Source organism: Ralstonia insidiosa (genome assembly GCF_008801405.1).
GTDB classification, from domain to species: domain Bacteria; phylum Pseudomonadota; class Gammaproteobacteria; order Burkholderiales; family Burkholderiaceae; genus Ralstonia; species Ralstonia insidiosa.
Genome location: NZ_VZPV01000001.1, coordinates 793,281 through 901,957, shown reverse-complemented (window position 1 = coordinate 901,957; position 108,677 = coordinate 793,281). Strand labels below are relative to the sequence as shown.

The following is a 108,677-nucleotide window of genomic DNA, read 5'->3' as shown; positions in this document are numbered from 1 at the left end:
CGTCGACTAGACGGCACTTCTGCGGTGTCTGCGGGGCGCAATATGGCGCCCCGTTCACCAGACGGCTTGGTCGCGAGTCGTCTTTTTCGTTTGGAGCAATCATGAAAGTTGTCGCTTTCGAGCGTAGCGTTCAGGGCACTGGTGCGAGCCGCCGCCTGCGCAACGCCGGCAAGACCCCGGGCATCATCTACGGCGGTGAAGCCGATCCTAAGATGATCGAACTCGATCACAACGCGCTGTACCACGCGCTGAAGAAGGAAGCCTTCCACTCGTCGATCCTCGACATCGAAGTGGCTGGCAAGGTGGAAAAGGCGCTGCTGCGCGATTTCCAACTGCACCCGTTCAAGCAACTGGTTCTGCACGTTGATTTCCAACGCGTGTCGGCCAAGGAAAAGATCCACGTCAAGGTGCCGCTGCACTTCCTGAATCAGGAAAATGCTCCGGGCGTGAAGCTGGGCCACGGCATCGTGAACCACATCCTGAACGACGTTGAAGTGTCGTGCCTGCCGGCCGACCTGCCGGAGTTCATCGAAGTGGATCTGGGCGCTCTGGAAATCGGCCAGACCCTGCACATCTCCGACCTGAAGCTGCCGAAGGGCGTGACCATCCTCACCCACGGTGGCGATGAGAACCCGGCTGTGGCCAACATCAGCGTGCCGGCTGGCGAGAAGTCCGCCGCTGCTGAAGAAGGTGCTGCCGCTGCTGGCGAAGACAAGCCGGCTGCCTAAGTTACCAAACTCAGTTGCCGCACCGTCGCGCCCTCGGGCGCGACACGAAAAAAGCCCGCCGAGCTGGTCTCGCCGGGCTTTTTTTCTGCCTGAGCTTTCCGGTGTCGCCACGCGCCTCGCCATTGGCGAAAGCGGCTATGCTTGTACGATCAAGGGGCGCTTCCAGCACCTCTTCTTAGACTCCATCGCATGATCAAACTCATCGTCGGGCTCGGCAATCCGGGCGCCGAATACGCAGCCACGCGGCACAATGCCGGCTTCTGGCTGGTCGACCAGCTCGCACGCATCGGCAACGTGACGCTGCGCAACGAAACACGCTTTCACGGCTATGCCGCACGCGCCAACCTGTGGGGCAATGAGGTGTGGTTGCTGCAACCGCAAACCTTCATGAACCGCTCGGGCCTGTCGACCGTGGCACTGGCGCGCTTCTACAAGGTGATGCCTGATGAGATCCTGGTGGCGCACGACGAGCTGGATCTGCCTCCGGGTGCGGTCAAACTCAAGCTTGGTGGTGGCTCGGGCGGCCACAATGGGTTGAAGGACATTGCCGCACACCTGACCACGCAGCAGTTCTGGCGCCTGCGCCTCGGCATCGGCCATCCGCGCAACCTGCTGCCTCCGGGCACAGCACCGTCAGGCCAGCATGACGTGGCCAACTTCGTGCTCAAGGCCCCACGCAAGGAAGAGCAGGATCTGATTGACCGCGCTATCGACCGCAGCCTGGACGCCCTGCCCGACCTGATTGCCGGCAACGCTGAGAAATCCATGATGCGCCTGCATACGGCAGGCTGATCTGCGCAACAAGGACATCGCCATGCAACCGTTCGCCCCCCTCCTCTCACGCGCCGCCGCGCTGGCAGGCCTGGTGCTCGGCCTGCTGACGGTGATACCCGCACAGGCACAGGTCTATCGCTGCTCAGAGAATGGCCAGACGGCGTATTCCGACCACCCGTGCGGTACGCGCTCGAGAGAAGTACCGCTGATCGACAACACGCCCACCGCCGCTGACCAGAAAGCCGCTCGGGAGCGCGCCTCTGCCGAGGCGGCCGAAGTACGTGAGATGGAAACCTCGCGTCGCAGAACGCAAGCCGCCGAGGACGCCCGCCAGGCGCAGATCGCCGCGCAGGCCGCTGAACAGGCACGCCGTGACCAGCGGCAGAAGGTGGTGGTGGCACAGGAAGGCGTGCGCTACTGCCATCGCGTCTATGTAGGGCCTGTGCCGTACCCGATGCCCTATCCGACGCCAATGCCCGTGATCAGCCCACCTGCCACGACCACGCCGGCGCCGGCCGCAGGTGCACTGCGTCAGCCGGGCAACGGCTCCAAACCTTTTGTGCAGGCACCGGTTGCCCCCACCCCGGTGGTACCGCGCCCGCCGCGGCCGCATTTGCCGCACTATCGCATCGTCTGCGAGCCGGGTTATGCGTATGAAGGTCCGGAGGATCTGCTGCCGATTCAGTGAGCAGCACGCGAGAATCGGCACGCACCAATGAAAAGAGACGGCCTGAGCCGTCTCTTTTTTTGCTTACGCTGCGCGCGGGGCGGAGGTGAGCTGGATGTACTTCTGCATCAACTGCTCCTGCGACTCGGCGTGGGCCGGGTCCTTGGGAATGCAGTCGACCGGGCACACTTGCTGGCATTGCGGCTCATCAAAGTGCCCGACACACTCGGTACATTTGCCCGGGTCAATCACGTAGATCTCCGGGCCCATCGAAATGGCGTCGTTCGGGCACTCGGGCTCGCACACGTCGCAATTGATGCACTCATCGGTAATTATGAGCGCCATGATGCTTTCCTTGAAATGACCGGCGGGAGGGCTCCCGCCAAAGCGTCATTTTATTCCGATTTGCCGGCCCCATCTGCCTTGCCCGTTTTCTCCTTGAGCCATTTCTCGACCGAGGGGAACACGAACTTGCTGACGTCACCGCCCAGGATGGCGATCTCGCGCACGAAGGTGCCCGAGATGAACTGGTACTGGTCCGACGGCGTGAGGAACATGGTTTCCACGTCCGGCAGCAGGTAGCGGTTCATGCCGGCCATCTGGAATTCGTACTCGAAGTCCGACACGGCACGCAGTCCCCGCACGATCACGCGCGCGCCGTTCTTGCGCACGAAATCCTTCAACAGGCCAGAAAACCCTTCGACCCGTACGTTCGGATAGTGACCGAGCACCTCACGGGCGATCTCGATGCGCTCTTCCAGCGCAAAGAACGGCCGCTTGTTCGGGCTCTGAGCCACCCCGACGATCAGCTCGTCGAAGATGTTGGATGCACGGCGGACGAGGTCTTCGTGGCCGCGCGTGAACGGATCAAAAGTGCCGGGATAAACCGCGATCACCATGGTTCCTCCACCAAGGGGAAAAGAGTATCCGCCAGCGCGGCGTGGGACATGGCCGCGCCAATCTGCGTTTGGACACCGTTGCGTTATCGAGCGCGGCAAGTCCCGAGCCTGCCGCCCGCACGTTCCAGCTGTCTTTCAGCGACCTCACAATCAAACTGTGGCGAGGTGCCGTCAGATGCTCATGCACCGGAACGAGCGGCGTAGTTTAACCTTTTTTGCGCAGCAGCAAATGCGCATGCACCGCACCGGCGCGCAAGTGCTTGTGCAGTGCCACATCGGCCGGCAACGGAATGCCCGCCGCTGCTTCTGTCGATTGTGAATCAGTACTCACATCCACCAAAGGCTGCGGCGCCTCTAGGTAGATCACCCCGCCCGGCTTGACGACCCGGATAGCGGCTTCCAACGCCCGCAACGACCAATCCTGCGCGAACGGCGGGTCGATGAATACGGCGTCAAACGCCCCATCGGCCTGGCGGGCAAGCCATGTAAAGGCGTCCCCCGAGACGATATCGACCATGCGCGCATCGAGCTTGTCGCGTATGGCATGCAACGCGCGCACGGCAGGCGCATGGTTTTCGACCAGCGTCACGTGCGCCGCGCCGCGCGAGGCCGCCTCGAGGCCCAGCGCGCCGGTGCCGGCAAAGAGATCGGCGCAGCGCCAGCCCGTCAGGTCCTGGCCGAGCCAGTTGAAGACGGTTTCGCGGACGCGGTCGCTAGTCGGGCGCAGGCCGTCGGCGTCAACCACCGGCAGCGGCGTGCGCTTGTACTGCCCACCGATGATGCGCACCTGCTGCGGTGCACGCGCATGCGATGTAGCGGTCTTGGCCTTGGGGGCCTTGGAATTGGAAGATCGGGATGCCATGGGCGCGATTGTAGTGCGAGCGCAAACAAAAACCGGCGGGAATGCCGCCGGTTTTTCGGTTGAGGATGCCGTGCGTCAGTTTGTCGCCGGACCGCCCACCACGATGGTCGCCATGGTCTGCGGCTGCACCACGCGCTGGAACGCCGTGCGCACCTGATCGCGCGTGACGGCGGCAATGCGCTGCGTCCACGTATCCAGGTAGTCGAGCGGCAGGTTGTACCAGCCGATGTTGGCCACGTTGTCCAGCAGCTTGCGGTTGCTGTCCAAGCGCAGCGGGAAGCCGTTCACGAGGTTGTCCTTGGCGGCCTTGAGTTCCGCTTCGGTCGGGCCATCGGCGACGAACTTGGCGACGGTGTCGCGCACCACGGTCAGGGCTTCCTCGGTCTGGTCCTTGCGCGTCTGCAAGGCCAGCTCGAACGGACCAGGCTGCGCAGCCGGCGCGAAGTAGCTGCCAATGCTGTAGGTCAGGCCGCGCTTCTCGCGTACCTCGTTGGTCAGGCGCGCGCTGAAGCCGCCGCCGCCCAGCACGTAGTTGCCAACCAGCAGCGGGAAGTAATCCTTGTCGCCACGTGCGATGCCGGGTTGCCCGATGATGATGGTGGCCTGCTGCGCCGGGTGCGGAATGCGGATCGTCTCGGCCTTCGCCAACGGCATCTTCACGTCGGGCAGTGCGGGCGGCGTGGCGCCGTCGGCGGGCAGACCCTGCGTGATCTGCACGGCGATGGCCTCGGCTTCCTGGCGGCTGATCGCGCCAATCAGCGTCACCACCGCGCGCTTGGCCGTGTAGTTGGCCTGGTAGTAGCGCACGATGTCGTCGCGCGTGATGCTCTCCACCGATTCCGGCGAGGCGGTCTGCCCGTACGGATGCGTGCCGTAGATGGCGGTACCGAACGCGCGCTCGGCCAGCACCCCCGGCTTGGTCAGCGATTCACGGATGGATGCCACCAGGCGCTGCTTGTCCCGCACGAGCACGGCGTCTGGGAAGGTCGGCGCCGAGATAATCTGCGTCATCAGGGCGATGGCTGGGCCACGCTCGGCCGGGTCCGACAGCGTACGCAGGCGCAAGCTGGTGCGATCCCCGCCGGCGCCACCGCCAAAGCTCGCGCCCACGTCGGCAAAGGCATCGGCAATCGCCGCTTCGTCACGTGCCGGGGCATTGCCCTGTGCGGCGATGCCCTTGTCGAGCATGCCGGCCGTGAGCGATGCGAGGCCGACCTTGGCCGCCGGCTCATAGCGCGAGCCCGCATCCACATCGAGGTTGATGTCGAGCATCGGGATCGACGGGCTCGGCACGAAGAACACGCGCGCGCCGGTGGGGGCCGTCCAGTGTTCGATGGGCAGTGCGGCCAGTGCGCCTTGCGCCGCCGTTGCAACGATGGCGACCAGCGCCGTCTTCAGGGTCAGGGACATCCGTCGTGTAATGGGGTGCATCAACGCAGCCCTCCTTCTTCGCGCATGCCCGGAACAGGCTTGCGCGCCGGTTTATTGGGATCGATCGGTTGCGGCAGCAGCGTGGCGACGACGAGGTTGTCTTCACTGAAGTACGTCTTGGCGACCTGCTGGATCTGTGCCGACGTGACCGCCTTGATCTTGTCGAGCTGGCGGTCGATCGAGCGCCACGACAGACCGCTCATCTCGGTCATGCCGATCTCCATGCCCTGGCCGAACACCGAGTCGCGCTTGTAGATCTGCCCGGCCACGACCTGCGCCTTGACGCGCTTCAATTCGGCATCGGTCACGCCTTCCTTGGCGATGCGCTCGATCTGCGCGCGCAGCGCCTGCTCGATCTCGGCGGTGGTGTGGCCGTCGGCGGGGGTGCCGTCCATGATGAAGATCGACGGGCCGCGGTTCAGGCCGTCGTAGCCGGCGTTGACGTCGTCGGCGATGCGCTTTTCGCCCTTGACGAGCTGGCTCGACAGGCGCGCATTGTCATAGCCATCCAGCACGGCGGAAAGCACTTCGAGCGCGTACGGGTCGACATCCTTCTCCACATCCCTGAGCGCCGGCACCTTGTAAGCCAGCACCACGTAGGGGTTCTCGGCCGGGGCCTTCACCCAGATGCGCTTGACGCCAATCTGCTTGGGCTCTTCCTGCGCATAGCGGCGCGGCAGCGCGTGCGGCTTGAGCTTGCCGTAGGTGCGCTCCGCAAGGCGGAGGGCCTCGTCGGGGTTCACATCGCCCGCGACGATCACGGTGACGTTGTTGGGCGTGTACCAGGCGTGGTACCAGTCCTGCGCGTCCTGCACCGTCATCGTGTCGAGATCGCCCGGCCAGCCGATGGTCGGGTTGCGATACGGCGCGGCGTTGAACAGCACGGCCAGCATCTGCTCGTAGACGGTCGAACGGGCGGAGTCGTCGATGCGCATGCGGCGCTCTTCCTTCACCACGTTCATCTCCGGCTTGAACTCCTTGTCGGTGAGCTGGAGATTGGCCATGCGATCGGCTTCGAGCTTCATCACATCGCCCAGGTGCGACTTCTCGATCTGCTGGTAGTACATCGTGAAGTCGCGCGTGGTCATGGCGTTCTCGCGGCCACCCATCGCCGCCACGCGGCGGGAGAACTCGCCAGGACCGACATTCTTGGTGCCCTTGAACATCATGTGTTCAAGCATGTGGGCCACGCCCGTGGTGCCGTTGTGCTCGTCGATGCTGCCGGCGCGGTACCAGACCATGTGCGCCACGGTGGGCGCGCGGTGGTCTTCCTTGACGATCAGGCGCAGGCCATTGGAGAGCTTGTATTCGTGTGTATCGGATTGGCTAGCACCAACTTTGGCGCCGGCAACAGCGGCAGCCGGGCGCACCGGTGCAGCCGCCAGTTCCTGCGCACCAACCGGGCCGGCCAGCAGGCCCGCCGCCAAGGCGATTCCTGAGACCATCGCTGCCAATTGCCTAGCACCCGGGCGGGTCCGGCTTGAGACGTTTCGCATGGAAGAGCGCATAAGGGCCGTCTGATAAAATTCGACGCTTGATTCTAACGGCGAATAGACTGCCTTTTACGATGTTTAGTTTCTGGAAGAAGCGCAAGGCAGAGCCGCAACCGGCTGCCGAACCGACACCGGTAGCTGCACCCGCTGCCGTACCCGAAGCCGTTCAGGCCCCGGTACCTGCCCCGGCTGTGATCCCTGCCCCCGTACCCGTACCTACCCCTGCGCCGGCCCCCGTGGCAGTGGCGGTACCGGACTCGCCCGCCGAGCCTGCCACGCTCGACATGCAGGCTGACGACATCGAAACCGTGCCGACGCCGCCCGTGGTCGAACAGGCCCGCAAGGGCTGGATGTCGCGCCTGCGCTCGGGCCTGTCGAAGACGAGCAAGAACCTGACGACGCTGTTCGTGGGCGTGAAGGTGGACGAGGCGCTGTTCGAAGAGCTCGAAACGGCGCTGCTGATGGCCGATGCCGGCGTCGACGCCACTGAATACCTGCTGGGCGAACTGCGGCGCCGCATCAAGTCCAACCGCATCGAAACCGCCGAAGGCGTGAAAACCGCCCTGCGTGACCTGCTGGTCGAGCTGCTGCACCCGCTTGAAAAAACCATGGTGCTCGGCCGCGAGCAGCCGATGGTGATCATGATTGCGGGCGTGAACGGTGCCGGCAAGACCACAAGCATCGGCAAGCTGTGCAAGCACTTCCAGACCTACGGCCAATCGGTGCTGCTGGCCGCGGGCGACACCTTCCGCGCCGCCGCGCGCGAGCAACTTGTGGTCTGGGGCCAGCGCAACAACGTGACGGTGGTGGCGCAGGAGTCGGGCGATCCGGCCGCGGTGATCTTCGACGCGGTCAACGCAGCGCGCGCACGCGGCATCGACATCGTCATGGCCGACACCGCTGGCCGCCTGCCAACGCAGTTGCACCTGATGGAAGAGCTCAAGAAGGTGCGCCGCGTGACCGCCAAGGCCATGGCCACGGCACCGCACGAAACGCTGCTGGTGATCGACGGCAACACGGGCCAGAACGCGCTGGCGCAGGTGAAGGCGTTTGATGAGGCGCTCGGCCTCACCGGCCTGATCGTCACCAAGCTGGATGGCACCGCCAAGGGCGGCATCCTGGCCGCGATTGCGCGGCAGCGGCCGGTGCCGGTGTACTTCATCGGCGTGGGGGAGCAGGTGGAGGACCTGCAGCCGTTCTCTGCGCGGGAATTTGCGGATGCCCTACTGGGCTGATTGCCCTCGCGCGCAACGCTTCAACATGGAAACGCCCTGATCCAGTCAGGGCGTTTTGTTTTGCGCAGGAACGCTGCCGATTACGCAGAAGCCGCATCCGGCTGCGCCGCAGGTGCCGCCCGCCGAAACGCCGCCTGCGCCATGCAGTGCTCAAAAATGCGCGCCAGCGTCGGGTACTCCTCCACCGCCACATCAAACCGCTTGCCGTTGAACACCTGCGGCACGAGGCACACGTCCGCCAGCGTTGGCGTATCGCCCACGCAGTAAGCACCTGTGAGCGGCGATTGCGACAGGCGCGTCTCCAGCGCCGCGAACCCCAGCTTCACCCAGTGGCGATACCAGTCGTTGCGCGCTTCCTCCTCCACGTTGAACGTGTTCTTGAGGTACTTCAGCACGCGCGGGTTGTTGAGCGGATGGATCTCACACGCAATCGCCAGCGCAATCGCGCGGATGTGCGCGCGGTTGCTGGCCGAGCCCGGCAGCAGCGTGGGTTCGGGATGCGTCTCTTCCAGATACTCGACAATCGCCAGCGACTGGTTCAGCACATCGGTGCCGTCGCACAACACGGGCACCAGCGCATCGGGGTTGAGCTTCACGAAGTCGGGCGCCAGTTGCTCGCCCTTGAGCAGGTGCACCGGCGCGTAATCGTACGGCAGGCCCTTGATCTCCAGCGCGATGCGCACACGGAACGACGCCGAGCTGCGGAAGTAGTTGTAAAGCTTGATCGACATGGCTTGCGGCTCTCTGCTCAGATGACCTTCACGTGCAGCTCGCCCACACCGTCGATCTTGCCGACCATCAGGTCCCCCACCACCACCGGGCCGACGCCTTCGGGCGTGCCGGTATAGATCAGATCGCCGGGGCGCAGCTCGAATAGGCGCGAGAGGTACGCAATGGTTTCCGGCACCGACCAGATCAGGTCCGACAGATCCCCGCGCTGATGTTCCTTGCCATTGACCGACAGCGTGATCGCGCCCTTGTCCGGGTGGCCGACCTCCTTCACGGGGATGATCGGGCCGATGGGTGCGGAACCATCGAACGCCTTGCCGGTTTCCCACGGGCGGCCGCCCTTCTTGGCAGCGTTCTGCAGGTCGCGGCGCGTCATGTCCAGGCCAATGGCGTAGCCGTAGATGTGATTGGCTGCGGTTTCCACGGCGATGTCGCGGCCGCCCGTACCGATGGCGACCACGAGTTCGATCTCGTAGTGGCAGTCGCGAGTTTCAGTGGGGTAGACGAACTGGCCGGTCTCGCCATCGGGGATGTAGCGCACGGCATCGGCCGGCTTGCAGAAGAAGAACGGCGGTTCGCGGTCGGGGTCGGAACCCATCTCGCGGGCATGGGCGGCGTAGTTGCGGCCGACGCAGTACACGCGGCGCACCGGAAACTGGCCTTGCCCGCCACGCACGGGAATGCCATTGACGGTGGGCGGGGTGACGACAAATTCGGTCATGCGGATCTCCTGGAAACTCGCTTGAATAAACAGACGGGACACGGCCACCGCCCCCCGGCGACCGAGCTGCGAGCATACACCCGCACCGGCCCGGCGCGGTTCTTGCGTAACCGCCGTGCACAACGCCCCACTTTGCACCATGCAAGCGAAACCGCCCACCCCATCCGCCTCGCCCGCCGCGCCTCACCCGGCCGCGCCGATGCGCGTGCTGCTGGTGCGCGATCCGTTGGATGCCGAACAGATCAACCTGGAGCTCATCCGTGCGGGCCTGGCCGAGGCCGGCTTCATCGACGTGGGTGTAGCCGACGCCGACCTCACCCTGCCCGACCGCATCGCCCAGACGCAGCCCGACATGGTGATCGTTGCATCCGAGTCGGCCGCGCGGGACACGATCGAGCACGTCTGCGTGGCCACCCAGCATGCGCCGCGCCCCATCGTGCTGTTCACCGACAACGACGACGCGGCGCGCATCAAATCGGCGTTCGCCGCGGGCATCACCGCCTACATCGTCGACGGCATCAAGCCCACGCGCGTCAAGGCCGTGCTGGACGTGGCCTACGCCCGCTTCGAACACGAGCGCGAACTGCGCGCCGAACTGGATACCGCCAAGACCCAGCTGGCCGAACGCAAGGTGCTCGAGCGCGCCAAGGGGCTGCTGATGAAGCAGATGAGCCTGTCGGAAGACGAGGCCTTCAAGCGCCTGCGGAAGATGGCCATGGACCGCAATATCAAGCTGGTCGAAGCCGCCCAGCGGGTGATTGACGTGATGGCAGGCTAGGCCGACGCGGCGCCGCCCAGTTTTGGTGCACCGCACAAGTCCGGCGCCGGAAACGCACCAGCCTCGCGCCACACCCCACCTGCGGCGCTCACCCACATCTCCAGACGGTTTGGCCGTTCCTGCCCTTGATGGCGCCTTGAATTTTCGTAAGCGGGCGGAAAAAAGGCGGGGAACTGTCTGAGCGCAGCGAGTTTTCCCCGCCTCCGCCCGGTTACGCAAATTCAAGGAGTCTTTCGCCATCTCGGGCGCGCCTTTCTTTGCTTACCTTTCTTTGGCAAGACAAAGAAAGTAAGTCGGCCCCGGCAGGGGACGAAACAAGAGATGCACCAACACCGCTGGCATACCCCTTGCAAGTGTCGCTGCGAGCCGATGCCAACGTGGGTATCGGCGCGAGACAACGGCGTCTCGATGCACGGCAAACGCGCTCCCCATCATGGAGGGGCGTGGCCGCGCGTCGAGACGCCTTTTTCTTTCCTTGGAGCCCTGGATGGCCGCGCCAGACAAGACTGACCCCGTCGTCAACCCGATCAACCCGAAGCGCCGCAGCGTCATCAAGGCTGCAGCGACGATTGCAGGAGGCAGTGCCGTGGCATTGATCGATCCGCTGGTGCGTGCTGGTGCCTGGGCTGCCGGCTCCGATGCGCCCGAGAAGACCGAGTTGAAGGTGGGCTTCATTCCGCTGACCGACTGCGCGTCGGTGGTGATGGCCTCCACGCTGGGCATCGACAAGAAGTACGGCATCAAGATCACGCCGTCCAAGGAAGCCTCGTGGGCCGGCGTGCGCGACAAGCTGGTGTCGGGCGACTTGGATGCGGCGCACGTGCTCTACGGCTTGATCTACGGCGTGCAGCTCGGCATTGGCGGGCCAAAGAAGGACATGGCCGTGCTGATGACGCTCAACAACAACGGCCAAGCCATCACGCTGTCGAACAAGCTCAAGGAGGCGGGCGTCAAGGATGGCGCATCGCTCAAGGCCGTGATGGCGAGGGACAAGCGCGAGTACGTCTTCGCGCAGACCTTCCCGACGGGCACGCACGCGATGTGGCTGTACTACTGGCTGGCCGCGCACGGCATCCATCCGCTGCAGGACGCGAAGGCCATCACCGTGCCGCCGCCGCAGATGGTGGCCAACATGCGCGTGGGCAACATGGATGGTTATTGCGTGGGCGAGCCGTGGGGCGCCCGGGCGATTGCCGACAACATCGGCTTTACCGCCGAGACCACGCAGGCCATCTGGAAGGACCACCCGGAGAAGGTGCTCGGCACCACGGCGGAGTTCGTGCAGAAGTATCCGAACACGGCACGCGCGCTCACCGCTGCGGTGCTGGAGGCGGGAAAGTTCATCGATGCCTCGGCGTCGAACCGCCGCAAGACGGCCGAGACGATCGCCGCCAAGTCCTACGTCAACACCGACATGGACATCATCCTGGACCGCATGCTGGGCCGCTACACGAACGGCATCGGCAAGACGTGGGACGACCCGGACCCGATGCGCTTCTATCACGACGGCGCGGTCAACTTTCCGTACCTGTCGGACGGCATGTGGTTCCTCACGCAGCAGAAGCGCTGGGGGCTGTTGAAGACGCACCCGGATTACGCGGCGGTCGCCAAGCAGGTCAACCGCATCGACATCTTCAAGCAGGCCGCGGCTGCCACCGGCACGCCCTTGCCCAAGAGCGACATGCGCACGGCCAAGCTGATCGATGGCGTGGTGTGGGATGCGAAGAACCCCGCAGCCTATGCCGACGGCTTCAAGCTGAAAGCCTGACGCCTGCCCTCCCTGATTGCGGTCCCTCATATTGATGGAGCCCGACATGAACACGCTCGTCAAAACGTTGTCCGGCGTGCAGTCCGACGCCGCTATCCCCACGCGTCGCATCGCATTGCGCGACTGGTTTGTGGCCGCCGTGGTGCGCAGCTTTCCGCCGATGCTGGGCCTGGTGATCTTCGTGCTGGCGTGGCAGGGCATCGCCACGGCCATCCCTGCGTTGCCGACACCGGCTGTGACGTGGAAAGCCGCGGTCGCCCTCTTCGCCGATCCGTTTTATCGCAATGGCCCGAATGACCAGGGCGTGGGCTGGAACGTGCTGGCCTCACTCGCGCGGGTGGGTGCGGGCTTTGGCATGGCGGCGGTCATCGGCATTCCGGCGGGCTTCCTGATCGGGCGCTTTGCGTTCCTGAACGCGATGGCCTCGCCCATCATCAGCCTGCTGCGGCCGGTGTCGCCGCTGGCGTGGCTGCCGATCGGACTATTGCTGTTCAAGTCTGCCAATCCGGCAGCCATCTGGGCGATCTTCATCTGCTCGATCTGGCCGATGGTCATCAACACCGCCGTGGGCGTGACGCGCGTGCCGCAGGATTACCTGAACGTGGCGCGGGTGCTGAACCTATCGGAGTGGAAGGTGTTCACGCGGGTGCTGTTTCCGGCCGTGCTGCCGTACATGCTGACGGGCGTGCGGCTGTCCATCGGCACGGCGTGGCTGGTGATCGTGGCGGCAGAGATGCTCACCGGCGGGGTCGGCATCGGCTTCTGGCTGTGGGATGAGTGGAACAACCTGAAGGTCGAGCACATCGTCATCGCCATCTTTGTGATTGGCGTGGTGGGCTTGCTGCTGGAGCATGCGCTGCTGGCGATTGCGCGGCGGTTCTCGTACGACTCAGTTTGAGAGGGGCGACCATGAGCGAAAAATTCCTGCGCATTGAAAACGTCGGGCAGACGTTCAAGACCAAGAAGGGTGCGTTCGTTGCCCTGCGCGATATCGACCTGACGGTGGCGCGCGGTGAGTGCATTGCGTTGATCGGGCACTCGGGGTGCGGTAAGTCGACGTTGCTGAACCTGATTGCCGGCCTGACGCGGCCGACCACGGGTGGGTTGATCCTGGCGGAGCGTGAGATTGCCGGGCCGGGGCCGGATCGGGCGGTGGTGTTTCAGAACCATTCGCTGCTGCCGTGGCTCACGTGCTTTGACAACGTGTACCTCGCGGTGGAGCGGGTGTTTGGCAAGACCGAGACGAAGGCCCAGTTGCGTGAGCGCACGCATGCGGCACTGGCACTGGTGGGGCTGACGCATGCCGAGCAGAAGCATCCGCATGAGATTTCGGGGGGGATGAAGCAGCGGGTGGGGATTGCGCGGGCGCTGTCCATGGAGCCGAAGGTGCTGCTGATGGATGAGCCGTTTGGGGCGTTGGATGCGCTGACGCGGGCGCACTTGCAGGACGAACTGCTGAAGATCGTGGCGTCTACGGGCAGTACCGTTGTGATGGTGACGCACGATGTGGATGAGGCGGTGCTGCTGGCGGACCGCATTGTCATGATGACGAATGGGCCGGCGGCGACGATTGGCGAAGTGTTGACGGTGGATTTGCCGCGGCCGCGGGATCGGATGGCGTTGGCGGAGGATCCGACTTATCACACCTGTCGGACGGCTGTTTTGGATTTCTTGTATCGGAAGCAGCGGCACCCGGTGGCGGAAGCGGCTTGAGTTTTTTGTGTTTGGTTTTCGGTTTTGATGTTGGTGGTTTGCCTCCCTTTCGTCCCCTGCCGGGGCCGACTCACTTTCTTTGTCTTGCCAAAGAAAGTGAGTCAGCCCCGGCAGGGGATGGACCACCAACACAAAAGCAAAACGAACCCACCATGGCGCCAGCGCAACCCACAGCGCTATGATCCTCACCACGCCATCAACACCGCACCAAACCCATGCCCGCTCCCCCCATCCTCCCCGACAACGCCGCTGAGGAAGCCCTCTCGAACGGCCCCTTCCCCGCCGCCCGTTTCATCAAGGAAATCGGCCGCGGCGCGGACGGCGCCCGCGCCCTTGTCAAGCACGATGCGCACGCCCTCTTCACCGCCATGCTCGAAGGCCGCGTGGCCGAGATCCAACTCGGCGCCATCCTCATGGCCTACCGCATCAAGGGCGAAACCCCGGAAGAGCTGGACGGCATGCTGGAAGCCACCCACGCCCACTGCCGGCCACTGCCCGCGCCCGACACGCCGGAACACGCACTGCCAGTGGTCATCCCCAGCTACAACGGCGCCCGCCGCCAGCCCAACTTGGTGCCCCTGCTGGCCAAGCTGCTGGCACGTGAAGGCGTGCCGGTGCTGGTGCACGGCATCCGCCGCTTCGACGGCCGCATCACCACGGCCACGCTGTTCGAGTCGCTCGGCTGGCCCATCTGCGAAAACATGGACGAAGCGCGCGAGCGGCTGGAGAACGACCGGCTGGCCTACGTGCCAATCGACGTGCTCTCACCCGAGCTGGCAACGCTGCTCGACAAGCGCGAGATCGTCGGCCTGCGCAATTCCGCACACACGGTGGTGAAGATGCTGCAGCCGATCGGCAACCACGCGCCGCACGAAGCACTGCGTCTGGTCAGCTACACACACCCCGAGTACCGCGACACCCTCACCGATTACTTCCTGCGTCACCCGGCCAACGTGCTGCTGGCACGCGGCACCGAGGGCGAGGCGGTGGCCGATGCGCGGCGCGGCAGCGCGGTGGAATGGCTGCGTGATGGGGCACACGCGGGTACACACGAAACAGTGATCGACGCGGTGGAAGGATCGAGCGATACGCCGCCCGAGTTGCCGGCGGGCACCGATGTGGCAGCAACGGCGCGATGGATTGAAGCGGTGCTCGACGGCAAGCAGCCCCTGCCAGAGCCGATTGCCAAGCAGGTGCGCGCCATCGTGCGTTGCGCACGGCCCGCGCAGCCTGCCTGATCAGCGTGTCTTACTTGGACGGCAGCGGAATGCGCTCCGTCTCGCCGGGCACGTGGGCGAAGGCGTCGTTCTCCCAACGCTGCTTGGCGTCTTCGATGTCAGCACGGTCGCTGGCGACGAAGTTCCAGTAGATGTGGCGGTGGCCGTCGGTTGGCTCGCCGCCCAGCAGCATCACGCGTGACGACACCTGCGCGGTGAGCGTCACGTCGCCGCCGGGTTCGAGCACGGCCAGATGCTGCAGGTCGAGCGCCTCGCCGTCGATCGTGACGGCGCCGTCGACGAGATACAGACCGCGGTCTTCATGCTCGGGCGGGATCACCAGCGATGCCCCCGCTGCCAGTTCCAGCGCCACATACAACGTGCGCGAATTGACCTTCACGGGCGACGTCAGCCCAAACGCATCCCCTGCGATGACCACGCCCTGCACGCCGGGGCAGTCGAGCTTGGGCAGCGTGTCGGCGCCATGGTGCGCAAAGCTCGGCTCAACCTTTTCCTGATCCTTCGGCAGCGCCACCCAGGTCTGGATGCCGTGCAGGCGGGCGCCCTTCTCACGCGCCTCGGGTGTCGAGCGCTCGGAATGGGCGATGCCGTTGCCGGCGGTCATCCAGTTCACATCACCGGGGACGATAGTCTGCACGCTGCCTAGGCTGTCACGGTGGACCATGCTGCCGTCAAACAGGTAGGTGACGGTGGCCAGGCCGATGTGCGGGTGCGGGCGCACGTCAATGCCCTCGCCGGGCGGGAAGTCCACCGGCCCCATGTGATCGAAGAAGATGAATGGGCCGACCGTCTGGCGCGCCGCCGAGGGCAGCACGCGCTTGACCGAGAAGCCGCCCAGGTCGCGTACGTGCGGGCCGATGATGTGCTGGATGGAAGTCATGGTGAGCGTTCCTCAGAATTTCAGGCGCGTGCGGCGAGTTCTGTGTCGACGCTGATCTCGACCTCGGTCATCAGCTTGTGGATCGGGCACTTGCCGGCCACGCGCAGCAGGTCGGCGCGCTGCTCGTCGGTCAAGTCGCCGTGCAGGGTCAGCACGGTGCGCAGCTTGTAGCGGCCCTGGCGCTCCTGGCTGCCGTCATGCTCGACAGCCACGTCGATGGAGTCCAGCGGATATTTGCGCTGCCGGGCGTAGAGCGTGACGGTCAGCGCCTTGCAGCTCGCCAGTGCGGCGTCGAAGTAGGCGTGCGGGTCGGGTGCGCTGCCCTCGCCGGTGGGCTTGGGGACGTCGGTATAGAACGTGACGCCTTCGGGAAAGGTGACTTTGTGACGGAACAGGCCTTCGGTGTCTTTGCTGACGACGATGGTCATGACGGCTCCTGGGTGCGGTTCGACGGCGGGTGTGACGATACCCGGGGAGTGTAGCGAAGTTACATGACGTCACACGGGGTGCGGTACACATCGCATTTCTGGTGAGCGACTCCCCCATGTCGTCGGGGGTGGGGCAATTTGCCCCTACAAACGCTCAAGCAGCGCGCGTTTGCGCCGATTTCCCGGTTGGGGCACGTTCGTCCGAACCTGCCCCACTTCGGGCCCCACTGACAGATCGACCGCATGGTTTCTCGCCGCCTGCTTGTCGCCATAGCTGGCGGCATCGGCGCTGTTCTCGCGCTGATTGGGCTGACCGTCATGGTCAGCTGGCTGCTGCATTGGCCGCGCGGCGTGAAGATCGGCAGCGACCACTTGGTGATCGTCTTTGCAACGGGGCTGAACCTTGTGCTGCTGGGTGCAGGCCTCGCCGCGCTGGTGGTCGGCGCGCTGCGGCCCAGTGCGCGCTGGGCGGATCGGGCTGCGTGCCTGGCCGGTGGTGCGGTGGCCGTGCTGTGCACGCTGCGCCTGGTGGAGGTGGTGAGCGGCTGGCCCGTGGCGTTCGATTTTCCTGACGTGCACGTCTGGCTGGAGCGCGACTGGCTGACGGGCTGGATCGGCGGTATGCACCCGAGCCACGCCCTGGCGCTGGCCACGGGCGCGGGCGCGCTGTGTCTTGTCCCGACCGCACGGCAGGCGCATCGCGCGCAGTGGCTGTTCGCGTTGCTAGGCGTGTCGGTCCTGCTCTGCGTTGGAGACCTGCTTGGCCGCGCGATGGCACTGGAGTATCTGTACCCGGCCTGGCTGCATTGGCGCGCCTCCGACGTGGCGGCCGGCTGCACGCTGCTCGTGGTGGCGGGCGTGCTGTGCGCGGCACTAGCCCGGTATCCGCGCCTGTTCCACATCCGGCTGTCGCCAGAGGACACCCTCGTCTGGATCAGCGGCGGCTGCGTGGTGCTGGCGGGCCTGGGCGCTACCGTCACGGCCTTCATCATCCAGGTCGATAGCGCCAGCGTGGCATTCGGCAATACGCGAACGCGCGCGCTGTCGAGCTATGCCGAAGAGTTTGACCAGGTGCTGGCGATGCACGCGGAGAGCCCGCGGCTGGTAGCTACCGCCACACCCATCCAGGAGGCGCTGCGCCATCCCACCGACAACGCGGCCCGTCTGCACGGCGAGCGTGCGCTGGCGGCCTATCGCGAGCAGGGCTACTCATACCTGCAACTGCGCACGCTGGCCGGCGAGGGCGTCATCAGCCTTGGCACCGAGGTGTCGCACCCGCAACTGGCGATTGCACTGCACGCTGGCCTGGCGCCCGAGCGCGTCACGCTGCAGTGGAACCACGGCTTTGCCATGCGCACCGAAACGCCGGTCCTGGTGGACGGCGTACAGGTCGGCTGGCTGGTTGCTGAGCAGCCGCTGGCCCATATGACGGCCCGCTACACCACCCTGCCCGATGCAGGCGCAACCGAAACGCTGGCCATGTCGGGGCTCGATGCGGCCGGCCGTGCGATGTCGTTTCCGCAGCGCTTCGATGCGCACATCTTCGAGTTGCCGAGACAGACCATCGAACAGCGGACGCTGCCCTTGCGCCTGGCGCTGGCGGGCCGGTCGGGCTACGGCCAATGGCGCGACATTCATGGCGTGCCGACCTCGCTCAGCTATATGCCCATCGGCTACACGGGCCTGGCGTTGATCAGCAAGATTTCCAGCGCCGAGCTTTATGCGCCCATGCGCGCCCAGTTCGAGCGGCTGGCGGCGCTCATGCTGTGCGGGATCATCGGCAGCGTGGCGGCCATCCGGCTGACGGTGCGGCCGTTTGCCAACCGGCTAGCGGCGTCGGAGCGGGCCCTGCGCATCGCCAACGAGAGCCTGGAGCGCCGGCGCGACGCTCTGCGCGCCAGCCGCGAGCAACTGCGCCTGGTGGCCGACAACGTGCCCGCGCAGCTCAGCTATGTCGATCCCGACGGCGTCGTCCGCTTTGCCAGCCGTACACTGCTGGAGGCGTTTGGCCGCACGCAGGACGAGATGATCGACCGCCACGTCAGCGAGATCTACACGCCCGAGGACTACCGCACGCTGCTGCCCTACATGACCGAGGTGCTGGCTGGCTATCCGGTGCAGTTCGACATCACCTCGCTGCGCACCGGCAAGCCGCGCTACCTGAGCGGCCATTACTACCCCGACTACGACGACCGCGGCACGCTACGTGGCTACTTCTCGGTGCTGCAGGATCTGACCGCGCGCACCACAGCCGAAATCGCCCTCGCCCGCAGCGAACGCGCGCTCACACTGGTGCTCGACAACGCCCCGCTGCTGGTCTCGCACATCAACGCTGATGGCATCTTCACCTTCTGCAACGTCACCCACGCACGCTGGCTGCAGCGCACGCCCGAGGAGGTCTGCGGCCAGCCGGCGCAGGACGTCTTCACGCCGGGCACCTATGCGCTGCTGGCGCCGTATCTGACCCGCGCGGTGCGGGGCGAGACGGTCGAGTTCGAGATCAACGCGCCGTGGTATGAGAAGCCGCACGCCGGCAGCCCGCGCCACCGCACGCGCTATCTGCGTGGCCAGCTCGTTCCGGATGCGGCGGATTGCGATTGCAGCGCCGAGCGCTGCGGCTTCTACGCCTTCGTGCAGGACGTGACCGAGGCCAAGCGCAGCGAAATGGAGCTCTCGCGCATGGCCCGCTTCGATGCGCTCACCGGCCTGGCCAATCGCTACGAACTCTACGAGCGCCTGCGCACCGCGCTGGAGCGCCGCCAGCGCCAGCCTGCTCCCATGGGCGTGCTGTACCTGGACGTGGATCACTTCAAGCACATCAACGACACCTACGGCCACGCCGCGGGGGATGCGGTGCTGGTGGAAGTCGCCCGCCGCCTGCAGCAGGCCGTCCGCCGCACGGACACCGTCGCCCGTCTCGCAGGTGACGAATTCGTCATCCTCCTGGACCCGATCGACGCCCCGGATGATGCGCTGCACACCGCACACAAGGTGGTGAGCGCGGTTCGCCCGCCGATCCTCCTGCGCGGCGGTGCGTCGCTGCATGTGACGGCGAGCATCGGGGTGGCGTGCCCAGCACCGGATATCAGTGATCCCGACGTGGTTTTGCGTGAAGCGGACCGTGCACTTTATTGGGCCAAGTCACGCGGGCGCAACACGGCGGCATAACCGAGAACTGACGCTGCCAATGGTGGTCTATGACTGGGTGCGCGGCCACTTTTGCTGCGGCGCAATTATCACCCTATTGAGGTCAATCATCTGATTTACGGGAACTATCAGCTAGCACAAAATGTCCTATTAGCACTCTTCCGGTTGGAGTGCTAAGATGCTTTTCCAAACTTCCACTGGATTTCGACAGGAGTCCTGAGTGAACGCAGTCATTCCCGTGAATACCGTCTCCCCCATCGCCGCGCAGCAGTCTTCGGGCAACGCGTGGGCACTGGCCTTCCCCGGCAACCTCGGCAACATTGACGCCTACATCCAGAGCGTCAACCGGGTGCCGATGCTGTCGGCCGAAGAAGAACAACGTCTGGCCCGCGAGTACCGCGACAACGACGATCTCGATTCGGCGCGCCGTCTGGTGCTCTCGCACCTGCGCCTCGTGGTGTCCATCGCCCGCCAGTACCTCGGCTACGGCCTGCCGCATGCCGACCTGATCCAGGAAGGCAACATCGGCCTGATGAAGGCCGTCAAGCGCTTCGACCCGGATCAGGGTGTGCGTCTCGTCTCGTACGCGATGCACTGGATCAAGGCCGAGATGCACGAGTACATCCTGAAGAACTGGCGCATGGTCAAGGTGGCGACCACCAAGGCCCAGCGCAAGCTGTTCTTCAATCTGCGCAGCCATAAGCAGGATGCGCAGGCGACCTTCTCGCCGGACGAGATCAGCGCTGTAGCGGCCGAACTCAACGTCAAGGGCGCCGAAGTGCGCGAGATGGAAACGCGCCTCTCGGGTGGCGACATTGCGCTGGAAGGCCAGATGGACGACGGCGAGGAATCCTTCGCCCCGATCGCCTACCTGGCGGACACGCACAACGAGCCGACCCGGGTGATCGAGTCGCGCAGCCAGGATCGCATGCAAAGCGAAGGCATCGAAACGGCGCTGGCCAAGCTGGACGACCGCAGCCGCCGCATCATCGAAGCCCGCTGGCTGAACGTGAACGACGACGGATCGGGCGGCGCCACGCTGCACGAGCTGGCTGACGAGTTCGGCGTCTCGGCCGAGCGCATCCGCCAGATCGAATCGGCCGCGATGAAGAAGATGAAGGGTGCGCTGCAGGCGTTTGCCTAAGCTGCGCTTCTCACAAAGAAAAGCCCGCCAAAATTGGCGGGCTTTTCTTTTGGGCGCGAGTTACGCGATCACTCGTTCAGCAGCAGTTTGACGTCATGCGCGATCGGCTCAGGACCCTGACCATGCTTGATGAACAGACGCAGATTGCCCTTCGTGTCGAACATGTAGCTACCTGCAGTGTGATCCATCGTGTAGTTGTCGGGCTTGCTGCCCGGCACCTTGCTGTAGAACACCTTGAAGTCGGACGCGACCTTCTTCAGCTCCGCCTCGTCGGCCGGGCGCAGGCCGATGAAGCGCGGGTCGAACGCCGGCACGTACTTGGCCAACAGGTCTTGCGTATCGCGCTCGGGGTCGACAGTGACGAACAGCACCTGCACGCGATCGGCATCCTTGCCGAGGGTGTCCATTACGGCGCGCAGTTCAGCCAGCGTGGTCGGGCAAACATCCGGGCAATGCGTGTAGCCGAAGAACATCACGACGACCTTGCCGCGAAAGTCCGCCAGCGTGCGGCGCTTGCCGGTGTGGTCGGTCAGCGAGAAATCCTTGCCGAAGCTCTTCGCACCGGTGATGTCGAGGTTCTTGAAGGCAGGCTTGTCGCTGCAAGCCGTCAGCGCCAGCACGGTGGCGGCCAATGCGGCAAACAGAACGGCGCGAAAGTGTCGGAAAGAGAGCATGGTCATTGTCTTGGGGAGAGGCTGCTAGCGTAGCGCCAACTGCACGCGCTCGCCGGCAGCCCCGTGCGTCACAGCGCCGCGCCTTGGGTGAACGTAGGCCCGAACTTGAAGTAGTGATCCACCAGCAGCGCCGCAAACAGGATCGACAGATAGATGATCGAGTAGCGGAAGGTCTTCTGCGCCAGCGCGTCGGAATAGTTGCGGTACATGCGCCACGCATAGGCGAAGAAGCCGCCGCCCAGCACCAGCGCCGTCGCCAGGTAGATATAGCCGCTCATGCCGTGCACGAACGGCAGGATGGTCGCGGCAATCATGATGAGCGTGTACAGCAGGATGTGCAGCAGCGTGTATTTCTCGCCGTGGGTGATCGGCAGCATCGGGAGGCCTGACTTGGCGTAGTCGGCACGGCGGTACAGCGCGAGCGCCCAGAAATGCGGGGGCGTCCAGGTGAAGATGATCAGTACCAGGATCCACGCCTCGGCCGGCACGCTGTTGGCGACAGCTGCCCAGCCCAGCGCCGGCGGCATCGCGCCCGACAGACCGCCGATCACGATGTTCTGCGGCGTGGCCGGCTTGAGCAGCAGCGTGTAGATGATGGCGTAGCCGATGAAGGTGGCGAAAGTCAGCCACATCGTCAGGTCGTTGGCGAACACGTGCAGCGTCCACATGCCCGCGCCGCCCAGCACCAATGAGAACAGCAGGATCTGCCGCGTGCCCAGCTCACCGCTGGCAGAGGGGCGCCACGCCGTGCGGCGCATCATTGCGTCGATCTTGCGTTCGACCAGGCAGTTGATGGCAAAGGCCGCACCGGCAAACAGCCAGATGCCGACCGCGCCGCCAATCAGCACCGACCACGGCACCATGCCCGGCGTGGCCAGGAACATGCCGATCACGGCGCAGAACACGGCGAGCTGCGTGACGCGCGGCTTGGTCAGCGCCGCATACTGCGATGCAGTGTGTCGCCAGCCGGGGAGTTGAGTGGAAGTTGTTGGGGTTGCCACAGTATTCATAAACAATCAATCAAACGGCGGCCACGGCCGCAGGGATCGGCGCGCGCTCTTGCGCCAAGCCGATCAGGTAATGCAGACGCACCATCAGCAACAGCAGCACCGCCGCGCCACCGTTGTGCGCCACGGCGGCCAGCAACGGCCAGCCGAGCACGATATTCGACAAGCCAGTCGCCAGCTGCACGGCCAGCACGATGAGTAGGACAGTCGCCACGCGGCCGATGCCAGCCACGCGACGTGCGCGCACGCCCAGCCAAGCCAGGTAGCTCAGCACGAGCACTGCAAAGACGCGGTGCGTCCAGTGGATGGCAACCAGCGCGTCATGTGAGATGAAGTCACCGCTGGCGGTCTTGCCGAGTTGGCGCCAGAAGGTGAAGCCGTGCGTAAAGTCCATCGCCGGCACCCACTGGCCGTTGCATAGCGGGAAGTCGGTGCAGGCGAGCACGGCGTAGTTGGTGCTGACCCAGCCGCCCAGTGCGATCTGCACGACGAGCAACGCCAGCCCGATCGCCGCCGGCACACGCAGCGATGCGCCACGACCATCGACAAAGCGCGGCGTATCGTTCTTGCAGCCGAGCCAGATCAATGCCGCCAGCAGCGACATGCCGAGCAGCAGGTGCGTCACCACAATCGATGGCTGAAGCTTGAGCGTGACCGTCCACGCGCCAAACGCGCCCTGCACGCACACCAGCGCCAGCACGGCCGTGGCGTACCACGGCGATTGCTTGAGTTCCTTCCGCTTGAACCACGCCACCACCACGAGCGTGATGATCAACACGCCCACCGCCATCGCAAAGTAGCGGTGCGTCATCTCAATCCACGCCTTCATCCACGTGACCGGGCCACTCGGCATGGCGGTTTGCGCGGCGTGAATGTCGTCCCGCGCGTGGAAGGGGTTGGACGTGCCGTAGCAGCCGGGCCAGTCCGGGCAGCCCAGGCCCGAATCGGTCAGGCGCGTGAAGCTGCCGAACATGATGAGGTCCAGCGTCAGGAACGCCGTGATCCACACCAGCTTGCGGTACTTGTTGCGGTCGCCCTTGACCAGCACGTAGCACAACGGAATCAGCGCGATCAGGATGCCGATGGAAGCAAGTTGCAGCAGCATGACTTATCCGATGCGCGAATACTTGAGCAGCCGCGTCAGGTCGCCGCGCACTTTCTTCGGGTCCGGGTCTTTCGGGAACACCATCATCAGGTTGCCGAGCGGGTCAATCAGGAAGATGTGGTCGGTTACCGGCGTCTTGCCGTCGGTTAGCCAGTCCCTGGGCAGCTCCGGTGCGCGCAGGAAGCGAGCGGCGGCGTAGTCATCGTTGTAGGCCTTCATCAGGCGTGGGTCGATCGCGCCGCGATCCGTGACCAGCCATACGGGGATGATGCGGTCGCGGTCCGGGCCCTGGCCGATGCGCAGTTGGCGCATGGTGAAGAGCTTGCGCGCGCAGTTGTCGTCGCAGGCGCTGTTGTCCACCGAGACCATCAACCACTTGCCCTTGAGGCTGGCGAGCGGCACTTCTGCGCCGTGCTCGTCCTGCACCATCAGGCCGGTCGGGATCGGGCGCTGCGGCTCGACCAGCGCGCCATACGCGGCCTTGCCGCCGGCCGGCGTGAAGACGTAGTACGCGAGGTACGACGCAATCACCGGCGATGCGCACACCAGCAGCAGGAACAGCATCATCAGGCGGCCCCGGCGCGTGCGCGCATCGATGCGCGCATCCGTGGACAAAGCGGCGGGCGCGGCGCGTGTGCCGGGCGTGCCCGGTGCAGATTCCTGGTTCACCATGTGATTCCTAATGCATTCAGCTGCGGCACTAAGCCGCAACACGTGTTCGTATTCAGACGGGCTCAGAAGGGCCCGCCAAGCGACGATAGCGTCGCACGCTGTAGACAACCATCAAGGTCAGCACCGCCGCCGCCATCGCGAACCACTGGAACGCGTAACCATAATTGCGGTCGGCACCCAAGTCTGCGCGCGGCCAATCGCGCGCCAGACCGTCTTGCGCGTCGGATTGCTGCTCCACCACAAAGGGTTGCAGGGGTAATCCGATTTCGCGCGAAAAAGCGTCGAGGTCGATATTCTGCCTAAGTCGCTGGCCGACTTCATCTGCGCCATCTTTCTGCCCCAGGCTGAAGACGCGGCTGGCATGTGGCACCGCAATCCCTTCGACCTGCACTTCACCGGCTGGCGTGGTGTACGGCGCGATGCGCGTGCGGTCCGCCGGATCACGCGGCAGCCAGCCACGGTTGACCAACACCGCACTGCGCCCCTCCGGCCCACCCGCCCCTTCCAGCACGAACGGGATCAGCACCTCGAACCCGGCGCGCGACACGCCGTTGGTCATGTGCGGGCGGTTATCGAGCAGCACCGTATGCGCCATGTCAAACGTGCCGCGCAACAGCACCGGCCGGTACAGCACCGCATCGGCCGCGACCGGTTGCGCAGTGATGCGCTGCACGGGCGCGTTCTGCAGCGCCTCGATGCGCGCCTGCTTGTCGATACGCTCATGCGCACGCGACAACTGCCACCGCCCGAGCGCGCACGTGAGCACAATCAGCAGCACGCCCGCCAGCATCGGCACTGGCGCAAACCACTGGCGCAGTGGCACGCGCGCGGTCATCGTGTCCACCCGGTGAGATAATGCACGGCAACCATTTCCAAGTTCTCAACCTTCCATGCGCATCGTCGTTGCCATCGCGTTCCTGCTGATCCTCGGCAGCCTTGCCTCCGCGCTGTTCTTCCTGATGCGCGACAAGGGCAACAGCAACCGCACCGTCCGCTCGCTGATGTTCCGCGTCGGGTTCTCGATTGCGCTGTTCATCTTCATCCTGGTTGCGAACCGGTTGGGCTGGATCCACAGCACCGGCATCCAGTTCGGCCAGTAATTCACCCACGCCAGAAAAACGAAAACGCCGCAGCGGTGTCCCGTCTGCGGCATTTGTCGGCTTAGGCGCGAGGCGACAAATACGTCGCCCCAATCCACTCTTGCCTTACAGCCAGTACACCACTACGTACAGGCCGAGCCAGACCACGTCCACAAAGTGCCAGTACCAGGCGGCACCTTCAAACGCGAAGTGATGATCCGGCGTGAAGTGTCCCTTGATCACGCGACCCAGCACCACGGACAGCATGATCGCACCCATCGTCACGTGGAAACCGTGGAAACCCGTCAGCAGGAAGAACGTCGAGCCGTAGATACCGGACGTCAGCTTCAGGTTCAGTTCGTGATACGCGTGGATATATTCGAACGCCTGGAACCCCATGAACGTGAAGCCCAGGAGAATCGTCAGCAGCAGCCCCTGGATCACCTGGGTACGCTTGCCCTCGCGCAGGGCGTGGTGCGCCCACGTGAGCGTCACGCCCGAGGTCAGCAGCAGCGCCGTGTTGATGGTCGGGATCGGCCACGGGCCCATCGTCGTGAACGGCTTGACCGTGCCCGCCGGGCCGGTATTCGGCCACAGCGCATTGAAGTCAGGCCACAGCAGCTTGTTGTTCAGATCGCCCAGCCAGGGCATGGCGATCTCGCGGGCGTAGAACAGCGCGCCGAAGAACGCTGCGAAGAACATCACTTCCGAGAAGATGAACCAGCTCATCGACCAACGGAACGAGGCGTCCACGCGATCACCGTACTTGCCACCCTCGGATTCGGAGATGGCGTCGGCAAACCACGAACGCAACACGAACAGGAACCACACCAGGCCGATCAGGAAAGTCCACGGCGCCCACGGCTGCGCGTTCACCCATGCCGCAGAACTCAGCAGCACGATCAGCAAGCCGATGCTTGCCGAAATCGGATGCCGCGACGGCCCAGGCACGAAGTAGTACGGAGCGTTCGCTCGATTCGCACTCATCTCTTTTTCTCCAGCTCTATTTTTTTAAGAATTCACTTGATGTTGCCCGGCCCATGCTGCGCAGGCCGTCTCCTCAACCTTCCACCTGCTACTGCGAACCAACCACTGCGCGCACGATCATCAGCAGCACAAAGATGAACAATGCTGTCGCCAACAGGCCAGCGATGATCACGTGCACAGGATTCAACTGCGCCATGTCACGGTCATGATCGCGCCCCTTGCGCACCCCGAAGAAGGACCAGAACACCGCCTTCATCGTCTGTGCGAATGACGCGCGTCGCTTGGTCGCTTCCTTGAGGTCGTCCATGTCCTTACGTTCCTTTGCTTGGCATCGCCGGCGTAATGGCCGACGGAGCGTGGATTTCAAAGAAAGTGTAGGACAAGGTGATCGTCTTCACGTCTTTCGGAAGCTCCGGATCGATCACAAAGACCACCGGCATCTCGCGCGATTCGTTTGCAGTCAGCGTCTGCTGCTTGAAGCAGAAACACTCGATCTTCTTGAAGAACTCGGTTGCCTGCTTGGGCGCGTAACTCGGGATGGCCTGCGCCTCTACCGTGCGCCCCTCCTTGTTCACCACCTCGTAGACGATCTGGCTGATCTCGCCCGGATGGACTTCCATGCTGTTCTTGACCGGGCGGAAGCGGAACGGCCCCTGGCTGTTCGAATCGAACTCCACCGTGATCGTGCGTGACGTGTCGACCTGCGAATTGCGCAGCGCACCGCCATCCTCGTCGCGGGTGTTCAGCACGTTGATGTTGGTGAGTTCGCAGATCTTCTTGTACAGCGGCACCATCGCGTAGCCAAAGCCGAACATGATCACGACCACCACGGCCAGCTTGCCGAGCATGGCGCGATTCAGGCCACGTTCGATGGTCCGATCGTCTTGACGGTCTTGGGCCGGCATCTGGCTCATATGTGGTCTTGGCTCAGCAAGGGACGGATCGCGCGTTCGTCACCGATTCGGCTAACCGCCGAACACCACGCGCTTGAAAATCACACCCAGAAAGAAAACCAACGCAATGGTGGCAAGAATGAACGCGAGCCGGCGGTTGTTGGCACGTTGCTCGGGCGTCGGGCTTTTTTCTGGATTCGACATCGTTGTCTGGAAGGTTGCAGGGTCGGGGGCCGGCACAGACCGGCCCCGCGACGCCGGCATTAATGCACGTGCGGCGGTTCTTCAAAGGTGTGGAACGGCGCCGGCGACGGCACAGTCCACTCCAGGCCTTCCGCGCCCTCCCACGGCTTGTCGGCGGCCTTCTCGCCACCGCGGTACGACGGCAGCACCACGAAGAAGAAGAAGTACACCTGCATCAGGCCGAAGCCCAGTGCGCCGATCGACGCGACTGCGTTGAAGTCGGCGAACTGCTGCGGGTAGTCCGCATAGCGACGCGGCATGCCGGCCAGGCCCAGGAAGTGCATCGGGAAGAACGTGAGGTTGAAGGTGATCATCGAACCCCAGAAGTGGATCTTGCCGCGCGTCTCGTTGTACATGTAGCCCGACCACTTCGGACCCCAGTAGTAGAAGCCCGCGAACAGCGCGAACAGCGAACCGGCCACCAGCACATAGTGGAAGTGCGCCACCACGTAGTAGGTGTCCTGCAGCTGAATGTCGATCGGGGCCACGGCCAGGATCAGGCCCGTGAGACCGCCAATCGAGAACACGAAGATGAAGCCCAGGGCGAACAGCATCGGCGTCTCGAACGTCATCGAGCCGCGCCACATCGTGGCCACCCAGTTGAACACCTTCACGCCGGTCGGCACCGCAATCAGCATCGTCGCGTACATGAAGAACAGCTGGCCGGTGACAGGCATACCAGTCGTGAACATGTGGTGTGCCCACACGATGAACGACAGGATGGCGATCGAGGCCGTCGCGTACACCATCGAGCTGTAGCCGAACAGCGGCTTGCGCGCGAAGGCCGGCACGATCTGGCTGATGATGCCGAACGCCGGCAAGATCATGATGTACACCTCGGGGTGCCCGAAGAACCAGAAGATGTGCTGGTACATCACCGGGTCACCACCGCCGGCTGCCGAGAAGAAGCTCGTGCCGAAGTGGCGGTCGGTCAGCACCATGGTGATCGCACCTGCCAGCACCGGCATCACAGCGATCAGCAGGTAGGCCGTGATCAGCCACGTCCAGCAGAACATCGGCATCTTCATCAGCGTCATGCCGGGGGCGCGCATGTTGAGGATGGTCACGATGATGTTGATCGAGCCCATGATCGACGAGGCACCCATGATGTGCACCGCGAAGATCGCCATGTCCATGCCCGGGCCCATCTGTACCGACAGCGGCGCGTAGAGCGTCCAGCCGGCGGCCGTGGCACCACCCGGCGCGAAGAACGAGCCCACCAGCAGGATGGCTGCAGGCGGCAGCAACCAGAAGCTGAAGTTGTTCATCCGCGCGAAGGCCATGTCGGAGGCACCGACCTGCAGCGGGATCATCCAGTTCGCAAAGCCCACGAAGGCCGGCATGATCGCGCCGAACACCATGATCAGGCCGTGCATCGTGGTGAACTGGTTGAACAGTTCCGGATGGAAGAACTGCAGGCCCGGCTCAAACAGCTCAAGGCGGATCAGCAGTGCCAGCGTGCCGCCCGAGAGCAGCATCGCGAAGGAGAACAGCAGGTACAGCGTACCGATGTCCTTGTGGTTGGTCGCGAACAGCCAACGGCGCCAGCCGTGCGGATGGTCGTGCGCGTGGTCGTCTCCATGACCGTGCGCGTGATCTTGCGGGTGCGTAACAGCGGTGCTCATCGAAGAACTCCTTGGATTCGTTTCCTTACGCAGACGATCGGCAGACGATCAATCAGCTAGCGCTGCGGTCTTTCGCCGCATTCACTTGTTGGGTGGCCACCTTGCCGGCGGGGTCAGCAGCGGCAGTCTTGGCGCCGCCGCCTTCGGGCATCTTGCCGCCGCGTGCGTCCTTCACTTGCGACGGTTGCAGCAGGTCACCAGTATGGTTGCCCCAGTTGTTTCGCTCGTACGTGATGACGGAGGCGATTTCCACATCGTTGAGCGCCGAGGCCCAAGGCGGCATTGCTGCCTTGCCGTGCAGCACGATGTCCACGTGCCCGGCCAGCGGGCCGTTGGCGATCTTCGAGCCGTCCAGTGCGGGGAACGGACCACCGCCCTTGCCGTTCGGCTGGTGGCAGACCGCGCAGTTGGCGGTGTAGACCTTCTCGCCGCGCGTCTTCAGCTCATCCAGCGTGTAGACCTTGTTCGGATCATCAGCCTTGGCGGCCATTTCCTTCTTCTTGCCGTCGACCCACTTGGTGTAGTCGGCGTCGGACACGACGCGCACGACGATCGGCATGAAGGCGTGTTCCTTGCCGCACAGCTCGGCGCACTGGCCGCGGTAAACGCCGACCTTCTCGGCCTTGAACCACGTGTCGCGCACGAAGCCCGGAATCGCATCCTGCTTCACGCCGAATGCCGGGATCATCCACGAGTGGATCACGTCGTTGGCGGTGGTGACGATGCGCACCTTGCGGTTGACCGGCACCACGACCTCGTTGTCCACCTCGATCAGGTACGTGGTGCTCTTGGGCGCCTGGTTGTTGATCTGCTCGCGCGGCGTGGTGAGCGTGGAGAGGAACGAAATGCCCTCGCCTTCGCCCTTCAGATAGTCGTAACCCCACTTCCACTGGTAACCGGTGGCCTTGATGGTGAGGTCAGAATTGGTGGTGTCCTTCATCGCGACCACGGCCTTGGTGGCCGGCAGCGCCATCCCGATCACGATCAGGAACGGCACGATGGTCCAGATGATTTCGACGGTGGTGCTTTCGTGGAACGTCGCCGGCTTGTGGCCCAGCGATTTGCGGTGCTTGAAAATGGAGTAGAACATCACCCCGAACACACCGATGAAGATCACGATACAGATGATCAGCATCATGTAGTGCAGCCAATGGATCTCGGCAGCGATCTTGGTGACCGGGGGCGCGAGATTGAGCTGCATCACTGCGGGGCCGCCTGGCATGTCTTCCACTGCCAGAGCCGTTTGACCGAAGGCGAGGAGTGAGCCTGCCGCCAGCAAACTTGCCAATGTCTTATTCAACATTTTCATTTTTTATCTACCCAATTTACAGATTCCACTCTGCCCCGGTGCGCGGCTCATGAGACCTGGGTTGGTTGCCCCTGTCCCAAACACCGGGAAAGCTCGTTCGCAAGCCTGCGCCGCCCAGCCGGATCGAGAAATCGACCGATCCGCACGACACGTCCACCGGAATGCAACGCAATCAGCTCCCGAAGGGGCTCACTTTGCGGCATACCTGGGTCAACGCGCACCCACTGCGGATTGAGCACATGACGCACCTGCTGGTTGACGCTCACCTGTTCGATCACCAGCGCGCCGTCTTCCAGCCAGACATGCTCGTAATCAGAGGCGTGGCGGGCATAGTACAGCAACGCCCAACCGAGAATCGCGACCTCCAGCCCCGAGAAAGGCAACACCAACCACGCACCTTGCCACGCAAAGAACGAAGCGATCGCGAACGAGAGGATGACAATCGAGAGGTAGAACCAGCCGACCTGGCGGGGTGAAAGCGAGCAGTTTCGCTTCATGAGCCAGTTCTTGCGCGGCGATTCCGGAACGGTGGAGGCGCCACATGCTGGCTGGAGCGCCGTATCAACGCATACATTTGCAATGTCGTGCATTGAACCACTCCTGCCTCGGATGCATACCCGATCGGTTCGCCCGTGGCAACAAACGGGATAGGCCTTAGGGGGGACTGCTGCGACAAACCGGCACAGTATATGGTCCCAATTGACCCCAAACAAGGTAAAGCGCCTTTATGCAAGTCCCGGCTTGACAAGCGGCTATCAATACCGTTCCCGCATCAAGAACCGCCTCAGGCGCGCGGTTTGCGGCCGATCTGATCGACTGGGATCATCGCCCGCCCCTCATCATCCAGCGCCTGCCGACGCGTGGGCGCCAGCTTCCAGGCATGGCCGTAGACGACCTCGAAGGTGAGTGGAATCAGGCCCTCGGGATTGCGCTGGGCGTCAAGCGCATCGAATAGCCGTTGGCGCCAGCGCGGCGTGTGCAGGCCTGCGCCGGCCAAGTTGCGGCCGCTTTCATCCATGAGGCCGGCCATGCCACCCAGCAGATGCACGTCGGCCAGCAACGCCTGCGGCGTCTCGTAGGTGATGGTGATCTGCTCCATGTCCATTACGGGCGTGGACCAGCGGCTATGCACCAGCATGTCGCCAATGTCGTGCATGTCGACAAAGCGCAGGGTGTGCACGCCCGCGTCGATACCAGCCAGCGCGCTGCGCAGCTCGCGCAGGGTGTCCGGACCGAACAGGCTGAACATCAGCAGACCGCCTTCCGTGGTGATGCGGTGCCATTCCGGAAAGATCGCGTGCGGGGATGGGTCCCAGTGCAGCGCCAAGTTGGACCACAGCAGGTCGAACGACGCATCTGCAAATGGCAGGGCGCGGAAGTCCGCCTGAGCGAAATCGAAGACGGGACGCTTCTTCAGCAGCCGGCCAAGCCAGCCTGTATCCGTGCGTTGCGGATCAAGCTGCGTCGCCCGCGCCAGCATGGCGGATGACCAGTCCACGCCGCAGATCTGTGCATCCGGGTACTGTGCGCGCAGCACCGCCAAGCCTTGACCCAGGCCACAGCCCAGGTCCAGCGCACGCGACGGCGTCAGCTTGATGTACGACAACCGGTCCTGCATTCGGGCCCCGACCTCGCGCAGCAAGAAGTCCACGTCGGCAAAACGCGCGGCGCGGCGATCGAAAGCGCGCCGCAAGGCGGCAGGATGGGCGAGAACGGGATCGGACATCGACAAATCGAGGCTGGAACTGCGGTCAGCAAGTATACCGGCGGGATGTTTCAGGCGCCGTCTGATGGCGCATTGGCCGCAAATCGGCTGGGATGGTGGCTTTTGGCTGCTATGTCCCCAACCCTGTTGCGCCAATGGTTTCATGCCGGCCTGCGGCACCTGCTGCCGTGCGCCTGCGCGCTGTGCGGCGCAGTCCAGCGTGAACTGGTCTGCGCGGGCTGCATGGGCGATCTGGCGCCGCAACTGCACCGGCGGCGCTGCATCCAATGCGCGATCGCACTGGACGCCCGGCACATCGCCCGGCATTGCCCCGCCTGCCTAGCCGGCATGCCGGACTTTGATGCCACCGTCGTCATTGCGGACTACGGCTGGCCGCTCGATCACCTCGTCACCGGATTGAAGTTTCGGGCGCAGTTGCCGCTCGCGGCGTGGCTGGCCGACCGTTTAAGGGATGCGCTGACTGCCGCGCCGGGCGGCTTGCCGGATCTGCTGTTGCCAGTGCCGCTATCGGCAGCCCGCCTGCGCTCGCGCGGCTACAACCAGGCTTGGGAGATCACCCGGCGGCTGGGCGGGCAACTCGCCATTCCCGCCAAGGCAGATGGGCTGCGTCGCGTGCGCGACAACCCCGCCCAAGCCTCGCTCGACCGCGCCGAGCGCCTGACCAACCTGCATGGCGCCTTCGAGGTGACGGACGCGGGCAGCATTGCGGGGCGTCACATCGGCGTTATCGACGACGTGATGACCACCGGCGCCACCCTCGGCGAGATTGCCACCCGGCTCAAACGCGCAGGCGCCACGCGTGTCACCAATGTGGTTGCCTTGCGTACGCCCTAGTTACATGCTTATGCGACATTGTGTCGCGGCCAGAGTCTGGCACTGTGGCGGGGTGACAACCCTCGTCAATCTAGATAAGCTCGCCGCCGAAATTTCCTTGGCCAGCCATCATGTTCAACGTCGTCCTCGTCGAGCCCGAAATCCCGCCCAACACGGGCAATGTGATCCGCCTGTGCGCCAACACAGGCGCGCAGCTGCATCTGATCGAACCGCTAGGGTTTCCGCTGGAAGACGCCCGCATGCGCCGCGCCGGCCTCGACTATCACGAATACGCGACCATGCGCGTGCATGCTGATTGGGAAGCCTTTCTACGGGATGCACAGCCTGATCCGGCGCGCATGTTCGCGCTCACCACGCGGGGCTCCACGCCGTTTGCCAGCATGGCCTTCCAGCCGGGTGACTGGTTCGTGTTTGGATCGGAAACGCGCGGGCTGTCTGAAGAACGCCGCGCGTGGTTTCCCACCTCGCAGCGCATCCGCCTGCCGATGCGGCCCGACAACCGCAGCTTGAATCTATCGAACACCGTGGCGGTGGTGGTGTTCGAAGCGTGGCGGCAGAACGGCTTTGAAGGCGGCGCCTGAGCGCCAGCCTTCCATCAGGATCAGCGCGCCGATTCGGATTTCGCGTCGCGCTGTAGCAGACGATCCACTGCGCGTGCAGGCGCAAGCCCCTCGAACAGGACTTCGCACACCGTAAAGGTGATCGGCATGTCGACGCCTTTGGCGCGCGCCAACGCGGCGACAGCCCGTGCGCAACGCACGCCCTCGGCGACGTGGCCAAGGCTGTGCAGGATGTCGTCAAGCGTGCGGCCCTGTGCGAGCTGCATGCCGACGGTGCGATTGCGTGACAGATCCCCCGTGGCGGTGAGCAGCAAATCGCCCATGCCGGTCAGGCCCATGAAGGTTTCCGGACGGCCACCCAGTGCGATGCCTAGGCGCGTCATCTCCGCCAGACCACGCGTGACCAGCGCAGCCCGCGCATTCAAGCCCAGACCCAGACCATCTGCCGTACCGGTCGCAATGGCAAGCACGTTCTTCACCGCACCGCCCACCTCTACACCGACGAGGTCATCGCTCGCATACACACGCATCGCGTGATGGTGAAAACCGCGTTGCGTGAGCTTGCCCAGCGCGGCGCTGGTGGACGCCACCGTCATCGCGCACGGCAAACCTTGTGCGACCTCCTTGGCAAAGCTCGGTCCGGACAGCACGCCCGTCACCAGATCCGTGCGACCGGTCTGCGCCAACACCTCGGCCACGATGGCGTGCGGCAATGCGCTGGTCTGCGGGTCGAACCCCTTGCACAGCCAGATCACGTTACGCACACCACCGTGCGCGGCAACCGCTCGGGTCAGGTCCGCCAGCCCGGCAACAGGCGAGGCGATGACGGCCAATGCATCCTCGCCAGCAGCGTGATCCAGCGCAGCATGCAGGTCCGCATCGAAGCGCAGCGACGCCTGCAGCGTGATGCCCGGCAGATACGGTTCGTTGATGTGCGTGGCGGCCATCTGCGTGACGAGGCTGGCATCACGCCCCCACAGCACGACATCGTGCGATTGCGCGGCATGGCTGGCCAGGGCAGTGCCCCAGGCGCCGGCACCCAGAACGGAAATTCGCATGCGCGTGTGCATGTTCAAAATTCGGATCGATCAGGCAAAAGGTCGAGCAAAAGAAAAAGCCCGCGCGAGCGTAGGCCGGCGCGGGCTACTGGCGCGGTGCGCCTCTTATTTAGTGGGTGGCCTTCGAGCCGTCCGGCATCACCAGACCGCTGTTGCCGCCGGCAGCTTGAGCTTGCTCCATGGCGGCAGCCAGGCGCTGCTCGTACAGGGCCTGGAAGTTGATTTCCGCCAGGTGGATCGGCTGGAAGCCAGCACGGCCGATGGTGTCGGCAATGTTCGAGCGCAGGTACGGGTACACGATGGTCGGGCAGGCGATGCCCAGCAGCGGGTCCATCTGCTCGTCCGGCACGTTGCGGATGTCGAAGATGCCGGCTTGCTTGGCTTCCACCAGGAAGGCCACCTTCTCTTGCACCTTGGTCGTGACCGTACCGATCACCACCACTTCAAACACGCCTTCGGCCAGTTGCGAGGCGGACACGTCCACCTGCACTTCCACGGACGGCTGTTCCTGTTCCAGGAAGATGTGCGGCGAGTTCGGTTGCTCCAGCGACAGGTCCTTCAGGTAGACGCGCTGAATGTTGAAGAACGGCTGGCCATCCTGGCCCGGTTGCTGCTGTTGCTGGTCGCTCATGACTCGCCTTCAGATAGATGTATGGTCAGTGCGCGGCGGGGATGTGTCCCACGCGCAAGACGCGTATGGTACATGACGCAATCGTGCCCACCATGAGAGCAGGCCTAAATGTGCAACGCCCGGTCAAAGCCGGGCGTTTTGGTGTGGCGCTCAGGCCGCCAGCAGTGGCACCAGCCCGCCTTCGCGGTCCAGCGCAGAGAGATCATCGAAGCCGCCAATGTGGCGATCGTCGATGTAGATCTGCGGCACGGTGCGACGGTTCGTGCGCGTCATCATCTCTTCGCGTTTGCCGGGTTCGCGGTCGATCAGGATCTTTTCGATCTGCTCGACGCCGCGCTGCTTCAGGAGTCGTTCCGCTGCCACGCAATAGGGGCAGACGGTGGTGCTGTACATAACCACGTGCGCCATAACTTCAAAACCTCGTTTCTTTATTTGACGACCGGAAGGCCTGCCTGCTGCCACGCGGCCAATCCGCCCTCGAGCGAATAGACCTCACTGTAACCGGCCTGCTTCAAGACTGCTTGCGCCTTCCCAGCGCGCTGGCCGGTCTGGCATACGAGGATGATGGGGGTCTCTTTGTTCTTTGCAAGGCCGGCGGCCTTGCCTTCGAGCTCGCCGAGCGGCGCATGCTTGGCTTGTGGCAGATGCCCTGCGGCGTATTCAGCACTCTCGCGCACATCCACCACGACTGCGTTGCGGCGATTGATAAGCTGGGTGGCAACCGAAGCACCCACCTGGGCACCGCCGCCACCAGCAAGGCGGCGCTGGATGGGCCCCCAGATCAGTAGCAGACCCGAAACGATGGCGACAGCAAGCAGGGCGAGGTTGTTGTAATCGGCGAAGAACTTCACGGTATGGGTTTCCTGGATGGATCGGGCGGGCTCATCCGAACGGGTCGGGTGCGCACGGGGGTGGCTCTATTCGGGCGGCATTATAAAATAGTCGGTTTCGGCGGCCGCACGATGACGTCACGACGCATCGCCGCAGGTCCGCGCGCAGGTTTTCTCACTTCTCATCATGGCAGTCATGCATAAGCTCGTTCTCATCCGGCACGGCGAATCGACGTGGAATCTGGAGAATCGTTTCACCGGCTGGGTCGACGTCGACCTGACCGAGACCGGTGTCAAACAAGCCCGCCAAGGCGGCAAACTGCTGCGCGAAGCCGGCTTCACCTTCGATCTGGCCTATACCTCGGTGCTCAAGCGCGCGATCCGCACGCTGTGGCATGTGCAGGATGAAATGGACCTGATGTGGATTCCGACCCGCAACGAGTGGCGCCTGAACGAGCGCCACTACGGCGCGCTGTCGGGCCTCAACAAAGGCGAAACCGCTGCCAAGTTCGGCGATGAGCAGGTCCTGGTCTGGCGCCGCAGCTACGACACCCCGCCGCCCGCCCTGGAGCCCGGTGCCGAGAACGACGCCTTCGGCAACCCGCGCTACGCGGGCCTGTCGCGCGAGCAAGTGCCCCTGACCGAGTGCCTGAAGGACACCGTCGCGCGCGTGCTGCCGCTGTGGGAGGAGTCGATCGCCCCGGCCATCAAGAGCGGCCAGCGCGTGGTGATCGCCGCGCACGGCAACAGCATCCGCGCGCTGGTGAAGTACCTCGATGGCATTTCGGACGCTGACATCGTCGGCCTGAACATTCCCAATGGCACGCCGCTGGTGTATGAGCTGGACGCCAACCTCAAGCCAATCCGCCACTATTATCTGGGCGACCAGGAAGCGATTGCCGCATCCCTCGCGGCGGTGGCCAGCCAGGGTAAGTCGAAATAAACCGTAACGAGGCGTTTGGCACTCCAACGCCTTTATACTGTCGAAGCCTGTAGCCCGGGATGTGCGCGAGCCACCCCGGGCCATGTTTATCTACTGTTCCCACGTCCACGCTCGACACATGCGAACTTCGCTCAAGAACATCAGCTTGATCGCCATCGGCCTCGTCACCGGGGTTCTGGCGACGCTCCAGCTCTCCGCCACCGCGCAGAACGCGACGGTTGGGCCGCTCCCGCTGGAAAAGCTCAGGCTCATGGCCGATATCTTTGGCCAGATCAAGCGCGAATACGTCGAGCCCGTGGACGACGACAAACTGCTGACCGAAGCCATCAAGGGCATGGTCTCCAGCCTTGACCCGCATTCGGCGTACCTCGACAAGAAGGACTTCCAGGAACTCCAGGAAGGCACCCAGGGCCGTTTTGCCGGCTTGGGCATCGAGATTTCGCAGGAAGAAGGCCTGGTCAAGGTCATCAACCCGATTGAAGACACCCCCGCCTTCCGCGCCGGCGTGCAGCCGGGCGACCTGATCACCCGCATCGACGACAAGCCCGTGCGCGGCATGCCGCTGGAGCAAGCCGTCAAGCGCATGCGCGGCGCACCGGGCACCAAGGTCACGCTGACCATCTATCGCAAGAAGGAAGAGCGCACCTTCCCGCTCACGATCACCCGCGCCGAAATCCAGGTGCAGTCGGTCAAGGCCAAGCTGCTGGACAACGGCATCGCCTGGGTGCGCATCACCAGCTTCCAGGAACGCACGGTGCCGGACCTGGCCAAGAAGCTCAATGACCTGGCAAAACAGGACGGCCACCTTAAGGGCCTGATCCTGGATCTGCGTAACAACGGCGGCGGCGTGCTGCAAGCCGCTGTGGGCGTGTCGGCCGCGTTCCTGCCGCCGGATGTGACCGTGGTCTCGACCAACGGCCAGGTGCCGGATGCCAAGCGCACGTACAAGGCGAGCTTCGCCAACTACCGCCTGAGCAACCTCGACGCCGATCCGCTGGCGGGTCTGGACCCCGAGTTCAAGACGGTGCCGATCATCGTGCTAACCAACGCCTACACAGCATCGGCGTCGGAAATCGTAGCCGGCGCACTGCAGGATCACCACCGCGCCAAGACGATGGGCAAGACGACTTTCGGCAAGGGCTCGGTGCAGACGGTGCGTCCGCTGTCGAACGACACCGGCATCAAGCTGACCATCGCGTACTACTACACGCCGTCGGGTAAGTCGATCCAGGCCTGGGGCGTGCGCCCGGACATCCCGGTCGACCAGAACCCGGATGGCGACCCGGACGACGCGCTGATCACCCGCGAGATCGACACCGAGCGCCACCTGCATAACAAGCAGGAGTCGGAAGAAAGCGAGATGACCGAGCGCGAAAAGCGCCGCGTTGAAGAGCTCCGCCGCCTGGAAGAAGAAAACGCGAAGAAGACGCCCGAGCAGCGCGAAAAGGAGCGCAACAAGAAGCCGATCGAGTTCGGTTCTGCCGACGACTTCATGCTGCAACAGGCCATCAACGAGTTGCGTGGCCAGCCGGTCAAGCGTTCGAAGTCGGTGCTGGAAGCCGTGGCGACCTCGGACAAGCCGGCCAAGTCACCAGCCGCTAAGGACAGCAGCGATGCCAAGCCCAAGGCCAAACCGGCGGCACCGAAGCCCAACGTCCCAGCCAGCGGCGTAATCCCGGCCCCGGAGCCGAGCGGCGCCCGTTAAGACACCGGCCGGCAAACACTGGCAAACTTATGAGGCCGTGCATTGCACGGCCTTTTTCATTGCACTGCCATGAACGACGATCAACTGCTGCGCTACTCCCGCCATATCCTGCTCGACGAGATCGGCATCGAAGGGCAGACGCGCCTGCTTGAAGCGCATGCGCTCGTCATCGGCGCGGGCGGTTTGGGTGCAGCGGCTCTGCCCTACCTGGCAGCCGCAGGCGTAGGTACGCTCACCATCGTCGATGACGACACAGTCGACCTGACCAACCTGCAGCGCCAGATCATTCACACCACCGAGTCGGTCGACCAACCGAAAGTGGCATCGGCACAAGCCGCCATCGCGCGACTGAACCCCGGCGTGCAGGTCCATGCCGTGCAGCGCCGGTTGGATGCGGACAGCATCGGCGCGCTACTTGATGGGTCCAATTCGGGCGTGAACGTGGTGCTCGACTGCTCCGACAACTTCGCCACCCGCCAGGCGGCTAACCTTGCCTGCGTGCATGCAGGCGTACCGCTGGTGTCGGGCGCAGCCATCCGGTTCGATGGGCAGATCAGCGTGTTTGACAGCCGCGCCGGCGGCCCCTGCTACGCGTGCCTGTTCCCGCCCGACGAGCCCGCACCGGATGTGGCATGCGCAACGATGGGGGTGTTCTCGCCGCTGGTCGGCATGGTGGGCACCGTGCAGGCCGCCGAGGCGCTCAAGTTGATCGCCGGAATCGGCCGCTCGCTTGCCGGGCGCCTGCTGATGCTCGACGGCCTGTCGATGGAATGGACGACGATGCGCGTAACGCGTCAGGCGTCGTGCCCGGTCTGTGGTGGCGCGCACTAGCCCGAGTCCACGGAACGCTGACAACAAAAAAGGAGGCCAAGGCCTCCTTTCTTTTTGCCGATCGACGAGGATCACTCGCTGTCCGCTTCCATCTGCGACTGCAGGAAGTTCTGGATGCCGATCTTGTCGATCAGCTCCAGCTGCGTCTCCAGCCAGTCAATGTGCTCTTCGGTGTCGTCCAGGATGTCGACGAAGATTTGGCGGCTGACGTAGTCCTTGACCGACTCGCAGTACGCAATGGCTTCGACCACCGTGGTGTGCGCGGCCTTCTCCAGCTTCAGGTCGCACTCGAGCATTTCCGGAGTGTTCTCGCCGATCATCAGCTTGCCGAGGTCCTGCAAGTTCGGCAGGCCTTCGAGCATCAGGATGCGCTCGATCAGGCGATCGGCGTGCTTCATCTCGCCGATGGACTCTTTGTATTCGTGGTCGCCGATGCGCTTGAGCCCCCAGTGGCCGTACATGCGCGCATGGAGGAAGTACTGATTGATGGCGGTCAGCTCGTTCTTGAGCTGGGCGTTCAGATATTGGATGACCTTCTTATCGCCTTTCATTCTTGGGGCTCCAGCAAAGTGCAACTGCGGTGATGGACGCACGTACGCGTCCGTTCAAGGCGAGCCCTGTGCTGACCCAAGCAACAAATGCCACCGAGGCTATGCAGCCCAGGTGGCAGATCGCGGCGAATCAAGACAAACGAGAATCGGGAAAACCGGGGGTCAGGCAGCCAACGCACTGGCCGAAATGGCTTGATCGTTGGCGACGGGCTCGTCGCGACGCTCGATTATGGCATGCGCACTTGCACGGCCCAACACCTGATCAACGGGAATGCAGCTCACCGCTTCGGCGAGTACCTGCTTGGCGCAGTCCCGGCATTGTCCACAGCAGGTGCCGACGCCCAGCGTCTCGGCGAGTTCGTCCATTGTCGACACACCCAGACGGGCGGCGCCATGGATTTCGCGATCGGTCACTTGGTTGCAGATGCAGACGTACACGGGATTCCTCCGCAGCGCTCAAAACGCGCTGTGAAACCAGAATAACAGAGAATGGTAATGAGAACAATTCTTGTTCTACCCCATTCGATCGACAGGGATATGCGGGTGCGCGCGAGCCGTCTTTTCACGGAAAGACGTGCAATTTCAATCACTTAGCGGAGAGATTTCCCTGAAACGGGCGATGCGCCGACACGACAGTCGTGCGGGGCCGGCGCTTAAAGATTCAGCAGGTCAGGCACGCGCCAGCGCGCCCAATGCATCCTGGATTTCGGTGGGTTCACAGGTGTGCAGCAGGCGGTCGGCCTCGCGCATCAGACGCGGACGGTCCGAGCGCAGGATCTGCTGCTTCACGCTGAGCAACTGCGATGGATGCATCGAGAACTCGGTGAGCCCCATGCCGAGCAGCAGGCGCGTCATTGTCGAATCGCCTGCCATCTCACCGCACACGGACACCGGCTTGCCGGCCTGATGCCCTTCGCGGATGGTGCGCGCGATCAATTGCAGCACCGCCGGATGCAGCGGGTCGTACAGATGTGCGACCGCATTGTCGGCGCGATCGATGGCCAGCGTGTACTGGATCAGGTCGTTCGTGCCGATCGAGAGAAAATCCATGCGGCGCAGGAACACCGGCAGGATCAGTACGGCGGCCGGAATTTCGATCATGGCGCCGACCTTGACGGTCGGGTCGTAGGCCAGGCCATCGGCGTCAAGCGAGGCCTTGGCGCGCGTGAGCAGATCCAGCGTCTGGTCGATCTCGCGGGCATGCGCGAGCATCGGTACGAGAATCTTCACTGGCCCGAAGGCTGACGCCCGCAGCAGCGCGCGCAATTGCGTCAGGAACATCGCCGGCTCCGACAGCGACCAGCGAATCGCGCGCAAGCCTAGCGCCGGGTTGGGCGCGGTCTCGAACACGTCGTCGCGGATGTCGAGCGGCTTGTCGGCGCCGATGTCGATCGTGCGAATCGTCACCGGCAAGCCCTGCATCGACTCGACCGCCGTGCGGTACGCGCGGAACTGCTCTTCCTCATCGGGCAGCGCACCGCGCCGATTCATGAAGAGGAATTCTGAGCGGAACAGCCCCACGCCCACGGCGCCGGCCTTCACGGCGGCAGCCGCATCCTCCGGCATCTCGATGTTGGCGAGCAAGTCGATCTGCGTACCGTCGAGGGTGACGGTGGGCGTATGGCGCAAGCGCTCGAGACGCTTCTTCTGCAGTTCGCCCTCGCTGCGGCGGTGGCGGTATTCCTCGAGGATGACGTCGCTCGGATCAACGATGACGATGCCGTTGTCGCCGTCAATGACGATGACGTCGTCCTGGCGGATCAGCGCGCTGGCATTGTGCACGCCCACTGCCGCTGGAATGTCCAGGCTGCGCGCGACGATGGCGGTGTGCGAAGTCCGGCCGCCCAGATCAGTGACAAAGCCGGCAAAGGTCTGACCGCGAAACTGCAACATATCGGCCGGGGCAATGTCGTGTGCGACGACAATCATGCCGGCATCCGGATCGCAACCGACCGCCACGGGCGCAGGCGCCAATGCGGGCGCACCGGCCAGCGCCTTCAGGATGCGCTCCACCACCTGTTCGATGTCGGCCTTGCGCTCGCGCAGGTACTCGTCTTCGATCTCGCCAAACTGGCGGATCAGTTCTTCAAGCTGCGTGGTCAGCGCCCACTCGGCGTTGTAGCGGCGAGTGCGGATCAGTGTCTCGGGCACCTGCGAAAGCAGTGCGTCATCGAGAATCATCGTGTGCACATCGAGAAAGGCGCCCATCTCCTCCGGTGCATCGGCAGGCAGATCGCGCTTGAGCGTGACCAGCTCGCCGCGCACAGCAGCCCGGGCGCAGCGCAGGCGCTCGACCTCGGCATCCAGCTTGTCTTCGTCGACGAGGTAGTGCGACACATCCAGTGCCGCGCGCGCCAGCATGTGCGCACGGCCGATGGCGATGCCGCGCGAAACCGGGATGCCGTGCAGGGTGAATGGCATAGAGACGCTGGCCGAGAACTGCGTTGTGTTGTGGGTTACTCGCCTTCGCCGAAGCGGTCGTTGATGAGTCCGACCAGCCCGTCCATGGCAGCCTGCTCGTCAGGACCTTCGATCTCCAGCGTGACGGTGGAGCCGATGCCTGCTGCCAGCATCATCACACCCATGATGCTCTTGGCGTCGACCTGACGGCCGTTGCGCGACATCTTGATCTGGCTGTCGAACTTGCTGGCGAGCTGCGTGAGTTTGGCGGAAGCGCGGGCATGCAGCCCGAGCTTATTGATGATGGTGATATCCCTCTGCAGCATATTTGTCCGGATGGTTGGCAACCTGGTTCTGAACGGCTGTCGAGCCGACCTGCAATACGCCTTGCGCGCCGCCGGCCAGTGCCTTGGCAGCAAGTTGTTCGAGTTTTTCGGTGCGATAGCAGATGGCGCGCACCAGCATCGGGAGGTTCACGCCGGCCAGCACGCGCACGCGGCCTGGCTCAGCCAGGCGCGAAGCGATGTTGGCGGGGGTGGCCCCAAAGATGTCGGTCAGCACCAGCGCGCCGTTGTCCTCGATCAGCTCTGCGAGTTTGGCGCGCGCCTGATCCAGCACGGCGGCCGGCTCGGCGTCGGGCAGGACGTCGATTGCACCCAGCCGTTCGGGCTGACCGCAATACACGTGTGCAGCACAATCGCGCAGTGCGCTGGCCAACGGCGCATGAGCGATGATCAGAATCCCTGCCATGATCGAAAAGCGAATCGGTGTGACCTCGATTGTATCAGGGCCATTTGGGGCGATTGCGCTCAGTGTGCGGAATTCCCCCGAGCGGAGGACACTCGCCAGAGGGGCTAGGCCACCTTCCTAGAGCGATTTCCGGCCAGCCCCACCTAACCCCGCGCCGGGCGACTTGCCCGCAGCCCGCTCGAGCGCGTCGATGAACATGCCGGCCACGTTGAAGCCGGTCTGCTGGGTGATTTCCTGGAAGCACGTCGGGCTGGTAACGTTGACCTCGGTCAGGTAGTCCCCGATCACGTCGAGGCCAACCAGCAGCAGGCCACGCTGCCACAGCACCGGCGCAAGTGCATGTGCAATCACTTGATCACGCTCGGACAAGGGTTGCGCACGGCCCGTGCCGCCAGCGGCCAAGTTGCCGCGCACTTCGCCAGCCATCGGAATGCGCGCCAGCGAATGCGGCACCGGCGAACCGCCGATCAGCAAAATACGCTTGTCGCCCTCGCGGATGGCGGGGATGTACTGCTGGGCCATGATCGTGCGCGCGCCGTTGTCGGTGAGCGTTTCGATCACGGCACCGAGGTTCATGCCATCCGGCCCCACGCGGAAGATACCGGCGCCGCCCATGCCGTCGAGCGGCTTGAAAATGACGTCGCCCTGCTCGGCGTGGAAATCTCGCAGGCGCTTGGCATCGCGCGTCACGATGGTCGGCACAGTGAACTCGCGGAACTGCGCAATCGCCAGCTTCTCGGAGTGGTCACGAATCGCCTGCGGCTTGTTGAACACGCGTGCGCCCTGGCGTTCGGCAATCTCCAGCAGCCACGTGCTGGTGACGTATTCCATGTCGAATGGCGGATCCTTGCGCATCAGCACGGCGTCAAAGCCGGTGAGCGGCAGCAGACGCGCATCGCCTGCGCGGTACCACTCCTGCCCGTCTTCTTCATTGCCGGTCAGGGCGATGGGCGTGGCAACGGTTTCGACCACGTTGCCCGACAGCGTGAGTTGCGACTGTAGGCACGTGTAGATGGCGTAGCCGCGTGCCGTCGCCTCGCGCATCATCGCGAAGGTGGAATCCTTGTAGATCTTGAACGTCGACAGTGGATCGACGATGAACAGGATGCGCATGGCGGCTCCCTCAACAGCGTGTACTTAGATCAGCGGGTTCGGGTCGGTCTTCTCGAGTTCGAGCGACGCGGCCAGCAACGCCAGACGGGCCACGACGCCATACATGTAGAAGCGGTTCGGCTCGCCGGCGCCCGGCTTGGCGTGGCTGTCCGGCAGCGAATTCGACGCAAACGGCAACGGCACGAAATGCATGCCCGGCGCATTCAGATTTTCGTCCACGCCGCGACCCGTGTGAACCCGGTAGAAACCACCCACCACATAGCGGTCGATCATATAGACGACGGGTTCGGCCACGGCCTCGTTGATCTTCTCGAAGGTGTGCACGCCTTCCTGCACGATCACCTCGGAGACCTCCAGGCCTTCCTTCACCACGCTCATCTTGTTGCGCTCCTTCCGGTTGAGGCCCTTGACCTCGGAAGGATCACGCACGGTCATCACGCCCATGCCGTAGGTGCCAGCGTCGGCCTTGACCACCACGTATGGGGTCTCGGTCACGCCGTATTCCTTGTACTTCTTAGCGGTCTTCTTGAGCACCGTCTCGACCGCGTGGGCCAGCTCTTCCTCGCCGGCGCGCTCGTGAAAGTCCAGGCCGCTGCACTTGGTGAAGTACGGGTTGACCATCCACGGGTCAATGTCGATCAGCTTGGCGAACTTCTTGGCCACTTCATCATAGGCGGCGAAGTGGTTCGTCTTGCGACGCTGTGACCAGCCCGCGTGCAGCGGCGGCAGCAGGTATTGCTCGTTGATGTTTTCGAGAATGGGCGGCACGCCGGCCGACAGGTCGTTGTTCAGCAGGATCGAGCACGGATCGAAATTCTCCATGCCCAGGCGGCGGCCCTTGGTGCCGATGCGCGAAATCGGCTCGATCACCAGGTGCTGTCCATCGGGCAGGTCGATCGGCGTCGGTTCCTTGATGTCTTCCGACAGCGAGCCCAGGCGCACGTTGAGCCCAGCCTGGCGCATGATCTGCGACAGGCGCGCCACGTTCTGCAGATAGAACATGTTGCGCGTATGGCGCTCGGGAATCAGCAGCAGGTTCTTGGCGTCCGGGCAGATCTTTTCGATGGCGGCCATGGCGGCCTGCACGGCCAGCGGCAGCATCTCGGGCGACAAGTTGTTGAAGCCCCCCGGGAACAGGTTCGTGTCGACCGGCGCCAGCTTGAAGCCGGCGTTGCGCAAATCGACCGAACAGTAGAACGGCGGCGTGTGTTCCTGCCATTCCAGGCGGAACCAGCGTTCGATGGCGGGCGTGGCGTCAAGAATCTTCTGCTCGAGCTCCAGCAGCGGCCCGTTCAGCGCGGTGATCAGGTGCGGAACCATACCCTTCCTATTGATGTAATTTATCGCCCGCTCCGATTGTAGAGGAACAGGCAATAGCTTGCAGACAGCATGCCGACGATGGCGGGCTATCGATATGCGGTCAGCGGACGGTTTCGCAAGGGGAAGTGTGTGGCAACGCACAAAACCACACAGAAAACGTGGACAAAAAAAAAAGCGCGGGGCTGCCGCGCTTGGGGAATAGCCTGACAGATACGGGGAGCGTTCTGCAGGTGGAGGAAACCACGTCTGCAATGTAAGCGTCCGCATAACGAGAGGCAATTGAAGGTTTTTTACATCGGAGTTAAGGCTCGGTGGCTCAAGCGCCGCACCAACAAAAAACCCGGCACGTGGCCGGGTCTTTTGCTTGATCAGGCAGACGATCAGTCTTCGTAGGCGGTTTCGCCGTGGGACGTGATGTCCAGACCTTCGCGCTCCTCTTCTTCCGGCACGCGCAGGCCGACGACCGCGTCGACGATCTTGTACGAGATGAAGGCCACCACGCCAGACCAGATCACGGTGGTCAGCACGCCTTGGAACTGGATCCACAGCTGGCCGCCGATCGAGTAGCCGTCAGCCACCTTGTTGGCGACATAGTCGTAGATGCCGGTGCCGCCCAGGCTCGGCGAGGCGAACACACCGGTCAGCAGCGCGCCGAGGATACCGCCCACGCCGTGCACGCCAAACACGTCGAGCGTGTCGTCCATGCCCAGCATGCGCTTGAGGCCGTTCACGCCCCACAGGCACAGCAGGCCGGCGAGGATGCCCAGTGCGATCGAACCCATCGGGCCGACAAAGCCAGCCGCCGGGGTAATCGCCACCAGGCCCGCCACGGCACCCGAGGCTGCACCCAGCATCGACGGCTTGCTCTTGCCGATCCACTCACCGAAGCTCCACGACAGCACGGCAGCGGCGGTGGCCAGCAGCGTGTTGACGAAGGCCAGCGCGGCGGAGCCGTTGGCTTCCAGGGCCGAACCGGCGTTGAAGCCGAACCAGCCGAACCACAGCAGCGAGGCACCCACCATCGTCAGCGTCAGGCTGTGCGGCTTGAGGGCTTCACGGCCAAAGCCGATGCGCTTGCCGAACAGGAAGGCGCCTACGAGGCCCGCCACAGCGGCGTTGATGTGCACCACGGTACCGCCGGCAAAGTCCAGCGCGCCCTTCTGGAACAGCCAACCCGACTTGGACGTCATTAGCTCAGCCGCCTTGGCATCGGTAAAGCCATCCGGACCCGGCCAGAACCAGACCATGTGGGCGATCGGCAGGTAGCTGAAGGTGAACCACAGCACCACGAACAGCAGCACGGCCGAGAACTTCGCACGCTCGGCGAAGGCACCGATGATCAGCGCGCAGGTGATCGCGGCAAACGCGCCCTGGAAGGCGAAGTACGCGTACTCAGGCACTACCACGCCCTTGCTGAAGGTGGCCGCCACCGAATCCGGCGTCAGGCCCTTCAGGAACAGGCGATCGAGCCCGCCGAAGAACGCATTGCCCTCGGTGAACGCGAAGCTGTAGCCGTAGATGGCCCACAGGATGATGATGAGCGAGAAGATGCCCGTGCACTGCATCAGCACCGACAGCATGTTCTTCTTGCGCACCAGGCCGCCGTAGAACAGCGCGAGGCCCGGCAACGTCATCAGAATGACGAAGGCGGTAGAGACCAGCAGCCATGCCGTGTCGCCCTTGTTGGGCACGGGCGTGGCAGCCGCAGGTGCGGCGGCAGCAGGCGCAGCGGCTGCGGCGGCCGGCGCGGCGGCCGGTTCCGAAGCGGCGGCAGCGGCAGCCGGGGCGGCGCTGGCTTCAGCGGCCGGCGCAGATGCCGCCGGCTTGTCCTGCGCCACAGCCGGTGCGGACAGTACGGCGCCTGCAAGCACCGCAGCGACGGCCCCCGCCGTCAGGAATCGTGTGAACCAGGTTTTCATGTGTGGACCTCTTCCTTGGGCTGTGGTGCTTATAGTGCGTCGCCGCCGGTCTCGCCGGTGCGGATGCGGATGACTTGCTCGACATCGGCAACGAAGATCTTGCCGTCGCCGATCTTGCCGGTGCGTGCGGATTTTTCGATGGCCTCGACGGCGCGCTCGAGCACGTCGTCGGGCACGGCCACCTCGATCTTCACTTTAGGCAGGAAGTCGACGATGTACTCGGCGCCGCGATACAGCTCCGTGTGACCTTTCTGGCGCCCGAACCCCTTGACTTCCGTCACGGTGATGCCCGACACACCGACTTCGGACAGCGCCTCGCGGACTTCGTCGAGCTTGAACGGCTTGATGACCGCCATGATGAGTTTCATGCTGGATTCCTCCTCGATTGGCAGCGCCCTGCTGTTGCTCAATGAGCGCCGCCTCGCCTCGTTTGTTAGAAAGTCTTGGTGACCGACAGCAGGGCCGTCGCCTTGCCCATGTAGCTGTTGCGCGTGTTGGTGTAGAACGCGCGCGAAGCATTAGTGTCGATGTACGCCAGCGATGCCGTCCAGCCGCTACCGAAGTCCTTCGTCACGCCGACCTTCCAGTCGGCATACGAGGCACGCACGGTCTGGTGCGGCACTTGCTGATAGCCGACGTGCAGGTTCAGCGTCAGGCCCCAGAAGCCGGTGTCGAAGTTGCCCGACAGGTCAAAGTACTGGCTGTGGTGCGAATCGGGCGTGCCGAACAGGTTCGAGAACGCGTGCGAGTACTTGAACGTGACCGGGCCGTAGCCGACTTGCGCATAGCCTTCCGTCGTGTGCGGCCGCGTGAAACCGTCGGGATAGCTGCCCGGGTAGTAGTACTGCAGCACGCCCACGTCGATGGGCACGTCCTTGACGATCTCGGTCTTGTAGCCGCCGTAGAAGTCCATCTCGATCGGTGCGGAGACGCTCGAGTTGGAGTCACTCAGCCAGCTGATCGAGGAGTTCCAGTTGCCGATGTAGAAGCCCTCAGGCAGCACGCCACCCGGAATGGCGTAATCAAAGCCGCCCTGGATGGCGGGCTTGTTGTTGGTCTGCATGATGCCGCGATAGCGGTATTGGCTGGCCAGCGTGACGTTGGCAGTCAGTGCAGGTGCCGGAGCGGGTGCTGCGGCAGGTGCATCGGCCGCCGGAGCGGCGGGCGCAGTCTGGGCGATGGCGCTTTGAGTCATACCGGCGGCGACACCGGTCAACAACACCACACTGGCTGCGTACGCAAATTTCTTCATAACGGCTCTCCCCCTTTAGAAAGTCGCAACAACGGAACGTGGAAACGTCAAAAAAGTCGCACCAGTTCTGCAACTGTCATGCCATGTCGATGTAGTGAAGTTGGAGGGTTTCTTCGACCGTGACGCCGCGCGCAGCTTGGGGGAGGAGCAAGGGAAATTGGGGACGGATCGCACAGGTGACGCACGCCACCCGCCAACGGTTGCCGCAGGCTGATCTGTCTGACACGGCCTCGGCCCGGCCTGGCGCGTAAAAAGCCATGTGATAGAGTGATTTCAACACCGTGTCACGGCCCAGCCTGATGTTCCAGGGCGGCAGACGCTGAATCTGTCCCCGTTTGGACGGCACCGGCAATGCCGCATCGCAGCGAGACTTGCCGGGATTTGTGGAGTTGGAAGCGCTCAACGGGTAGCATCCACGCCTGCAGCACCGAAACCACGCGCCTTGTGCCGCTCTGCGCACCAAGGCACGGCAATCCCCGCGCACAAAAGCGGTGCATGCACCGGCTTGGCGCAGGCAGCATGACCCTCGGAGAACCTCAATGAAACCCACCGATCTCTTTACCGACTTTCAGAACCGCGTGACCGAGGCACTGCGCAACTCGCCGGCCGCCGATATCGAAAAGAACGTGCGCGCGATGATGACCCAGGGCTTCTCCAAGCTTGATCTGGTCACGCGTGAGGAATTTGATGTGCAGTCGCAGGTGCTGGCCCGCACCCGCGCCCGCCTGGAAGAGCTGGAGACGCGCGTGGCCGCGCTCGAAGCGCAGCTCAAGACTGCCGCCCCGGCAAGCACTGGCCAGTAATGCGCGAGCGCCCGGCATCACGCCGGGTGCAGCTATCGCCCCTCGCTGTGCCCGCCGCGACACCCGTGCTGCGGCGCACAGCGAAAAGTTCGATGCGCCGCCTTGTTGCGGCTGGTGAACTGATCTAGAACGTCCTTAAGACGCACGCGCAGCAGCGCTTGAGGAGAAGATCATGCAGCATCGCCTCTACTTTCTCTTGCCGGACGTCGCCAGCGCCCGGCGTGTCATGAATGACCTCCTGTTGGCGCGCATCACCGAGCGCCACATCCACTTCGTCGCCAAGGAAGGCGCCGACCTCACCGGCCTGCACGAGGCCAACCTGCTCCAGACCTCAGACATCGTCCATGCCACCCAGAACGGGCTGGTGATCGGCGGTGGTGCGGGCGTGGCGGCGGGTGTGGTGGCCGCGCTGTTCCCGATCATCGGCGAAGGTCCGCAGTGGGGGATGGTCGGCATCACAACCGTGGTCGGCGCGCTGTTTGGCGCGTGGGCCTCCAGCATGATCGGCAGTTCCGTGCCGAACAGCCGCCTCAAACCGTTCAAGCAGGCGGTGGAGGATGGGCAGATTCTATTGATGGTGGACGTACCGCGCTCGCGCGTGCCGGAAGTGCGTGCCCTGCTGCAGAACACGCATCCTGAAGGCCGCTTCAGCGGTGAAGATTCGGCGATGCCCGCGTTCCCCTGATCGGATCTGCCGACAACAACACCGGAGCCACGTGCTCCGGTTTTTTTTGCATTCAGACTACGCGTCAAATTTGAATGCAAGCCGAGTGGGCGGCATCACGTGACTGGCACAGTGGCAGGTTCCTCTTACGCCGCGCACTGACACGCCATGCATCCCTGCCCTGCTCTCTGTTCCGTTCGTCATGTCAATCGGAGAACGCCGCGATGAGCCTCGCCGTCCTGCGTTCACGCGCGCTTTCCGGCATCGACGCGCCAGCAGTGTCCGTGGAGGTGCATCTGGCCAACGGGCTGCCGTCGTTCACCATCGTCGGGTTGCCGGACACCGAGGTGAAGGAGAGCAAGGACCGTGTGCGCGCGGCCATCCAGAACAGCCGCTTCGAGTTTCCGGCGCGGCGCATCACCGTCAATCTGGCGCCGGCGGATCTGCCGAAAGAGTCCGGGCGATTTGATTTGGCGATCGCGTTGGGCATCCTCGCCGCGAGCCGGCAGATCCCGCACACGCATCTGGACGCGCACGAGTTTGCGGGCGAGTTGTCGCTCTCGGGCGATCTGCGGCCAATTCGCGGTGCGCTGGCGATGGCATATGCACTGTCGCGCAACCCCGCATCCGCAGATGGCGAAACGCCGCTCACGCGCGCCTTCGTGCTGCCCACTGAGAACGCAGCCGAAGCTGCGCTCGTCAGCGGTACCAAGGTTCTGCCTGCGCGTACGCTCATCGAGGTGTGCGACCACCTTAGCGCCCCCGACCGCAAACTTGCGCCCGCATTGCCTGCGCCGGTCGATGCCGATATCCGCTATCCAGATCTGTCGGACGTGCGCGGCCAGCCGCAGGCGCGGCGCGCATTGGAAGTGGCCGCGGCGGGTGGTCATTCGATGCTGATGATCGGCCCGCCCGGTACCGGCAAATCGATGCTCGCGCAACGCTTTCCCGGCCTGCTGCCCGACATGAGCGATGACGAGGCCCTCTCCGCCGCCGCTGTAATGAGCCTGACCACGCGCGGCTTCGACGCCAAGCGCTGGAAGGTGCGGCCGTTCCGCGCGCCACATCACACCGCATCGGCGGTGGCGATGGTCGGCGGCGGCAATACGCCGAGGCCCGGCGAGATCTCGCTGGCGCACCAGGGGGTGCTCTTCCTGGATGAGCTTCCCGAGTTCGAGCGCCGTGTTCTCGAGGTCCTGCGCGAGCCGCTGGAGACTGGCCACATCACCATCTCGCGCGCCGCGCACCAGACCGACTTCCCCGCCAGCTTTCAGTTGATTGCCGCGATGAACCCCTGCCCCTGCGGCTATCGCGGCCATCCGCTGCGCGCGTGCCGCTGCACGCCAGACCAGGTGGAGCGCTACCAGGCGCGCATCTCCGGCCCGCTGCTCGATCGCATCGACGTGCAGATCGAAGTGCCGACGCCTTCCCAGGAAGAACTGCTGGACGGCCCGCCGGGCGAACCTACGGTCAACGTGGCCGAGCGCGTGTCAGCTGCACATGCGCGGCAACTCACGCGCCAAGGCAAGCGCAACGCGCTGCTGGCCGGCCACGAGATCGATCTGCACTGCGCCCGCACGGATGCCGCCGACGGTCTGCTGCGCCACGCGATGACGCGCTTCTCGTGGTCTGCCCGCGCCTATGCACGCGTGCTCAAGCTCGCCCGCACCATCGCAGATTTGGCAGGCGACGAGCAGATCGATGCGGTGCACGTGGGTGAGGCGATCCAGTATCGGCGTGGGGTGAAGGCGGACTAACGCTCGTCCGTGCGCTGGCCGTCGATCAGCTTGGCCAGCAGCTTTGCCAACTGGCGCTGCTCGGCGTCCGTCAGCACCGAGAGCACGGCACGCTGGTTCTCCACATGCGCGCTGACCGCCTTGTCGATCAACGCAAACCCCGCCTTGGTAAGCGCGACGAGCGTGCCGCGACCATCTTCCGGATTGGGGCGGCGCTCCACCCAGCCGGCCTGCTGCAGGCGATCGATGCGATTGGTCATGCCGCCCGAGGACATCATCGTCGCGTCGTACAACGCGGTAGGCGTAAGCGCATACGGCGCGCCGCTGCGGCGCAGGGTGGCGAGCACGTCGAACTCGCCGGGTTGCAGGCCGAAGTCCGCAAAGAGCGGGTTCAGCCGTTCACGCGCGATGACGAGCGCCGCCTCGCCCAGGCGCCCGAGCAGCAGCATCGAGCTGGCATCCAGGTCTGGGCGCTCGCGATTCCATTGTTCGACGGCCTGTGCAGCGCGGTCCATTCTCCCTTCCTCCAGCGGTGGTTATCTTGACGTCGAGACAACTCGTTTTTATCTTGACGCCAAGATAGTGCGATACCGAGCGACGCAACGCAAGCGGACTGTCACAGCCAACCCGGCTGACGCGCCTTGCAGGTGTCCACCCCAATCCCTTGTTGGAGCCCAAGATGCGTTCAACCTCAATCACCGCAGACGATGCTTCGTGGCTCGATCTGTTTCGCGGTGCCAATGCGCTGCGCGTGCTGGTGCTGGCCGCCGGCGTGGCGCTGCACGCCATCAACCTGTACCTGACCACGACGATCCTGCCGAGCGTGGTCGACGACATCGGCGGCGTGGCCTTCTATGCGTGGAATACGACGCTGTTCATCGTCGCGTCAATCACCGGGGCGGCAGTGGCGGCACAGGTGATCCAGCACATCGGGCCGCGCGGCGCTTACCTGTTGGGCGCGGCGGTGTTCGGCGGCGGCTCGGCGCTGTGTGCGCTGGCGCCGGCCATGCCGGTGTTGCTGGTCGGCCGCGTACTACAGGGGTTGGGCGGCGGCGTGCTGTTGTCGGCGCCATATGTGCTGATGCGCAGCGTGCTGCCAGAGCCGCTGTGGCCGCGCGCGCTGGCGTTGCTCTCGGGCATGTGGGGCATTGCGACCCTGCTCGGGCCGGCGGTCGGCGGCATCTTTGCGCAGTACGCGACGTGGCGGCTGGCGTTCTGGTCGCTGGTCGCGCTGATCGCGCTGGCGGCGGCCGCCGCCGTGGTCGTGCTGAAGCCGGCGACCACCCAGACGGAGCATCCGACGCCGGTGCCAGCGCGTCAGCTCGTGCTCCTGGCGGTGGCCGTGGTGGCTGCTTCGGGGGCCAGCGTCAGCGACACGCCTTGGCTTGGCGCACTCGGTTTAATCGTGGCGGGCATCACGCTGCTGGCGATCCGCCGCGTAGAGATGCACTCATCCCGCCGCATCCTGCCCGCCGATGCCTACACGGGCCGCACAGCGCTCGCCGCACTGTACGGTGTGTCTGCGCTGCTGGCCGTGACGGTCACCTGCACGGAGATCTTCGTGCCGCTGTTCCTGCAGCGGTTGCATGGGCAGAGCCCGCTGATTGCTGGCTACATCGCGGCCACGGCGTCGGCGGGCTGGACGCTGGGCGCCATCCTGAGCGCCGCGTTGCGCGAGGCGTCGGTTACACGCGTGATTCGTGTGGCGCCGTGGGCCTGCGCGGCGGGTCTGCTGGTACTGGCGTTTCTGGTGCCGATGGGCGCGGGCGACGCGTGGGTGACCGCACTGATCATCGTCGCACTCACACTGGTGGGATTGGGCGTAGGCGTGGTGTGGCCGCATCTGGGCAACCGCATCATGACGGCGGCACCGGCGGAAGACCATGACCGTGCATCGGCGTCGATCGTGACCGTACAACTGGTGGCAACAGCGTTGGGGGCCGCGTTGGGCGGCGTGGTGCTCAATACGCTGGGCGCGGCAGGCCCGGCTCCGGATCTGGGCGCCGCATCGCGCTGGCTGTTCCTGCTGTTTGCAGTGGCGCCGGTGGGGGCGCTGGTGATTGCGCGCACGGGGCTCGGCACGCGGCCAGCCCCGCAGGCACGGTAACGGTCAGGCAGTCTGCCGCTTCACGAAAAACAGCGCGGCGCCAATGCTCATCAGCATGCCGCCGAAGAAGCGGCTCTGCCAGCGCAGCGCGCGCGGGTTCCGGAACAGCCGCTGCGCACGCGAGGCCAGCAACGCATAGCCGTGCATGACGATCAGGTCGACGAACACCATCGTCGCCGCCAGGATGCCGAGCTGCGACAGCAGCGGCTTGGCCGGATCAATGAACTGCGGCAGCACCGCCACCATGAACAGGATGCCCTTCGGGTTCGTCAGGTTGGTCAGCAGCCCGACCAGGAAGCGGCGGCGGGCACTGCTGCCAGACACCTTCACCGGCTCGCCTTCGGCCGGCTTGCTGATTTGGATGGGCGTACGCCATTGCACGATACCCAAGTAGATCAGGTACATCGCGCCGACGATCTTGATGGCCGTAAAGGCATGTTCTGACGCGATCAACAGCGCACCCAGCCCGGCGCCCGCAATGAACAGAATCACCACGATGCCCAGCTCCAGCCCGGCAATCGTGACCGACGTGCGGCGCACGCCATGTGTGAGCCCGTGGCTCATGCACAGGATCGCGCCCGAGCCCGGCGAAATGGCAATCACCCAGGCGGCCAGAAAGAAGGCCAGCCAGACTTGCAACGTCATGATGGTTCCCCGTGATGTGACGTGGTGAGGCGCAGCGAAAGACGACGATTGTGCACCGGCTGCGGCCAGCGCGCTTGGGCCCAATTGTTTGAGCACCCCGCCTAGACTGGATCGTCAACTGCTCGGGGATGCATCATCGCTGGGATCTGGGCGACGAGCGCATCGATGGCAACCCGCGTCTTGCAACGCAGATGGCGCACCTGGGGCCATACCGCATGGATTTCCTGGGAGCGGATACGGTAGGTCTCCACGACAGGAACCAACTCTCCGCTTGGTACATGTCACCGCGAGCGCCTCATCACGCGACATGTCCTTCGACGCAATCGCTGCCGACTTTGGCCAGCGCATTCAACAGCCCCGCGCGCAGCGTGGTCAGCGCCCGGCTCTTTTCATCGAGTTCTGCGAGTTTTGCTTCCAGACACGCGACCTTTTGCGCAACAGCAAACGTCGGACTGTCCCAGACGTGAATGACATCGCTGATTTCTGCGAGGGTGAAACCCAACGCTTTCGCGTGGATGATCAGCCGTATCCGCTGTAGCGAGACTTCGGAATAGCGCTTGTAGGTATTGGTCGCGTGAGGTTGTGCTGCTTTGTCCAGCAGCCCCGTCCGCTCGTAGTAGCGCACGGTATCGCGCGAAACGCCCGCTCGCTTGCATAGTTCGCCGATGCGCATGCTGCCTCTTCCTACCCAATGTTGTGGACCGTCATTAGGGCTTGACCGTTGCCTTTAGTCAACGGTTTACAGTCCGCTCCACTTTCCACTTCATCAGCAAGCCATGAAGAATCGTTTCGATTTTCGCGGAAAAACAGCACTCATCACGGGGGCATCGTCGGGTATCGGGCGCGAGTTCGCCTATGCATTGGCCAGACGCGGCGCGAAGCTTCTGCTGGTTGCACGCTCCCGCGACAAGCTGCACGAGCTGACCACTGAATTGCGCCGCGACTACGCCTGCGACGCCGATTTCCTGACGGTCGACCTGAGCACAACGGACGCCGTGCCCACGGTGGCACATCTTCTCAAAGCGACCGGCACGGTCGTCGATGTCCTCATCAATAACGCGGGCTTTGCGGCTTACGGACGCTTCGAGACGATTCCGTGGACGCGCCAACGCGATGAAGTGCTGGTGAACTGCATGGCAGCGATCGAGCTGACCCATCTTCTGCTGCCGGGGATGCAGGCACGATCCGATGGCGCCGTCATTAACGTCGCGTCAACGGCCGCATTCCAGCCCGATCCTTATATGGCCATCTACGGCGCAACCAAGGCCTTTCTTTTGTCATTTTCAGAAGCCGTTTGGGCTGAGAACCGGCATCGCGGCATTCGGGTCGTCGCGCTGTGTCCTGGCGCAACGCAAACCGGCTTTTTTGATGTCGTTGGTGCCAAGGAAGCGGCTGTCGGCACACCCATGCCTGTCGCGAACGTAGTGCGGGACGCTTTGTGGGCGCTGGATCGCAATCGGAGCTATCGGATTGTGGGGACGCAGAATCGGCTGCTTGCCAATTTGCAAAGGCTGTTGAGCCGCGAGATGTCGGCACGCCTGGTTGAGAAAATCCTTCGGCCAAGAGACGCTCAGGCGCTGGTGACAGGAGACACCAACGCATAGGGCGCAGATGCTTGGCTGGCCCGCCCTAGTAAGGATGGAAGCTGGCGAGGAATTGCTCGACCTGTTCCTGCTGACGCGCATCCCGTGCAGCATCTCCAGATTCCAGCACGACCGCCTGATAGGCGTGCTTGCCGGTGGCGACAACGCGGGCGGTCAGGCGGCGCGGCGCGGGGTCGTCACCGCCCGCGCCCTGGGTAACCAGCTCCACTGCGGGCAGCGACAGCGGCGGTTGTGCGGCCGTCTTCACGGCAATGTCGCGCACGGCCACGTTGCCCTTGAGGTTGGCTGACAGCCCGGCACGCAGGGCATCCACCGCCTGCCGGCGCCAGACCGGATCATCTGCCGGCAACACCACCACGCCGATGGCGAACAGCGCGCCATCGATGCTGGCGGCCTGCATCGTCATCGGCAGGCGCTGGCCGTTGATGGCGATAGGGCGGGCCTCGGCGGTGGGCTTGGCGGGGTAGTCGACGGTGTAGGCCCCTTCGTCGGAGTGCACCGTGCGCCAGTCGTACTTGGGCGAGCACGCCATCAGCAGCACGCACGCTGCCACGCCTAAACCTATCCGCCAACCTGCCGTTGTTGTGACTGCCACGCCGCCTCCGTCTTGTTTTGTCGGGCCACCAGCGGCCTATTATCGAGCAGAGACCGCCGCCGCATCCTCAAGGACCGTGCCATGCCTCCCCCAACCAGCACCCTGCGAGCCCTGCGCGGCGACATCACGACGCTCGACTGCGACGCCATCGTCAACGCCGCCAACAGTTCGCTGCTGGGCGGCGGTGGTGTAGACGGCGCCATCCACCGCGCCGCCGGGCCGGCATTGCTGGAGGCGTGTCGTGCACTCCACGGCTGCCGCACCGGGGAGGCCAAGCTCACGCCCGGCTTCAGCCTGCCCGCGCGCTACGTTATCCACACCGTCGGGCCAATCTGGCGCGGCGGCCGACAGGACGAGGCGACGCTGCTGGCCTCCTGCTATCGCAACAGCCTGGTGCTTGCCCGGCAGCACGGCGTGCGCACCATCGCGTTTCCGTGCATCAGCACCGGCGTGTATGGTTTTCCGCCGCACCTGGCCGCACCGATTGCCGTGCGCATGGCACGCGAGCACGGCACGGGCCTCGACGAAATCACCTTCTGCTGCTTCTCCGCGGCGGACCTGGCGCTTTACGAAACGGCGCTCGCCAGCGGCAAGTGACGCTGAAATCGCAATAGACAGAATGTCGCAGCCAGCCAGCGGGCTCGGCGCGACGGGCCTACAATAGATGTTTGTTCCCCATTTCCGGAGCCGTTGCCGATATGGCCTCGACCCTGACTTCCTCTGCTGCTGCCACGCCCGCTGCCGCTTCCGGCCGCCGCTGGCTGCTGCCCGTCATCGTGCTGGTGCTGGCAGTTGCCGGCTGGTTCGGCTGGCGCGCGTTTTCGCCGTCGCAACACGTGCCGGCGGCCACCTTCACGCTGCTTGATGGGCAGAAGCTCTCCACGCAAGACTTGAAGGGCAAGGTCTACCTCGTCAACTTCTGGGCGACGAGCTGCACCACGTGCGTCAAGGAAATGCCCAACATGATCCAGACGTACAACAAGTACAAGGGTCAGGGCCTGGAGTACGTGGCCGTGGCGATGAGCTATGACGCACCGATGTACGTGATGAACTTCAGCCAGACGCGCCAGTTGCCCTTCAAGGTAGCGATGGACGCCGATGGCTCCGCCGCCAAGGCTTTCGGCGACGTGCAACTCACCCCCACCACCTTCCTGGTCGACCGTGACGGCCGCATCCTCAAGCGCTACGTGGGCGAGCCGGAGTGGAGTTCGTTCGATACGCTCCTGAAAGACACGCTGGGCAAGCAGGCCTGAGCGCTCTCCCTACCCATCAGAACGCCCGGTCGATGCCGGGCGTTTTCATTTGCGGCGCAGCGGGTTCCACACAAGGTTCACGCGGGTCTGCTGCAATAGCTGCCCAGAACACACAGCAAGAGGGAACAGTCGCATGGCCAATCACTACTGCATGTTCAAGGGCAAGCTGAAATTTGGCGTGCCCTACCTTGATGGCTACAACGGCAATCCGCACTACGCGATCGTGGTGGAGGCGCCGGACGGTTCGGAGTTTGTCGTGCTCGCCAACGTGAAATCCGATTCGACCATGCCTGGTGCGGGCGAGGCCGGCTACCACGTGCTCTATCAGTGGACGCAGGACTTCAAGCTGCCGATGACAGCCGACCTGGCCGCGCTGGAACCGGGCTTGCATCAGGATGGATTTCCGCGCATCGACTACGTGCGCGACGCGGGCATGGTCGACTTCCCGAACATGCAGCCGATTGCGCTCGATACCGCCACCGAGCACAACGACATCAACGCGCTGGTCGACACCATGCTCACACTCGACCGCACCGCCGCGCCGATCGACTACGTCTACCACGGCAGCTCCGGCGACGACGACCGCAAAGGCTGGCCGCCGCGCGGCGATGTCACCGTCTACGGCTTCGGCTACCTGTTCGAGCCGCAGCACAACGGCCTGCACGAGACGCACATGAACCAGGGCAACCCGGTCGTGCATCAGCCTGGCGTGAAAGACCACTCGCGCGAGAACGGCACGCAACAGGACGGCGCCGTCATCGTGGAGATCGACGGCCAGTTTCAAGCGCTGTTCATTGCGTTCCAGACGCAGCGGGTTCCGACGGATGAGCGCGGGTACCCGATGCCGGGGGCCAAGCCGATTCTTGGCTGAGTGCCAATCAAAAATGCCCGGCATCGACCGGGCGTTTTTCAATGATGAGCGCCATTCATCACATCAGCGTAAGCGCTATCACTTTAGGGATAGCTTGATATCATTGATATCAAGCTATCTTCAAGGAGCGACCATGGCAAACCTGATCGTCCGAAACATTGATGAAAGTCTGGTGCAACGCCTGCGCGAATTGGCCGCTGCGCATGGCCGAAGCGCCGAAGCCGAGCATCGTGACATCCTGGCCCGAGCACTCGGCGGCACGCCACGCAAGAGCCTTGCGGAAGTTCTGATGAGCATGCCGAACGTGGGCAACGACGCGGACTTCGCCCGCGTCGACGACACCGGAGAAAGCTCGCGTGTATTTGATTGATACCAACGTCATCAGTGAACTTCGCAAGCGCGATCGTGCAAACCCCGGCGTGCTGGCGTTCTTTCGTCAGGCTGAAAACAGTGAGGCGGCACTGTATCTGTCCGCGGTCACAGTCGGTGAGCTACGACGCGGGGTTGAGTTGATCCGGCATCGCGGCGATGCCCTGCAAGCAGACTCGCTGGAAGCGTGGTTGACCTCGGTGCTGACTGACTTTGCGCGAAGCATCCTGCCGATTGATCACGATGTGAGCCAGGTTTGGGGACGCCTTCGCGTGCCGCACCCCGAACACGCCTTGGACAAGCTCATTGCGGCGACCGCGCTCATTCACGGGCTCACCGTCGTCACGCGTAATGTCGATGACTTCTCAGGTTGCAGAGTTCCAGTGCTGAACCCGTTCAACTGAGAGCGTCGACAGCTCAGAGCCCATACCGCTTGATCTTGTCGTACAGCGTGGCACGGCCCACCTGCAGGATGTCCGCCGCCTGGTGCACTGAACCACCCGTGCGCGCCAGCGTCTCGGCAATCACCGTACGTTCATACCGCTCGACACGCTCCTTGAGCGGCATGCCGTCTTCCGACGCGTCCGTCACCACCGGCGTGCGGCCGACGCCAAGCACAAGACGGTCCGCCGCGTTGCGCAGCTCGCGCACGTTGCCGGGCCAGCTCGATTGCATCAGCTCGTGGCGCTGGCGCTCAGCCAGCATCGGCAGCGGGCGCTGGTAGCGCACGGCGGCTTCGAGCAGGAAGTGCTCAAACAGCGGGATGATGTCTTCGCGGCGCTCGCGCAGTGGCGGCAGGTCGATGGCGACCACGTTCAAGCGGTAGTACAGGTCGCGCCGGAAGCCGCCCGCGTCGATCAGCGCTTCCATGTCGCCCTTGGCGGCCGCCACGATACGTACGTCGATGCGTACCGAAACGTTCGAGCCCAGCCGCTCCAGCGCGCCTTCCTGCAGCACGCGCAGCAGCTTCACCTGCAGCGCGATCGGCATGCTCTCGATCTCGTCGAGGAACAGCGTGCCGCCCGAAGCGTGCTCCAGCTTGCCGATGCGCCGCTTGCCTGCACCCGTGAAGGCGCCGGCTTCGTGGCCAAACATCTCGCTCTCGAAAATCTGCTCGGGCACCGCGCCGCAATTGAGCGCGATGAACGGCTTGTCATGACGCGGCGACAGCATGTGCAGGCTGCGTGCGACCAGTTCCTTGCCGGTGCCGGTCTCGCCGTTGATGAGCACTGGCGCATCGGTGGTGGCCACGTTCTCGATCAACGCGCGCACGGCACCCATCGCGGGCGAGCGCCCGATGATGCGCGTGCCCGCTGCCGGCCCGGCCAGCTCGCGGCGCAGTGCGCGGTTTTCCAACTCCAGCGCGCGGCGCTCGACGGCGCGGCGCACGGTCTCGGTCAGGCGTTCGGCGGGAAACGGCTTCTCGATAAAGTCGAACGCGCCATCGCGCATCGCCTGCACGGCCATGGTGATGTCGCCATGGCCGGTGACGAGCACCACGGGAATCCCCGTGCCGAACGACTGACAATGCGCGAGCACGTCCATGCCGCTGGCGCCCGGCAGGCGCAGGTCGCTCACCACCACGCCGGGGAAGTTGGCGTCGATCTTGCCAACGGCTTCTTCAGCGCTGCCGAACGCCTGCACGTTGAAGCCGGCCAGCTCCAGGCTCTGCGCGGTGGCCTGGCGCACAGGCGGGTCGTCTTCGATGAAGAGAACGTTCAAGCCTTCGGACATGGGTCGTATGCGTATGAGAAAGGGATCAAAGCGACAGGTCAGGAAGGAGTGGCCGAGGTCACCTCGGCGCGTACCAGTGTCAGCGTAAATTGCGCGCCGCCACCCGATACGTTCGTTGCCGAGAGTGAACCGCCAAAGTCGCGCGCAATGCTGGTGGAAATCGCCAGCCCCAGGCCTAATCCCTGGCCGATCTCCTTGGTGGTGAAGAAGGGCTCGAACAGGTGCGGCATGGCATCGGGGGGAATGCCGGCGCCATTGTCGCGCACGGCAATACTCAGTTGCGACGGCATGCCCTCGGCGGGACCAATGTCGATGTCGATGCGGCCTGGGCGCTCGGCGTCGTTGGCGCCAATGGCATCCAGCGCATTGCCGATCAGGTTGATGAGGACCTGCTCAAGCTTCAGTTCATCGGCGCGGACGATGGCTTCGACTTCGGGCACGCGCCAGTGCAGTTCGAGCCGCACATCGCCCAGGCGCGGACGCAGCAGCGCCAGCGAGTGATCAAGCGCCACGCGAACCTGCACATCGCTGTGCTTGCGGCGCGAGCGTCCTGCAAACAGCTTGAGCTGCGCGGTGATCTTGCCCATGCGCTCAGTCAGGTCGGCAATGGCCTGCAGGTTGTCGGTGGCGGCGCCGTGCTGACCGCGCTCCAACAGGATGCGGGTGTTGTCGGAAAAGGTGCGCAGTGCGGCCAGCGGCTGGTTCAACTCGTGCGTGATGCCGGCGGCCATCTGGCCCAGCGCGGCGAGCTTGCTGGCCTGTACGAGTTCGTCTTGCGTGGCGCGCAATTCGGCCTCGGCGCGCGTGCGGTCGATGATCTCGTGCTGGAGCTGCTCATTGGTGGCCATCAGGTCGGCCGTGCGGTCTTCGACGCGGCGTTCAAGTTGGTCATACGCGGTTTCGAGCATCCTGCGGCTGCGCAGCATTTCCATCATGCGCAGACGACGCTGGCGCCAATAGAACAGCAGCAGGCACGCAAACGCGAAGGCAAACGCGGCGGCCACGGTGGCGCTGCGCGCGGCACTCATCACCGGATCGACTGGCGTGAGGTACATCAGCGTCCAATCGGGTTCGACCAGATCGCGCGAGACCTGCAGATAGCGCGTCGCGTTCAGGCGCTCGCCGATGCGCACAAGCTCGGCGCCCTCGGGCAAGCGCCCGGTCAAGCGCAGAAACGCCGGTGCCTCAGGCTGCAGCGGCAGCGGCGTGATCTGCTTGCGGTAGTACTGGCGGGTGGATTCCAACTGCGCCTGCAGATGCGGCGTCAAGGGCTCGACCGTGCGGTACTGCCATGCTGGTACGGAGGACAGGAAGATCACGCCGTTCTCGTCGGACACCATCACGGGCTCCGACGCATCGTGACTGGCGCGGCCAAACCATTCGAGGTTGAGCTTGACCACCGTCACGCCAATCACGCGGCCGTCTTGCATGACCGGCTGCGAGATGTAGTAGCCCGGCTCTTCGCGCGTGATGCCGATACCGTAGAAGCGCCCGACGTGGCCCGCCGCCGCCTGCTGGAAATACGGCCGGAACAGGTATTCCGCGCCGACAAAGCTGTCGGGCTGGTTGTAGTTGGAGGCCGCCATCGCCCTGCCGCTGGGGGCAATCACGTAGGTGGCGGTGGCGTGTGCGCGGTCATTGACCTCGCGCAGGTAGCGGTTGGCGCGTTCGACGTTGGCCAGCGTCGGGTTGGCCAGCAGATCGTGAATGAACGGATGCAGCGCCACCAGCGCCGGCAGGTACTCGTAGCGGTCGAGTGTGCTCTTGAGGTTGGCGGCGTAGCGGTCGACACGGCCGCCGGCGGCTTGTTGCGCCTGCGCGAGACCGCGGTTCCACGTCACCACAAAGGTGGTCGCGCACACCACAGTCATCAGCGCCACAAGCCCGGCCGCCACCAGCCACCAGAACCCGCGTCGCGAGCCGGAGGCGCTAGTGAACGAAAAATCAGGATCGGACATCGGTTGGAGGTGGGCGGCGGAGCGTGCGGGGGCTGAGATCCCTGCCGTGTCTTCCAAAGCCGCTCCATCCACTCGGGCCGTCGTGCGTGTCACGAGCGAGGCGCTCCAAATAAGAAGCGGGGCCGCCTGGAAGACGGGCCCCGCAATCATACGCTTTCAAACGGCGGCGCCCGCAGGCGCCTGCCAGTGTTGCCCGATCAGGCTGCCGGGGTGGCCGGCACGCCTTCGTCGCTGCGGTTGCCCGACAGCACGCGAGCCAGCTTGGCGCGATCCAGCTCGCGTTCCCACGCCGAGATCACCACGCAGGCCACACCGTTGCCGGTAATGTTGGTCAGCGCGCGGCACTCGCTCATGAAGCGGTCGATACCGAGAATCAGCACCATGCCTGCCACCGGAATATCCGGCACCACGGCCAGCGTAGCCGCCAGCGTGATGAAGCCCGCGCCGGTGATGCCCGATGCGCCCTTCGAGGTCAGCATGGCAACGGCCAGGATGGTCAGTTGCTGCGTCCAGGTCAGCTCGATGTTCAGCGCCTGCGAGATAAAGATCACCGCCATCGTCATGTAGATGTTGGTGCCGTCCAGGTTGAACGAATACCCGGTCGGAACCACCAGGCCCACCACCGACTTCGAGCAGCCCAGCTTCTCCATCTTTTCCATCAGGTGCGGCAGCGCCGATTCCGACGAGCTCGTGCCCAGCACGATCAGCAGCTCTTCCTTGATGTACGCGACAAAGCGGAAGATGTTGAAGCCGACCAGCCGCGCAATGATGCCCAGCACCACCACCACGAAGATGATGGCCGTCAGATAGAACGTGCCGACCAGCTTGAGCAGCGGCACCAGCGAGATCACGCCGTATTTGCCGATGGTGAAGGCCATCGCACCGAACGCGCCGATGGGGGCCACGCGCGTGATGACGTGCACGATGCGGAAGAACACGTGCGAGATCTGGTCGATGAAGTCCGTCACCATCTGCGCGCGTTCACCCATGGCCGAGAGCGCACCGCCAAACAGCAGCGCGATCAGCAGGATCTGCAGGATGTCGCCCTTGGCGAAGGCATCCACCACCGTGCTCGGGATGATGTTCAGCAGGAAGTCCACCGTGCTGGCCGATTGCGCCTTGGCGGCGTACTGCGCCACGGCCTTGGCGTCGATGGTGTTCACGTCCACGTTAAAGCCGTGGCCCGGGTTGAAGATGTGGCCAGCGGCCAGGCCGATGATCAGCGCGAAGGTCGAGACAACCTCAAAGTAAAGCAGCGCCTTGCCGCCCACGCGGCCCACCTTCTTCATGTCGCGCATGCCGGCAATGCCGGAGACGACCGTACAGAAGATGATCGGCCCGATCACCATCTTGATCAGTTGGATGAAGCCATCGCCCAGCGGCTTCATCTTCACGGCCAACTCGGGCGAGTAATGGCCCAGCAGAACGCCGATGACGATGGCCGTCAGCACCTGTACGTACAGGATTTTGTAGAACGGTTTTTTCATGTCTTCCTCGAGTGTCACAGACCGGCCGTGCGCTCAACTGCTCGCCCGGTCCGACCCGCCCTGGTGTGGTCTCTCTCCTGCCTTGCCACGCCGACGCATCCGGCGTTTCCCGCGGCAGGGCGTTCTTTATCGCAAGGGCTATGCCAGTGTTGATTTTCTTGACCAACAACCCGCCAGCCCTTGTGCCACCTAGCGCCAGCCTGGTGTGCTTACGATGGCACCCGGCCCACCCGTCGTCAATCCCGGAATCCGCGCACACGGGCGTCCAGACATCCGGAAAACGTGTTGCGACGCAGCATCGCGCGGCCAACTCACGGGAAGTCGCCACCCTGGGGCCGTATAATGCCGGCTCGTTACGCAAATCCACACTGTGCGCCCGGTGCCTGGAAACCTTCCAGATCCTGCCCCGTGCGCCGTCACCTCAGCCCTCTGAGCCAGTCCTGTCCGCCCATGAGCAGCCACTACCAGCACCACGTTTTCTTCTGCCTGAACGAACGCGAGGACGGCTCGCGCTGCTGTGCCGACTTTGGCGCCAAGGCCATGCAGGAATACGCCAAGAAGCGCTGCAAGGAGCTCGGCATCAACGGCGAAGGCCGCGTGCGCATCAACAAGGCCGGCTGTCTCGACCGCTGCGAACTCGGCCCGGTGATGGTGGTCTACCCCGAGGCCGTCTGGTACACCTTCGTTGACAAAGAAGACATCGACGAGATCATCCAGAGCCACCTGATTGACGGCAAACCGGTCGAACGGCTGATGGTCGACCGCCCTGCCAACGCCTGATCGCATTCGCATTTCCATGAACGTGCATACCGAAGAACGCCTGATCGCTGGCCCCGTTGGACAGATCGACCTGTCGATCGACCTGCCGGAAGGCGCACCACGCGGGCTGGCACTGGTAGGCCATCCGCACCCGCTGTTTGGCGGCACCAAGGACAACAAGGTCGCGCAGACCTTGGCACGCACCTTCGTCGGTCTCGGCTATGTGACGGTGCGCCTGAACTTCCGCGGCGTGGGCAAGACCGAAGGCACGCACGACAACGGTATCGGCGAGCAGGACGACGTGCTGGCGGTGCTCGACTGGATGCGTACGCAAACCGAATGGTCGGCCGATGTGGCCACGCTGCCGCTGGCACTGGGCGGCTTCTCGTTTGGCAGCTTCGTCATCTCGCAGGTAGCACGCCGCCTGGCTGAGGCCGGCACGCCCGCCGAACGCCTGGCGCTGGTCGGCACCGCCACCTCGCGCTGGGACGTGGCACCGGTGCCGGCTGACACCATCATCATCCACGGCGAGCAGGACGACACCGTGCCGCTCATCGACGTACTCAACTGGGCGCGCCCGCAGGAATTGCCCGTCATCGTCATTCCGGGCGCGGATCATTTCTTCCACCGCAAGCTGCATCTGATCAAGCAGCTCATTACCGGCGCCTGGGCGCCACGGCCCTAACCCCTTTGTTTTTCCGGATGCCACGCCTTCCCCCCATGCGCGGCATCGCAGATACACCCTCCTCAAGCAGACCGCAGGACCCGCCATGCAGACCCGTTTCACCGCTTCCGCCTTCTCTTCCGCCGCTGTCACCGTTGTTGCCGCAGCCACGCTTGTCACGGCGTTGCCGGCCGCGGCGCAGTCCGTGCCTGCCCCGCAAGTCGCGGCCCGCTCGTGGATGCTGACTGACGTGACCAGCGGCCAGGTGCTCGCTGGCGCCAACATGGATGAGCGCATTGAGCCCGCCTCGCTCACCAAGCTGATGACGGCCTACCTGGTCTTTGAAGCCGTGCGCGACGGCAAGCTCAAGTACGACCAGATGATCACGCCCACGGAGACCGTGCGCACCGTCAAGACAGATGAGTCACGCATGTTCCTGGAGCCGGGCAAGCCCGCTTCGGTGCGCGAGATGACGCAGGGCCTGATCGTGCAATCGGGCAACGATGCCGCGCTGGTGCTGGCCGAAGCCGTGGGCGGCACGGAGACCAACTTCGTGATGCTGATGAACCGCGAAGCGCAGCGCCTGGGCATGAAGAACACGCACTTCGCCAACGCCGCCGGCCTGCCCGACCCGAACCACTATTCCACCGCACGTGATCTTTCGATCCTGACGTCGGCACTGATCAAGGATTTCCCGCAGGACTACAAGTTCTACTCGCAGAAGGAATTCACCTATAACAACATCAAGCAGCCCAACCGCAACCGCCTGCTGTGGCTCGACCCGACCGTTGACGGCGGCAAGACCGGCCACACCAAGTCGGCCGGGTACTGCCTGGTCACGTCGGCCAACCGTCCGCTGCCGGATGTGCCGGGTGCGAATCGCCGCCTGCTGTCGGTCATCATCGGCACCAAGAGCGACGGCATCCGCACGCAGGAAAGCCTGAAGGTCCTGAACTACGGCTACCAGTTCTTCGACACCGTGCGCCTGTACCAAGCCCAGGCGCCGCTGCAGACGCCTGATGTGTACAAGGGCCAGGCCAAGACCGTGAAGCTGGGCGTGGCCGAAGACAAGTGGATCACCGTGCCCAAGGGCGCAGGTGCTCGCCTGAAGCCGGTGCTGGAGCGCAAGGATCCGCTGATCGCCCCGATCACGCAGGGCCAGCAGCTTGGCACGGTCAAGGTGATGGACGGCTCGACCGTGGTGTCGGAATTCCCGGTGGTGGCGCTGGAAGCCGTTCCGGAAGCCGGCTTCATCGGCCGCACGATCGACACGGTCAAGCTGTGGTTTAAAAAGAAGTAATCGACCCCATTTACTTCGACATGACTTCTTCGCACACACCCCCGCCGCCGGGCCACATCCCGCCCGAGCAATCGCTGATCGAGTATCCGAGCGACTTCCCCATCAAGGTGATGGGGGCGATGCAGGATGATTTTGCCGAGACGATCGTCAAGCTGGTGCAGCAGCACGATCCGGAGTTCCACGCCGGTCGCTTGGAAATGCGCCCGTCGTCGAGCGGCAACTACCTCGGCCTGACGGTGATCGTGCGCGCCACCAGCCGTGAGCAGCTCGATGCGCTGTACCAGGCGCTGACCAGCCACCCGATGGTCAAGATCGTGCTGTAAGGCGCCTCGCGCACCAAGCAAAACGCCCCGGTCATGCCGGGGCGTTTGCTTTTGCGAAGCCGATCCGGCATCACCCTTTGGCGACGTGGCCCAGGCAGACAGTGTTGTCGTCCATCAACCGCTCCAGCTTGAGCTTGAACGCGGCAATCTCCGGTAGCAACCATGCACGGAACGCCTGCATCTTGGGTGTTTGCAGCGCGCTGTGGGGGCAGACGAAGTAGTAGTTCCACGGGCATGGCGTTGTCGTCTCGAACAGGCGCACCACGCGGCCGGCCAGCAACTCGTTGAAGGCCAATGTCGGGCGGATCAGCGCGATGCCCTGCCCCGCCGCTGCCGCCTGCAGCAGCAGCGATGAATCCTGGAACATCAGCCCACCGCGCGGCTCGACAAACCCCTCCATACCAGCGGCCTCGAACCAGGGCGTCCAGTCCTCGCCCTCGCTGCGCAGCAAGGTCATGCCCGCCATCTCGGCCAGCGTGCACGGCAGGCGGCCACCGTTGTACGACGGGCTGCAGATCGGGAAGAACACGTCGTCGAGCAGCTTCTCCACATACAGGCCCGGATAGTTGCCCGAGCCCATGCGCAACGCCACATCCACCTCTTCACGCCCGAAATCGACCAGCGCGGGGCTGGAGAACAACTCCACCTCCAGTTCGGGGTGCTTTTCGATGAAGGTGCCGATATGCGGTGTGAGCCAGCGCGCGGCAAACGAGGGCATGGTGCTGATGGCCAGACGGTTGTCACGGTTGCCGGCGCGCAACTGGTGCGTGGCCTGGGCGATCTGGTCAAGCGCCTCGCGCACGCGATCGGCGTAGACACGGCCCGCATGGGTGAGCGTGACGCGCTTGCCGCGCCGCTCGAACAGCGGCACACCGAGATCTTCCTCCAATGCGCGCATCTGGTGGCTGACCGCGCCGTGCGTGACGAACAACTCCGTCGCCGCGCGCGAAAAACTCTCATAGCGGGCCGCCGCCTCGAACACCCGCAGTGCGCCCAGCGGGGGCAGGCGCATCGGTTCGCGGATCTCCGTCATATTCCCTCCGGATTTTGTTGTGCTGCTTCTTATCTCTATGTGAGCTGCACTATCAAAGACAACAATATATATCGTTTTGTACTAGGCAACCAACCACCTAGACTACTTCCACGGCAGGCCCCGCCTCGATGCCGTGAAGGAGCCGATCATGAAAGCTGTACTAACAAAAATTGTATTCACTCTCCAACCCGGCGAAGTGGTGGCACTGCGTATGCCAGCGAACCAGAACCTGCGGGTTGAAGAAGCTTTTGGCCGTGACGTGTGGGTCACGCACGAGAACAAAGCCGGCGACGAATGGCTGCACGCTGGCGGCAGCGTCGCCGTCACGCGCGGCGAGGAAATCGTTGTCTCGGTCGATCCGAAAGCCGCCGGCCCGGTGTCGCTGGCGATGGAAGCGGTAGATGGCCACATGCCGCGCAAACCGTGGCACGTGACAGATGGCTGGCGGCATACGCTGGCCGCGCTCGGCTGGAATGAGCACGCCGAAACGCCGATCGTGGCGGCCTGAGCTGGCCACCTGAGCACGCCGGACCCGTTTTAGCCTCCTTTTGCGGCCGATGCCGCGAAAGCCCGATGCCGGTGCGATGCATCCCATCGCACCGGCATCGTTTTTTGAGGCCAACCCTACGAGCCGACTGGGCAAAGGCGCCCCGGCGCCATCGGCGGCCCTGCGATACACTCGCGAGCATGATTCCGATTGACATCGTCGAACGCGGCTTGCTGGACTACGCCGCCTGCTTCGACGAAATGCAGACCTTCACCGCCAACCGCAACAAACCCGGCGGTCCCGACACCCCCGACACGATCTGGCTGGTCGAACACCCGCCGGTGTTCACGCTCGGTCTGGCCGGTGATCCGGCACATCTGTTGGCCCCCGGCAACATCCCGTTGGTCAAAGTCGACCGTGGCGGACAGATCACTTACCACGGCCCCGGCCAAGTCGTTGCTTACCTTTTGCTCGATCTGCGCCGCCGCGGGCTGTTCGTGAAGGCGCTGGTCGACGCCATTGAAGCGGCCGTCATCGAGACGCTCGCCACGTATAATGTCGCCTCCGAACGCAAGGCTGGCGCCCCCGGCATCTACCTGTCGAGCGGGCCGCATGCTGGCGCCAAGATCGCTGCGCTGGGGCTGAAGATCCGCAACGGCTGCAGCTACCACGGCGTGAGCCTGAACCTGGCGATGGACCTGTCGCCCTTCACGCAGATCAACCCGTGTGGCTATGCCGGCCTGGAAACCGTCGACATGGTGACCGCCGGCGCCCACGATGCGTCCGGGCGCGTCGTCGACGCGAACGACTGGCAACCCGTTTCCCGCGACCTGGCCAATGCGCTGGTCGCCCAATTGCAGCAACGCGCGCAAGCGCAACCTGCCGAAGCCGCTACCGCCTAGCGGCCGGCATGCAGCCGACCCAAGCGTGTGTCACAAGCGCACGCGGAGAACACGATGACCGATTCCGCCACCGGCGCCACTGTCGCCGAAACCTCTGCAGCCCCGTCGAACAAACCGTACGACGCCACCGCTAAGCAGAAGTCGCTCGACAAGACCGCGCGCATCCCCATCAAGATCGTGCCGGCCGAAAAGCTCAAGAAGCCGGACTGGATCCGCGTGCGTGCCGCCACCGGCAACTCGCGCTTCTACGAGATCAAGGACATCCTGCGCGCCAACAACCTCGTGACGGTGTGCGAAGAGGCCAGCTGCCCGAACATCGGCGAATGCTTTGGCAAGGGCACGGCCACGTTCATGATCATGGGCGACAAGTGCACACGCCGCTGCCCGTTCTGCGACGTCGGCCACGGCCGCCCGGACCCGCTCGACGTGAACGAGCCGGAAAACCTGGCCAAGACCATCGCCCAGCTCAAGCTCAACTACGTCGTCATCACCAGCGTCGACCGTGACGACCTGCGTGACGGCGGCGCCCAGCATTACGTGGATTGCATCAGCCGCACGCGCGCGCTGTCGCCGGCCACGCGCATCGAAGTGCTGGTGCCCGACTTCCGCGGCCGCCTGGAAAAGGCGCTGGACATCCTCCAGGCATGCCCGCCGGACGTGATGAACCACAACCTCGAAACCGTACCACGCCTGTACAAGCAGGCCCGCCCGGGCGCCGACTACGCGCACTCGCTCAAGCTGCTGAAGGACTTCAAGGCGCGCAACCCGAACGTGCCGACCAAGTCCGGCCTGATGGTCGGCCTGGGCGAGACCGACGAGGAAATCCTCGAAGTCATGCGCGACATGCGCGAGCACGACATCGACATGCTGACCATCGGCCAGTACCTGGCGCCGTCCGGCCACCACCTGCCGGTGCTGCGCTACGTGCATCCGGACACCTTCAAGATGTTCGAAGAGAAGGCCTACGAGATGGGCTTCACGCACGCCGCCGTGGGCGCCATGGTGCGCAGCTCGTACCACGCCGATCAGCAAGCGCACGAAGCCGGCGTGGTCTGATCGACCAGCGGAAACGCTGCACAAACAAAAAGGGCCTTGGGGTGAAACCCAAGGCCCTTTTGCTTTGGTGCAGTTCGATTAGACGTTCGAAGCAGCGTCCTTCGGATACGAAGCATCGCCATTCCACGACAAGTAACCATAGGTGTCGGCCTGGCGGTCAGCGCCTTGGGTGTACGGGTCGAACTTGGCAGCAGCGCCGTCCGTGTACGGATCAGCCTTGGCGATAGCGCCATCGGTGTACGGGTCGGCCTTACCGACGGCACCTTGGGTGTACGGGTCGAAGCGGTCACCCTTCCACGACAGGTAGCCGTAGGTATCGGCCCGGCGATCGGCGCCTTGCGTGTAGACGTCGTACTTGGCGGCGGCGCCCTGTGTGTAGGGGTCAGCCTTGGCGACAGCGCCTTGCGTGTAGGGATCAGCGCTTTGCACGGCAGCTGCGGCCGGTTGGGCCGACAGCAGTGCAGCAGAAGCGGACACAGTGGCCACCAGGGCCAGCAGGGTGTTGCGGGAGAAAGCGGTTGCGAGACGGGTGTTCATGATCGGCTCCTTTTATGTGCCTGGATGTTCGGTTGCGCTCAGTTCGTTGCGCTTGAGGTGAGAATAGATCGTTGCCCCCGAAGAATAAATGGCACTTCAAAGAAAAGACTGTTCTTCTATTATCAACAATACAGCACCGCAGCAAACATTGATGCAGAGGTGCTTGCATCACATTGCTCACAGCATCACGACAACTTGGTGCACAGAGCCGGCGTCGTCAGACCGCCGCGTGCAAAATGCCGCGCAAACAGAAAAGCCCTGGGTTTCACCTCCAGGGCCTTTTCTTTTTTCAAGCGACCGGATCAGGCACGCGCGTCAGAAGTCGTCGGATACGTCGTATCGCGGTTCCACGACAGGTAGCCATAAGTGTCGGCCTGGCGATCGGCACCATCGGTGTACGGGTCGACCTTGGCGGCGGCGCCATCCGTGTACGGATCGGCCTTGGCGACAGCACCTTGCGTGTACGGGTCGGCCTTCGTCTGTTCGGCGACGGCCGGTTGGGCCAGCAGTGCGGCAGAAGCGGACACGGCGGCCACTAGGGTCAAGAGGGTGTTGCGGGAGAGACGAGTGTTCATGGTCGGTTCCTTATGTGGCTGGATATTCGGTGGCGCTCAACGTGTTGCGCTTGAGATCAGAATAGATAGTTGCCACCACCGACAAAATAAGAAACGTCCTAAACGATAGTTCCAAAAGCAGCATCAATACGTCGATGTGGTGGACGAAGCCAATGACTCGGTGACCGGCATCGCGCCGCTGACCGACTCCTGCCTGATCGCGCCGGCATTGATGTCGTATCGGTTGGTGGTGTGTACCTCGCCCGCGTACCTGGCCACGCACGGTACGCCGCGGCATCCGAGCGAGCTGGCCGAGCACGAATACCTGGGCTTTGCGTACTGGGCGCCACCCACCGCGCTCGACTGGCAGTTCACCAATGCACATGGGCCGGAACATGCGGCGCGCGTGAAAAGCCGCTTCTCGATCGACAACGGCGCCGGACTGCGCATGGCGGCGCTTGAAGGGCTGGGCATCAGCCTGCAGCCGATGCTGAAATATCTTGCGAGCGGCAGGCTGGTCCTGCTGCTTGCCGATGATGAACTGCCGTCTCGGCCGATCCACCCGCTCTACTCGCCCGACCGGAGGCCGACGCCCAAGTTGCCCAGCTTCATCGATGCCGTGATCGCTGCATTCGGCAAATAGCGCGAGCGAAAAAAAACCGCGCTCGAAAGCGCGGTCTTGCCAAAACAACACGAACCTATTGCTGCGCTGGCTGCCCTGGGCGCGGCGCGCCAGGCGCTTCCGCCACCGGCCGCCCTGCCTGCTTGTTCCGCCACCAGCCCATCAGCGTCAACGCAAGCCAGAAGAATTGCGTCAGGAACGATGACAGGTTGAATGAACCCATCAGCGAAATCAGGATGCAGATCGGCCCGATCATGTTGAGCCGGACGGCAAATGCGCTGGTTGGCGATTTATGCAAGACCTGCACGCCGAAGTGCGCAGAAACATAAGCGGCGACGCCGACCAGACCGACAACGTCGGTAAAACCCAGGGAGGCCATGGTGTGTTGCTCTCAGAGCGAAGGTTGTGAGGAAAGGGTTGAAGGAAAGACGCCGCCTGCCGCTCAGTACGCTGCCGTCAGCTTGAGCACGACCGTGCGCCGGCCAAGCGTCATGCGGTCGGCGCCGTTACGCGCCGACACCTGGTTGGCATAGGCAGACGCGTCAGCACCAGTGAGGGCAGCGGACAGCGTCAGGAACTTGTTGATGGGCCGCGACAGCTCGACACGGTAGTCGGTAAAGCTGAATGCGCCGTGGTTACGCACGTGCTCATGGCCGATGTGCAGACCAAGCGTGAAATCGTTGGGCAGCGGCACAGCCCAGTTGGCCTCGGCATAGGTCGAGCCACGGCTGCCTTTGTCGATACCGTCGGCCAGCGAGTTGCCATCAAAGCCGAAGTAGTTCGACAACGATGTCCACAGCTTGACCGACACGCCGCGCCAACCGGTGCCAACCATCCACTCCGTGTAGCCGTAGCCGGTGGCCGGGCCGCCCGCAAAGGCCTTGTCATAGCGGGCACCCGGATACCAGTAGCGATACAGCCCGGTGGTCAGCTCGATGTCGTGCGCGACGGTGGTGGCGTAGCCCACGTAGGTGTCGATTTCCACATGGCCGCCGGCGATGACGTGGTCGCTGATCTGCGAGCCCCACGCGCCGATGTAGAAGCCATTCGGCATCGTGTAATCGACGCCCGCCTGCAGCGCGGGCTTGCCCCACGTCTGGCGCAGGCCGCGCGACACGTACTGGGAGACGACGGAGGCATTGGCCGACCAGCGCTTGTCGTCGCTGGCCGGTACGTCATCGGCGTGCGCGGGCAGCGCAGCAGCGCATGCCGCTGCCCCGCCCAGCATCGTCGCGACCTTGCGCCAGCGCATCAGGCCGTCACCAGTTCGCTGGCGACCAGCGATTTGGCGGGCGCCTGCAGCGGCGATTTGCCATGCACGTAGAACGCCGCATCCGAACGCGCCAGCGGTGCCACGCCACGAATACGATCGGCGATCTTCTCGGCCATCATGATCGTCGGCGCGTTCAGGTTGCCGGTGACGATGCGCGGCATGATTGATGCATCGACCACGCGCAGGCCTTCCAGCCCATGCACGCGGCCCTCGTTGTCGACCACGGCCATCGGGTCATCGGCCGAGCCCATCTTGCAAGTGCAGGACGGATGCAGCGCGGTCTCGGCATGGTCGCGCACGAAGGCGTCGATCTCGGCATCGGTCTGCACGCTCGGGCCGGGGCTGATTTCACGGCCGCGGTATTGGTCGAATGCGCGCTGCGCGATGATGTCGCGCGTAATGCGCACGCCGGCGCGAAATTCGCGCCAGTCCACGTCATGCGCCATGTAGTTGAACAGGATGCGCGGCTTGTCACGCGGGTCGCGCGAGGCAAGCTTCACGTAACCCGTGGACGGCGAACGCATCGACCCAACGTGGCACTGGAAGCCATGCATCTTCACCGGGTTGCTGCCGTCGTAATTCACCGCCAGCGGCAGGAAGTGGTACTGGATGTTCGGCCACTCGAAGCTGTCATCGCTGCGGATGAAGCCGCCTGCCTCGAAGTGGTTGCTGGCGCCGGGGCCGGTGCCGTTCATGTACCACTCCAGGCCGACCTTCGGCTTGTTGTACCAGAGCGTGGATTCGTAGATCGACACCGGGCGCAGGCACTCGTACTGGATGTACATCTCCAGGTGGTCCTGCAGGTTTTCACCCACACCCGGCAGGTGCGCGACAGAGTGGATGCCCATGGCGCGCAGTTCATCCGCATTGCCCACGCCCGAGCGTTGCAGCAACTGCGGCGAAGCGATGGCGCCGCTGGTGACGATCACCTCGCGGCGCGCACGCCACGTTTCGCGGTTGCCATCCATCAGCGCTTCGACGCCCACGGCACGCGTGCCCTCGAAGATCACGCGATCCGCCAGCACGCGCGGCAGCACCGTCAGCGTGGAACGCTTGCGCGCGGTATCCAGATAGCAGAGCGACGTACTGGCACGGCGGCCCTTGGCGGTCACGGTGCGGTCCATCGGCCCCAGACCTTCCTGGCGATAGCCGTTCAAGTCGTCCGTGGCTGGAATGCCAGCCTGCTCACCGGCTTCGATAAAGGCGTGGAACAGCAGGCTGTTGTCCTGCTTGGGCGTGGTGACCTGCAGCGGGCCAGCATCGCCGTGCCAATCGTTGGCGCCCTTGTCGTACGTTTCCGACTTGCGGAAGTACGGCAGGCAATCCGCGTACGTCCAATCGTCGAGTTGGAAGTCGCTCGCCCAGCGCTCGTAGTCCATCGCGTTGCCGCGGATGAAACACATGCCGTTGATGAGCGACGAGCCGCCCAGCCCCTTGCCGCGGCCCTGCGCCATACGGCGGTTGTTCATGTGCGGCTCGGGCTCGGTTTCGTAGGCCCAGTTGTACGTCGTGCCCTGCAGCGGATAGGCCAGCGCAGCCGGCATCTGCGTGCGGAAATCCCAGCGGTGGTCGGGGCCGCCCGCTTCGAGCAGCAGCACGGTCACGTCCGGGTCTTCGGTCAGGCGCGCGGCCAGCACGCAGCCGGCCGAACCTGCGCCCACGATGATGTAGTCGTATTCCTGTACGGTATTTGTCGTCAAAACAAGCCCTCCCTGGTTACGCAGCGTCCGTGCCAAACCAGCCCATCGGGGCCGGTGCGAGGTTGATGTAGCTGTGCTTGAGTTCGGTGTACTCGTCCAGGCCACCGCGGCCGAGTTCACGGCCAATGCCGCTGGCCTTGTAGCCGCCCCACGGTGCCTCTGGGAAGTACGGGTGATAGTCGTTCGCCCACACCGTGCCGAAGCGCAGTGCGCGCGAAACGCGGTTGGCGCGGTCCAGATCGCGCGTCCACACAGCGCCGGCTAGGCCGAACGGCGTGTTATTGGCACGGCGCACGGCCTCTTCTTCGGTAGAGAAGCGCTCAATGGTCAGTGCCGGGCCAAAGATCTCTTCAGTGGCGATCTTCATGTTGTCGTTCACGTTGGTGAGCACGGTCGGCTCCAGCCAGAAGCCACGCTCGAACTGCGTGCCTTCCGGCGCCTTGCCGCCACAGCGCAGCACTGCGCCCTCGGCCACACCGGCTTGCACCATGTTGACGATCTTCTGGCGCTGGAAGGCCGATTGCACCGGGCCCATCTGCGTGCCGTCTTCAAAGCCGTTGCCGATGCGGATGCGCTTGACGCGCTCGACCAGCGCTTCGACAAAGCGATCATGAATGCCGTCTTGCAACATCAGGCGCGAGCCGGCCGAGCACACCTGGCCGGCGTGGAAGAACGCAGCGTTGACGGCGTGATCGACAGCGGCATCGAAGTCCGCATCGTCAAAGATGATGTTCGGGTTCTTGCCGCCCAGCTCCAGGCCGATTTTCTTGAAGTTGCCGATGGCGGCATTCATGACCGCCGCACCGGCCACTGCACCACCCGTGAACGAGACCAAATCCACGTCCAGGTTGCGCGACAGTTCGGCACCGGCTTCACCGGCACCCGTGATCAGGTTGAACACGCCCGCCGGCACACCCACTTCAATCAGCAGCTCGGTAAAGCGATGCGTGGTCAGCGGCGTCAGGTTGCTCGGCTTGATGACGATGGTGTTGCCCGCACCCAGTGCGGGGGCGATCTTCCACGCGGCTTGCAGCAGCGGGTAGTTCCACGGCGTGATGAGGCCGCACACGCCCACCGGCTCGCGCAGCGTACGGCTGATGACATGCGACGGGGCTTCGTTGACGAGGCCCGACTCGGTGGCGACCAGGCCAGCAAAGTAGCGGAACGTGGCGGCAATGCCGTCCATGTCCCAGCGGCTTTCAATGATGGTCTTGCCGGTGTTCAGCGATTCGAGCGTGGCGAGGTTTTCCGCATCGGCGTCGATCGCGTCGGCAATGCGGTTGAGCAGGCGGGCACGCTCGCGCGTGCCGGTGTTGCGCCACGGGCCTTCGTCAAAGGCGCGGCGAGCGGCGGCGATGGCGCGCTGTGCGTCGGCCACGGACGCGTCGGCGGCCTGCGTCAGGACGTTTTCGTTGGCAGGATCGACGATGTCGCGGTACACGCCGCCTTCGGGCTGCACCCACTGGCCGTCGATATACAGATCAAGACGGGGTGCCAGCGTGGCGGAACGAAAATCGGTGGAAAGAGAAGCTTGCGTCATATCCAGTAGCCCTGTTGATGGCTGGCGCACACAGAAGACGGCGCCCGAAATGCCGACACCGTAGCGCCTGAACAGGCGGGATTCGGTGCGGCGACCCAGAAATTCACTGTTGGTGTTTTTATTTACCTTTAGAGAATTATGGACTAGTCTAGGAAAAATTAGTTGCCTCAGGCCAATCGTTAAGACCTAACAATCAGGCAATTGGATAGTTTTTCGCTATTTTCGAGGCGTTATACTGTCGCGAATCACTCTCAGTAAATCCCGCTCCATGACCGCTGCTTCACTCCCGTCGTCTGACGGCCCGCTCGATGACGACAGCTTTGCCGGCCGCCTCAAAGGCGTGCTGACGCGCGGCCGCATCCAGCTCAAGCAGGTGGCGGCGGCGCTGGGGGTGTCGCCCTCGGCGGTGCATAAGTGGACGCGCGGCGGCGAGATCGAATACGCCAACCTGCTGGCGCTGGCGCGCTTCCTGAACGTGAACTGGCTGTGGCTGCGCTACGGTGACCGCGCGCTGGCCGACCTGGAAGCCAACCTGAGCACCGACACCCGCGCCCGTGAAGGCCGCCAGAAGCACCTGGCCGCCATCATGGAAAGCGAGGCGCGCATGACCTTCGCGCAGGAGATTTCCGGTGTGGTCACGTGGGAGTGGAATCTGCTGACGGATGCGGTGGCGTATTCACCGAATGCCGCGCGGCTGTTCGGCCGGCCGATCCGTACGCTGGACGATTTCTGGCACTGCGTCGCCCCCGAAGACGCACCGGGTGTGCAGGCCGCCATCGCGCAGAACCTGGCCGAGGGCGGTGTCTACGCCCATGAATTCCGCATCAACCCGGCGCCGGATACGGTGCGCTGGATCGTCTCGCGCGCCACACTCGTGCGCGATGCGCAGGACCGCCCGGTCAAGATGATCGGCCTCAGCCTGGACATTACCGAGCGCCGCACGGCCGAGGCCGCGCTGCGCGATTCGGAAGCGCTGCTCGCCAAGGCGCAGCAGATCGCCCGCTTGGGAAGCTGGGTCTGGGAGCCCGGCAGCGACGCCTGCCGCTGGACCGACGAGGCGTACCGCATCTTCGGTTGGGTACCGCAAGCCACGCCGGTGACGATGGCGCGCTACCTGGATGCCATCGTTCCCGCCGATCGCGCCCGTGTGCAGGCCGTGCTGGACCAGGCCGTGACCACACGCCAGCCGTATCGCGTGGAATACACCATCGCCCTGCCCGACGGCACGCGCCGTCATATCCACGAGGAAGGCGAGGCGCAGGACCCGACGGCTGCCACACCCACCATGATCGGCGCCGCGCAGGACGTGACCGCCGAAGTGGAAGCGCAGGCCGCCTTCCGCGACAGCGAAGCCAAGCTGCGCACGCTGTTCGAGCAAGTACCGGTCGGCATCGCGCAAGTCAGCCTGGAGGGCCGCTGCCTGCGCGCAAACCCGTGGCTGTGCAAGCTGCTGGGGCAGCCCGAGGCCGCGCTGCAGCAGCGCACGCTGCTCGATCTCACGCATCGAGATGACCTTGCGCGCCACCTGCGCCAATACGGCGAGCTGCTCGCCGGCACGGTGCCAACCTATGCGCTCTCGCTGCAACTGGTACGCGGCGATGGCTCGGCCGTACCGGTGCGCGTGACCACGTCACTGGCGCGCGATCCGGCCACTGAGGCGCCGTTGCACCTCATCACCGTGGTGGACTTGGTGCCTGAGGCAGGTGCTTCCTAACGCACCACCGTCACTTGACGTTGCATACGTCAACTTCTGACAAACCCGTCAATCGTTGCGACTGATTTTCCGGCATGCCTGGAGGGCCGGCTTAGACTCACTCAGAAATACCTTCAGTTAATTTTTGCACCTCCAGTAACTTACGCGCCGCCCGCATGATGCATCGCGGGCACGGCGCACAGAACAAGGAGACCGGTTTTGGCTTCATCCTCCGCCGCCCGCGCGGCACATCATCGACGTACGCTGCAGTGGGGCTACCGCTGGGCGCTATGGGCCGCGATTCTGTGGGGCGCCTGGTACGTGCCGGGCACGGCCGTCTGGCATGAATCGCCATTCGGTGCGCTGGACCTCTCCGATCCGCGCGTCTTCCTGACCTGCGCGGCCGTCATCACGGCATTCCACAGCTGCATGGTGGTGCTGTTCCAGTGGGTGTGGCTCGGCACGCTAGGCAAGCTGGGCGACTACTTCCGCACCATCGGCCAGTTCCGCAAGATCTCGCGCTGGTACTTCATTGCCGCCGTGGCCGGCGGACTGATGGCCAACTTCGGCTCGTACCTGGCGATGGGCTACGTGGGCGCGGTGTTTGCGGCAGTGGCCGGCCTCCTCTACCCCGTGGTGGGCGCGACGGTGGCCAAGCTTTGGTACAACGAGCGCATCAGCGCGCGGGCGGCGGTGGGCATCGCCATCATCATCCTGGGCGGCGTGGCGATCTATGCGCCGGCGCTGATGGCCGAATCGCACAGCGGCGGCAACCAGTGGATCGGCTACCTGGGCGGCGCCATGGCCGCCATCGGTTGGGGGCTGGAAGGCGCGATCGTCGGCCGCGCGATGGACGTGACCGACCCCGACTGCGGTGTCTCCATCCGCTACACCGCCGAGGCCATCTACTGGGTCGTCCTCATCCTGCCGGCCATCGCGCTATTCGCACATGTGCCAGTGCCCGTCACAACCATCGTCTCCGGCATCGTGCACAGCAAGGCGCTGCTGTGGCTGGCGGTGGGCGGGCTCACCTTCTCGTTCTGCGCGGTGGCCTGGTACAAGTCTTTCCCGCTGATCGGCGTGGGGCGCGGGCAGGCGCTGGGGGCGTTCTACGCGATGTTCGCCACGATCTTCACCGCTGTCTTCACGCTGCAGTTTCCGGAGTGGTACTTCCTGATCGGGCTGGCGCTGGTGATCTTCGGCGGCTTCGTGATGGTGTCGGAAAGCTCGGAAAACCTCGAAGTGATCCGCGGCACGGCACCTGCCATTCCCACCACAACAACAGCAACCACGGAGACACACGCATGAAGCTGCACATGAAGGGCTACATCCTGCAATTGCTGGCCGACGGCGACGGCCTGTGGGACAGCGACATCGCCCATCGCACCTGCGTTGAATACGGCAAACCCGAAGACGAGTACTGGACGGGCAGCATCCGCGCGATCCTGGCCGACCTGTACTCCGGCGGCCTGGTGCAAACGCCCGAAGACTCGCTGGACGAAGCCACCGGCAAGGTGCACTTCCGCTATGTCATCACCGAGTTTGGCCGCCAGCGCATGGCGGACACCGGCCTGATCGAAGTCGAACCGAAGGAGACCACGCAATGAACTACTGGGGCTATCCGTTTGCCGACGTGCTGGCGATCGCGATGATCGTCGGGTTGAGTGCGCTGGCGCTGTATCAGGCACGCACGTATACGAAGCAGCTCTGACGCTGCGCATCCTATCGATGCAAGCAAAACGGCCCGCTGACTTGATTGCCAGCGGGCCGTTTCGTTTGGGTACTGCTTATGCGCCGAGTGCCGGGTCCGACACGCTCGGGCGATCCGTCTCTACGTGGCCGGCCAGGCGGCGCTGGAAGCCGGCGTCGGTGCTGGCCGTAATGGTCAGGTCGTACCAGGCGTGCTGACCACGCAGGTCCAGGTACACCGAGGCATCATCCCCACCACGCACTTCACGCTGCACGCTCTCCCCCGTGTAGGCGCTCTTGATCGTGAAAGTCGTGTGCGCGCGGCCGTGGTTGATCAGGCGCAGCTCCAGGTTGCCGTTGGCCACGTCGTAGCCTTCCTTCACTTCCAGCGCGCGGCGGCCTTGCGGATGCAGCAGGCCCGACAGCGTGAGCTTGCCGGCAAAGCGGCGCAGGAAGCCATTCGGGCCGTGCACCGTGAAGTCGTATGCACCGCCGGCACCCACCGGCAGTTTGTCCGACAGGCGCTTGCCGGCCTCCACCGTGTAGGTGCGCGGCGCATCCACGCTGCCGGCGGTGTAGACGAGGAAGGCCGCGCCCACGTCGCCCGTGTTGACGAAGTCGAGCTGGAACTTGGCAGCGGCCTCGTCGTGGCGGCCGCGCACGAACAGCTCATACGGCAGCGCACGCGCCGGACGCACGCCGCGCTCTTGCTTGGGCACGGCTTGCAGCAGCGGCGGCAGCGGGATGTAGTCCGGATGGCGTGCATGGTCCTTCGGCACGTAGGCCGCGGTGCTCGGCAGCGCCGGCACCACCTCGTTGGGCGTGGCGAAGTTGAACGCCGACGTCAGATCGCCGCACACCGCACGGCGCCACTTCGAGATGTTCGGCGACTTGACGTTGTGCGTGCGCTTAAAGCGCTGCTCGATGAAGCGAATGATTGAGGTGTGGTCGAACGTTTCCGAGCAGACGAAGCCGCCCTTGGACCACGGCGACACCACCAGCATCGGCACACGCACGCCCAGGCCGTAGCTGCCCGCGCCGTACTTGGCGTTGCCCGGGAAATACTCGCCCGTGGTGTCGACGGTGGACAAACCATTGCTGCCCGACGATGCGAACGGCGGCACGAGGTGGTCGAAGAAACCGTCATTCTCGTCGTAGGTGATGAACACGGCGGTCTTGCTCCACACCTCGGGGTTGGAGGTGAGGATCTGCAGGACTTGGTCGATGTACCACGCACCGTAGTTGGCCGGCCAGTTCGGATGCTCGGAGAAGGCCTCTGGTGCGGCAATCCACGACACCTGCGGCAACGTGCCGTTCTGCACGTCGCGCTTGAGGATGTCGAAGTAGCCGTCGCCGGCGGATGCGTTGGTGCCGGTGCGCGCCTTGTCGTACAGCGGGGTGCCCGGCTGCGCGTTCTGGTACTGGTGGAAGTACAGCAGCGAGTTGTCGCCGTAGTTGCCGATGTAGGCGTCGCTCGTCCAGCCCCACGAGCCGGCGGCATTCAGGCCGGTGCCGATGTCCTGGTAGATCTTCCACGAGATGCCGGCGGCTTCGAGCACTTCCGGATAGGTGGACCAACCGTAGCCGGCTTCCGCGTTGTCGATCACCGGGCCGCCGCCGACGTTGTCGTTGCCGACATAGCCCGTCCACATGTAGTAGCGGTTCGGGTCGGTCGAGGTGGGCGTGGAGCAGTGGTAGGCGTCGCAGATGGTGAAGGCGTCGGCCAGCGCGTAGTGGAACGGAATGTCCTGGCGCGTGAGATACGCCATCGTGGTGGTGCCCTTGTGCGGGACCCAGCCGTCGTAGCGGCCGCCGTTGACGGCAGCATGCGTGTCATTCCAGCCGTGCGGCAGGTCTTGCAGGAATTGCAGGCCCAGATCGGGCGCGCTCGGGCGGAACGGCAGCACTTCACCCACACCACCAGCGACCGGTTGGTGCCACACGCTCTTGCCGGTCGGTAGCGTGATCGTGCGCGTATCGCCATACCCGCGCACGCCCTTGAGCGTGCCGAAGTAGTGGTCGAACGAGCGGTTTTCCTGCATGAGGATCACGATGTGCTGCACGTCCTCGATATTGCGGTGCGCGTTATGGGCGGGAATCGCCAGCGCCTGGCGAATACCTTCGGGCACCGCACCCATGGCTGCGGATGCAGCAGCCAATTGGGCGGCGGAACGGAGAAAACCACGGCGGCTCTTGGAGGTCATGTTCTCTACCTGTTGTCTGTGTTGGGGGGTTGGGGGGAACAACACGGGGCAGCGCCTGACTGATCGGGGCGTCAGTCGACGGTATGCATGACGGGTGGAACCAGGCCGTCGCGCGCAGCGGTGGGCAACGCGGCGGCCTGCGGGGAAGACGGGGAAGACGAGATCGACGGGGAAACCTGGGATGGCGCCCGCACGACGGCAGGCACGTGCGGATCAGCGGCATCGCAGCCAGCCAACGCAAAAGCGAATGCCACCGCAGTCAGCAACACTGGGCGGAAGAGGCGTCGACTGGCAGCACGGCTTGCAGACACGGATGACCTCCTGATGACTCGGGCGGTCTGTCCATGCAGCGCGCGCCTGTCACTCAACAGGCGCTAAGGTAGAAAGGAATCGTGTCGGCCACGTGACGGCGGCGCACGCCATCACACAAGCGGATGCGGGGTCAGTCTTGGGGCCGGTTGGCACGCCGCTCCAGCTGGGTCTGCTCGGCCCGCCAGGCAAGGTAGCCGAGGCCGAGGAACGGCCACAGCCAGCCGATCCATTGCGACAGACTATTGAAATGGACGAAGCGCCCAAGCCGCCAGCTTTGCGCCGACACCCACGAGTACGGGCTCGGCGGCAACACGTTGGACAGCAGGATCAACGCCATCAGCAGCGTCATCGCCAGCGCGCCGCGCAGCCAGCGCGGCAGGCGCACCAGCAGCACCAGCACCAGCGAGCCCACCACCAGCCCGAAACGCGCGCCGGATGAGAGCCAATCCCACGCGCCGGCCAACGGAAACTGCAGCAGTGTCGCCCCGGCCTTCAACAGCAGCGCGCTCGCCAGCAACGCCGCCAGCAGGCGCAGCAGCGGCGCACCCCGGCGCATGGCCACGGTGGCCAGCAGCCCGGTGCCGATCCAGCTGCAGGCGGTAATGAGCGCCTCCAGCAATTCCTGGCGCTGCAGGGCCTCGGGGTGTGCCTGCAGCCGGTCATGCCAGTCGAACAGTTCCGGAAACCAGCTGTTGATGACGCTGGTGAGGAAAGCGTCCGGCGACGGATCCAGCACGATGCTACGGATCACCCCGCCCATGCTGAAGAGAAATTCCTGCGGAAAAATTTGCGCGAACGGCCACAGCAACAGCAGCAGGATCGCAAAGGTGGCATGCGGCTCGAACCAGTGGCGGCGCAGGCGGCGCAGCCCGCCCCGGTCGATCAGCCGCGCCGAGAACGGCAGCATGACAATCGCCCCCAGCAGCGCACCCAGCGTATTGGTCGCCAGATCCACATTGGACGACACGCGCGTCGGCAGATACGTCTGGATGGCCTCCATCGCGCCCGAGAGCAGCAATCCGGCCCCCAGCGCGATCAGCACCGCGCGCCAGCCAGTGATGCGTGGATGCAGCGCCAGCACCGTCAGCATGCCCAGCGGCATGTAGCCCCACACGTTGGTGACCACGTCGAAGACGGTGTTGTAGCGCGGCAGCGGCGCGGTCAGGTACGCAAACGGCGAGACCCCGGTGTCCGTCCATCCCGCAAATGGATACAGGCTCGCGTAGACCACCAGGAAGACGAAACAGGCCAGCCCGGCGCGTGCGAGCGGCGAGTGGCGATGCGGGGTAGGCGTGGAAGGTTGTGTGTGGAGGTCCGGCACCGGCGGGAGCTGCAGTCAAACTGGGGCGCAATGCCCATGATACCGTCCGACGCCGCCGGACGCGGACGGTTCCCTCTTCCGGTGGAAGGTCAGTGTGCGCGCACGGCCGGTTGCGATGCCGCCGTGGGCGTGTGGGCAGCCAGCGGGAGCGCTGCCACCCAGTCGAGCACCTCGCCGATGGCACGATCGGATGCCTGCGTGAGCGCCGCCACGCCGCCGGCCGCATCGGCGCTCGGGGCGGGTGCGTCGGCCTGCACCACGCGCTGGTCGACCACCTCACGCGACTTGAACACCGTCGCCCGCAGGCGTACCACCCCCCGGCTCGCACCCGGCTGGTCAAACACTTGCGAAAAGTCGACCAGTTCGACACGCAGCATCGGCACCTCCTGCCCGGCATAGCCGACCACCTGGCCGCGCGCGGCGGCGGCGTTGCGCAGGCGGGCATCGAACAGGTTCACCGGCGATTCCACCCAGCGGCTGTTGGCATACGCGTCGGTACGCTGGCTTTGTGCGTAGGCGAGGCGGTAGTAGATGGCAATGCCATCCATCCAGCTCGGGCCGGCCACCTCGGCCACGCGCAGCGCGGTGGGCAGGCGCGCGCCACTGGCGGCCGTTGGCGCGAGACCGAAATCGTAGAGCGCAGCCGGCGCAACCGGTGCGCTGGAGCACGCAGCCAGCGCCGTCACGAGCAACAGCGGGGCGGACAGCGCAAGCGCGCGGCTGAGTGTGGGACACAAGACAGCAGACAACATCGACATGGATTCTCCTCAGGGCTGGCGGGCAGCGGGCGCCGTGAAACCGGTCTCACCGGGGCCGGGCGATCCGGGCGCGGGACCAAACAGCACGCTTTGCGGCCGGGCGTTGAAGCTCGTCACGGCGTTGTCGAAACCGCGCACGGCCTGACGGGCCTCACGCGCAAAGCCGTTGAGCTGCGGCAGCGTCTCGTACGTCAGTACATTGGCGGCCGATTGCATCGACTGGGTGGCGGTGGCCAGGTCCGAGCCCGCGCCGGAAATCGTCGTCAGCAGCGGGCCCTTGGGATCAGACAGCGTTTGCGACAGCTTGCGCGTGGACGTGATCGTCGCGTCCAGGTTGTCGGCAATCTGCGGCAACTTGCGCAGGGTCGGCTCGGCCTGTTTCGCAAGCGTGCTGTAGGCGTCCATGGTCGTCTGGAACGACTGCATCGTGTTGGTGAGCTGCTGGCGGTGCTCGTCGTCAAACATGATCGACAGCGAGTTCAGCGTCTGATCCAGCTTGGAGAGCATCTGGTCGCCGCGCTTGTCCAGTTCATCCAGGAAGCCCGCTTCCATGCGGATGCGGGCCGGTTCCTTGGCCGAGGTGGCGAGGTGCTCCGGATTGGGTGCGCGCTTGCCGCTGCCGTTACCCTGATCGAATCCGCGATCGTCCAACTGCACGTAGGCAAGGCCGGTCACGCCCTGGTACGCCAGCCGGCCATAGGTGGTGGTGGTGATGGGCGCATCCTTGTCCACCAGCACACGCACCACGATCTGCCCCGGCACCTTGTCGTCAAAGCGGATGCTGTCGACCTTGCCGACATCCAGGCCGCGGTACTTCACGGCGGCCTGCGGGTTCAGCCCGTTGACCGTCGAGCGGGTGACCACGTCGTACGGCACGCGCACGGTCTGGTCGCGGTTGAACCACGTCACGGCGAGCGCAACAAAGATCACCAGCCCGATCGTGAACAGCCCGGCCAGAAATGCGTGGGCTTTGTTTTCCATCAATCCTCCCTACTCGTCCTGCAGCGAAAGCGAGGCGGCGGCCACCGCTTCCGTCATCTCAGGGCCCAATGCCATCAGGGCCCGCTTGCCCCGCTCACCCAGGAAGTACTCCTTGATGAACGGATGGTCGATCTGAATGATCTGCTCCACCGGCTTGGCCGCCACCACCTTGCGGTCGGCCAGCACGGCAATGCGGTCGGACAGCGCCACCAGCGTGTCCAGGTCGTGCGTCACCATCACCACGGTCAGGCCCAGTTCCTGGCGCAGCTCGCGGATGAGGGCAACGTAGTCATCAGAAGCGCGCGGGTCCAGGCCGGCGGTGGGCTCGTCCAGAAAGACGAGTTCCGGCTCCAGCGACAACGCCCGCGCCAGTGCCACGCGCTTGATCATGCCGCCGGACAGGTCCGACGGCATCTTGTCGGCGTCGGTGGATTTGAGCCCCACCATCTGCAGCTTGAGCATCGCCACCCGCACAATGAAGGCATCGGGCAGCGTACGCAACTCGCGCATCGGCAATGCTACGTTGTCGATCACCGACAGCGCCGAAAACAGCGCGCCATGCTGGAACTGCATGCCCCAGCGATTGCGCATCGACTGCAGATCGTTGCCGATCTGGCAGGTCAGCTCCTCGCCAAAGATGTGGATGGTGCCCGAGGTGGGCTTCTCCAGCCCAACCACCTGGCGCAGCAGCGTGGTCTTGCCACTGCCCGAACCGCCCACGATGGAGAGCACCTCGCCGCGAAAAACATCCAGGTCGATGTTGTCGAGCACCGTTGTGTTGCCGTAGCGCTTGGTGACGCCGCGCACCTCGATCACGCGTTCGCGCGCCGGCGTGAGGGGCGGCGCGACCGGGTGTTCCAACTGGGGATGGCGTGGCCGCGTCATATGCCGACGTCCTTGAAGAGGATGGCGAACACCGCGTCCGCCAGGATCACGATGGTGATCGACACCACCACCGAGGTGGTCGTGCCCTCGCCCAGACTCTGCGTGTTGGGCTGGATGCGTAAACCAAAGTGGCACGCCACCAGCGCAATCAGCATGCCGAATACCACGCCCTTGCCGATGCCAAGCCACAGGTTGGCCACCGGCACCGCATCGGGCAGCGAGGTAATGAAATAGGTCGGACTGATGTCGAGCTGGAACTTGGCCGCCAGGATGCCGCCGCCCAGCGCCAGCAAGTCGGTCCACGCCACCAGCAGCGGCATGGCAATCGCCAGCGCAATCACCTTGGGCAGGATCAGCCGGAAACCGTGCGAGATGCCCATCACGCGCATCGCATCGAGCTCTTCGGTCACCCGCATCACGCCGATCTGCGCGGTGATGGCCGAGCCTGAGCGCCCCGCCACCAGGATGGCTGCCAGCACCGGCCCCAGCTCGCGGATGATGGACATCCCCAAAATGTTGACGATGAAGATGCTGGCCCCGAACACGCGTAACTGATTGGCCGACAGGTAGCTCAGCACAATGCCGATCAGGAAGCCGACCAGTGCCGTGATACCGAGCGCCCTGTAGCCGGTGCTGTAGACATTGGCGGAAATCTCGCGCCAGGGGCCGAGGTGCGGCGCGCGCAGGAACCGCCCGAAATCGAACATCAACTGGCCGACCATGGCGATGCCGTCGCGGGCATGGTCGAAGAAATCGAACATGCCGTTGCCGAGGATCGCCACCGGGTTGATGCGCGGCGCCAGGCGTTTCTTCCAGCCACCCGGGTCGAGCTTGGCGACGCGGTCGATCATGCGGCGCTGGTCGGGGCGGGCATCGAGGTGTTCGGGCCACGCGTTGCCCCAGGCGCGCCAGAGCAATTGCGCGCCGAAGTGATCGATGCGACCAACTTCGGTCAGGCACCACGCGTTGGCGTTGTCCAGCCCGGCGCGAATCTGCTGGCGCGCGCTGCGCACGCCAGCCCGCTCGGCCAGCGCAAGCGTGGTCCAGTCGCCGGAGAGGAAGGCGACGGATTTCCCGTCGACAACGCGAACCTCAAGCTGGGGCGTACGGCAGGTGATCAAACGGGGTCTCCGGGGGTCGGGTGATGCCGGGTGATGCTGAGTATCGGTCGAATTGTAGCCAACACGCCGCCCGACACTGTCACACTGTGGGATTGATGCGCCGCTTAGTGCAAGCGCCGAGCCCCGGTTTGGAGGCCCCGCTCGTACAATGCGCCCATTCCCTGCGCGAATCTGATTGCCCTTTTTCATGTCTCTTGCCGAACCCTCCGCGCGCTGGCGCCTCACGCGCGAACGCATCCAGCCCAGCGGCCCGGCTGCCGATTGGCCGGTCGAGGTGGTCGAGGCCACCGGCTCCACCAACGCCGACCTGATGGTGGCCGTGCGCAACACCGCTTGGCCTGCCAAGGCCGCTGGCCCAGGCCAGGCGCCGCTGCTGTCCGCCCGTGTGCTGGCCGCCCAGCGCCAGACCGCCGGACGCGGCCGCCAGGGCCGCCCGTGGGATGGCGATCACGGGCTGACCTTCTCCATCGCCTGCGCCTTTGCCGGTGAACCGGCGCTGCTCGGCGGCCTGAGTCTGGCGGTGGGTGTGGCCGTTGCGGATGCCGTGGCAACCTACGCCGAAACCCATGGCGGCAGCGCACAGGCCCTGGCACTCAAATGGCCGAACGACGTGCAGATCGCCGGGCGCAAGCTGGCCGGCATCCTGGTCGAGACCGTGCGCACCGCGCCCGGACAGACCTGGGCCGTGATCGGCATCGGCCTGAATCTGGAGCGCCCGCACGTGCTGGAAAGTACGCTGGGCCGTGAGCTGTCGGGCGTGGAAGAACTGGTGGATGCGCCGGAACCGAACGGGGTATTTTCCGCACTGCTCACTGCGCTGGGGGAACACCTGCAGCGCTTTGGTGCGCAGGGCCTCGCGCCTTTCGTTGCGCCATTTGCCGCACGCGACGCGTTTGCCGGCGAGCGCGTGCGCCTGTGGCAGGACGGCACCGTCGTGCTCGAAGGCGTGGCCCACGGTATTGATGCACGAGGTCGACTGGCGATCGAATCGGGCGGCCGCGTGCAGTGGATCCACAGCGGCGAGGTCTCGCTGCGCGGCGCAAAAGATGCGCAACTGCAGGAGCGGCCATGACAGGCCTGAAGGCTCCGCACTCGGCGCCCGCGCGGCCGCTGCTGCTGGTTGACGCCGGCAACACGCGCATCAAGTGGGCATGGATTGCCAGCGATGTCGATGCCCTGCCCGTGGAGCCCGGTGATGCGCCGTGGCAGCACGCTGGTGCCCGTTCACACGATCAGCTTGCAGAACTTGTTGAAGACTGGCGCGATTGCCATGCGTTGGGGGTCGCACCGCCCGAGGTGTGGATCAGCGCGGTGGCGGGCCCCGCGCTGCGCGACGCACTCACCGCACGCATCGCCCGCGTGTTCGACGGCGCGCGCGTGCGCATTGCCACATCGGAAGCCGAGACCGCCGGCCTGCGCAATGGTTATCGCGAACCCACGCAGCTCGGCACCGACCGCTGGGTGGGCGCGGTGGGCGCGCGCAGCCTGTGGCCCGACACCGCCCTGCTGCTGGTGACAGCCGGCACCGCCACCACGCTCGACATCGTCTCGCCCGAAGGCCTGTTTGCCGGCGGCCTGATCCTGCCCGGTATCACGCTGATGATGCGCGCGCTCTCGCGCAACACGGCGCAGTTGCCCGAAGTGGATATCAGCACCCTCAGCGCGCGCGATGCCGTTGCGCCGCCGTGGGCCGACAACACGCAGGACGCCATCGCCCTGGGCTGCGTCACGGCCCAGGCTGGCGCCATCGCGCAGACGTGGCAGACGCTGCAATCGCAATACCCCGGTCCGGCACGCTGCGTGCTGAGCGGCGGTGCGCGCTCGGCACTCGCTCCGCATCTGCGCATGCCGTTCCAGATGCACGATAATCTCGTGCTGCTTGGCCTGCAGGTACTGGCGCGCGCGAACCGGGAAGGGGCGGCGACGCTGGCATAAAAGGCCCAGCCCACCGTTTTCGTATTACCGTTGTTGCTGTCGCCGTGTTCCTGCATTCTGAGCCACCGTCCGAATCCCTCTCCGTCCGCACCATGACGCTTCGCCTCGCCCTGCTGCTCTTGCTGCTCGTCAACGGCGTGTTGCTGGCGGCCAATACCGGCGTGTTCGGGCCGAACGTGCCCTCGGCCTGGTTCGAAAGCGACCGAGAGCCGGAGCGCATGCAGCGCCAGATCCGCACCGAAGGAATCCGCATTCTTGAACCTGCGCCCGCCGCCGGCACCGCCGCGCCCCAGACTGCGCCTGCGTCGTCGCCCGCAGCATCCGGCGCATCGGCTGACACCAAGGCCAGTGCGGAACACACGGCGCTTGCCGCAGACACGGCGGGCAGTTGCACCGAACTCGGCGGCCTGACCGACGCGCAGGCTGCAAAGGGCCTCGATCAGCTCAAGCAAGTGGTTGGCGTACAGGTCGAACGCATCACGCGCCAGGAAGACAACCGCTGGTGGGTCCACATGCCCGCCCGCGACACGCGTGACGAGGCCGAGCGCAAGGTGGCCGAACTCAAGCGCCGCAACGTGGCTGACTCGGCCATCGTGCAGGAAGGGAATACGTTTGTGGTGTCGCTGGGCCTGTTCCGCGACAAGGAACGCGCACAACAGCGTCTGGATGAGCTGCGCGCCAAGGACGTACGCACCGCCGTGGTCACGCAAACGCGCCGGCTCGGCGCGCAGACCGCGCTGCGGGTGACCGCCACCGCTGATGCGGCCTCGGGCGTTGCAGCGCAACTCGCTACCCTCAAGAAGACACTCGGCGCCGATGAACTGCGCGCCTGTACCGCCTCTGCGGCAAACGTCACCGCATCGCGCTAAACGCTCAGGACGTTGCGCGCACGCGCTTGAGCAGCGCGGTGGTCGAGCGATCGTGCTCGAACGGGATCGCCAGCGCCGTCCCGCCCCAGCTCCGCACCACACGCGTTTCTTCCAGCGCGTCGATGTCGTAGTCGCCGCCCTTGACGTAGATGTCGGGGCGCACGCGCTGAATGAGTTCGACCGGCGTGCGCTCGGCAAACAGCACCACGAGGCTGACCGATTCCAGCGCCGCTAGCACGGCCAGGCGATCGTCCTGCGTATTGAGCGGGCGATCATCACCCTTGCCCAGCATGCGCACCGAAGCATCGGTATTCACACCCACCACCAGCGATGCCCCCAGCGCACGTGCCTGCGCCAGATACGTGGCGTGTCCGCGGTGCAGGATGTCGAACACGCCATTGGTGAAGACGATCGGGCGCGGCAAGGCGCGCACGCGAGCCTCCACATCGGCGACGTCGCAGATCTTCTGTTCAAAGGCGGGTGCGGGCTGGCGAACGGTCATGGCTCAGAGACAATCGGAGTGGAAAACAAAACGGCCCATCGAATCGATGGGCCGCCGCAGTTGGCACAGGCCAGTGGCAAGGATCAAGCCGCTTGTTCAGTGCCGGCCGAGCCGAGCAGACGTGCGTTGAGTTCCTTGCGGTAACGGTTCAGGTCTTGCACGGTCTCGAAGGTGCGCTCGAACAGCAGACCCATGTTGTGCAGGATGCGCTCGATGACCTTCTTTTCCCAGCCGGCGTCGAACTTGATCTGCTCGTCGAGCCAGTGCTCGAGCCAGTCCGGGTTCGGCAGGCGCGATTGCACCGTGTCTTGCGGGAACAGCGCCTTGTTCACGTGCAGGTTCGTCGGGTGCAGCGGCTTTTCGGTGCGGCGGGCCGAGGCCATCAGCACGCCGATCTTGGCGAACGCGCTGCGGGCGTTATCACCAAACGTGCCCAGGTACTTCTTCATGTAGCGCAGGTAGGCGCCGCCGTGGCGGGCTTCGTCCTGCGACAGGTGCTTGTAGATCGACTTGATGACCGGCTCGGTGTGCCACTCGGAGGCACGGCGGTACCAGTGGTTCAGGCGGATCTCACCGCAGAAGTGCAGCATCAGCGTTTCCAGCGGCGGGGCCGGATCGAACTCGAAGCGCACGTTGTGCAGCTCTTCTTCGGTCGGCACGAGGTCCGGGCGGAAGCGGCGCAGGTATTCCATCAGCACCAGCGAGTGCTTCTGCTCTTCAAAGAACCACACGCTCATGAACGCCGAGAAATCGGAGTCGTGACGATTGTCGCGCAGGAACATCTCGGTGGCGGGCAGGGCAGACCACTCGGTGATGGCATTCATCTTGATGGTCTGCGCTTGTGCGTCGGTCAGCAACGACGCATCGAACGTGTCCCACGGAATATCCTTTTCCATATTCCAGCGGACCGCTTCCAACGACTTGAACAATTCGGGATAGAGCATGGTAAGCCTTTGAATTTGCAGGCGGATTCTAGCAGACATGCTTGACCGCTCCCGGTTTTTCATGGTCACCGGGGCAAAGAACGGTGTCTGCTCGTTTCCTCATCACAACAGGCCTGCCGGTGCCACGCATGCAACGTGGCTTGGCGACCCCCTTTGATACGCCGGGTTGTGGCGCATCGCCTCGCGGTGTGCCGCGATGTGATCGACGGCTGTCTGGTGACCGTCGGGCCGTCGTCTTCTGTGGGGCGGGCCCATTCGTCATCTGGAACGTCGGGCACCTCCTCCAGTATAGGAAGCGCCGCGCCTCAGATGGGAGACAAGCGACGGTTGGCGTGCAATGCGCAACGCACTTTTGATGCGGTGCGGCCCCGGGGGCGTTATACCCTAGACTGAAGGCAAATCATGTATTGCCGCTGACTGTCGGCTTCTGGAGGCTCGCCATGTTGTTTTCCGCCATCGCGCTCACGTCCCACCGGCGCCTGTACCCGCACGGGTCAGGCGCACTGCGCCGGCACCACCTGCTGATCGTTGCCATCGCCATCGTCCTCGCCATCATTGCCCTGCTGCTGCCGCGCACCGGGCACGCGGCTACGGCGGAGCCCGCAGCACAGCAGCCAACCGCTGCTGCGCCGGGCAGTTGCCCCGCCAGCCTGAATTTTCGCGTCAAACGGCTGCAAGACGACGCACCGCAAGACCTCTGCCAATACGCCGGCCGCGTGGTGCTGGTGGTCAATACCGCCAGCTACTGCGGTTACACATATCAATACGAAGGGCTGGAAGCGCTCTATGCAAAATACCGCGACAAGGGGCTGACGGTGCTCGGCTTTCCGTCCAACGATTTCGAGCAGGAACCGGGCAATAGCAAGCAGATCGCCAGTTTTTGCTACAACACGTACGGCGTGAAATTCCCGATGTTCTCGAAGACCGCGGTGGTGGGCCCAAGCGCATCGCCGCTCTATGCGTGGCTGGCCACGCAGACGAAGCAGCCGCCCAAGTGGAACTTCCACAAGTACCTGCTGGACCGCAGCGGCCACGTGGTGGCGGTGTATCCGAGCAAGGTTGAGCCGGGCGACCCGACGCTCACCAAACGCATTGATGCGCTATTGGCGGAACCGGCGCCGCATTGATGAATCAGGCCGCGCGCATGGTGTCGGGCACGACGCCGTACAGAAACGCGGCCAGCTCATCGCGCCGCGTCTCAACGTCGCGCTCACCCAGGTCGATCAGTTCCTGCGTGTACTCCGGCTCGAACAACAGATAGCTGGCGAACGCCGCACCGCGCGCTTCAGTACCGCCGAGCGGCTTGAGCAGCGCGCGCACCGTGCTCGGCAGGCGCTGCACGTGGCGCGAGGCAATCAGTTCGATGCGCTCGGACGGCGCCATCACCAGCACTTCGATCTTGCGCCAGCCGTCGCGCGCGTCGGAAATCTCGGGGTTGCGGCTGACCATCGCGTTGATGTGCTGCAACCGCTCGATATCGGCTGACAGCCCATCGAGAAAGATGCTCGCCAGCGCCTGCCCGGCAATCTGCGCCAGTGACGGATAGCCGGAGGCCGGCACCGTGTCGTACCACCCCGGCTGCGAACGCGAGGCCGCCCCCACCACCAGAATGCGATTCGCGCCCAGGTGGATGGCCGGGCTCAGCGGCGACATCTGCCGCATCGTGCCGTCGCCAAACCACTCGTCGTTACCTTCAAGCTGCACCGGTTCCGCCGGAAAGATGAACGGAATGCTCGACGAGGCCAGCATGTGCGACACGCCAATCTGATCGGCCACCGCAATCCGCTGCGAACGCCGCCACGGCAGTACCACGTGCGGCGACTGATAGAACGTGACATGGCGCCCCGTTGTGTACGACAACGCGGTGATGGCCAAGGCGCGCAACGCACCGGCATCGAATGCGGCCTGCACCTGCTGGCCGTCGTGCTGCGACGCCAGCAGTTCACGCAGCGGCGTGTTGTCGAACAGGGCACGCGGCGTATGGCCGGTCAGCCAGCCGAACGCCAGCGCGGTCAGCCAGCGCGTACCGCTTGCGCCAACGCGGCCGACATCGGTGCGATAGACGCGATCCGCATGGAGGTTCGCCCAGAGTTGGGTGAGCGCTTCGGTAGCCTGCGTGAAGTCCTGCGCGCCACGCGCCATGCCCAGGCTGTTGATGGCTCCGGCCGAGGTGCCGCAGATCACGTCGAACGGCGTGCGCACCACGCCCGGTGCGTACTCGCGTGCCAGTCGCGCAATGCCGCGCAGCACGCCCACCTGATAGGCGGCACGGGCGCCGCCGCCCATCATCAACAGTGCGGTGCTGTCCATCGACATCGATCAGGGCGTATCGTTGGTCGGCTTGTGCGGCGCAGTCTTGGTCGGCGCCTTCTTGGCCGCGGTCTTGGCGGGGGCCTTCTTGGCGGCAGCTTTCTTCGTAGCCGGCCCGGCAGACTTGCCCGCAGGCGCCTTGGCTGCCGGCTTGGATGCCGCCTTGGCCGCTGCACGCTTTGGCGCGGCCGGCGCGGTCTTTTCTTCGATGTATTCTGGCGCCGAGTCGAGCCCCTCCGCACCCGGCGCGCCGCCAAACCCAGGGAAACCACCGGGGAAACCCGGCATCAGGTTCTGCGGCATGGGCATGGCAGCCGCGGCCGAACTGGCGATCTGGTTGAACTGCTGCTGCAGCATGTTCCACCACGGTGACGGGTCCAGCGCGGCGGCGGCGGCGCGCGCTGCAGCGTGGGCTTGCGCTTGCGCCTGCGCAGCGGACTGCGCCCGAGCCTCGGCTTCGTCATCGTCGGCGTCTTCGGCTTCGATCTCGGCCTCGTCTTCGGGGGTGGGCTCGTCGGCTTCGGCCGCCTTGGTGGCGGCGGTATGCGGCCAAGCCGGCTTCGGCTCGGCGGCAGGCTTGGGCTCGCTGCCCGACAGCCCATCGAACGTGGCTTTCATCGCATCGGGCGACAGCGCCGAGCCGAACGTTTGCAGTGCGACCAGCGTGGCACGCTGCACTTCCAGCCCCTGGATGGCGGTGCGCAGCAGGCTGGCATTCAGCTGCAGCCAGCTCTCCACGGCACGCAGGTCGTGGATGCGCTTGTCGAGCTCCTCCAGGTCCATCGGCGGCGCCGCAAAGTTGGCCATGCTGGGCATCGCGCCACCGGCCATCCCCGCCAGGCCGCCGCCCCACAGCTTGCGCAGAAATTCAAAGCCGCCTTCAGCGAAGTTGGGCATCTGGGTGAACATGGTGTCTCCTACAGGATCGGTCTTGGATCGGGCGCCGCTCAGGCGCCATCGAACGTGGGTGGGCGCTTCTGACGCAGGCTCGCAATGCCCTCGCGTACGTCGGGGCCGGCAAACCCCATGAATTCAAGCGCCAGCGAGGTATCAAAGCTCGGCCCCGCCAGACGCAGCCAGTTGTTGAGTGCGTACTTGGTCCAGCGGATGGCCGTCTGTGAACCGGCAGCCAAACGCTCCGCAATCTCGAATGCGCGGTTGACGAGGTCCGACTCATTCACCGCCAGCGACACGAGGCCGATGCGTTCGGCTTCGTCGCCGGTCACGGATTCGCACAGCAGCAAGTAGTACTTGGCCTTGGCCATGCCGCACAACAGCGGCCAGACAATCGCCGCGTGGTCACCCGCTGCCACGCCCAGGCGCGTATGGCCGTCAACGATGCGCGCATCCTTGGCGGCAATCGAGATGTCCGCCAGCAGTCCGGCCACCAGCCCCGCGCCCACAGCTGGGCCATGCATGGCGCTGACGATCGGCTTGTCGCAATTGATGAGGTTGTAGACGAGGTCGCGCGCTTCGTGCCAGACACGGGTACGCACGTCAAAGCGATCGGCCATCTGCTCGACCAGGTGCAGGTCGCCGCCGGCCGAGAAGCCCTTGCCCTCGCCACGAATAAGCGCCACGCGCACCGAGGGCTCAGCGGACACGTCGCGCCAGATCTCGGCCAGTTCGCGATGCAGGTTGGCGTCAGCGGTGGAGAGCTTGCGATTGGCCGATTGCGCGGCACCCATCACGATCTCGAGGATGGGGCCATGCTGGACAAGCGTGAGCGCCTGGTAGCGGACGAAGCGGGGAGCGAGCGAGGTCGTCATGATGGATCGGAATGTGAATCAAGCATAGCGGATGAGGCCGCGCCTGCAACGCCAGATGTGCGTCATGGCGACTTTGCCTCGTCAGCCAGACGCCATTCGCCACGGCGTATCTGCGCCATCACGCGGGCGCGCTGGTCCAGGCCGACGTGGTCCTGCGGGCTCATGTTGACGACGCCGGTGCTGGTCGGCAGGTCACGCACATGTTCCAGCGCATCGCGCAGCGCTTCACGAAAGGCTGGCGTGCCCGGCTTGGCACGCTTGAGCGCCACCGGCACGGCGCGCTGCAGCAGCAAGCCAATGTCGCCCGTGTAGGCGGCGAAGATCGACACGGTGCGTTTGCCGAACGCAGCCTCGTAGCGGCGGGTGAAATCGAGCGCCTGCGCCTTGGCCGGATTGCTGTCGGGCAACTGTGCGGCGACCATCACCGGGCCGGTGGGCACGTAGGCGCCCTCGCACTCCTTGCCGCAGAGCTTCACGAACTCGTTGTTGGACACGCCGTGGTTGAAGTAGATCTTGCCGGTGTAGCCGCGTTCGGCCAGCGCGCGTGCCGGCAGCGCGGCGGGCGTGCCCGAGCCGCCGATGACCACCGCATCCGGTTTGCTCGCCAGCAGGTGTAGCACCTGGGCGGTCACGCTGTTGTCGGTGGGCGAAAAGCGCTCGGTGTCGGTGATGCGGATGTGCTTGAGATCAGCAAAGCGCTGTACCTCGGTCAGGAAGGCCTCGCCCAGTGCGTTGGCAAACCCGATATAGGCGATGGTCTTCACGCCATGGGCGGCGGCGTGCTCGGCGATGAGCGACGCCATGTGCGAATCCGAATGCGGTGTCTTGAAGATCCAGCGGCGCTGCGCATCCATCGGTTCGATCAGCCGGGCCGACGATGCCAGCGAGATCACCGGCGTCTTGCCCTCGGCCGCCACGTCGATCATCGCCAGCGTGTTGGGCGTGGTGGACGAGCCGACGATCAGGTCCACGTTGGACTCGGTCATCAGCTTGCGCGTGTTGGTGACGGCGCGCGTAGTGTCGGAGGCGTCGTCGAGCACGATGACCTCGACCTTCTCACCCGCAATCTCATGCGGCCACAACTTGGTAGCGTTCTTCTCGGGAAACCCCAGCGATGCCTGCGGCCCCGTGGCAGACACCGTCACGCCGATGCGGATGTCCGCAAGCGCAGTGGATGAAAGCAATGCAAAACCAACAACTACGCCTGCATATCGCCAATTCGGTCGCTGCATCAGTCGCCGCATGGGTGTCTCCTCCCGTGGTTTTGGGAGAAAGCGTAGCGGTTTTGCGGCGGTTTGGCGATGCGGGTGCGCCCGGGCATCCAGCGCCTGCTTAGGCTGCCGCTGTTTGCTCCGGCACACGCTCGCCCAGTTGGCGCAGTACGTCGCCATAGGCATCGGCATCCATTTCCGCACTGGACTTGGCCAGGTAGTACGCCAGCCCAAGGCGCGACGACGTGCGCGTGAAGAGTTGATAGAAATCGCCCAGGTCATGCAGGCGCGCGACCTTCTGCCACGGGATCACCGCCGTCTTGCCGGTCGGCCCCTGCACCGATAGCGCGGCCGGTGACAGCTCCCAGCGGTGGAGCCCCTCTAGGCGCGCCACGCTGCGCTGCACCGATCGCCGCGTGATGTTCGCGACAAAGGGATCGGTGACCCGGTCGAGCCGTGCCCTGAGCCACTGGGCGATGCGCAGAATGAAGCGGACCACCGTTGCTCCGTAGCGCCACCAGAGCACACCGTAGATGAGCGCGACCGCAGCAAAGGGCAGCAGCGTTCCAGCAACGCTCCCGCGAGACGGCATCGTCAGCACCACCAGCGCGGCCCCCGCAAGGGGAAAGACCAGCAGCATGAGCGCCAGAAACCGCTGAAAAAACGCATCAATGCGCGCCTGCATGGCCACCTTCCTGGCGGCGATCCGCGCGAGGCGCTTGGTGGTGATGCGGTCAGCCAGCGCCCGGCATTGCTCGGCGCTGATCCGAAAACGTAATTCCATGGCAGTGCCCTCGGCTCGGTTCGGCCGTGATTCTAGGGCCGCGCACGCCGAATGAGAATCTAGGCAGCCAGTGCCGTCAGCCCCGCACGCGGCAGCGCTTCCTGCACCAGGGCGCGCATCGATTCGAGCACGACCGGCTGCGGCATCAGACCAAAGTTATGCAGCGCCATGACGTGGTCGACGCCCATGTCGGACAGCCGCGCGAGCTTGTCAGCCACCGCATCCGGTGTGCCGAACAGGGACAGCCCGCTGGCCAGCACATCGTCATACGTTTGCCGGCGCGCGTAGAGCCGCGTCGCGACATACAGGTCGAACGGCGCTGCAGCCGCCTCGCGCACCGCAGCGTCCGTCGGGCCGACATGCGTGTGCAGCGCCACCGCCGCCATGCCGCGCGTGTCGTGGATGCCGGCTTCTGCCAAACCGCGCCGGTAGTCGTCCATCAGCAAGCGAATCTCGTCGAAGCCATCCACCGACGCGTACGGCACGAACAGCATGCGCCGCCCCTGCCGGCCAATGTGGTACGCCGCCTCGCGCCGCAGGATCGCCACATGGATCGGCACCGTAGTCTGCACAGGCAGCACGTTCAGGCGCACGTCGCGCAGCGTGTGGAACTGGCCTTCGTGGTGCACGCGCTCGCCGGCGAGCAAACGTTGGACCAGCATCAGCGCTTCGTCAAAACGCTCGCGCTTGATGGCCGGGTCCACGTCGTAGCCCTCGAACTCGTGCTTCAGATATCCCGAGCCCACGCCCAGCGACAGCCGCCCGCCCGAGAGCGCGTCGACCATCGCGTAGTTCTCGGCCACGGTGGCCGGGTGGTGAAACGTGAGGATGGAGATGGCGGTGCCCAGCCGCAGCCGATGCGTGTGCGCGGCCAGGTGCGACAGGAAGACCGCTGGATTGGGTACGGCACCGTACTCGTGAAAGTGGTGCTCGGCCACCCAGAAGGTGTCGTAGCCCAGTGCCTCGGCGTGGCGGGCCTGGGCGATGACGTCTGCGTAGAGTTGCGGCAGACTGCGGTGCCGGTCCGGATAGTGGTCCTGCACGGAAAAGATCGACAGCTTCATGGTGTCTCCCGGGTTTTCGATGTCAGCTCGGTGTCTTTTCCAGCGCGCAGGGCCGCCGCGCCGGTTGTATCTTTTTGCGTAACGCGTATCTTATAAAGCGACACCCGAGACTTCAAGATGCTTCCTGAAGACACCCTGCCGATTGGCGAATCCCCCGACGAACTGCCCGCCGAACCGCTGGACGAAAATGCGCCCCCCGAGCGCACCAGCGCCGGCATCCAGTCCGCCGAAATCGCGCTGACGGTGCTCTCGGAGATGGCGCGCACGGGCGGCGCACACGCCGTCTCCGAGCTGGGCCGGCAACTCGGCATGCCACGCGCCAAGGTGCATCGCTACCTGGTGTCGTTGGAGCGCATGGGCTTTGTCGAGCAGGACCCGGCCTCGGCACGCTACCGGCTGGGCGCGCAGGCATTGCAGGTGGGGCTGTCGGCGCTGTCGGACGTGGACTTCGTGCGCGAAGGCAGCAACATGCTGCCCAAGCTGGCCGAGCGGCTGAACGAGAGCGTGTTCCTCTCGATCTGGACCGAGCGCGGCCCGGTGATCGTGCGCTGGGAAGACGGCGGCCGGCCGGTGACGGTCAACGTGCGCGTCGGCTCGGCCATGCCGCTGCTGAACTCGGCGACGGGTCAGGCGTGCGCGGCTTGGATGCCCGAAATCCAGATCGTTTCGCTCATCGACCGCGAGCTGCGAGGCCCCGGCGCCGGCAAGGCGGGCCTGACCGATTGGCTGAACTGCCGCGCACGCTGGCAGACGGTGCGGCACGAGGGCGTGGCGCGCATCGCCGGCACGCTCATCAACGGTATCGATTCGGTGGCGGTGCCCGTGCTGGATGCACAAGGCAAGCTGGCGGGGGCCATCACGGCGTTGGGGTTGTCCAGCGTGTTCGATGCCACCCTGGAAGGGCCGGCCTCACGGCTATTGCGCGAGGCCGGACGGGCGCTGTCGCTGCGCCTGGGCTACCACGGTCAGGCCATGACGGCCGGTGCTGCGCAACCCAAGCGCGGGCGCCGCGCAAAGGCTGCACCTGAATCAGCGTAATGCTCAGTTCTGCGTGCCGGGCGCGACGACTTCCTGGTCGATCGCCCCGAAAATCGATACGCCGTTGGCGTCGAACATCTCGATCTTCACCGTATCGCCGTAGCGCATGAATTCGGTAATGGGCGCGCCGGATTCGATGGTCTCGAGCATGCGTTTCTCAGCGATGCAGGCGTACCCCTTGCTGCGGTCCACGTTGGAGATGGTGCCCGAGCCGACAATGCTGCCCGCACGCACGTTGCGCGTCTTGCAGATATGCGCGATCAGCTGGCCGAAGTCGAACACCATGTCGGTGCCGCACTCGGGCTGGCCGACCTTCTTGTTGTTCCAGCGCACCGTCATCGGCAGGTGCACCTTGCGCTCGCGCCAGGCATCGCCCAGCTCGTCGGGCGTAACGGCCACGGGCGAGAACGCCGTCGCCGGCTTGCTCTGGAAGAAGCCGAAACCCTTGGCGAGTTCCGCCGGAATCAGGTTACGCAGCGATACGTCATTGGCCAGCACAATCAGGCGGATGCCCTCGGCGGCAGCAGCGGCCTCGGTGCCCATCGGCACGTCGCCGGTGATGACGGCCACCTCGGCCTCGAAGTCGATGCCGAAGGCCTCGCTACGGCAGACGATGGGGTCATGCGCGCCAGCCAGGTCATCGGAGCCGCCCTGGTACATCAGCGGGTCGGTCCAGAACTCGGGGGGCATTTCGGCGCCACGGGCTTTGCGCACCAGTTCCACGTGGTTCACATAGGCCGAGCCGTCCGCCCACTGGTAGGCGCGCGGCAGCGGCGCCATGCAGTTGGCCGCGTTGAACGCAAACGGATGCCGGGCACGGCCAGTGTTGAGCTGCTCGTACAGATCCTGCAGCTGCGGTGCATAGAAGACCCAGTCGTCGAGCACGCGTTGCAGCGTCCCGGCGATGTGCGTGGCGTAGTGTGCGGTCTTCAGGTCGCGCGAGACCACGGCCAGTTGGCCGTCGCGCGAGCCATCCTTGAGGGTGGCGAGTTTCATGGGCGTCGTGTGCTGAGAAAGGCTGCGCGGATGGTACACCTTGCATCGGCTAAACTGGGCCGAACCGATCCACCGCACCTGCCCCATGTCCACGCTGCCCACCGACGCTGATCTCGACCTGGAGACCGATGTTGACGGCGACATCGCGTCCGACCTCATGTCAGACGAGTTGCCTGCGCGCTCGGGCATCCAGTCCATCGAGGTCGGCTTCCGGCTGCTGGACGTGCTCACGCACACCAATGGTCCGATGATGCTGCGCGACCTCGCGCGCGCCGCGCCGATGAACCCGGCCAAGGCCCACCGCTACCTGGTGAGCTTCGCGCGTCTCGGGCTGGTCACGCAAACACCTGAAGGCCGCTACGACCTCGGGCCCTTTGCGCTGGAAATGGGCCTGGTGAGCCTGAACCGGCAAGACCCGATGCGCCGCGCCCGCCCCGCTGCTGCCGCGCTGCGCGACGAAATCGATCACACCATCGGCCTGGCCGTGTGGGGCAACCTGGGCCCGGTCATCGTGCACTGGGAAGAGGCCAGCCACCCCGTCACGGTCAGCCTGCGCCTGGGCGATGTGATGCCGATGCTCAACTCGGCCACGGGCCGCGTGTTCGGCGCCTACCTGCCACGCGCGCAGACGTTGCCCTTCATCCAGCGCGAGCTGGAACGCGCCGCCGCCAAGCATGACAACAGCGCGGACGACAACCCCGAACTGCCGCGCACGCTCGACGCCTACGACGCCCTGTGCGCCGACGTGCGCGCGCACGGCGCCTCGCGCATCCACGGCGGTGTGCTGCCGGGTATCAACGCGATGTCGCTGCCGGTGTTCGACGCCAACGGCCAGTTGTGTCTCGTACTGATCGCCCTGGGCGCACAGAGCACCTTCGACACCACGTGGAGCAGTCCGCTGGAGCGGCGCTTGCGGCAGGCCGCACAACAGCTTTCCGCCGACCTTGGATACGTTGCCCCCCTTGCCTCGCAGCCCTGAAGACCGAACGGCCGTACGCGCACGCCACTGGCGCCGCTGGGGGCTGATCGCACTGGCTGTGCTGGTCGCACACGGCATTGCCGTCGTGTGGATCGCCCACAGCCACCAGATGGCGTGGCCGCCGGAGCCGGAACAGATCATCCCGACCTTGCTGCTGCAGCCGGAACCCGTCAAGCCGCCAACACCACCCGCCGCCAAGGCGCAGCCGAAACCCACGCCGCCCAAGCCGCGCTCGGCACCGCCCCAGCCTGCGCCGGCAGCAGTGCCGGCCCCAGAAGATGCTGACATCCCGATGGGGGCCGCCGCAGGCGCCTCTGCCGACACCGGCATGGTCCGCGACCTGAGTGGCGAGGGTGGACAAGGCAGTGCGCCGGCCGCCCCCGAAGCGAGCTTCTCTCCGCCGCCCTCGGCCACCCTGCACTACGCCACCTACGTCAACGGTGTGCGCAATGAGGATGGTGTGATCCGCTGGACCACGGACGGCAAAACTTACACGCTATCGGTCGACATTCCGCTGCCGCTGTTCTTCGGGTCGCTGGTCTTCCGCAGCAACGGCATCATCGATACGTATGGCCTGACCCCGGCACGCTACGAAGAAGTGCGCGGGCGCCGACAACCCGACGTGACGACCTTCCACTACGCCGAGGCGGCGCCGGCGTCCGGCATAGCGGGCGCCCCCACCATCACATTTACGCGCACACCCAATGTGCTGCCGCTGCCGGTGGGCACGCAAGATCGCTTCAGCGTGTTCCTGCAACTGACGGGACTGGCGCGCAGCAACCCCGAGCGCTTCATCAGCCCTGGCCTGACACTGGAAATCCCCATCGCCGATACCGACAGCGTGGAAGTTGCGCGCGTGCAGCGCGTGGGCGAAGACACCATCGATACACCCGAGGGCGCGATCCGTGCACAGCACTTCGTGCGGCTGCCGCGCCGTGAGGGCGATCAGCGGCGCGTCGAGATCTGGCTGTCGGCCGAGCGCGGCTGGCTGCCCGTGCGCCTGCGCCAGACCGAGCCCAATGGCATGCAGTTCGAGCTCGTCTATCAATCCCAGGAAGGAGGCCAACCATGAGCGCCAACGCGGTCTCCAGCTCCGGCACGGTGCACGCCAACGGCATCGACATCCACTACCGCATCGACGGCGCCGATGGCCCCTGGGTCATGCTTGCGCACGCGCTGGGCGTTGACCACCAACTGTGGGACGGTATCGCCCAGCACCTTGCCGCGCGCCACCGCGTGCTGCGCTACGACGCGCGCGGGCACGGCAAGACCACGGCGCCGCATGGCGCCTATACGCTGTTCCAGATGGCCGACGATGCAGCCGGCCTGCTTGATGCACTTTCGATTCAGCAGGTGCACTTCATCGGGCTGTCGATGGGCGGCATGGTCGCGCAGCTCATGGGCGTGCGACACCCGGAGCGGCTGCTCTCACTCACGCTGTGTGACACCGTGTGTGTCACACCGGTGACAGCGCATGCGATGTGGGACGAACGCATCGGCCAGGTCGAGGCGCACGGCATGGCTGGCATCGTCGAACCCACGCTGCAACGCTGGCTGACCGCGCCCTACCGTGAAGCGCATCCTGATGTGGCCGAGCGCATCCGCACCCTGCTGCGTGCCACGCCGCCGCACGGCTACGTTGGCGCCTGCCTCGCCATCAAGACACTCGACACGCGCAGCGGGCTCGCACGCATTGCCTGTCCCACACTTGTCATGACGGGTGAAGAAGATGCCGGCGCTCCCGTGGAAGTCGCACGCGAAATGGCTTCGCGCATTCCGAACGCGCGCTTGAAAGTGATGCCACGCGCAGCCCATCTCGCCCCCATCGAACAGGACGAGGCCTTTCTCACCGTTCTGGATGAATTCCTCGGACACGCAGGCTGCGGCAGCCAGTGTGAAATGCCCTGACGGATGTTTGCCCTGCCGGTAGTTGCAGGCGCCACGCACACCGCCCGTCGTCTACCCGCCGAATGGCGGACAACGGCTTGCGCCTTTCGATGCAGACATGGAAAGGTCTTGTTACGCGATAACAACGCACGTCACACATTCCGCCTCGCGTTCGCGAACTTTATGACCAATGATTAGGCCCAAGGAGTAGATGGGGCAAACCACGATCTGGAACGCGGGAAATGATCGGCCCTTGAAGTCAGGATCGCGAGCCCCATCTACCCGGTGCAGCAGTAGAGCAGTCCCCACAACAGCAAGACGATTGACGCCTCGGAGGTGCACCATGCAAATGATCTACAACAGCGACAACTACTGTGTTGTCGAGTTCGGTGTAGACGGCCAACACGCCATGCTTGCCGCAGGCGGCTACGAAATCGTCGACAAGAACCTCAAGCGTGAAATCTTCCTCGGCGGCGAGCTTGCCGAGCATTTCCGTGAAGATGTGAAACGCCTGATCGCCAGTGAACCAACCGCAGAAGAAGTCGACGACTTTCTCGGCAAGTTCGACTCGGTGATGACGCAACCGGTGACGATGCACTAAACAGCGTGCATCGGGGTGGCGGCGAGGTTATCCAACTGCGCTAACCGCGCCCGCCCAACGAACAAGAAAAACGCCCGGAGCGTGGTGCCGCCGGGCGTTTTTTCATGTGTAAGGCAACTATCGCATTGATAGCGTCCTGCTAACTGCGGCTTAGCACTGCTCCCACGGCATGCCTGCGTGGCGCCAGCCATTGAGCGTGTTGCGATGGCGCGTGCCATCCAGATCGCCCTCAAACCCGTGACGAACGACACGGACATCGCGGAACCCCGCCTCCTCCAGCGCATGCGCCGCTGCCGACGAGCGATTGCCGCTGCGGCAGATCAGCACGATCGGGCGATCGGTACCGTGTCCGGAAAGCTTGCGCACGGTCGGTACGAACTCCGGGTTCACCTCCCAGTGCGGACCGTCGTTCCACGACACATGGTGCGAGCCGACCGGATGGCCGACAAACAGGTGTTCCATTTCGCTGCGACAGTCGATGAACAGCGCTGCGGGCGTGCGTTGCAGAAAGGCGTGGGCGTCAGTGGGATCGAGCAGTTGCATGGCGGCTATCAGGGCGGGGCAAATGGCGTAATGTGGATTATAGGAGCGCGATTGCCCACAACGGCGGCAAGTCATTGATGCGACTGGTAAAATTCGCCTTTGGCCGCAAATTTTGAATATCTGACCGGCCGCTGCACCTCGGAGTCTCCCCATGACCGCGCCCCTGCCCTACACCCGTGCCGCCAACCTGCCCGCGCTGTTGCGCGAGCGCATCCTGATCCTGGACGGCGCAATGGGCACCATGATCCAGCGCTACAAGCTCAACGAGGCGCAGTACCGCGGCGAGCGTTTCGCCGATCACCCGATCGACGTGAAAGGCAACAACGAGCTGCTGCTGCTGACACGGCCGGAGGTCATCCGCGAGATTCACGAGCAATACCTGGCCGCCGGTGCGGACCTGATCGAAACCAATACCTTCGGCGCGACGACCATCGCGCAGGAAGACTACAAGATGGCGGACCTGGCCTACGAGATGAATGTCGTGGCCGCCCGCATCGCGCGCGAAGCCTGCGACAAGTACAGCACGCCCGAGCGCCCACGCTTCGTGGCTGGCGCCTTCGGCCCCACGCCCAAGACCGCCAGCATCTCGCCCGACGTGAACGACCCGGGCGCGCGCAACGTGAGCTTTGACCAACTGCGCGACGCGTACTACGAACAGGGCAAGGCGCTGCTCGAAGGCGGCGCGGACGTGTTTTTGGTCGAGACGATCTTCGACACGCTCAACGCCAAGGCGGCGCTGTTCGCCATCGATCAGCTCTTTGAAGACACCGGCGAGCGCGTGCCCGTGATGATCTCCGGCACCGTGACCGACGCCTCGGGCCGCATCCTCTCGGGCCAGACGGTGGAGGCGTTCTGGAACAGCCTGCGCCACGCCAAGCCGATCACCTTCGGCTTGAACTGCGCGTTGGGCGCCGCGCTGATGCGCCCGTACATTGCCGAGCTGGCCAAGATTTGCGACGTGGCCGTGTCGTGCTACCCGAACGCCGGCCTGCCCAACCCGATGAGCGACACGGGCTTTGACGAAACACCCGATGTCACCTCCAGCCTGGTCGACGAATTTGCCGCCGCTGGCCTGGTGAACCTGGTGGGCGGCTGCTGCGGCACCACGCCCGAGCACATCAAGGCGATTGCCGATCGCGTGGCCAATCGCAAGCCGCGCGGCTGGCCGGGCCAGTACAAAGACGCCGCCTGAGGTTCGCAATGACCGCGCGCATTGACAGCACGATCCCCGTGCTCGCCTCGCTGGACCTGCAGGAGTCGGCCCGCTTCTACACGGAGCGGCTCGGCTTTACGCAGGCGCTGCTGGTCGAGGACTACCTGATCGTGCAGCGCGATGGCGCCGAAATCCATTTCTGGCCGTGCGACGACCGCCGCATTGCCGAGAACACCTCGTGCTACCTGCGTGTGCCGAACACGCAGGCGCTGTTTGAAGAATTCACCGCGCGCGGGCTTGAGCTTGCGCCGCCGGCGGTGCGCTCGTGGGGCATGAAAGAGCTCTACGTGATCGACCCGCACGGCAACCTGTTGAAGCTGGGCGAACACGCCCCCGCCTGACCGAACTCCCGCACCATCATGACCGACCACCCCATGCGCCTCTCTGGCCTCGAACCGTTCAACATCGGTGAGAGCACGCTGTTCGTCAACGTCGGCGAGCGCACCAACGTCACCGGGTCCAAGGCGTTCGCGCGCATGATCCTGAACAGCCAGTTCGACGAGGCGCTGGCCGTGGCGCGCCAGCAGGTCGAGAACGGCGCGCAGGTCATCGACATCAACATGGACGAGGCGATGCTCGATTCCAAGGCGGCGATGGTGCGCTTCCTGAATCTGATCGCCTCGGAGCCCGACATTGCGCGCGTGCCAATCATGATCGACTCGTCCAAGTGGGACGTGATCGAGGCGGGTCTGAAGTGCGTGCAGGGCAAGGCGATCGTCAACTCGATCTCGCTCAAGGAAGGCGAGGAACAGTTCGCGCACCACGCCAAGCTGATCAAACGCTACGGCGCCGCCGCCGTGGTGATGGCCTTCGATGAGAAGGGCCAGGCTGACACGTACCAGCGCAAGACCGAGATCTGCAAACGCAGCTACGACTTCCTGGTCGAAAAAGTCGGCTTTGCGCCGGAAGACATCATCTTCGATCCGAACATCTTCGCGGTCGCCACCGGTATCGAGGAACACAACAACTACGCGGTCGACTTCATTGAAGCAACGCGCTGGATCAAGCAGAACCTGCCATACGCGAAGGTGAGCGGCGGCGTATCGAACGTGTCGTTCTCGTTCCGTGGCAACGACGTGGTACGCGAGGCGATCCACACCGTGTTCCTGTACTACGCGATTCAGGCGGGCATGGACATGGGCATCGTCAACGCGGGCCAGTTGGGCGTGTACGAGAACCTCGACGCCGAACTGCGCGACCGCGTGGAAGACGTGGTGCTCAACCGCCGTCCGGATGCGACCGACCGCCTGCTGGAAATTGCCGACCGCTACAAGGGCGGCGGCACCAAGCGCGAAGAGAACCTCGCCTGGCGCCAGGAACCGGTGGAAAAGCGCCTCGCCCACGCGCTCGTGCACGGCATCACCGACTTCGTGGTTGAAGACACCGAAGAAGTCCGCGCGAAAATCTTTGCCGCCGGTGGCCGTCCGATCCAGGTGATCGAGGGCCCGCTGATGGACGGCATGAACATCGTCGGCGACCTGTTCGGCGCCGGGAAGATGTTCCTGCCGCAGGTGGTGAAGTCGGCCCGCGTGATGAAGCAGGCCGTGGCCCATCTGATTCCGTTTATCGAAGAAGAGAAGCGCCAAATTGCCGCGGCCGGCGGCGACGTACGCTCGCGCGGCAAGATCGTCATCGCCACGGTCAAGGGCGATGTGCACGACATCGGCAAGAACATCGTCACAGTCGTGCTCCAGTGCAACAACTTCGAAGTCGTGAACATGGGCGTGATGGTCCCCTGCAACGAGATTCTGGCGAAGGCCAAGGTCGAAGGTGCGGACATCATCGGCCTGTCGGGCCTGATCACGCCGTCGTTGGAAGAGATGGCCTACGTGGCCTCGGA

General features: G+C 64.5%; 118 protein-coding genes (1 of these 118 only partly in view). 50 read left to right on the top strand and 68 right to left on the bottom strand.

Annotated features, from left to right (window positions below; genetic code table 11):
- Positions 1-101 precede the first annotated feature (101 nt).
- From F7R11_RS04435 to F7R11_RS04425, 3 genes are all read left to right on the top strand, one after another.
- On the top strand, positions 102-728 hold the full coding sequence (locus tag F7R11_RS04435) for a 50S ribosomal protein L25/general stress protein Ctc (protein ID WP_021196388.1): 627 nt from the start codon (positions 102-104) through the stop codon (positions 726-728).
- A gap of 189 nt (positions 729-917) precedes the next feature.
- A complete protein-coding gene (pth, locus tag F7R11_RS04430) occupies positions 918-1,520 on the top strand; it encodes an aminoacyl-tRNA hydrolase (protein ID WP_021196387.1) in 603 nt (200 codons plus the stop codon).
- A 22-nt stretch (positions 1,521-1,542) separates the two neighbouring features.
- Positions 1,543-2,190, top strand: a complete 648-nt coding sequence (locus F7R11_RS04425) for a DUF4124 domain-containing protein (RefSeq protein ID WP_064801471.1) — start codon at positions 1,543-1,545, stop codon at positions 2,188-2,190.
- A gap of 63 nt (positions 2,191-2,253) precedes the next feature.
- Here F7R11_RS04425 and F7R11_RS04420 read toward each other — a convergent pair whose 3' ends face one another.
- The 5 genes from F7R11_RS04420 to F7R11_RS04400 form a co-directional block, all read right to left on the bottom strand.
- Entirely contained in the window at positions 2,254-2,514 is a 261-nt protein-coding gene (locus tag F7R11_RS04420; RefSeq protein ID WP_021196385.1) for a YfhL family 4Fe-4S dicluster ferredoxin, read from the bottom strand.
- A gap of 50 nt (positions 2,515-2,564) precedes the next feature.
- Complete coding sequence (gene coaD / locus F7R11_RS04415) at positions 2,565-3,068, bottom strand: pantetheine-phosphate adenylyltransferase (protein ID WP_021196384.1); 504 nt, start codon at positions 3,066-3,068, stop codon at positions 2,565-2,567.
- Between the two features lie 205 nt (positions 3,069-3,273).
- Complete coding sequence (gene rsmD, locus F7R11_RS04410) at positions 3,274-3,930, bottom strand: 16S rRNA (guanine(966)-N(2))-methyltransferase RsmD (RefSeq protein WP_064801470.1); 657 nt, start codon at positions 3,928-3,930, stop codon at positions 3,274-3,276.
- A gap of 75 nt (positions 3,931-4,005) precedes the next feature.
- Positions 4,006-5,340, bottom strand: a complete 1,335-nt coding sequence (locus tag F7R11_RS04405) for a M16 family metallopeptidase (RefSeq protein WP_231973148.1) — start codon at positions 5,338-5,340, stop codon at positions 4,006-4,008.
- 20 nt (positions 5,341-5,360) lie between these two features.
- Positions 5,361-6,869 carry a M16 family metallopeptidase gene (locus F7R11_RS04400; RefSeq protein WP_064801466.1) on the bottom strand — a complete coding sequence of 503 codons (1,509 nt, stop codon included), beginning with the start codon at positions 6,867-6,869 and terminating at the stop codon, positions 5,361-5,363.
- 59 nt (positions 6,870-6,928) lie between these two features.
- Between F7R11_RS04400 and ftsY the strand changes: the two genes are divergently transcribed.
- A complete protein-coding gene (gene ftsY / locus F7R11_RS04395; RefSeq protein WP_064801464.1) occupies positions 6,929-8,089 on the top strand; it encodes a signal recognition particle-docking protein FtsY in 1,161 nt (386 codons plus the stop codon).
- Positions 8,090-8,169: 80 nt separating this feature from the next.
- Here the strand turns inward: ftsY and maiA are convergent, their stop codons facing one another.
- Together maiA and F7R11_RS04385 are read right to left on the bottom strand one after the other, a co-directional pair.
- Positions 8,170-8,820 carry a maleylacetoacetate isomerase gene (maiA, locus tag F7R11_RS04390; protein WP_064801462.1) on the bottom strand — a complete coding sequence of 217 codons (651 nt, stop codon included), beginning with the start codon at positions 8,818-8,820 and terminating at the stop codon, positions 8,170-8,172.
- 17 nt (positions 8,821-8,837) lie between these two features.
- The gene (locus tag F7R11_RS04385; RefSeq protein WP_064801460.1) at positions 8,838-9,539 is read right to left on the bottom strand and encodes a fumarylacetoacetate hydrolase family protein; all 702 of its coding nucleotides are present in this window, start codon (positions 9,537-9,539) and stop codon (positions 8,838-8,840) included.
- 139 nt (positions 9,540-9,678) lie between these two features.
- Here F7R11_RS04385 and F7R11_RS04380 point away from each other — a divergent pair, with 139 nt between their 5' ends.
- The 5 genes from F7R11_RS04380 (at position 9,679) to ybiB (ending at position 15,036) form a co-directional block, all read left to right on the top strand.
- Positions 9,679-10,317 carry an ANTAR domain-containing response regulator gene (locus F7R11_RS04380; RefSeq protein WP_064801458.1) on the top strand — a complete coding sequence of 213 codons (639 nt, stop codon included), beginning with the start codon at positions 9,679-9,681 and terminating at the stop codon, positions 10,315-10,317.
- 487 nt (positions 10,318-10,804) lie between these two features.
- Entirely contained in the window at positions 10,805-12,085 is a 1,281-nt protein-coding gene (locus F7R11_RS04370; RefSeq protein ID WP_064801456.1) for a CmpA/NrtA family ABC transporter substrate-binding protein, read from the top strand.
- Between the two features lie 46 nt (positions 12,086-12,131).
- Positions 12,132-12,983, top strand: a complete 852-nt coding sequence (gene ntrB / locus F7R11_RS04365; RefSeq protein ID WP_064801454.1) for a nitrate ABC transporter permease — start codon at positions 12,132-12,134, stop codon at positions 12,981-12,983.
- Between the two features lie 11 nt (positions 12,984-12,994).
- Entirely contained in the window at positions 12,995-13,798 is an 804-nt protein-coding gene (locus F7R11_RS04360) for an ABC transporter ATP-binding protein (protein ID WP_064801452.1), read from the top strand.
- Between the two features lie 215 nt (positions 13,799-14,013).
- Complete coding sequence (gene ybiB / locus F7R11_RS04355; RefSeq protein WP_064801450.1) at positions 14,014-15,036, top strand: DNA-binding protein YbiB; 1,023 nt, start codon at positions 14,014-14,016, stop codon at positions 15,034-15,036.
- Positions 15,037-15,046: 10 nt separating this feature from the next.
- On the opposite strand, the gene F7R11_RS04350 is transcribed toward ybiB, so the two are convergent.
- Together F7R11_RS04350 and F7R11_RS04345 are read right to left on the bottom strand one after the other, a co-directional pair.
- Complete coding sequence (locus tag F7R11_RS04350) at positions 15,047-15,916, bottom strand: pirin family protein (protein ID WP_064801448.1); 870 nt, start codon at positions 15,914-15,916, stop codon at positions 15,047-15,049.
- A gap of 20 nt (positions 15,917-15,936) precedes the next feature.
- Positions 15,937-16,344, bottom strand: coding sequence for an OsmC family protein (locus tag F7R11_RS04345; protein ID WP_021196371.1), 408 nt, complete (start codon positions 16,342-16,344; stop codon positions 15,937-15,939).
- Positions 16,345-16,587: 243 nt separating this feature from the next.
- Here F7R11_RS04345 and F7R11_RS04340 point away from each other — a divergent pair, with 243 nt between their 5' ends.
- Both F7R11_RS04340 and rpoH read left to right on the top strand, forming a co-directional pair.
- Positions 16,588-19,512, top strand: coding sequence for a diguanylate cyclase domain-containing protein (locus F7R11_RS04340; protein ID WP_064801446.1), 2,925 nt, complete (start codon positions 16,588-16,590; stop codon positions 19,510-19,512).
- Positions 19,513-19,711: 199 nt separating this feature from the next.
- Positions 19,712-20,635, top strand: coding sequence for an RNA polymerase sigma factor RpoH (gene rpoH / locus F7R11_RS04335; RefSeq protein WP_064801444.1), 924 nt, complete (start codon positions 19,712-19,714; stop codon positions 20,633-20,635).
- 68 nt (positions 20,636-20,703) lie between these two features.
- Here rpoH and F7R11_RS04330 read toward each other — a convergent pair whose 3' ends face one another.
- From F7R11_RS04330 to F7R11_RS04310, 5 genes are all read right to left on the bottom strand, one after another.
- Entirely contained in the window at positions 20,704-21,309 is a 606-nt protein-coding gene (locus tag F7R11_RS04330; protein ID WP_064806137.1) for an SCO family protein, read from the bottom strand.
- Between the two features lie 68 nt (positions 21,310-21,377).
- On the bottom strand, positions 21,378-22,319 hold the full coding sequence (gene cyoE, locus F7R11_RS04325; RefSeq protein WP_064801442.1) for a heme o synthase: 942 nt from the start codon (positions 22,317-22,319) through the stop codon (positions 21,378-21,380).
- A 10-nt stretch (positions 22,320-22,329) separates the two neighbouring features.
- Positions 22,330-23,421: a COX15/CtaA family protein gene (locus tag F7R11_RS04320; RefSeq protein ID WP_064801439.1), complete on the bottom strand. Its 1,092-nt coding sequence runs from the start codon at positions 23,419-23,421 to the stop codon at positions 22,330-22,332.
- A 3-nt stretch (positions 23,422-23,424) separates the two neighbouring features.
- The gene (locus tag F7R11_RS04315; RefSeq protein WP_064801437.1) at positions 23,425-24,093 is read right to left on the bottom strand and encodes an SCO family protein; all 669 of its coding nucleotides are present in this window, start codon (positions 24,091-24,093) and stop codon (positions 23,425-23,427) included.
- 52 nt (positions 24,094-24,145) lie between these two features.
- Positions 24,146-24,928 carry an SURF1 family protein gene (locus F7R11_RS04310; protein WP_064801435.1) on the bottom strand — a complete coding sequence of 261 codons (783 nt, stop codon included), beginning with the start codon at positions 24,926-24,928 and terminating at the stop codon, positions 24,146-24,148.
- Between the two features lie 55 nt (positions 24,929-24,983).
- On the opposite strand from F7R11_RS04310, the gene F7R11_RS04305 reads away from it, so the two are divergent.
- Positions 24,984-25,193 (top strand): twin transmembrane helix small protein, encoded by a 210-nt coding sequence (locus F7R11_RS04305; RefSeq protein WP_021196363.1) that lies wholly within the window; start codon positions 24,984-24,986, stop codon positions 25,191-25,193.
- Positions 25,194-25,298: 105 nt separating this feature from the next.
- Here F7R11_RS04305 and F7R11_RS04300 read toward each other — a convergent pair whose 3' ends face one another.
- From F7R11_RS04300 to F7R11_RS04270, 8 genes are all read right to left on the bottom strand, one after another.
- Positions 25,299-26,159, bottom strand: a complete 861-nt coding sequence (locus F7R11_RS04300) for a cytochrome c oxidase subunit 3 (RefSeq protein ID WP_064801432.1) — start codon at positions 26,157-26,159, stop codon at positions 25,299-25,301.
- 88 nt (positions 26,160-26,247) lie between these two features.
- Positions 26,248-26,466 carry a DUF2970 domain-containing protein gene (locus F7R11_RS04295; protein ID WP_021196361.1) on the bottom strand — a complete coding sequence of 73 codons (219 nt, stop codon included), beginning with the start codon at positions 26,464-26,466 and terminating at the stop codon, positions 26,248-26,250.
- 4 nt (positions 26,467-26,470) lie between these two features.
- Positions 26,471-27,073 carry a cytochrome c oxidase assembly protein gene (locus tag F7R11_RS04290; protein ID WP_021196360.1) on the bottom strand — a complete coding sequence of 201 codons (603 nt, stop codon included), beginning with the start codon at positions 27,071-27,073 and terminating at the stop codon, positions 26,471-26,473.
- Positions 27,074-27,124: 51 nt separating this feature from the next.
- Positions 27,125-27,256 (bottom strand): cytochrome oxidase small assembly protein, encoded by a 132-nt coding sequence (locus F7R11_RS27160; protein WP_021196359.1) that lies wholly within the window; start codon positions 27,254-27,256, stop codon positions 27,125-27,127.
- A 59-nt stretch (positions 27,257-27,315) separates the two neighbouring features.
- A complete protein-coding gene (gene ctaD, locus F7R11_RS04285) occupies positions 27,316-28,920 on the bottom strand; it encodes a cytochrome c oxidase subunit I (protein WP_048933889.1) in 1,605 nt (534 codons plus the stop codon).
- A gap of 52 nt (positions 28,921-28,972) precedes the next feature.
- Positions 28,973-30,229 carry a cytochrome c oxidase subunit II gene (coxB, locus tag F7R11_RS04280; protein ID WP_064801430.1) on the bottom strand — a complete coding sequence of 419 codons (1,257 nt, stop codon included), beginning with the start codon at positions 30,227-30,229 and terminating at the stop codon, positions 28,973-28,975.
- A 47-nt stretch (positions 30,230-30,276) separates the two neighbouring features.
- Positions 30,277-30,819, bottom strand: coding sequence for a DUF2244 domain-containing protein (locus F7R11_RS04275; protein WP_064801429.1), 543 nt, complete (start codon positions 30,817-30,819; stop codon positions 30,277-30,279).
- Between the two features lie 194 nt (positions 30,820-31,013).
- Positions 31,014-31,955 carry a methyltransferase domain-containing protein gene (locus F7R11_RS04270; RefSeq protein ID WP_064801428.1) on the bottom strand — a complete coding sequence of 314 codons (942 nt, stop codon included), beginning with the start codon at positions 31,953-31,955 and terminating at the stop codon, positions 31,014-31,016.
- Positions 31,956-32,066: 111 nt separating this feature from the next.
- On the opposite strand from F7R11_RS04270, the gene F7R11_RS04265 reads away from it, so the two are divergent.
- Together F7R11_RS04265 and trmL are read left to right on the top strand one after the other, a co-directional pair.
- On the top strand, positions 32,067-32,789 hold the full coding sequence (locus F7R11_RS04265; protein WP_064801426.1) for a ComF family protein: 723 nt from the start codon (positions 32,067-32,069) through the stop codon (positions 32,787-32,789).
- A 110-nt stretch (positions 32,790-32,899) separates the two neighbouring features.
- The gene (gene trmL / locus F7R11_RS04260; protein ID WP_064801422.1) at positions 32,900-33,370 is read left to right on the top strand and encodes a tRNA (uridine(34)/cytosine(34)/5-carboxymethylaminomethyluridine(34)-2'-O)-methyltransferase TrmL; all 471 of its coding nucleotides are present in this window, start codon (positions 32,900-32,902) and stop codon (positions 33,368-33,370) included.
- A gap of 20 nt (positions 33,371-33,390) precedes the next feature.
- On the opposite strand, the gene F7R11_RS04255 is transcribed toward trmL, so the two are convergent.
- From F7R11_RS04255 to F7R11_RS04240, 4 genes are all read right to left on the bottom strand, one after another.
- Positions 33,391-34,407 carry an NAD(P)H-dependent glycerol-3-phosphate dehydrogenase gene (locus F7R11_RS04255; protein ID WP_064806135.1) on the bottom strand — a complete coding sequence of 339 codons (1,017 nt, stop codon included), beginning with the start codon at positions 34,405-34,407 and terminating at the stop codon, positions 33,391-33,393.
- 109 nt (positions 34,408-34,516) lie between these two features.
- The gene (gene secB / locus F7R11_RS04250) at positions 34,517-35,038 is read right to left on the bottom strand and encodes a protein-export chaperone SecB (protein WP_021196351.1); all 522 of its coding nucleotides are present in this window, start codon (positions 35,036-35,038) and stop codon (positions 34,517-34,519) included.
- 150 nt (positions 35,039-35,188) lie between these two features.
- Entirely contained in the window at positions 35,189-35,446 is a 258-nt protein-coding gene (gene grxC / locus F7R11_RS04245) for a glutaredoxin 3 (RefSeq protein WP_021196350.1), read from the bottom strand.
- 20 nt (positions 35,447-35,466) lie between these two features.
- Entirely contained in the window at positions 35,467-35,889 is a 423-nt protein-coding gene (locus F7R11_RS04240; protein ID WP_021196349.1) for a rhodanese-like domain-containing protein, read from the bottom strand.
- A 175-nt stretch (positions 35,890-36,064) separates the two neighbouring features.
- On the opposite strand from F7R11_RS04240, the gene gpmA reads away from it, so the two are divergent.
- From gpmA to F7R11_RS04225, 3 genes are all read left to right on the top strand, one after another.
- Complete coding sequence (gene gpmA, locus F7R11_RS04235; protein ID WP_031329807.1) at positions 36,065-36,811, top strand: 2,3-diphosphoglycerate-dependent phosphoglycerate mutase; 747 nt, start codon at positions 36,065-36,067, stop codon at positions 36,809-36,811.
- Positions 36,812-36,929: 118 nt separating this feature from the next.
- Positions 36,930-38,516, top strand: a complete 1,587-nt coding sequence (locus F7R11_RS04230; RefSeq protein WP_021196347.1) for a S41 family peptidase — start codon at positions 36,930-36,932, stop codon at positions 38,514-38,516.
- Positions 38,517-38,585: 69 nt separating this feature from the next.
- Entirely contained in the window at positions 38,586-39,347 is a 762-nt protein-coding gene (locus F7R11_RS04225) for a HesA/MoeB/ThiF family protein (RefSeq protein ID WP_064801420.1), read from the top strand.
- A gap of 71 nt (positions 39,348-39,418) precedes the next feature.
- On the opposite strand, the gene bfr is transcribed toward F7R11_RS04225, so the two are convergent.
- The 11 genes from bfr to F7R11_RS04170 all read right to left on the bottom strand — a co-directional run bounded on the left by bfr (position 39,419) and on the right by F7R11_RS04170 (position 49,055).
- Positions 39,419-39,898 carry a bacterioferritin gene (gene bfr / locus F7R11_RS04220; RefSeq protein WP_064801418.1) on the bottom strand — a complete coding sequence of 160 codons (480 nt, stop codon included), beginning with the start codon at positions 39,896-39,898 and terminating at the stop codon, positions 39,419-39,421.
- 162 nt (positions 39,899-40,060) lie between these two features.
- Positions 40,061-40,336 (bottom strand): (2Fe-2S)-binding protein, encoded by a 276-nt coding sequence (locus F7R11_RS04215; protein WP_064801415.1) that lies wholly within the window; start codon positions 40,334-40,336, stop codon positions 40,061-40,063.
- A 231-nt stretch (positions 40,337-40,567) separates the two neighbouring features.
- Entirely contained in the window at positions 40,568-42,319 is a 1,752-nt protein-coding gene (ptsP, locus tag F7R11_RS04210) for a phosphoenolpyruvate--protein phosphotransferase (protein WP_064801413.1), read from the bottom strand.
- 35 nt (positions 42,320-42,354) lie between these two features.
- The gene (locus F7R11_RS04205; RefSeq protein ID WP_021196342.1) at positions 42,355-42,624 is read right to left on the bottom strand and encodes an HPr family phosphocarrier protein; all 270 of its coding nucleotides are present in this window, start codon (positions 42,622-42,624) and stop codon (positions 42,355-42,357) included.
- Positions 42,593-43,048: a PTS sugar transporter subunit IIA gene (locus F7R11_RS04200; RefSeq protein ID WP_021196341.1), complete on the bottom strand. Its 456-nt coding sequence runs from the start codon at positions 43,046-43,048 to the stop codon at positions 42,593-42,595. The genes F7R11_RS04205 and F7R11_RS04200 overlap by 32 nt, the downstream gene beginning before the upstream one ends.
- Positions 43,049-43,165: 117 nt before the next feature.
- Positions 43,166-44,161 (bottom strand): glutathione synthase, encoded by a 996-nt coding sequence (gshB, locus tag F7R11_RS04195; RefSeq protein WP_021196340.1) that lies wholly within the window; start codon positions 44,159-44,161, stop codon positions 43,166-43,168.
- Between the two features lie 24 nt (positions 44,162-44,185).
- Complete coding sequence (gene gshA, locus F7R11_RS04190; protein WP_021196339.1) at positions 44,186-45,481, bottom strand: glutamate--cysteine ligase; 1,296 nt, start codon at positions 45,479-45,481, stop codon at positions 44,186-44,188.
- Between the two features lie 380 nt (positions 45,482-45,861).
- Positions 45,862-47,400 (bottom strand): ammonium transporter, encoded by a 1,539-nt coding sequence (locus tag F7R11_RS04185; protein ID WP_064496169.1) that lies wholly within the window; start codon positions 47,398-47,400, stop codon positions 45,862-45,864.
- A 29-nt stretch (positions 47,401-47,429) separates the two neighbouring features.
- Positions 47,430-47,768 carry a P-II family nitrogen regulator gene (locus F7R11_RS04180; RefSeq protein WP_021196337.1) on the bottom strand — a complete coding sequence of 113 codons (339 nt, stop codon included), beginning with the start codon at positions 47,766-47,768 and terminating at the stop codon, positions 47,430-47,432.
- A gap of 65 nt (positions 47,769-47,833) precedes the next feature.
- Complete coding sequence (locus tag F7R11_RS04175) at positions 47,834-48,652, bottom strand: TorF family putative porin (protein ID WP_064801411.1); 819 nt, start codon at positions 48,650-48,652, stop codon at positions 47,834-47,836.
- Positions 48,653-48,728: 76 nt separating this feature from the next.
- Positions 48,729-49,055, bottom strand: coding sequence for a hypothetical protein (locus tag F7R11_RS04170; protein ID WP_151180504.1), 327 nt, complete (start codon positions 49,053-49,055; stop codon positions 48,729-48,731).
- A 136-nt stretch (positions 49,056-49,191) separates the two neighbouring features.
- Here F7R11_RS04170 and F7R11_RS04165 point away from each other — a divergent pair, with 136 nt between their 5' ends.
- The 3 genes from F7R11_RS04165 (at position 49,192) to F7R11_RS04155 (ending at position 51,876) form a co-directional block, all read left to right on the top strand.
- Positions 49,192-49,455: an accessory factor UbiK family protein gene (locus F7R11_RS04165; RefSeq protein WP_021196335.1), complete on the top strand. Its 264-nt coding sequence runs from the start codon at positions 49,192-49,194 to the stop codon at positions 49,453-49,455.
- Positions 49,456-49,627: 172 nt separating this feature from the next.
- The gene (locus F7R11_RS04160; RefSeq protein ID WP_021196334.1) at positions 49,628-50,140 is read left to right on the top strand and encodes a hypothetical protein; all 513 of its coding nucleotides are present in this window, start codon (positions 49,628-49,630) and stop codon (positions 50,138-50,140) included.
- Between the two features lie 203 nt (positions 50,141-50,343).
- Positions 50,344-51,876 (top strand): YifB family Mg chelatase-like AAA ATPase, encoded by a 1,533-nt coding sequence (locus F7R11_RS04155; RefSeq protein ID WP_049286152.1) that lies wholly within the window; start codon positions 50,344-50,346, stop codon positions 51,874-51,876.
- Here the strand turns inward: F7R11_RS04155 and F7R11_RS04150 are convergent.
- On the bottom strand, positions 51,873-52,370 hold the full coding sequence (locus F7R11_RS04150) for a MarR family winged helix-turn-helix transcriptional regulator (protein ID WP_064801409.1): 498 nt from the start codon (positions 52,368-52,370) through the stop codon (positions 51,873-51,875). The two genes, F7R11_RS04155 and F7R11_RS04150, sit on opposite strands and share 4 nt — an antisense overlap.
- A gap of 164 nt (positions 52,371-52,534) precedes the next feature.
- Here F7R11_RS04150 and F7R11_RS04145 point away from each other — a divergent pair, with 164 nt between their 5' ends.
- Entirely contained in the window at positions 52,535-53,962 is a 1,428-nt protein-coding gene (locus tag F7R11_RS04145; RefSeq protein ID WP_064801407.1) for an MFS transporter, read from the top strand.
- A gap of 3 nt (positions 53,963-53,965) precedes the next feature.
- On the opposite strand, the gene F7R11_RS04140 is transcribed toward F7R11_RS04145, so the two are convergent.
- Complete coding sequence (locus F7R11_RS04140) at positions 53,966-54,607, bottom strand: LysE family transporter (RefSeq protein WP_064801405.1); 642 nt, start codon at positions 54,605-54,607, stop codon at positions 53,966-53,968.
- Positions 54,608-54,905: 298 nt separating this feature from the next.
- Complete coding sequence (locus F7R11_RS04135; RefSeq protein WP_064801403.1) at positions 54,906-55,280, bottom strand: heavy metal-responsive transcriptional regulator; 375 nt, start codon at positions 55,278-55,280, stop codon at positions 54,906-54,908.
- Between the two features lie 103 nt (positions 55,281-55,383).
- Here F7R11_RS04135 and F7R11_RS04130 point away from each other — a divergent pair, with 103 nt between their 5' ends.
- The gene (locus F7R11_RS04130; protein ID WP_064801401.1) at positions 55,384-56,211 is read left to right on the top strand and encodes an SDR family NAD(P)-dependent oxidoreductase; all 828 of its coding nucleotides are present in this window, start codon (positions 55,384-55,386) and stop codon (positions 56,209-56,211) included.
- Positions 56,212-56,236: 25 nt separating this feature from the next.
- On the opposite strand, the gene F7R11_RS04125 is transcribed toward F7R11_RS04130, so the two are convergent.
- Positions 56,237-56,806, bottom strand: coding sequence for a hypothetical protein (locus F7R11_RS04125; protein WP_064801399.1), 570 nt, complete (start codon positions 56,804-56,806; stop codon positions 56,237-56,239).
- An 81-nt stretch (positions 56,807-56,887) separates the two neighbouring features.
- On the opposite strand from F7R11_RS04125, the gene F7R11_RS04120 reads away from it, so the two are divergent.
- The 5 genes from F7R11_RS04120 to F7R11_RS04100 all read left to right on the top strand — a co-directional run bounded on the left by F7R11_RS04120 (position 56,888) and on the right by F7R11_RS04100 (position 59,703).
- A complete protein-coding gene (locus F7R11_RS04120) occupies positions 56,888-57,403 on the top strand; it encodes an O-acetyl-ADP-ribose deacetylase (RefSeq protein ID WP_064801396.1) in 516 nt (171 codons plus the stop codon).
- A gap of 101 nt (positions 57,404-57,504) precedes the next feature.
- A complete protein-coding gene (locus tag F7R11_RS04115) occupies positions 57,505-58,059 on the top strand; it encodes a TlpA disulfide reductase family protein (RefSeq protein WP_021196303.1) in 555 nt (184 codons plus the stop codon).
- A 133-nt stretch (positions 58,060-58,192) separates the two neighbouring features.
- A complete protein-coding gene (locus F7R11_RS04110; RefSeq protein ID WP_064801394.1) occupies positions 58,193-58,930 on the top strand; it encodes a DUF2278 family protein in 738 nt (245 codons plus the stop codon).
- 133 nt (positions 58,931-59,063) lie between these two features.
- Entirely contained in the window at positions 59,064-59,300 is a 237-nt protein-coding gene (locus F7R11_RS04105) for a FitA-like ribbon-helix-helix domain-containing protein (RefSeq protein ID WP_064801385.1), read from the top strand.
- A complete protein-coding gene (locus F7R11_RS04100) occupies positions 59,287-59,703 on the top strand; it encodes a type II toxin-antitoxin system VapC family toxin (RefSeq protein ID WP_064801383.1) in 417 nt (138 codons plus the stop codon). The genes F7R11_RS04105 and F7R11_RS04100 overlap by 14 nt, the downstream gene beginning before the upstream one ends.
- 13 nt (positions 59,704-59,716) lie before the next feature.
- Here the strand turns inward: F7R11_RS04100 and F7R11_RS04095 are convergent, their stop codons facing one another.
- The 3 genes from F7R11_RS04095 to F7R11_RS04085 all read right to left on the bottom strand — a co-directional run bounded on the left by F7R11_RS04095 (position 59,717) and on the right by F7R11_RS04085 (position 64,478).
- Positions 59,717-61,033, bottom strand: coding sequence for a sigma-54-dependent transcriptional regulator (locus tag F7R11_RS04095; protein ID WP_021196301.1), 1,317 nt, complete (start codon positions 61,031-61,033; stop codon positions 59,717-59,719).
- Between the two features lie 38 nt (positions 61,034-61,071).
- Positions 61,072-62,991: a sensor histidine kinase gene (locus F7R11_RS04090; RefSeq protein WP_231973146.1), complete on the bottom strand. Its 1,920-nt coding sequence runs from the start codon at positions 62,989-62,991 to the stop codon at positions 61,072-61,074.
- 197 nt (positions 62,992-63,188) lie between these two features.
- Complete coding sequence (locus tag F7R11_RS04085) at positions 63,189-64,478, bottom strand: dicarboxylate/amino acid:cation symporter (RefSeq protein WP_021196299.1); 1,290 nt, start codon at positions 64,476-64,478, stop codon at positions 63,189-63,191.
- 450 nt (positions 64,479-64,928) lie between these two features.
- Between F7R11_RS04085 and F7R11_RS04080 the strand changes: the two genes are divergently transcribed.
- The 4 genes from F7R11_RS04080 (at position 64,929) to F7R11_RS04065 (ending at position 67,524) form a co-directional block, all read left to right on the top strand.
- Entirely contained in the window at positions 64,929-65,258 is a 330-nt protein-coding gene (locus tag F7R11_RS04080) for a (2Fe-2S) ferredoxin domain-containing protein (protein WP_021196298.1), read from the top strand.
- A 16-nt stretch (positions 65,259-65,274) separates the two neighbouring features.
- Positions 65,275-65,922 (top strand): alpha/beta hydrolase, encoded by a 648-nt coding sequence (locus F7R11_RS04075; protein WP_064801379.1) that lies wholly within the window; start codon positions 65,275-65,277, stop codon positions 65,920-65,922.
- 85 nt (positions 65,923-66,007) lie between these two features.
- A complete protein-coding gene (locus F7R11_RS04070) occupies positions 66,008-67,201 on the top strand; it encodes a D-alanyl-D-alanine carboxypeptidase family protein (protein WP_064801377.1) in 1,194 nt (397 codons plus the stop codon).
- Between the two features lie 20 nt (positions 67,202-67,221).
- Positions 67,222-67,524: a DUF493 family protein gene (locus F7R11_RS04065; protein WP_021196295.1), complete on the top strand. Its 303-nt coding sequence runs from the start codon at positions 67,222-67,224 to the stop codon at positions 67,522-67,524.
- A gap of 70 nt (positions 67,525-67,594) precedes the next feature.
- Here F7R11_RS04065 and F7R11_RS04060 read toward each other — a convergent pair whose 3' ends face one another.
- Entirely contained in the window at positions 67,595-68,557 is a 963-nt protein-coding gene (locus F7R11_RS04060) for a transcriptional regulator GcvA (RefSeq protein WP_064801375.1), read from the bottom strand.
- 148 nt (positions 68,558-68,705) lie between these two features.
- Here F7R11_RS04060 and F7R11_RS04055 point away from each other — a divergent pair, with 148 nt between their 5' ends.
- The 3 genes from F7R11_RS04055 to lipA all read left to right on the top strand — a co-directional run bounded on the left by F7R11_RS04055 (position 68,706) and on the right by lipA (position 71,002).
- The gene (locus tag F7R11_RS04055) at positions 68,706-69,065 is read left to right on the top strand and encodes a DUF2917 domain-containing protein (RefSeq protein WP_064801373.1); all 360 of its coding nucleotides are present in this window, start codon (positions 68,706-68,708) and stop codon (positions 69,063-69,065) included.
- Positions 69,066-69,244: 179 nt separating this feature from the next.
- Positions 69,245-69,946, top strand: a complete 702-nt coding sequence (gene lipB / locus F7R11_RS04050; RefSeq protein ID WP_064801372.1) for a lipoyl(octanoyl) transferase LipB — start codon at positions 69,245-69,247, stop codon at positions 69,944-69,946.
- A gap of 54 nt (positions 69,947-70,000) precedes the next feature.
- A complete protein-coding gene (gene lipA, locus F7R11_RS04045) occupies positions 70,001-71,002 on the top strand; it encodes a lipoyl synthase (protein WP_021196291.1) in 1,002 nt (333 codons plus the stop codon).
- Positions 71,003-71,080: 78 nt separating this feature from the next.
- Here lipA and F7R11_RS04040 read toward each other — a convergent pair whose 3' ends face one another.
- On the bottom strand, positions 71,081-71,539 hold the full coding sequence (locus F7R11_RS04040; protein WP_021196290.1) for a hypothetical protein: 459 nt from the start codon (positions 71,537-71,539) through the stop codon (positions 71,081-71,083).
- A gap of 302 nt (positions 71,540-71,841) precedes the next feature.
- On the bottom strand, positions 71,842-72,114 hold the full coding sequence (locus F7R11_RS04035; RefSeq protein ID WP_031329795.1) for a hypothetical protein: 273 nt from the start codon (positions 72,112-72,114) through the stop codon (positions 71,842-71,844).
- Between the two features lie 139 nt (positions 72,115-72,253).
- Here F7R11_RS04035 and F7R11_RS04030 point away from each other — a divergent pair, with 139 nt between their 5' ends.
- Positions 72,254-72,736, top strand: coding sequence for a LysR substrate-binding domain-containing protein (locus F7R11_RS04030; RefSeq protein ID WP_231973144.1), 483 nt, complete (start codon positions 72,254-72,256; stop codon positions 72,734-72,736).
- 55 nt (positions 72,737-72,791) lie between these two features.
- On the opposite strand, the gene F7R11_RS04025 is transcribed toward F7R11_RS04030, so the two are convergent.
- The 4 genes from F7R11_RS04025 to F7R11_RS04010 all read right to left on the bottom strand — a co-directional run bounded on the left by F7R11_RS04025 (position 72,792) and on the right by F7R11_RS04010 (position 77,228).
- Entirely contained in the window at positions 72,792-73,094 is a 303-nt protein-coding gene (locus tag F7R11_RS04025; protein WP_021196288.1) for a CBU_0592 family membrane protein, read from the bottom strand.
- Positions 73,095-73,157: 63 nt separating this feature from the next.
- Complete coding sequence (locus F7R11_RS04020; RefSeq protein WP_064801370.1) at positions 73,158-73,967, bottom strand: TorF family putative porin; 810 nt, start codon at positions 73,965-73,967, stop codon at positions 73,158-73,160.
- The gene (gene betA / locus F7R11_RS04015; RefSeq protein WP_064801368.1) at positions 73,967-75,688 is read right to left on the bottom strand and encodes a choline dehydrogenase; all 1,722 of its coding nucleotides are present in this window, start codon (positions 75,686-75,688) and stop codon (positions 73,967-73,969) included. The genes F7R11_RS04020 and betA overlap by 1 nt, the downstream gene beginning before the upstream one ends.
- A 16-nt stretch (positions 75,689-75,704) precedes the next feature.
- Entirely contained in the window at positions 75,705-77,228 is a 1,524-nt protein-coding gene (locus F7R11_RS04010) for an aldehyde dehydrogenase family protein (RefSeq protein ID WP_064801366.1), read from the bottom strand.
- A gap of 268 nt (positions 77,229-77,496) precedes the next feature.
- On the opposite strand from F7R11_RS04010, the gene F7R11_RS04005 reads away from it, so the two are divergent.
- The 3 genes from F7R11_RS04005 to F7R11_RS03995 all read left to right on the top strand — a co-directional run bounded on the left by F7R11_RS04005 (position 77,497) and on the right by F7R11_RS03995 (position 80,528).
- Positions 77,497-78,942: a helix-turn-helix domain-containing protein gene (locus tag F7R11_RS04005; protein WP_064801364.1), complete on the top strand. Its 1,446-nt coding sequence runs from the start codon at positions 77,497-77,499 to the stop codon at positions 78,940-78,942.
- A gap of 198 nt (positions 78,943-79,140) precedes the next feature.
- Entirely contained in the window at positions 79,141-80,229 is a 1,089-nt protein-coding gene (locus tag F7R11_RS04000; RefSeq protein WP_021196283.1) for a DMT family transporter, read from the top strand.
- Positions 80,226-80,528, top strand: coding sequence for a hypothetical protein (locus tag F7R11_RS03995; protein WP_064801362.1), 303 nt, complete (start codon positions 80,226-80,228; stop codon positions 80,526-80,528). Before F7R11_RS04000 ends, F7R11_RS03995 begins: the two co-directional genes overlap by 4 nt.
- 180 nt (positions 80,529-80,708) lie before the next feature.
- On the opposite strand, the gene F7R11_RS03990 is transcribed toward F7R11_RS03995, so the two are convergent.
- From F7R11_RS03990 to F7R11_RS03960, 7 genes are all read right to left on the bottom strand, one after another.
- Positions 80,709-82,814 carry a phosphocholine-specific phospholipase C gene (locus tag F7R11_RS03990; protein ID WP_064801360.1) on the bottom strand — a complete coding sequence of 702 codons (2,106 nt, stop codon included), beginning with the start codon at positions 82,812-82,814 and terminating at the stop codon, positions 80,709-80,711.
- 71 nt (positions 82,815-82,885) lie between these two features.
- A complete protein-coding gene (locus tag F7R11_RS03985; protein ID WP_151180503.1) occupies positions 82,886-83,125 on the bottom strand; it encodes a hypothetical protein in 240 nt (79 codons plus the stop codon).
- Positions 83,126-83,256: 131 nt separating this feature from the next.
- Positions 83,257-84,447 (bottom strand): VanZ family protein, encoded by a 1,191-nt coding sequence (locus tag F7R11_RS03980; protein ID WP_021196279.1) that lies wholly within the window; start codon positions 84,445-84,447, stop codon positions 83,257-83,259.
- 89 nt (positions 84,448-84,536) lie between these two features.
- Complete coding sequence (locus F7R11_RS03975) at positions 84,537-85,205, bottom strand: ABC-type transport auxiliary lipoprotein family protein (protein ID WP_064801358.1); 669 nt, start codon at positions 85,203-85,205, stop codon at positions 84,537-84,539.
- 9 nt (positions 85,206-85,214) lie between these two features.
- Positions 85,215-86,186: an MlaD family protein gene (locus F7R11_RS03970; RefSeq protein WP_021196277.1), complete on the bottom strand. Its 972-nt coding sequence runs from the start codon at positions 86,184-86,186 to the stop codon at positions 85,215-85,217.
- A gap of 9 nt (positions 86,187-86,195) precedes the next feature.
- A complete protein-coding gene (locus F7R11_RS03965) occupies positions 86,196-87,071 on the bottom strand; it encodes an ABC transporter ATP-binding protein (protein ID WP_021196276.1) in 876 nt (291 codons plus the stop codon).
- On the bottom strand, positions 87,068-88,192 hold the full coding sequence (locus tag F7R11_RS03960) for an MlaE family ABC transporter permease (RefSeq protein ID WP_021196275.1): 1,125 nt from the start codon (positions 88,190-88,192) through the stop codon (positions 87,068-87,070). The genes F7R11_RS03965 and F7R11_RS03960 overlap by 4 nt, the downstream gene beginning before the upstream one ends.
- Before the next feature lie 187 nt (positions 88,193-88,379).
- Between F7R11_RS03960 and F7R11_RS03955 the strand changes: the two genes are divergently transcribed.
- The 3 genes from F7R11_RS03955 to F7R11_RS03945 all read left to right on the top strand — a co-directional run bounded on the left by F7R11_RS03955 (position 88,380) and on the right by F7R11_RS03945 (position 90,996).
- Positions 88,380-89,264: a biotin--[acetyl-CoA-carboxylase] ligase gene (locus F7R11_RS03955; protein WP_064801356.1), complete on the top strand. Its 885-nt coding sequence runs from the start codon at positions 88,380-88,382 to the stop codon at positions 89,262-89,264.
- Entirely contained in the window at positions 89,261-90,127 is an 867-nt protein-coding gene (locus tag F7R11_RS03950; RefSeq protein WP_064801354.1) for a type III pantothenate kinase, read from the top strand. Before F7R11_RS03955 ends, F7R11_RS03950 begins: the two co-directional genes overlap by 4 nt.
- A gap of 92 nt (positions 90,128-90,219) precedes the next feature.
- Positions 90,220-90,996 (top strand): SPOR domain-containing protein, encoded by a 777-nt coding sequence (locus tag F7R11_RS03945; protein ID WP_064801353.1) that lies wholly within the window; start codon positions 90,220-90,222, stop codon positions 90,994-90,996.
- 4 nt (positions 90,997-91,000) lie between these two features.
- Here F7R11_RS03945 and rfaE2 read toward each other — a convergent pair whose 3' ends face one another.
- A complete protein-coding gene (gene rfaE2 / locus F7R11_RS03940; protein ID WP_031329787.1) occupies positions 91,001-91,498 on the bottom strand; it encodes a D-glycero-beta-D-manno-heptose 1-phosphate adenylyltransferase in 498 nt (165 codons plus the stop codon).
- An 83-nt stretch (positions 91,499-91,581) separates the two neighbouring features.
- The gene (locus tag F7R11_RS03935; RefSeq protein ID WP_021196270.1) at positions 91,582-92,442 is read right to left on the bottom strand and encodes a ferritin; all 861 of its coding nucleotides are present in this window, start codon (positions 92,440-92,442) and stop codon (positions 91,582-91,584) included.
- A gap of 440 nt (positions 92,443-92,882) precedes the next feature.
- Here F7R11_RS03935 and F7R11_RS03930 point away from each other — a divergent pair, with 440 nt between their 5' ends.
- Positions 92,883-93,569: a glutathione peroxidase gene (locus F7R11_RS03930; protein ID WP_064801351.1), complete on the top strand. Its 687-nt coding sequence runs from the start codon at positions 92,883-92,885 to the stop codon at positions 93,567-93,569.
- A 4-nt stretch (positions 93,570-93,573) separates the two neighbouring features.
- On the opposite strand, the gene F7R11_RS03925 is transcribed toward F7R11_RS03930, so the two are convergent.
- The 6 genes from F7R11_RS03925 to F7R11_RS03900 all read right to left on the bottom strand — a co-directional run bounded on the left by F7R11_RS03925 (position 93,574) and on the right by F7R11_RS03900 (position 99,580).
- Positions 93,574-94,752, bottom strand: coding sequence for a patatin-like phospholipase family protein (locus F7R11_RS03925; RefSeq protein ID WP_064806133.1), 1,179 nt, complete (start codon positions 94,750-94,752; stop codon positions 93,574-93,576).
- 9 nt (positions 94,753-94,761) lie between these two features.
- Complete coding sequence (locus tag F7R11_RS03920) at positions 94,762-95,661, bottom strand: PhaM family polyhydroxyalkanoate granule multifunctional regulatory protein (RefSeq protein ID WP_064801349.1); 900 nt, start codon at positions 95,659-95,661, stop codon at positions 94,762-94,764.
- A 38-nt stretch (positions 95,662-95,699) separates the two neighbouring features.
- Positions 95,700-96,521, bottom strand: a complete 822-nt coding sequence (locus F7R11_RS03915; protein WP_064801347.1) for an enoyl-CoA hydratase/isomerase family protein — start codon at positions 96,519-96,521, stop codon at positions 95,700-95,702.
- Positions 96,522-96,583: 62 nt separating this feature from the next.
- A complete protein-coding gene (locus F7R11_RS03910) occupies positions 96,584-97,753 on the bottom strand; it encodes an ABC transporter substrate-binding protein (RefSeq protein ID WP_031329784.1) in 1,170 nt (389 codons plus the stop codon).
- A 100-nt stretch (positions 97,754-97,853) separates the two neighbouring features.
- Complete coding sequence (locus F7R11_RS03905; RefSeq protein ID WP_064801345.1) at positions 97,854-98,516, bottom strand: hypothetical protein; 663 nt, start codon at positions 98,514-98,516, stop codon at positions 97,854-97,856.
- Between the two features lie 59 nt (positions 98,517-98,575).
- Positions 98,576-99,580: an LLM class flavin-dependent oxidoreductase gene (locus F7R11_RS03900; RefSeq protein WP_064801343.1), complete on the bottom strand. Its 1,005-nt coding sequence runs from the start codon at positions 99,578-99,580 to the stop codon at positions 98,576-98,578.
- 117 nt (positions 99,581-99,697) lie between these two features.
- Here F7R11_RS03900 and F7R11_RS03895 point away from each other — a divergent pair, with 117 nt between their 5' ends.
- Positions 99,698-100,618 (top strand): IclR family transcriptional regulator, encoded by a 921-nt coding sequence (locus F7R11_RS03895; RefSeq protein WP_064801340.1) that lies wholly within the window; start codon positions 99,698-99,700, stop codon positions 100,616-100,618.
- Between the two features lie 3 nt (positions 100,619-100,621).
- Here F7R11_RS03895 and F7R11_RS03890 read toward each other — a convergent pair whose 3' ends face one another.
- The gene (locus F7R11_RS03890; protein WP_064806130.1) at positions 100,622-101,614 is read right to left on the bottom strand and encodes a fumarylacetoacetate hydrolase family protein; all 993 of its coding nucleotides are present in this window, start codon (positions 101,612-101,614) and stop codon (positions 100,622-100,624) included.
- Positions 101,615-101,699: 85 nt separating this feature from the next.
- Between F7R11_RS03890 and F7R11_RS03885 the strand changes: the two genes are divergently transcribed.
- The 4 genes from F7R11_RS03885 (at position 101,700) to F7R11_RS03870 (ending at position 105,081) form a co-directional block, all read left to right on the top strand.
- Entirely contained in the window at positions 101,700-102,593 is an 894-nt protein-coding gene (locus F7R11_RS03885) for an IclR family transcriptional regulator (protein ID WP_064801338.1), read from the top strand.
- A complete protein-coding gene (locus F7R11_RS03880; protein WP_064801336.1) occupies positions 102,559-103,665 on the top strand; it encodes a DUF3108 domain-containing protein in 1,107 nt (368 codons plus the stop codon). Before F7R11_RS03885 ends, F7R11_RS03880 begins: the two co-directional genes overlap by 35 nt.
- Complete coding sequence (locus F7R11_RS03875; RefSeq protein ID WP_064801333.1) at positions 103,662-104,501, top strand: alpha/beta fold hydrolase; 840 nt, start codon at positions 103,662-103,664, stop codon at positions 104,499-104,501. The genes F7R11_RS03880 and F7R11_RS03875 overlap by 4 nt, the downstream gene beginning before the upstream one ends.
- Positions 104,502-104,823: 322 nt before the next feature.
- The gene (locus F7R11_RS03870) at positions 104,824-105,081 is read left to right on the top strand and encodes a BTH_I0359 family protein (protein WP_021196257.1); all 258 of its coding nucleotides are present in this window, start codon (positions 104,824-104,826) and stop codon (positions 105,079-105,081) included.
- A 150-nt stretch (positions 105,082-105,231) separates the two neighbouring features.
- Here F7R11_RS03870 and F7R11_RS03865 read toward each other — a convergent pair whose 3' ends face one another.
- Positions 105,232-105,624: a rhodanese-like domain-containing protein gene (locus F7R11_RS03865; RefSeq protein WP_021196256.1), complete on the bottom strand. Its 393-nt coding sequence runs from the start codon at positions 105,622-105,624 to the stop codon at positions 105,232-105,234.
- A 151-nt stretch (positions 105,625-105,775) separates the two neighbouring features.
- Between F7R11_RS03865 and F7R11_RS03860 the strand changes: the two genes are divergently transcribed.
- The 3 genes in view from F7R11_RS03860 to metH are tightly spaced (at most 18 nt apart) and all read left to right on the top strand, a layout consistent with a single transcriptional unit that may run on beyond the window.
- Positions 105,776-106,816 carry a homocysteine S-methyltransferase family protein gene (locus F7R11_RS03860; protein ID WP_064801331.1) on the top strand — a complete coding sequence of 347 codons (1,041 nt, stop codon included), beginning with the start codon at positions 105,776-105,778 and terminating at the stop codon, positions 106,814-106,816.
- Between the two features lie 8 nt (positions 106,817-106,824).
- On the top strand, positions 106,825-107,178 hold the full coding sequence (locus tag F7R11_RS03855) for a bleomycin resistance protein (RefSeq protein ID WP_064801329.1): 354 nt from the start codon (positions 106,825-106,827) through the stop codon (positions 107,176-107,178).
- Positions 107,179-107,196: 18 nt separating this feature from the next.
- Positions 107,197-108,677 carry the 5' portion of a methionine synthase gene (gene metH / locus F7R11_RS03850; RefSeq protein WP_082932757.1) on the top strand. 1,237 nt of this gene lie beyond the right edge of the window, so only the first 1,481 of its 2,718 coding nucleotides appear in the window; it begins with the start codon at positions 107,197-107,199; its stop codon lies beyond the right edge, outside the window.

What these genes read in the sequence shown, in the direction of transcription:
- F7R11_RS04435 (WP_021196388.1), top strand. Translation starts at nt 102, where the DNA reads ATGAAAGTTGTCGCTTTCGAGCGTAGCGTTCAGGGCACTGGTGCGAGC.
- pth (WP_021196387.1), top strand. Translation starts at nt 918, where the DNA reads ATGATCAAACTCATCGTCGGGCTCGGCAATCCGGGCGCCGAATACGCA.
- F7R11_RS04425 (WP_064801471.1), top strand. Translation starts at nt 1,543, where the DNA reads ATGCAACCGTTCGCCCCCCTCCTCTCACGCGCCGCCGCGCTGGCAGGC.
- F7R11_RS04420 (WP_021196385.1), bottom strand. Translation starts at nt 2,514, where the DNA reads ATGGCGCTCATAATTACCGATGAGTGCATCAATTGCGACGTGTGCGAG.
- coaD (WP_021196384.1), bottom strand. Translation starts at nt 3,068, where the DNA reads ATGGTGATCGCGGTTTATCCCGGCACTTTTGATCCGTTCACGCGCGGC.
- rsmD (WP_064801470.1), bottom strand. Translation starts at nt 3,930, where the DNA reads ATGGCATCCCGATCTTCCAATTCCAAGGCCCCCAAGGCCAAGACCGCT.
- F7R11_RS04405 (WP_231973148.1), bottom strand. Translation starts at nt 5,340, where the DNA reads ATGTCCCTGACCCTGAAGACGGCGCTGGTCGCCATCGTTGCAACGGCG.
- F7R11_RS04400 (WP_064801466.1), bottom strand. Translation starts at nt 6,869, where the DNA reads ATGCGCTCTTCCATGCGAAACGTCTCAAGCCGGACCCGCCCGGGTGCT.
- ftsY (WP_064801464.1), top strand. Translation starts at nt 6,929, where the DNA reads ATGTTTAGTTTCTGGAAGAAGCGCAAGGCAGAGCCGCAACCGGCTGCC.
- maiA (WP_064801462.1), bottom strand. Translation starts at nt 8,820, where the DNA reads ATGTCGATCAAGCTTTACAACTACTTCCGCAGCTCGGCGTCGTTCCGT.
- F7R11_RS04385 (WP_064801460.1), bottom strand. Translation starts at nt 9,539, where the DNA reads ATGACCGAATTTGTCGTCACCCCGCCCACCGTCAATGGCATTCCCGTG.
- F7R11_RS04380 (WP_064801458.1), top strand. Translation starts at nt 9,679, where the DNA reads ATGCAAGCGAAACCGCCCACCCCATCCGCCTCGCCCGCCGCGCCTCAC.
- F7R11_RS04370 (WP_064801456.1), top strand. Translation starts at nt 10,805, where the DNA reads ATGGCCGCGCCAGACAAGACTGACCCCGTCGTCAACCCGATCAACCCG.
- ntrB (WP_064801454.1), top strand. Translation starts at nt 12,132, where the DNA reads ATGAACACGCTCGTCAAAACGTTGTCCGGCGTGCAGTCCGACGCCGCT.
- F7R11_RS04360 (WP_064801452.1), top strand. Translation starts at nt 12,995, where the DNA reads ATGAGCGAAAAATTCCTGCGCATTGAAAACGTCGGGCAGACGTTCAAG.
- ybiB (WP_064801450.1), top strand. Translation starts at nt 14,014, where the DNA reads ATGCCCGCTCCCCCCATCCTCCCCGACAACGCCGCTGAGGAAGCCCTC.
- F7R11_RS04350 (WP_064801448.1), bottom strand. Translation starts at nt 15,916, where the DNA reads ATGACTTCCATCCAGCACATCATCGGCCCGCACGTACGCGACCTGGGC.
- F7R11_RS04345 (WP_021196371.1), bottom strand. Translation starts at nt 16,344, where the DNA reads ATGACCATCGTCGTCAGCAAAGACACCGAAGGCCTGTTCCGTCACAAA.
- F7R11_RS04340 (WP_064801446.1), top strand. Translation starts at nt 16,588, where the DNA reads ATGGTTTCTCGCCGCCTGCTTGTCGCCATAGCTGGCGGCATCGGCGCT.
- F7R11_RS04330 (WP_064806137.1), bottom strand. Translation starts at nt 21,309, where the DNA reads ATGCTCTCTTTCCGACACTTTCGCGCCGTTCTGTTTGCCGCATTGGCC.
- cyoE (WP_064801442.1), bottom strand. Translation starts at nt 22,319, where the DNA reads ATGAATACTGTGGCAACCCCAACAACTTCCACTCAACTCCCCGGCTGG.
- F7R11_RS04320 (WP_064801439.1), bottom strand. Translation starts at nt 23,421, where the DNA reads ATGCTGCTGCAACTTGCTTCCATCGGCATCCTGATCGCGCTGATTCCG.
- F7R11_RS04315 (WP_064801437.1), bottom strand. Translation starts at nt 24,093, where the DNA reads ATGGTGAACCAGGAATCTGCACCGGGCACGCCCGGCACACGCGCCGCG.
- F7R11_RS04310 (WP_064801435.1), bottom strand. Translation starts at nt 24,928, where the DNA reads ATGACCGCGCGCGTGCCACTGCGCCAGTGGTTTGCGCCAGTGCCGATG.
- F7R11_RS04305 (WP_021196363.1), top strand. Translation starts at nt 24,984, where the DNA reads ATGCGCATCGTCGTTGCCATCGCGTTCCTGCTGATCCTCGGCAGCCTT.
- F7R11_RS04300 (WP_064801432.1), bottom strand. Translation starts at nt 26,159, where the DNA reads ATGAGTGCGAATCGAGCGAACGCTCCGTACTACTTCGTGCCTGGGCCG.
- F7R11_RS04295 (WP_021196361.1), bottom strand. Translation starts at nt 26,466, where the DNA reads ATGGACGACCTCAAGGAAGCGACCAAGCGACGCGCGTCATTCGCACAG.
- F7R11_RS04290 (WP_021196360.1), bottom strand. Translation starts at nt 27,073, where the DNA reads ATGAGCCAGATGCCGGCCCAAGACCGTCAAGACGATCGGACCATCGAA.
- F7R11_RS27160 (WP_021196359.1), bottom strand. Translation starts at nt 27,256, where the DNA reads ATGTCGAATCCAGAAAAAAGCCCGACGCCCGAGCAACGTGCCAACAAC.
- ctaD (WP_048933889.1), bottom strand. Translation starts at nt 28,920, where the DNA reads ATGAGCACCGCTGTTACGCACCCGCAAGATCACGCGCACGGTCATGGA.
- coxB (WP_064801430.1), bottom strand. Translation starts at nt 30,229, where the DNA reads ATGAAAATGTTGAATAAGACATTGGCAAGTTTGCTGGCGGCAGGCTCA.
- F7R11_RS04275 (WP_064801429.1), bottom strand. Translation starts at nt 30,819, where the DNA reads ATGCACGACATTGCAAATGTATGCGTTGATACGGCGCTCCAGCCAGCA.
- F7R11_RS04270 (WP_064801428.1), bottom strand. Translation starts at nt 31,955, where the DNA reads ATGTCCGATCCCGTTCTCGCCCATCCTGCCGCCTTGCGGCGCGCTTTC.
- F7R11_RS04265 (WP_064801426.1), top strand. Translation starts at nt 32,067, where the DNA reads ATGTCCCCAACCCTGTTGCGCCAATGGTTTCATGCCGGCCTGCGGCAC.
- trmL (WP_064801422.1), top strand. Translation starts at nt 32,900, where the DNA reads ATGTTCAACGTCGTCCTCGTCGAGCCCGAAATCCCGCCCAACACGGGC.
- F7R11_RS04255 (WP_064806135.1), bottom strand. Translation starts at nt 34,407, where the DNA reads ATGCGAATTTCCGTTCTGGGTGCCGGCGCCTGGGGCACTGCCCTGGCC.
- secB (WP_021196351.1), bottom strand. Translation starts at nt 35,038, where the DNA reads ATGAGCGACCAGCAACAGCAGCAACCGGGCCAGGATGGCCAGCCGTTC.
- grxC (WP_021196350.1), bottom strand. Translation starts at nt 35,446, where the DNA reads ATGGCGCACGTGGTTATGTACAGCACCACCGTCTGCCCCTATTGCGTG.
- gpmA (WP_031329807.1), top strand. Translation starts at nt 36,065, where the DNA reads ATGCATAAGCTCGTTCTCATCCGGCACGGCGAATCGACGTGGAATCTG.
- F7R11_RS04230 (WP_021196347.1), top strand. Translation starts at nt 36,930, where the DNA reads ATGCGAACTTCGCTCAAGAACATCAGCTTGATCGCCATCGGCCTCGTC.
- F7R11_RS04225 (WP_064801420.1), top strand. Translation starts at nt 38,586, where the DNA reads ATGAACGACGATCAACTGCTGCGCTACTCCCGCCATATCCTGCTCGAC.
- bfr (WP_064801418.1), bottom strand. Translation starts at nt 39,898, where the DNA reads ATGAAAGGCGATAAGAAGGTCATCCAATATCTGAACGCCCAGCTCAAG.
- ptsP (WP_064801413.1), bottom strand. Translation starts at nt 42,319, where the DNA reads ATGCCATTCACCCTGCACGGCATCCCGGTTTCGCGCGGCATCGCCATC.
- F7R11_RS04205 (WP_021196342.1), bottom strand. Translation starts at nt 42,624, where the DNA reads ATGCTGCAGAGGGATATCACCATCATCAATAAGCTCGGGCTGCATGCC.
- F7R11_RS04200 (WP_021196341.1), bottom strand. Translation starts at nt 43,048, where the DNA reads ATGGCAGGGATTCTGATCATCGCTCATGCGCCGTTGGCCAGCGCACTG.
- gshB (WP_021196340.1), bottom strand. Translation starts at nt 44,161, where the DNA reads ATGCGCATCCTGTTCATCGTCGATCCACTGTCGACGTTCAAGATCTAC.
- gshA (WP_021196339.1), bottom strand. Translation starts at nt 45,481, where the DNA reads ATGGTTCCGCACCTGATCACCGCGCTGAACGGGCCGCTGCTGGAGCTC.
- F7R11_RS04185 (WP_064496169.1), bottom strand. Translation starts at nt 47,400, where the DNA reads ATGAAAACCTGGTTCACACGATTCCTGACGGCGGGGGCCGTCGCTGCG.
- F7R11_RS04180 (WP_021196337.1), bottom strand. Translation starts at nt 47,768, where the DNA reads ATGAAACTCATCATGGCGGTCATCAAGCCGTTCAAGCTCGACGAAGTC.
- F7R11_RS04175 (WP_064801411.1), bottom strand. Translation starts at nt 48,652, where the DNA reads ATGAAGAAATTTGCGTACGCAGCCAGTGTGGTGTTGTTGACCGGTGTC.
- F7R11_RS04165 (WP_021196335.1), top strand. Translation starts at nt 49,192, where the DNA reads ATGAAACCCACCGATCTCTTTACCGACTTTCAGAACCGCGTGACCGAG.
- F7R11_RS04160 (WP_021196334.1), top strand. Translation starts at nt 49,628, where the DNA reads ATGCAGCATCGCCTCTACTTTCTCTTGCCGGACGTCGCCAGCGCCCGG.
- F7R11_RS04155 (WP_049286152.1), top strand. Translation starts at nt 50,344, where the DNA reads ATGAGCCTCGCCGTCCTGCGTTCACGCGCGCTTTCCGGCATCGACGCG.
- F7R11_RS04150 (WP_064801409.1), bottom strand. Translation starts at nt 52,370, where the DNA reads ATGGACCGCGCTGCACAGGCCGTCGAACAATGGAATCGCGAGCGCCCA.
- F7R11_RS04145 (WP_064801407.1), top strand. Translation starts at nt 52,535, where the DNA reads ATGCGTTCAACCTCAATCACCGCAGACGATGCTTCGTGGCTCGATCTG.
- F7R11_RS04140 (WP_064801405.1), bottom strand. Translation starts at nt 54,607, where the DNA reads ATGACGTTGCAAGTCTGGCTGGCCTTCTTTCTGGCCGCCTGGGTGATT.
- F7R11_RS04135 (WP_064801403.1), bottom strand. Translation starts at nt 55,280, where the DNA reads ATGCGCATCGGCGAACTATGCAAGCGAGCGGGCGTTTCGCGCGATACC.
- F7R11_RS04130 (WP_064801401.1), top strand. Translation starts at nt 55,384, where the DNA reads ATGAAGAATCGTTTCGATTTTCGCGGAAAAACAGCACTCATCACGGGG.
- F7R11_RS04120 (WP_064801396.1), top strand. Translation starts at nt 56,888, where the DNA reads ATGCCTCCCCCAACCAGCACCCTGCGAGCCCTGCGCGGCGACATCACG.
- F7R11_RS04115 (WP_021196303.1), top strand. Translation starts at nt 57,505, where the DNA reads ATGGCCTCGACCCTGACTTCCTCTGCTGCTGCCACGCCCGCTGCCGCT.
- F7R11_RS04110 (WP_064801394.1), top strand. Translation starts at nt 58,193, where the DNA reads ATGGCCAATCACTACTGCATGTTCAAGGGCAAGCTGAAATTTGGCGTG.
- F7R11_RS04105 (WP_064801385.1), top strand. Translation starts at nt 59,064, where the DNA reads ATGGCAAACCTGATCGTCCGAAACATTGATGAAAGTCTGGTGCAACGC.
- F7R11_RS04095 (WP_021196301.1), bottom strand. Translation starts at nt 61,033, where the DNA reads ATGTCCGAAGGCTTGAACGTTCTCTTCATCGAAGACGACCCGCCTGTG.
- F7R11_RS04090 (WP_231973146.1), bottom strand. Translation starts at nt 62,991, where the DNA reads ATGTCCGATCCTGATTTTTCGTTCACTAGCGCCTCCGGCTCGCGACGC.
- F7R11_RS04085 (WP_021196299.1), bottom strand. Translation starts at nt 64,478, where the DNA reads ATGAAAAAACCGTTCTACAAAATCCTGTACGTACAGGTGCTGACGGCC.
- F7R11_RS04080 (WP_021196298.1), top strand. Translation starts at nt 64,929, where the DNA reads ATGAGCAGCCACTACCAGCACCACGTTTTCTTCTGCCTGAACGAACGC.
- F7R11_RS04075 (WP_064801379.1), top strand. Translation starts at nt 65,275, where the DNA reads ATGAACGTGCATACCGAAGAACGCCTGATCGCTGGCCCCGTTGGACAG.
- F7R11_RS04070 (WP_064801377.1), top strand. Translation starts at nt 66,008, where the DNA reads ATGCAGACCCGTTTCACCGCTTCCGCCTTCTCTTCCGCCGCTGTCACC.
- F7R11_RS04065 (WP_021196295.1), top strand. Translation starts at nt 67,222, where the DNA reads ATGACTTCTTCGCACACACCCCCGCCGCCGGGCCACATCCCGCCCGAG.
- F7R11_RS04060 (WP_064801375.1), bottom strand. Translation starts at nt 68,557, where the DNA reads ATGACGGAGATCCGCGAACCGATGCGCCTGCCCCCGCTGGGCGCACTG.
- F7R11_RS04055 (WP_064801373.1), top strand. Translation starts at nt 68,706, where the DNA reads ATGAAAGCTGTACTAACAAAAATTGTATTCACTCTCCAACCCGGCGAA.
- lipB (WP_064801372.1), top strand. Translation starts at nt 69,245, where the DNA reads ATGATTCCGATTGACATCGTCGAACGCGGCTTGCTGGACTACGCCGCC.
- lipA (WP_021196291.1), top strand. Translation starts at nt 70,001, where the DNA reads ATGACCGATTCCGCCACCGGCGCCACTGTCGCCGAAACCTCTGCAGCC.
- F7R11_RS04040 (WP_021196290.1), bottom strand. Translation starts at nt 71,539, where the DNA reads ATGAACACCCGTCTCGCAACCGCTTTCTCCCGCAACACCCTGCTGGCC.
- F7R11_RS04035 (WP_031329795.1), bottom strand. Translation starts at nt 72,114, where the DNA reads ATGAACACTCGTCTCTCCCGCAACACCCTCTTGACCCTAGTGGCCGCC.
- F7R11_RS04025 (WP_021196288.1), bottom strand. Translation starts at nt 73,094, where the DNA reads ATGGCCTCCCTGGGTTTTACCGACGTTGTCGGTCTGGTCGGCGTCGCC.
- F7R11_RS04020 (WP_064801370.1), bottom strand. Translation starts at nt 73,967, where the DNA reads ATGCGCTGGCGCAAGGTCGCGACGATGCTGGGCGGGGCAGCGGCATGC.
- F7R11_RS04010 (WP_064801366.1), bottom strand. Translation starts at nt 77,228, where the DNA reads ATGACGCAAGCTTCTCTTTCCACCGATTTTCGTTCCGCCACGCTGGCA.
- F7R11_RS04005 (WP_064801364.1), top strand. Translation starts at nt 77,497, where the DNA reads ATGACCGCTGCTTCACTCCCGTCGTCTGACGGCCCGCTCGATGACGAC.
- F7R11_RS03995 (WP_064801362.1), top strand. Translation starts at nt 80,226, where the DNA reads ATGAAGCTGCACATGAAGGGCTACATCCTGCAATTGCTGGCCGACGGC.
- F7R11_RS03990 (WP_064801360.1), bottom strand. Translation starts at nt 82,814, where the DNA reads ATGACCTCCAAGAGCCGCCGTGGTTTTCTCCGTTCCGCCGCCCAATTG.
- F7R11_RS03975 (WP_064801358.1), bottom strand. Translation starts at nt 85,205, where the DNA reads ATGTCGATGTTGTCTGCTGTCTTGTGTCCCACACTCAGCCGCGCGCTT.
- F7R11_RS03970 (WP_021196277.1), bottom strand. Translation starts at nt 86,186, where the DNA reads ATGGAAAACAAAGCCCACGCATTTCTGGCCGGGCTGTTCACGATCGGG.
- F7R11_RS03965 (WP_021196276.1), bottom strand. Translation starts at nt 87,071, where the DNA reads ATGACGCGGCCACGCCATCCCCAGTTGGAACACCCGGTCGCGCCGCCC.
- F7R11_RS03955 (WP_064801356.1), top strand. Translation starts at nt 88,380, where the DNA reads ATGTCTCTTGCCGAACCCTCCGCGCGCTGGCGCCTCACGCGCGAACGC.
- F7R11_RS03950 (WP_064801354.1), top strand. Translation starts at nt 89,261, where the DNA reads ATGACAGGCCTGAAGGCTCCGCACTCGGCGCCCGCGCGGCCGCTGCTG.
- F7R11_RS03945 (WP_064801353.1), top strand. Translation starts at nt 90,220, where the DNA reads ATGACGCTTCGCCTCGCCCTGCTGCTCTTGCTGCTCGTCAACGGCGTG.
- rfaE2 (WP_031329787.1), bottom strand. Translation starts at nt 91,498, where the DNA reads ATGACCGTTCGCCAGCCCGCACCCGCCTTTGAACAGAAGATCTGCGAC.
- F7R11_RS03935 (WP_021196270.1), bottom strand. Translation starts at nt 92,442, where the DNA reads ATGCTCTATCCCGAATTGTTCAAGTCGTTGGAAGCGGTCCGCTGGAAT.
- F7R11_RS03930 (WP_064801351.1), top strand. Translation starts at nt 92,883, where the DNA reads ATGTTGTTTTCCGCCATCGCGCTCACGTCCCACCGGCGCCTGTACCCG.
- F7R11_RS03925 (WP_064806133.1), bottom strand. Translation starts at nt 94,752, where the DNA reads ATGGACAGCACCGCACTGTTGATGATGGGCGGCGGCGCCCGTGCCGCC.
- F7R11_RS03920 (WP_064801349.1), bottom strand. Translation starts at nt 95,661, where the DNA reads ATGTTCACCCAGATGCCCAACTTCGCTGAAGGCGGCTTTGAATTTCTG.
- F7R11_RS03915 (WP_064801347.1), bottom strand. Translation starts at nt 96,521, where the DNA reads ATGACGACCTCGCTCGCTCCCCGCTTCGTCCGCTACCAGGCGCTCACG.
- F7R11_RS03910 (WP_031329784.1), bottom strand. Translation starts at nt 97,753, where the DNA reads ATGCAGCGACCGAATTGGCGATATGCAGGCGTAGTTGTTGGTTTTGCA.
- F7R11_RS03905 (WP_064801345.1), bottom strand. Translation starts at nt 98,516, where the DNA reads ATGGAATTACGTTTTCGGATCAGCGCCGAGCAATGCCGGGCGCTGGCT.
- F7R11_RS03900 (WP_064801343.1), bottom strand. Translation starts at nt 99,580, where the DNA reads ATGAAGCTGTCGATCTTTTCCGTGCAGGACCACTATCCGGACCGGCAC.
- F7R11_RS03895 (WP_064801340.1), top strand. Translation starts at nt 99,698, where the DNA reads ATGCTTCCTGAAGACACCCTGCCGATTGGCGAATCCCCCGACGAACTG.
- F7R11_RS03890 (WP_064806130.1), bottom strand. Translation starts at nt 101,614, where the DNA reads ATGAAACTCGCCACCCTCAAGGATGGCTCGCGCGACGGCCAACTGGCC.
- F7R11_RS03885 (WP_064801338.1), top strand. Translation starts at nt 101,700, where the DNA reads ATGTCCACGCTGCCCACCGACGCTGATCTCGACCTGGAGACCGATGTT.
- F7R11_RS03875 (WP_064801333.1), top strand. Translation starts at nt 103,662, where the DNA reads ATGAGCGCCAACGCGGTCTCCAGCTCCGGCACGGTGCACGCCAACGGC.
- F7R11_RS03870 (WP_021196257.1), top strand. Translation starts at nt 104,824, where the DNA reads ATGCAAATGATCTACAACAGCGACAACTACTGTGTTGTCGAGTTCGGT.
- F7R11_RS03865 (WP_021196256.1), bottom strand. Translation starts at nt 105,624, where the DNA reads ATGCAACTGCTCGATCCCACTGACGCCCACGCCTTTCTGCAACGCACG.
- F7R11_RS03860 (WP_064801331.1), top strand. Translation starts at nt 105,776, where the DNA reads ATGACCGCGCCCCTGCCCTACACCCGTGCCGCCAACCTGCCCGCGCTG.
- F7R11_RS03855 (WP_064801329.1), top strand. Translation starts at nt 106,825, where the DNA reads ATGACCGCGCGCATTGACAGCACGATCCCCGTGCTCGCCTCGCTGGAC.